The following is a 110,080-nucleotide window of genomic DNA, read 5'->3' as shown; positions in this document are numbered from 1 at the left end:
TATCGGGCGGCAAAATACGCCAAATCCCCGTAATTTCACCAATGCTGCTCCGTAATCGGCGCCCACCGTCTCGGCGAAACCACGCCAGCGCTGCGGCCTTATCCGCTTGCATTTGGCGCGCAAGTTGGGTCAGGTAACAGGCAACGCAAACACGCGCCCCGAACCACCTTCGGGGCGCGCCTTAGTATTACGGACACGACTACCATGGAAAAAATCCCGATGACCCGCGGGGGCCACACGGCCCTTGAGACAGAGCTAAAGCACCTGAAAACGGTCGAGCGTCCTGCCATCATCAAAGCGATTGCAGAAGCGCGCGAGCATGGGGATTTGTCCGAAAACGCCGAATACCACTCGGCGAAAGAAAAGCAGTCCTTCATCGAAGGGCGTGTAAAGGAGCTTGAAGGCGCGATTTCGCTGGCGGATGTTATCGATCCTGCAAAGCTTTCCGGTGCGATCAAGTTCGGCGCAACCGTGACGCTGGTGGACGAAGACACCGACGAAGAAAAAACCTACCAGATCGTTGGCGAATACGAAGCCAACATCGAAAAAGGGCTGCTTAACATCAAATCCCCCATTGCGCGCGCTCTGATCGGCAAGGAAGAAGGCGATAGCGTCGAGGTTCGCACCCCTGGGGGTCAGAAGTCTTATGAAATCCTCAAGATTGTATTCGCCTGAGAAGAGCGCGCACCATGTCTGACGCATCACCACCAGAACCACAGCGGCCCCGCCTACAGGCGGGTGCAGCGCGTTCGGGCAAATCAAAACCGGCAAACGCGCGCCCGACGCCGCTAGGCATCTATGACAAGGCACGCCCCGACGGTGTGACCGGAATCGAAGTTGTCGCCGTTGTGCTGTCGGCAGTCTGGCTGCTGGGGTGTCTGGTGTTTTTTGTGTTCATGCCTCAGGCACCCGCACCTGATGGTCAGGGCGGGCTGCGTTTTCTGATGACCATGCTTGCGGTATTTATGCCCGTTGCGATGATCTGGGTCGCGGCAACAGCCGCGCGCGCCAGCCGCGTTATGCGGGAGGAAAGCCAGCGCTTGCAGGCCGCCATTGATGCAATCCGCCACGCATATATCGCCCAACAACAAGGCGGCAGAATATCAACAGAACCTTCGGTCAGCCGCAAACTGGATGAAATTGCCGCCGCCACGCGCAAGACGGAAACCGCGCTTGCAACGTTTTCGACCCGCCGTGAGGAAAACAAGCGTGCCGCCGCGCCCGCCATTGCCCCCGCTGCGGAAGACCAGCCAACGCTGGCCCTCGGTACGCAGAGTGTGGATATGACACCGCCGCTGGAACATGACGATCTGATCCGCGCGTTGAACTTCCCCGAAACCGCTGAAGACGAAGCAGGCTTTGCCGCCCTGCGTCGCGCGATGAAAGACCGCAATGCGGCACAGCTTATTCAGGCCGCGCAGGACATTCTGACGCTCCTCAGTCAGGACGGAATTTACATGGACGATCTGCGACCGGACCGCGCCCGCCCTGAAATCTGGCGCATGTTTGGCCAAGGTGCGCGCGGACGGCCGATCGCGGCACTAGGTGGCATCCGCGATCGCTCCTCCCTTGCGCTGACAGCGGGCCGGATGAAGCAAGATCCGATTTTCCGCGATGCCGCGCACCATTTCCTGCGCCGTTTCGACAAACTGTTCGCAGAATTTGAAAAAATCGCCGATGACGCAGAGATTTCTGCCATGGCTGATACACGAACCGCGCGCGCATTCATGTTGCTTGGTCGCGTGGCAGGGACGTTTGACTAAATCCCGAAGCTGGCGAAGGGAATAAACCGCACCATATCGCCAGATTGGACAACGCGTGCGGGTTCTTCCAGTTCAACCAGGCCTTCAGCCCAACTCAGCCCGCTGATCCGTCCGGACCCTTCCGATGCAAACACTTCGGCCTGCCCGTTCCGCATGCGTGCGCGCAGGTATTCGCGCCGCCCTGCTTTCTTTCGTTTGCTAAATGCAGCGGGCACATCAAACCCTTGCGGCGCACTCCACCCTGCGCCAGCCAGTTGTGCCAAGGCAGGGCGTGCAAATACCAGCGTGCAGACCAGCGCCGCCACCGGATTGCCGGGCAATCCGAAAACAGGCACACCACTCCACATGCCAAGCGCCAGCGGACGCCCCGGCTTGATCGCGATACGCCACACTGACAACGCGCCAGCGTCTTCCAGCAAGGCGGAAACGTGGTCTTCGTCCCCCGCTGACGCACCGCCGCTGGTCAGTATCGCATCGACGCGCGGTGCCGCACTGTCCAGCATTTTCCCCAATGCTTCGCGATTGTCAGGCGCGCGGCCCAGATCAATGGCGTCGTGGCCTAACTGCCCTAACAGCGCCAATAGCATCGGGCGGTTCGCATCATAAATCTGCCCTTCCGCTGCCGGATTACCGGCCTCGACCAATTCATCCCCTGTTGACAAGACACCCACCCGCAAGGGAGCGCGCACAGCAACTTGTGCCCTGCCCGTTGCCGCCAGCAACGCCAGATCGGATGGCGTGATGCGTCTGCCCGCGTGCAGAATGGTAGCACCTGCTTTCACGTCCTCTCCGGCGCGGCGGGTATTTGCCCCCTGTTTTAGCGGGCCATGAAAGGTGATACTGTCATCCTTTACCAGCACGTCTTCTTGTAAGATTACGGTATCAACACCCTTGGGCAGCGCCGCGCCCGTCAAAACACGGATCGCGGCCCCCTCGGCAACCGTTTTCGGCGCATCGCCTGCCGCCGCGCGCCCTCGCGTCAGGGGCAATCGATGAATACCTTCACCCCGACCGCCTGCAAAACCATATCCGTCAACCGCCGAATTCGGGTGGGGCGGATTGGCACGTGTGGCGCGTATATCATCCGCAGCGATCCGCCCGCATGCCTGATCAAGTGGTAGATCAATTACCGAAGTCACCGGGGAAAGCCGGGCGCGCAGCATCGAAAGGGCTTCGTCCACCGGCGTCCAATGCACACCTTGCGGCAAGGCAAAGCAGTCATCGCGGATGGGCGGCACCACAGGCCCGGCGTCGTTCAACTCTTCCGACAGGCCAGCGCCCAAAATCCAAGCCTCCTGCGCCGCGATGTCAGGGATATCGGCCATATGCGTGGCCAGACGGGCCGCTGGCAATCGTGCCAGCGCATCTGCCAGCAGGCGCACCTGAACACGGTCGCGGATACTGTCCGCGCCATTTTTCGCCAGCTCTGCTTTCACAGCTTTCTCAATCACGCCGGGCCAGATTTCCGCCAGCACGACGGCGCTTTCCTCCCACCGCTCAAACGGCCAGACCCGCACGTCACCCAACCTGCGCAACCGATTGAGAACCGGAAGCCCCATCAGCACCTGCCCGCCGACAGTGGGTGGAAACGCGAGTTGGAAACAAGACGATGACGCCTTTGCAACCACGTCACATCTGCGTTTTTCCGACATGATGTCGAAACTGACCCCGATTTTGCGGTAGGGCAAGGCAGGCCATCGGTCTTTGTGTGATTTGCCCCAGAATGGACCCAAACCTGCGAATTTTTCGTTAAGGATCTCAGCGACATCGTAGCGGTTGTTGCTGCCATCAGGCGCATCCGTGATATGCGCCTCAAGCCAGTCCCACATCGCAAACGGATCGTCCGAGCCTGTGACACGGCGGCAAAACCCCTTCGGGTAGCCAAACGGAAAATCAAAGGTGCAAAGCAGGCGGCGACCGGCGGCCTGCTCATCCGATATCAACTTTGAAATTACCGATTCTGCATCGTGGCGCGAACGACAATAAACCGGCTCCTGACTTGCGCCTTTACGGTTTATTCCCAGCCAGATTGAATCCTTTCGCGGCGTCGGACCTGCCCGTTTTCCCGCTGACCAGTCCACAACAACAAAGGTATCGAACGGCATCACAACCCCACCTCGAACAGTATGAAATCGGCAATCGCAGCCGTGTCATCCAGATTGAAAACCTGGCGGTCACTATTTAGCACCGTATCACTGGCAATGGCGCGAATAGTCGGATCATCCGGCGCGATCAGGGGGTTTCCCGTCACTGCGCGGTGGGCTTCAACTTTGGGGTGGGCATCGCGTTTATACCCCTCAACCAGCACGAGATCGACAGGCGCAAGCTGCGTCAGCAGTGTATCCAGCGACGGCTCCGGTGTGCCGCGCAATTCATGCATCAGAGCGGTGCGGCTTTTGGAGGCCAACAACACCTGCGATGCGCCTGCTTCGCGGTGGCGGAAACTGTCCTTTCCAGGATGGTCCACATCGAAACTGTGATGGGCGTGTTTGACGGTCGAAACCGTGAATCCCCGGCCGGTGATTTCAGACACCAACCGCTCCATCAATCCTGTCTTGCCTGCATTTTTCCAACCGACAATACCATAGACCTTCATAACATCGCCTCTGCGCGGGCAAGATCATCGGGCGTGTTGACGTTAAAGAATGCGTCCTCTTGCGGAAATAGCGCCTCCCGCCCGCCGTGCATATCTGTCCAGAGAACAACCTTGCGCAATCCGTCGTGAAGCGCATCACGCAGATCATCACGCAGCGCGACAGGCCACAAACCGAATGTGGGATGGCGCGCGCGGCCCCGCTTTGCGTCAGGTGTTGCAGCCAGAACCAGCGGATGTTTCATCCCTTCGGACGCCAGTAAAAGCTGCGGCACCAGATCGCAGGGGAAAAACGGTGTATCGGCGGCGGCAGTCACAATCGTGTCCGCGCCCTGCGCAGCGGCCCAATCCATCCCTGCCAGCACACCCGCTAGCGGGCCGACAAAACCTGAAACACTGTCGGCAATAACCGGCATACCCAAATCTGCGAACCGCGCGGCATCGCCGTTCGCGTTCAGCGCAATACTTGCCACCTGTGGCGCCAGACGCGCCTCAACCCGCGACAGCAGGCTCTGCCCCCCCAGCAGGCGCATCCCCTTGTCACCACCGCCCATGCGCGTGGCCTGCCCCCCAGCTAGAATGATTCCGAAAGGTTGCTTCATCGTGAATCCTCCAGCCATTTTGTTGTGTCCAACTCAAACGCACCAATCTGTGCCGCGCTTTCAAACGCGTGAAGCGGAATTGACGGGCGATTGCCGCCGACCCAGATGACAAATCCCTTTTTCGTCTTGGTAATGCCTTCGACACCTGCCCAATCAATCTGTGATTGGAAATGCCTGCTGCGGGTTTGCACACCTGCTTGATCAACGGTCATCTCAATCTCCCCCTGATTGATCCGCGTGGCGAGTATTTGGCGAACCATCATGGGAAGCGTGACGAATATGCTGCCGAAAATTGCGATATACGAAAGCGCCAATCCCACAGCAGTCCCCCAATGTGCAAAGGTTGGCGTACCGGTCAGCAGATGCGAGGCAAGGTACCCGACACTGACACCCCCAAGCAGCAACAGCACACAATGCAGCCAACGCAGAATTTTCGCGGCAGTCAATCCGGGTACTTTAACCACCGGAGGAGCGACGCGCAGCGACGCTTCCAGCGCCTTGGCGTCCTGATGAAAACGGAACACATAAACCGGATTCATCCTGCCTCCTCGATCCAGTGCTTCAGATCGGCCCTGAATACATCGGGTGAAGTACCCGCAGGTAGCGCCATATCAGGCACCGGAAAGACGGACGCACCAGAGCGTAGAACACTAGCACCGCGCATCGCAAAGGCATCCTCGTAACAGCGCCAATCCGTTGTGCCCGTGCTGATATCAGTCACAGGGGCCACATTCTGCTTGGAAGATTCTGCGTGAACCACACCTTGACGGGCTAAGGCCTCGTTGGCGCCCCGCTTCAATCTGGCGGTGCTTATTTTGTGAGATACAGCCCAGAAAGCAATAGCCGCGCAAAAGCCGGACGTGGCGGAAAACAGCATCTTCCTGTTTGCAAAATCGGTTCGAAGCAACGTCAGGACGACGCCCACCAGCACCACATATCCCAACGCCCCCACGCCAAAGCGACCCAGCTTTTCCGCGCGGCTGCGCAGGGGGGTGGCCCATGACACCATCGCACGATTCTGCATTTCAGGTGTCAGGACATATGAGAGAGCGTAACTCATTGTGCGCTCTTGCGGCCTGCCCGCTTCGGCTCTTCTGCAACTGTGGCAGGATCGGCGTCTCGCAACAGGCGATCCTCGCCCGACAGGCAGATGAAGCGCCGCCCCTTCATACGCCCGATCAGGGTAAGGCCGAGTTGCTGCGCAATCTCCACGCCCCACGCCGTAAACCCCGAGCGGGACGCAAGTACCGGAATACCCATCATCGCCGTCTTGATCACCATTTCAGAGGTCAGCCGCCCTGTCGTGTATAGGATCTTATCCGCTGGTCCGACACCTTCGGACAGCATCCAGCCCGCGATCTTGTCAACGGCGTTGTGGCGCCCGACGTCCTCCATATAGACCAGCGGCCGATCCGCGCAGCACAGGACGGTGCCATGGATCGCACCCGCCTGCAAATATAGGCTCGGCGTGCGGTTGATTTTGGCAGATAGCGCATACAGCCAGGAGGTGCGCACAGAAGTTTGCGGCAGCACCACGCCCTCCAACCCCTCCATCATATCCCCAAAGACAGTGCCAACCGCACAGCCGCTGGTGCGGGTCTTTCGGCGCATCTTGTCTTCGTAATCGGTCTGGCGGGCGGTGCGCACCACAACTGTTTCAAGTTCTTCGTCGTAATCCACGCGTGTGATTTCATCATCCGCACGCAGCATCCCCTGATTGCGCAGAAACCCCAACGCCAGATAATCAGGGTAATCCCCAATCGTCATAGCGGTTACAATTTCCTGACTGTTGAGGTAGATCGTCAGCGGCCGCTCCTCCACGACATTGATGTCGCAGGGGGCGCCATTCTGGTCCAGCCCCGTCACACGGCGGGTCAGACGCGCCGCGGCAGGATCAGGCGCGATCAGATAGTCGGACAAATCATCGAGTTCAGCCAATTGCACCCCCTGTGGCAACACGCTACGCAGTGGGTTCAACCTAGGGGCATCGCATGACCACTTCCACCCGCAAATCTTTCTATCGCCAAGGGATTATCGACGCCAGCCCGTTCATTCTGGTGATTATCCCGTTTGCATCCCTGTTCGGTGTCCTCGCTGTTGAGGCAGGGCTGAATGTGGTCGAAACAATGGCTTTTTCCATTGTGGTGATTGCAGGTGCCGCGCAATTCACCGCATTGCAATTGATGCAGGAAAACGTGCCGACCGTGATTGTTCTGATTTCGGCCTTGGCCGTCAATCTGCGCATGGCGATGTATTCGGCTTCCCTGACGCCGTATATCGGCGCGGCCCCGCTGTGGCAGCGGGCGCTTTGTGCTTATTTGACTGTGGATCAATCTTACGTCGTCGGGGTGTCAAAGTTCGAAGCGGAACCGGAGATGACCGTGGCCGATCGGGTTGCCTACTTCCTTGGCGCTGTAACGCCGATTGTCCCGCTTTGGTACGGTTTCACTCTGATCGGCGCGCTTCTGGGTGCAGAAATTCCCGACAGTTGGGCGCTTGATTTCGCTATTCCGATTACGTTTCTGGCGATGATTGCACCGATGTTTCGCACTGCAGCACACGTTGTTGCCGCTCTCGTCGCCGTTGTGTTTGCTCTTCTCGCGGCGGGTGTCCCCTACTCACTCGGCCTGATTATTGCAGGCATTGCGGGCATGATGGCAGGGGCGCAGACAGAGCTTTGGCTTGAAAGAAAGGCGGCACGGCAATGATAGAAACAGGCACCCTCTGGACCGTGATCGTAGTGCTGGGGCTGGGCAGCTTCGGCTTGCGCTTTGTCTTTACCGGACTGGTGGGAGATCGGGCGATGCCTGCGTGGTTGCTGCGGCACCTGCGCTATACTGCGGTCGCCATCCTGCCTGCGCTGGTTGCACCTCAGGTGGTCTGGCCTGCTGCAACGGGCGGTGATTTTGACACACCGCGCGCCGCAGCGGCGGCTGTGACCCTTCTTGTGGGCCTGATCACCAAAAACGTTCTAATGGCAGTGCTGAGTGGCGGAAGCACCCTGTACGGGCTGCTCTATCTACTCGGGTGAAACCGCGGCCACGATACCATCGGTAACATTGCCCTCATCGTCTTCATAATACCGCGTCGTTTTCACACCCTGCAACTGTTCGGCCTGTTCCATCAGCTTGAGCGGGTAGTATCCCTGACGGATCGATTGAAATCCAGGGATCTGCTTCAGGATTGACGAAGTTGCATTGGCGCACATCGCGCTGGGAACCGAGCCGTAAGCCTGCACCAGTTGCATCGCACGCGCGGCCTGCGCTGGCGTTACGTCGAATTCCTGACTAACGACATGGTAATTGGTGCGCGCATGGGCGGATTTATAAACCTGTATCCATCTGGGTGACATTCCGTACAAAACATCACCGCGTTCGGGCACGTCATCATGCTCGAACGAGCCTGCGGGATCAAACATGACCGATTGTGTCCCTTGCACCAGCAGCGCGGAATGCCCGCCCGAACCTGTGCGATTGTTGATCATTGTAATCAGCGTGATCTTTGGCTGTCCGCGATGCGGATAAATTGCAGCCTCTATCGCCTGTTGAGGCGATTCTTTCCCTTTTTCAGCGCACCCTGCAAGCACGGCAGCAGACAAGGTCAGCACCAGTAAAGGTTTAAACATCAAATCGTCCGTAAGTTCAGCGCGCGAAAATCGCCATAAAAATGAGGATACCGATAATCACCATTGCCGCGCGGGTGACGAAGGTAACGAAACCGTCGAATGTCTTTTCCTGCGCATCTGCGTTCATGCTGCCATGTTCATGTTCTGCCATGGGGTGTCCCTTTCGTCATATGTGGCTAAGTCTCGGGCAGGGGTTACGCCATTTCGCCCGCCCTGTCACGCCGGATTTGTCTATTAACGCCAAGAGGGCGCGCTTATGTCTCGCCTTGCTCCAGATCCTGCAACAGCTTGAACCCTATTCTGTTCGGCTTTTCCGCCTCTACTTCCTTCGGAGCAGCACGAAACACCACATTCAGCTGACTAACATGCTGCACCAGCTGCATTTTACTGCCGGAAGGATCGGTGCCGTAGAATGTCACTACATCAGGATCAAAATAACCCATGCCGTCGATCTTCAACACGCCGGCATCGGTTCCGGCAAACCCCATCGCGATCTCGTGGCCGTCATCCAGCCCCTCTTCGAATTTTTTGAGGTATAACACCGTGCGTTCGTAAGCCCATTGAGCCGGAGATTTTTGCGCAACAGGCTTTTCCGCTATACATTTGGGGATCGGCTGATCCTTGGCGTTTTTGGCCTCCGGATCATTATGCACTTCGTGAACGCGGGGCAGCGCGCTATTTTCTGCGGCTTCGGCTGCGGTTTCAATCTGGTCGCCCATGGCTCATCCCTTCCGCTGGTACAGCCATGCCCCGTCTTCGCGTTGTGTCCGAACGGCACGGCCCTCTTGATGAAGGTGGCTTAAATGCGCGAAAGCTTCAACCAGTGCGAGGCCATATTCCCCCTCGCCTATCGCTCTTTTGAACAAGGGTGAGAACACTTCGCCAGCCGTTTTGGGGGTATCAATGTATTCCAGAAGGCGTTTCAGCGCGCCGTGGTGGTTATCAATTAGCTGACGCATACGCGTCGGCAGGCCGGTAAAGGGCAGCTTGTGCCCCCCCAGAACCAGATGGTCTTCGCGCCCCAGCGGAGCCAGACGCTCGCAGGCTTCCAGCCATTCTCCGATAGGGTCGGCCATAGGTTCGGTTGCGTAAACACCGACATTGGGGCTGATCGAGGGCAGGATTTGATCACCCGCGATCACCAGATTGTCGTCACGGCTCCAGAATGTTGCGTGTTCGGGCGCGTGGCCGTTGCCCATGTGGATGTCCCATGTACGCCCCCCCATCATGATGCTGTCCCCCTGTTTGATGCGGGTAAAACCCAGCGGCAAGGGCGCAACAATATCGGCAAAGTTGAACGGACGTTCGGCGGCGCGTTTGGTGTAGATCGCATCATCCATCCCAGCAGAGCGGTAGAACGCCAGCGATTGCGGGTTCGCTACATCCTGAATATCCAGCGTCAGCATCCGCGCGGTCAGCCATGCGGTGCGGGTTGTGACAAGTTCGGCGCCAAGCTCTGTCTGGAACCAGCCTGCCAGCCCGATGTGGTCCGGGTGGTGGTGTGTGACCACTACACGCGAAACGGGCTTGCCGCCCAGCGGTCCGTCGATGATCTCCTGCCAAAGCGCCTTGGTTTTCTTCGAGGCAAAGCCGGTGTCGATGACGGTCCAACTGTCGCCTTCATCCAGCGCATAGACATTCACATGATCAAGCTTCATCGGTAACGGCAGCCGCAGCCACAGAACGCCCGAAGCAACTTCGATTGCGGCCGCACCGACAGGCGGCGTGTCCCACGGGTAACGCAGGCCCTTCGGTGCAATATCAGCCATTACGATGCCAGCTCTTCGTCCGTCAAGGCAAACAGGCCCTCGGCACCCGCCTGCGCGTGGGCCAACAGCGCGGTATGTTCAGGCAGCATCCGCTGGATATAGAAACGCGCCAATTTTTCACGCGCGCCGCCACGATCCGCCATCGCCGCTTTCAGGTGCAGATGCGCCCCCAAGACCCGCGCGAATGCACGCAGATACGGAACAGCACCGGCAAAACGGTCTTGCATATCGGTTTGTGCCACCAGCCATTCTGTCGCTTCGCGCATGCTTTCGCAGGCTTCCCAAACTTCGTTTGCCAGACGCGGAAAGACCGCGCGCGCAGCTTCTACATCTTCGCCAACCTCGTCCAGCAGCGCCATAGCCGCTTCGCCGCCGTCCATCATCTTGCGTGCAACAAGGTCCATCGCCTGAATGCCATTGGTGCCCTCATAAATTGCGGTGATGCGGACATCGCGGCTGAACTGCGCTGCACCGGTTTCTTCGACAAACCCCATACCACCGTGTATCTGGATACCCATTTCGGAAACAGCGATGCCGGTATCACTGCCGAAGGCTTTGGTGATCGGGGTCAGTAGCGCGGCGCGGGCTTTCCATGCTTTGTCACCAGTGGCCTTTGCCATGTCGATCGCCACCGCATTGGACACCGCAATAGCGCGCGCAGCAAATATATCTGCCTTCATCGTTGCCAGCATACGGCGCACATCCGCATGGCCGATGATTGTATCTGCTTCGGCGGCGGGCGCGGTTTTGCCCTGCTTGCGTTCCTGCGCATAGGCCAGCGCATGTTGATAAGCGGCATCAGCCACACCGATGCCCTGCAAGCCGACGCTGAGGCGCGCGTTGTTCATCATTGTGAACATCGCAGCCATGCCGCCCTCTTTTTCGCCAACAAGCCATCCGGTGGCCTTATCGAACTGCATCACACAGGTGGGCGAGCCATGAATACCCAGTTTGTGCTCAAGGCTGACAACACTAACGCCATTGCGTGTGCCGGGATCACCGTTTTCATCGGGCAGAAGTTTCGGCACCATGAAAAGGCTGATGCCCCGCACACCGGCAGTCGCATCAGGCAACCGCGCAAGCACCAAATGGCAAACGTTGCCGCCAAAATCATGATCGCCCCACGTGATATAGATTTTCTGGCCGGTAACTGAGTATGTGCCATCGCCATTTTCCTCCGCTTTGGTGGTCAGCGCCCCCACATCCGATCCCGCCTGCGGCTCTGTCAGGTTCATTGTGCCTGTCCATTCGCCGCTGGTCAGCTTGGGCAGGTACAACTCTTTCAACGCATCGCTGGCGTGATGTTCCAGGGCTTCGATCTGGCCCTGCGTCAGCAAAGGCGCCAGCTGCAATGAAACACACGCCGCGCTCATCATATCGCTGACAGCTGCGTTCAGGGCCATTGGCAGACCCATACCGCCATATTCCGGATCGGCAGACATCCCCACCCATCCGCCTTCGGCAATCGCTTTGAACCCTTCGTGATATCCCGGCGAAGTACGCACAACACCGTTTTCCAGCCGCGCGGGGTTCAGATCACCTGGCCGTTGTAGCGGAGCAAGCACTTCCTGGCACAGCTTGCCTGCCTCGGTAAGAATCGCACGGGTCACATCATCGGTGGCATCGCCGTACAGTTCGGTGCCGCGTAACGCCTCCAGTTTCACAACATGATCAAACAGGAAATTGTAGTCTTCAACAGGCGCGCGATACGTCATAGTAATCTCTCTCAGAAACCAGCGCAGCAGTTGATAGCGATCAAGACACCACCACCAAAGCTGCAGACCTCCAGAGTGAGGCCAATTTTGATCTGGTGCAACCAGAACGCCGCGTCATAGCCAAAGGAGCGGGCCATGTCCATAAAAACCCAACGCCTGCAAGCAGATCGCAACGGGCTGGAACAAGCAGCCACGCTGCTGCAAGGCGGTGCATTGGTCGCCTTTCCCACCGAAACGGTTTACGGTCTGGGTGCGGATGCGCGCCAAGGCGAAGCCGTTGCCTCGATTTATGCGGCAAAAGGACGGCCATCCTTCAACCCGCTGATTGTGCATCTCGCCAGCATCGATGCTGCGCGAAACTACGTTGACTGGACGCCGCAGGCTGAAAAACTGGCGCAGGCATTCTGGCCCGGGCCGCTGACATTGGTGTTGCCCCTGCGCGACGGTCACGGGCTTTCCTCGCTGGTGACAGCTGGCCTGCCCACGGTTGCACTGCGTGTACCCGCCCACCCGGCCGCGCAAGCGTTGCTGTCGCAATTCGGCGGACCGGTCGCCGCGCCCTCCGCCAATCCCTCGGGCCGGATCAGCCCAACAACCGCGGATCATGTGCTAAGTGGTCTATCGGGACGCATCGCCGCTGTTGTCGATGATGGGCCGTGTAGTGTCGGGCTTGAAAGCACCATAATCGGGTTTGATGAAACCCGCGCGGTACTGCTGCGCGCGGGCGGGCTTGCCACGGAAGACATCGAAAACGTGCTGGGTCAGACCCTGAGTACGCCCGATCAGGCACATATCACCGCCCCCGGCCAGCTTTCATCACACTATGCGCCACGCGGTGTGGTGCGGCTGAACGCGACAGAACCGCTTGAGGACGAGCATATGTTGGGCTTCGGGCCGATAGCAGGCACGCTGACCCTCTCTGCCAGTGGCGACTTGTGCGAAGCTGCCGCCAATCTTTTTGACCACCTGCATCAACTGGATGCGCTGGGCGGCAAAATCGCTGTGGCTCCCGTTCCGATGGAGGGGCTGGGGCGTGCAATCAATGATCGGTTGCAGCGCGCCGCAGCCCCGCGCAGCTAGGCGCGGCCCGCTGCACCTGACAGGGAAACCGGATCAATCCCGATACTGCGCAATGCCGCATCCCACACCTGTGCATGGGCCGTGTCGAAAACCAATTCGGGTGACGCAGGCGCGGTCAGCCAGCCGTTTTGCGTGATTTCATGCTCCAGCTGTCCCGGTCCCCAGCCGGAATAGCCAAGCGTAAACAGGAACGGATCCGGCCCCTTGTCTGCCCCGATGTCTGCCAGAATGTCTTGCGTCGATGTCAGGACATATCCGTCCGGTATCACCAATGCATCGGGCGCCAGCCGCGATTTATCCCTGTGCAGAACGAATCCGCGCTCTGTTTCGACGGGACCGCCAATATGCACAGGCTTGGCCAGTGGTCCGCCCTTTGTCTCGATCTCAAGCCGCGAGAATATCTCGCGCAGGGTCATATCACCCGCGCGCTTGTTCACAATCAGGCCCATCGCCCCCTCACCCGAGTGGGCACAGATAAAAATAACCGACCGCGAAAACCGTGGATCACTCATCCCCGGCATCGCAATTAGAAGCTGTCCAGCTAAGTTCATATCGGCCTCATTCACGTGTGTTCCGGTACAGTGTGACAACCACGGTCACAGGCCGCAAGCATCATCAGCGAAACATGGCTGAACGACTTGTGACTTGGCAAATCACGGATGTGCGGCCACATAGGATGGATGATGAAATCTATTTTATGCGCAACCGCGCTGATCACAACCGTCACCACCGCACATGCCGGTGATCCTGTCGGGGTTCCTGCCATTGCGACGCTGATCGACGGCTGGCAACAGGCGGACGGAACCCGCGTTAGCGCTGTGCGCATCATCTTGGCGGACGGATGGAAAACCTACTGGCGCGCCCCCGGTGATGCAGGTATTCCGCCCGAATTTAACTGGAAAGGCTCGCAGAACCTGTCAGGTGTTTCTGTCAGCTGGCCCACGCCGGTGGTGTTTGAGCAAAACGGCATGCGCTCTGTCGGGTACACCAATCAGGTGATCCTTCCCCTGTCGGTTGCGGCAAAACGGACAGACAAGCCTGTGCAGATAAAGCTGAAGATGGAAATCGGCGTATGCAAGGATATCTGTGTTCCGCAAACCCTGACCCTGCAAGGGACGCTCGGTGCAACTGGCGCGACACCGGTTGCGTCGATCGCTGCCGCATTGGCAGAACAGCCCTATACCGCATCCGAAGCCGGCGCGCGCGGCGTGACTTGCGCGCTTAGCCCGTCTGACAAAGGTCTGAATATTACCGCACGGCTTTCATTACCCTCAACGGGTGGACAGGAACATGTTGTGATCGAAGCGGGCCGCCCCGATGTCTGGGTGTCCGAGGCCACAGCCAAGCGTAACGGAAACACCCTGACGGCGCAGGCAGAGATAGTACCAAACGGATCGGGGCCACTGGCGCTGGACCGTTCGGCAATCCGTTTTACCGTGCTTGGCACGTCTCATGCTGTTGATCTGCGCGGTTGTACATCCGGTTAAACGGTCTTGCGGCTGCGCATCAGCATCATCACCGCACCCGCCGCATAGCCGCCAAGCGCAAGAAAAGCCGCGCCAACCACAAACAGCAAAAACGCAGCCAGCATCGTTGAAACACTTGCCAACATGGGAAGCGTTTGGGGGAGAACGGGATGCAAAGCCCCTTCAAACGCAGCATATCCCAGCGTCACCGCCCCCCAGCCCAGCAGAACAAGCCAAAGCCCGACCAGCCCCAATTGCAAGCCGCGCACAGGCGCGCGCAGGCCACGGCGCATAGCGACAATCTGACGTCCGATATCGTGCTGGACAGCAATCAGCGCTGGCACCAGCAGCAACACCAGCACCATTCCAAAGCCAAGACCATAGACCAGCGTTATGACCGTCGGCTTTAGAAATTGCGCCTGCTGGCTGCGCTCGAACAGCAGGGGTGTCATGCCCAGAACGGTAGTGAGGGTCGTCAGCATCACCGGGCGCAAGCGGTCAGCGGCGCCGTCGATGATCGACGGGATCAACCCGCGATCACTGGCGTGTTCATCAATGGTGGTCACCAGTACGATGGAATCGTTAATGATAATCCCCGTCATCCCCAGCAATCCGACGACAGTAAACATGCTCAGCGGGACGTCCCATGCGTTGTGGCCGTAAATCGTGCCAACCAGACCAAAGGGGATAATCGCCATTACAACCAAGGGGCGTGTCCAGCTACCGAATACCCATGCCAACACCAAAAAGATGCCCGTCAGACACAGGATCAGCCCGGTCAGGGCGTCAGACAAAAACTGGTCCTCCTGCTCGCTCAGCCCCGCAAGGCGGTACTCAACCTGCTGTTCAGACGCAATGCGCGGCAGGATGTCGTCGGTCAGGGCTTTGCTGATCTCGGTTGCGCGGGCGGCATCGTCTTCCGATATGTCGCCACTGACCGAGATCAATCTGATGCCGTTTTCACGCCGCACTGTGCTGAACCCCGTGCGCTGTTGCACGCTGACAATATCGCCCAGCGCAACGTAGCTTCCCGTGGGCGTTCGCATCTGTGTGCGATCCAGAAAATCCGCGGTCAACTCTCCCTCGGGCAATTCAACCCGAATCGCGGCCGATCGGGGACCTTCGGGATATGTCGCGGCCTCGATCCCGCCCAAGCGGTTGCGCAGCACGCGTCCCAACTGGTCAATCGTGAAGCCCAGCGACAGGCCCTGCGGAGTCAGATCAAGGATCAGTTCTTCCTTGTCGTAGGCCAGATTGTCCTGCACCGCGCTGACCTCGGGGTATTGCAGCAAGGCCGATTGCAACGCCTCTGATGCATCCTTGAGCGTTTGCGTATCCGCGCCGTAAAACTGAACGTCCAGCGCATCGCCCCCCGGACCGGACCGCCAGCCGCGGAAACTGACGGTTTCGGCCAACGGGTGCTTTGCCACCTCGTCCTGTAAAAGCCCCACAAAAGCAAAGCTGGAATAAGGCCGCAGATCGGCGTCGATCAGTTCTATCGAAATCCCGCCCAGCAGATCACCATCTTTTCCATCCGCAGCAGACAGGCCAAAGCCCGCGTTGCCACCGATTTGCGCAATCACGTAATCCAGCGGATTGGCACCGTGTTCGGCCTCCATCTGCGCGGCGACGGCATTGGTCGCGCGCTGCATCTCGCGCATCATTTCCAGCGTGTCAGCGCGGGTTGCGCCCTCTGCCATAATGAAGTTGCCGGTCACCGATCCCCGTTCCGGTGCGTTGAAAAAGCGCCATTGCACGTCCCCGCGGATCAACAGGGCCGCCTGGCTGGCCAATACAGCCACCACACCGGCCAGCACGACATAGCGCGCCGCAATCACCCCTGCCATAAACGGGCGGAACAGACGTTCACGCACCCAGACAAAACCGTAATTGACCACAACTGACGGCGTATCAATTCCGTGGCGACCGATGACATCGACAACCCGCCGGGCAATCCCGCGCCGCGCGATAAACACCCCCACAAGCAGGGCAGCAATCACAACAGGCACAACACCGGCAAAGGCCAGATACCCCTCATAAGAAAGGGTTGCAGCCCCCCCGCTGAGGCGTAATACCGCATAGCTGCCCGCAAAAACGATCACCGCGATCAGCACGCTGAGAACAACTGCGCTGACCATGCTGCCAGCAATCAGTTTCGCCACGGAAAACCTTGATCGCTGTTCGATACCGGACAGAGCGTTTTTCATGTGGTGTGGCAGGATCAGGAAACACTCGATCAGGGAAGCGACCAGCACGGCAATCACGGTAAAGGGAATATCACGGATAAGATTACCAAAGCGCCCCCCCACAGCAACCAGACCGAAAAACGCGATCACGGTGGTCAGCGTAGCGGCAAAAACAGGCATCGCCATGCGCTGCGCGGCACCCTCGGCTGCTTGGGCCGCGCTCATCCCGCCCAGACGGTAGCGGTGATCGGCATGTTCACCCACGACAATCGCGTCATCCACCACAATGCCCAGCGTGATGATCAACCCGAACAGTGAGATCATATTGATCGTCACACCGCCCAGATACATCAGCGCTATAGCTGCCCCCATGGCAACCGGAATACCTGCCGCAACCCAGAATGCCGTGCGCGCATTCAAAAACAGGAACAGCAGCGCCAGAACCAACCCGAGGCCCACCAGACCATTGTTGATCAACAAATCAAGCCGCCCTGTTATAGCTTCGGCGCGGGTACGGATCAACTCGACCGAAACACCGGAAGGCAGGCTTGCCGCCAGCTCGGCGGCGACTTTTTCAACCCGTTCCTGAATTTCAATGGCATCCCCCCGATCAGAGCGATCCACCCGAACAGACATCGCAGGGCTGTCGCCCACGAAATAACTCCGCTCGCGGTCCACCCCTTCGGCCCGCACAACCGCCACATCACCAATCAGCAGCTTCGATCCGTCCGGATTGGAGCGCAGGGTGATCCCTGCAATTTCCTGCGGTGTGCGCTTGGCCGTACCGGTCCGCACCCGCGCATTTGCGCCATCAACATCCCCCGCCGGATCGGCATTCACTTCGGCAGCAATCGCAGCGGCGATTTCAGCCATACTCACATCGAATTCAACCAGTTTCGCCGATGCGACTTCCACCAGCGTTTGCGGGGCCGCTACACCCTGAATGGTTGTGCGCGTGACACCTTGTGCAAACAGGCGGGTCACAAATTCATCTGCGAACCTGCCCAACTGTGCAGGGGCGACAGGGCCGGTGATCACAACATCTGTCACACGGTCACGCCACGCGCCACGCCTTACCACCGGCTCTTCCGCCTCGGTTGGCAGGGTTGTGATTGCATCCACTGCGGTTTGCACATCAGCCGCCGCGCGCGCCATATCCCAACCGGCTTCAAACTCAAGCGATATGCTGCTGCGCCCCTCCCGTGACGTGCTGCTTGAACTTTCGACGCCCTCAAGGCCCAGTAATGCGGTTTCGATAACCTGACTGATCGCCTCGTCTACGTCCTCTGCTCCGGCGCCTTGCCAGACCGTGGAAACAGACAGACTATCGAGGATCACATCCGGGAAAAACTGTGCGCGCATGTTGGGGGCTGCCGCAATGCCGGCCACCAGCATCAATACCAGCAGCAGGTTTGCAGCCGTTTTGTGCCGCGTGAAATAAGACAGAATTCCGCCTGCGGTTTTGGGGATTGCGCGCGCCATGGCCTAGCCCCCCATCCGGCTTTCGATCCGCTCCACCATGCTTGCAGGCACTTGCGGCTCTGCCAGCTGCGCCAGCACCCGCGCCTTTGCCTCTTTCGGCATTCTCTGGTTTGCTTCGATAAAGGCCACCAGTTTTGCGCGCCGCTCCTGGGTCAGTTCCAGCATTTTCGGGGCCTGCGGGGCTGCTCCCCCCTTGCGCAGCGGCTTGACGGATATGCCGGCACCCAACAGCGGCGAGCGTGCCTCAACCACTTCGCGGCCAGCAACATCACCGCGCACAAGCACGTCATCACCCTGTCGGCGCAGGATCGTCACATTCGCGGCCTCCAGCCTGTCATCCGGCCCCAACAGCAGGACACCACCAGCAGCATCAACTGCCGAGGCAGGCAACCGTATCACGTTTTCCAATGCCGGCTCTTGCACCCGAACGGTAACAAAATCACCCGGTTTAAAACCGCGCGATTGCTCGAGTGCGGCAAATATCAAGCGGCCTGTCTGGCCCGCCTGAGACGCTGCGGCAGTGCGTGTCACCCGACCGCGCGCCGCAAGATCGACACCCGCGACATCCAGCGTCACGCGCACATCGGCTTTCAATATCTGGCCCTGTGCATCCAGCAGACGGGCATATTGCGCCGTGGACACGCGAAACGACATTTCCAGATCATCGGGATCAATCAGCTCTGCCAGACGCTCGTTGGCGTTGACCAAGCGGCCCTCGACCACGTTTGGCGCACTTAACGTGCCTGTAAAGGGCGCGCGCAGCACGGTATCATCCAGCCGCCGCTGTGCTTCACCCTGCGCGATGCGCGCGCGGGCGGTGCGGGTGGCTGCCAGATCAACACGCGCTTCGGCTTGGGCCAGTACCTGACGGCGCGCCAGTACAGCCTGCCGCGCGGCAGATGCGGCCAGTTCTGCGGTTTCCGATGCCGCTGCTGTACCAACACCGCGATCAGCCAGATCAGTCTGACGGGTGGCAGCGCGGTTGCGTAATTCCGCCTGCTCCTGCGCTGCTGCCAGTTCATCCCTGGCCAGTTCAAGGCCGCGCGCAGCGTCGCGTTCTTCGGCCAGCGCATCGGCAAGATCATTTTGCGCCCGCTGCAAAGCAGACTGTGCGTTTGCCGGATCAATACGCACCAGAACATCGCCAGCGTTTACAGTCCCCCCGTCCTCAAACCCCTCGGCAAGCTCAACCACACGCCCCCCGACAGCAGCGCGCAGTTCCAGCGTGCGTCGGCTTGCGATTTCGCCAAAGCTTTCAAGGACGGGCGTGTGCGTATCGGTTTCAGCAGTCACAACGTTGACGGTAAAGACACGTTCGCGCGCAGGCGGAGCGGTTGCCGTGTCTGCCATGCGGGTTTGCACGGCACCTGTGACCATCTGCACCGCCCAGACCAACAGCCCAAGCGTTACAGCCGCCAGAAACAGGCCGATCATACTTTGCCTCAGAAACCGCATTGTGCATCCGCTTTTGTCATTTCAACAACAGTTCAGGCGCAGCATATGCTGACGCCCTACATATCATATACGCGCGGTGGGCGATTTTCCGTCACAATTTCACCAGCTAATGTTACGGCTCGCCTATTTTCTGCGCTGGTGTTCATCCAGACGGGGCATAATCTCGACGAAGTTGCAGGGCCTGTGACGGTAATCGAGCTGTCTCATCAGGATTTCATCCCACGCATCTTTGCACGCACCCGGACTGCCCGGCAGTGCGAACAGATAGGTGCCGTTGGCGACCCCGCCTGTTGCCCGAGATTGCACAGCACTGGTCCCGATTTTCTGCAAGGAAACGATGGTAAAGACAGTACCAAACGCCTCGATCTCTTTTTCATAGACATCGCGATGTGCCTCGACCGTTACATCACGGCCGGTAAGGCCCGTGCCGCCTGTCGAAATAACAACGTCAATCTCCGGGTCGGCGCACCATTCGCGCAATTGCCGCGCGATTTCTGCGCGCTCATCCGGCACAATCGTGCGATCTGCCAGATGATGCCCGCCTTCGGTCAGCCGCGCCACCAGCACATCACCCGATCGGTCCTCAGCCAGGCTGCGGGTATCGGACACCGTCAGCACCGCAATGCGCACCGCGATAAAGTCCTTGGTTTCGTCAATCACGCTCATCGTTCACTCCATAACAGCCAGCCGCGCGGCCAGAGCCGCATAGATTGTGCCTGTGACATAGCCCAATACCTTGCTGGATTGTATCAGCTTTGCACCCAGCGTCCCCGCATAAGCACCAACCAACCCGTTCACCACAAAGCCGCCGCCGGCAATCATCGCGCCAAAGGCAAGAAATTGGGCAAATACCGGACCGGCATCGGGCACGACAAATTGCGGGATGAAGGCAAGCACAAACCATATAACCTTGAAATTGCTCAAGTTGGTGATCAACCCCGCGCGATAGGCCAGCAACGGGCGCATACCGCGTGCGTTCGCCCTTGCCTTACTGCTGCGAAACGCCTGCACGGCCAGATACAGCAGATACGCGACCCCGATCCAGCGGATCACGTCGAAAGCCCAAGGAAAGGCGGCAATAATCGCGCCCAGCCCGAGGCCGGCAATGGTGACATGCACCATCGATCCCGTGCTGACGCCGGCACTGGCCGCCCAAGCGGCGCGGCGGCCTGATCGCATCCCTTGTGCGAGACACAGCATCATATCCGGCCCCGGCGTGACATTCAGGGCCAAAGCCGCCGGAATAAATTCAAGCAGGATAACCGGATCAATCATTTCGCAAGTGCGGCCTTGAGGCTCAGCAAGTCGGCCCAAGCGTCTTTCTTTGCCTCGGGATTGCGCAGCAGGTAGGCAGGATGGCACATGGGAAGTGCGGGGATATCCATCACCTGTGTCCAGTTACCGCGAAGCCGCGTGATGCCGCGCTTTGCCAAAAGCGCCTGACAGGCCCAGTTCCCCATCACCACCAATGCCTTTGGCTTTGCAAGTTCAATATGGCGCAGCAAAAACGGCTTCATCATTGCAATTTCTTCGGGTTTGGGATCGCGGTTGTGGGGCGGGCGCCATGGCAGTGTGTTTGTGATGTACACCGGCGCGTCCGAATTTGTGCGCCCCATGTCGATGGCTGCAAACATCTTGTCCAGCAGCTGCCCTGCCGCACCGACAAAGGGTTTTCCGGCGCGGTCTTCTTCGCGGCCGGGCGCCTCGCCCACAATCATTACGGGCGCGCCCGCTATACCGTCGGAAAAGACCATATTTCGTGCGCCCCGTTTCAAATCACACAGCTCAAATGCCGCGATTGCCTCGTGCAATTCCTCCAGCGATGCAGCCCCGCTCGCAGCGGCCTGCGCTTCGGCAACGGGATCACGCTCGGTCTGCTTGACCGGACCTTTGGTCAGATGCGGCTTTGCATCGGGTTTTTTCGGTTTGGCCAGACGGTCCGGCAGCGCATAGCGGTCAACGGGCGTGTCGCTGATGCACTCGTCAGCGCCCAGTTCCATCTGCCACTCCAATAGCGCGCGCGCCGTGTGAAAATCTACTGATTCCATGTGGACACTCTACGCCCCGTCTCACCAGATCAAAATGCCCCTTGCGCCGCTTCTTGCCGCGCTGTGCCTGCATGCCTATAACGGGCCAAACAGCGTAAGGTTACCCCTCAATGAGCTATCCCCACCGCCACCTGCTTGGCATTGAACCGCTGCACCCGCGTGAAATCACCACCCTGCTGGACCTTGCCGACAGCTATGCAGAGCAGAATCGCAAGCCCGACAAACACGGTGCCGCGCTGAAGGGGCTGACCCAGATCAACATGTTCTTTGAAAACTCGACCCGCACACAGGCGAGTTTCGAGATCGCGGGCAAGCGCCTTGGCGCGGATGTAATGAACATGGCGATGCAGGCATCCTCCATCAAGAAGGGCGAGACGCTGATCGATACGGCCATGACCCTGAACGCCATGCACCCCGATCTGCTGGTGGTGCGCCATCCGCAATCGGGTGCGGTGGATTTGCTGGCCGAAAAGGTAAACTGCGCAGTGTTGAATGCCGGTGACGGGCGGCACGAACACCCCACGCAGGCGTTGCTGGATGCGCTGACCATCCGCCGCGCCAAAGGACGCCTGCACCGCCTGTCCATCGCCATTTGCGGCGATATTGCGCACAGCCGCGTTGCCCGCTCCAACATCATCCTGCTGGGCAAAATGGAAAACCGTATCCGCCTGATCGCACCGCCAACCCTGATGCCCTCGGGCATTGAGGAATTCGGTGTTGAGGTGTTCGATAACATGCAGGAGGGGCTGAAAGACGTCGACGTTGTAATGATGCTGAGATTGCAAAAAGAGCGCATGGATGGCGGATTTATCCCCAGCGAAAGGGAGTATTACCACCGATACGGGCTGGATGCAGAGAAGTTATCCCACGCCAAGCCGGATGCGATTGTCATGCATCCCGGCCCGATGAACAGAGGCGTGGAGATTGACGGAACGCTAGCCGATGACATCAATCGCAGTGTTATTCAGGATCAGGTCGAAATGGGTGTCGCCGTGCGCATGGCCGCGATGGACCTGCTGGCGCGCAATCTGGTGGTAAACCGCGCATGAGCACAACAGAGTTTTGGGGCAACGTGCTGGAACCGGACGAAAACCTGCTGTGGACGGGCCGTCCGAAGCCGCGCCTGCATTGGCGCAACTGGCGCCTGTATGCCCCTGCGCCATTTGCAGCAACAGGGCTGCTCGCGGCGGCGTGGTTTATCATCTTTACCACAGGATCCGACGGCGACATGTGGTTGCTAATCCTGCCTGCGCTGCTGATTATTATCCCCGCGCGCGCCACATGGCAGCAATTACAGACCTACGCTGCGACCCGCTATGCGCTCACAGACAAACGCGCGCTGTTTTTCTACGTCGGCGGTGATCATACGCGCGCAAAAGCGTATCCGCGGCACACTGCAATCACACCGCGCCAGCGTGCAACCGTTCCCCCAAGCGTGATCTTCTTGCGTATGGACACCAGAAAAAAAACGGACCTGGGGTTTGATTACATCGAAACCGCAGATGCATTACTGCCCCATCTGGAAGGCGTTGAAAAATGTCGGTGATTGAAATTCCAATAGCCGAGCGTGGCGTGATCCGCGTATTTGCCATTTCGCGGCCCATGTCCGAAATGGCGCGCCTGCTAAAACAGCACAGCAAACCGGCGCTGGCCTCAACGCTGCTGTCGCATCCGGTGTCACAAGACGACATAGAGCTTTTTGCCCTGTCCGATCTGGCAGGTGTCGGCCTGCCCGCCTATCTGACAGACGGCTATGACGTGGACAAAGCTGCCGTCCGTGCAGATCGCGCGCGTCTGGATGCGTTGGACGGCTATGTTTTATTGCTGTTTTCACGGGTCAGCAATGACGGCGATGTGACCCTGCATCCCTCATCCGATCTGACCCTGATCGGCACCTACGCCGAACCGAAATCGGAAAGGTCGGCAGTGCCGATTGCGACCGCTTCAGCGAAGCTTTATTCAGGTGTGACACCCACGCCCCGCGCCCCCGAACGCTCGCGCGTGGGCAGCGCGTTAACAGCAGTGGTGGCGCTACTGATCCTGACAGTCATATGGTGGATATTGCGATGAAAGAACCCAAACCCGATCCCAAGATGTCGGGCCGTGTTGCCACGGTTGCGCTGCTGGTGGCCTTTGCTGTCGCGGCGGGCATGGTCTGGATGGCGGGATGAGCAGTGCCCCCCTGGCCGCCTGGACACCCGCGCTGACCATGTTCATCCGCCGCAGCATCATTGTGGGCGCAATCACCTTGGGTGTTGTCGCTTTGGCGGGTTGGGCTATCGGCGCGACGACAGGATATTGGCAAGCGCTTTATGTCGGGCCAGTTCTGGCGCTTGCCTATAACATCGGCTTCGAGGACCCCGCCCGCTGGCGCGCGGCGCGGCAAAACCGTTGGTATCTGCGCACGGACGCGATTGTCCATCACGGCCCCGAGGGTGAGGCGCGGATACCCCTTGCCGATATCGTCGATGTGCGCAAACGGCTGGGCTGGACTGTCGTATTGTATCTGAAAGGCGGGCTGCGCGTGCGTATGGCTTATGTAAAAGACCCCGACGGGATTACCGCCCAGATCCTCGCTGCACGCGAACGCCTGACACCTTAACAAGTTCGCACTACCCGTATGTCTTGCCTGCACCGGCCTAAGGCAAAACTGTACCACTCCATGCTGTAACCTCGGAAAGAGACGTCATGACCCTCACTTTCACAAACGCCACTCTGATTGATCCAGACGCGGGAACGGAATTCACCGGCTCGGTCAGTGTGAGCGAAGGCAAAATCACCGCCGTGACTGAAGGCGGTATCGCCAATCCCAAAGGCAGGATCATCGACTGCGGCGGCAAATACATCGCTCCCGGAATTGTCGATCTGGGGGTAAAGGTCTGCGAACCCGGCGAGCGGCATAAAGAAAGCTATCGCTCGGCCGGACTGGCCGCCGCAAAAGGCGGTGTAACAACGATGGTCACCCGGCCCGATACCAGCCCCAGCATCGACAACCCCGAAACGCTGGAATTTGTCACCCGCCGCGCGAATGAGGCTGCGCCCGTCAACGTCCTGCCCATGGCCGCACTGACGAAAGGGCGGATCGGGCGCGAGATGACCGAAATCGGCTTTTTGATGGATGCGGGCGCGGTTGCGTTCACGGATTGCGATCATGTGATCACCGACACACGGGTATTTTCGCGCGCGCTGAGCTATGCGCGCAGTCTTGGCGCGCTGGTCATCGCCCACCCCCAAGAACCTATCCTGAGCCGCGGGGGCGTTGCGACCTCGGGCAAGTTTGCATCCTTGCGCGGATTGCCTGCCGTATCGCCCATGGCCGAGCGGATGGGGCTGGACCGTGATATTGCCCTGATTGAAATGACGGGAGCAAAATATCACGCCGACCAGATCACAACCGCGCGTGCCCTGCCCCCGCTGGCGCGGGCAAAGGCGAACGGGCTGGATGTGACCGCAGGGATCGGTATTCACCACCTCACGCTTAACGCGCTGGATGTCGCTAACTACCGGACATTTTTCAAACTGAAACCGCCGCTGCGCGATGAGGATGACAGGGTTGCGATGGTTGAAGCCGTGGCAAGTGGCCTGATTGATATTGTCTGTTCCATGCACACCCCGCAGGACGAAGAAAGCAAGCGTCTGCCGTTTGAAGAAGCTGCTTCCGGCGCTGTCGGGCTGGAAACGCTGCTGCCTGCTGCCTTGCGCCTTTGGCACGCGGAAATGATCACCCTGCCCCAACTTTGGCGGGCATTGTCGTTCAACCCCGCGCAGCGTCTGGGTCTGCCTTCGGGGCGGTTAACCCCGGGCGCCCCTGCCGATCTGGTGATGTTCGACCCCCACTCGCCATTTGTAATGGACCGTGCAACACTGCTGTCAAAATCGCGCAACACACCGTTTGACGGTGTGCGGATGCAGGGTAAGGTTCTGTCGACTTACGTTGCGGGCAACTGTGTCTATGACGCGAATGCAAAAGAAGGTGTGCCATGCCGTTGATTGAAAACACTCTAACTATTCTGCTGCTTTGGGCTGTGCTGGGATATCTGATCGGCTCTGTCCCGTTTGGCGTGGTGGTTGCGCGGGTGATGGGGCTGGGCAATCTGCGCGACATAGGTTCCGGCAATATCGGCGCCACAAATGTGCTGCGCACCGGATCAAAACCCGCCGCTGCCGCGACCCTGATACTGGACGCCGCCAAGGGGGCTGTGGCCCTGCTGCTTGCGCGTAGCATATCGGGCGAAGATGCCGCACAAGTGGCCGCATTGGCCGCGATGATCGGCCATTGCTTTCCCGTCTGGCTCAGGTTCAGGGGCGGCAAAGGTGTGGCAACCTTTCTTGGCATTTTGCTGGCCCTTGCATGGCCAGCGGGTATCGCCGCCTGTGTGGCGTGGCTGATCGGCGCGGCGATTACGCGTATCTCCTCCATGGGGGGGCTGTTTTCGGCGGCTGTGTCCAGCCTTTTGGTTACTGTGCTGGGCTACGGCGAAGGGTTTTTGCTGTGCCTTGCGCTAACGGCGATCATCTTCTGGCGTCACCGCGCCAACATCGCGCGGATTCGCGCGGGCACAGAACCAAAGATCGGCCAGAAAACGTGATATCGCCTGCCCCCGCGACATTTGCGGCGCAATTGCGCGCAATTCCAACTGGCACCACGACCGGCCGTGCAAATGGCACGCGCTATACGGCCACCCGATCCGACTTTAACGCAGGCCGTTCTGTCAAACTGGTGGCGGAAGCCCTGGATGGATCGGACTACATCAGCCTGAACTACTATGACCTCGCTAGCGGTGGCCAACTCGCCCCCTGCGAGATGCCCCATGAGAAGGTCATTGCGTTTGTCATGGCCTACCAGCCCGAAGCGGAGATACGTCCATGAGAATCGCCCCCCTGCTCTGCGCCCTGTTTCTGGCCGCACCCGTTGGCGCACAGACCTTTGATGTATCGCTTGGCGGCAAAACGCTGGGTCAGCTTGATTTCAGCGGAAACGGGCGCACCAGCACATTACGCTCGACGCTCGATAATACGCCGCTGGGGGTTTTTAACGGCACATTTTCCGGAACCAGTACAGGCAGCGACCAAAACAGCACGTTTACAGGCGACAGCAGATCATCGCGCAAACAGCGTATCGTGCAGGTTGAAATTGCGAAAGGACGCGCTGTCAGTACCGATATTACCCCGCCTGAAGAGCAGACCGATCTGTCGAATGTGGCTCGTGTACCCGCCGGAGTGCTGGACCCTGTACGCGCCATCGGCCGCCTGATATCCGCCAAAGGCTGCCCCAAATCCATGCGCCTTTACGACGGGCGCCGCGTTGTCACCCTTGGCGTTGGTGCGGGAAACCAGACAGAAAACCTGCTTGTCTGCCCAGTATCTTACAGAGTAACCGCCGGGCCCGGACATCTATCGCCCCTGCGTATTTCTTCGGCCAAGATGCAGCTGACTTACGTGGTATCGGGCAGCACTCAAAACTTGCACCAGATCAGGATTTCATCGGGGCCATTTAGCCTCAGTCTTGATCGACGATAGCTATCGAATTTCTGTTATTTCTGGCAGTAGAGAAATCCCCTGCCTGTCCAGCAAATTCTGATATTTCTGTCATTACAGAAATTTATTAGTGAGTTGCCCAATGCACCTGATCCGCTTAGCGCAGACGAAATTTTCGATCTGCTCAACCTCGCACGGTCCAACCTATCAAACGGGCTGAAAGAACTGAAAATCCTTGGCATGGTGAACTCCCAACGTAAGCTAGGAGACCGGCGCGATCATTTCACATCAATCCGCGATATGTTCGAACTGACCACAACCATCATCGAAAGCCGCCGCGAGCGGGAGTGTCTGCCCACATTGCGCGCCCTTGAAGAGGTCAGCGCGAAGCCGAACAAGATGCACCCCCGCCCCGCCGTAAAAGAGCGGATAAAGGAGACGTTGGAAACGATGCAGATGTTTGACGGCTGGTATACAGATGTGTCGCGCCTGCCGCGTTCTGTGCAAATTGCCGCTATTCGCTTGGGCGTCCGCATTGCCCGCTTTCTGTCCAAAGACAAAGACAGCTAAAATTTTTGCTCATGGATTTCTCAAATGACAGAAAGAACCGGAAAAACAGAAGCGAATACCATAGACTGGCGCAGTTTTTGCATCGCTCTTGTCGCTGCCCCCCTCTTGGCATGTGGCGTCTGTCTGGCGCTGCTGTTTGCACTGGATGTCGTCTATCAAAGTGATGAACTGCGCGGCTATATGGGCGTTATTGCGATCACCAGTGCAATCGGTGTGCCGTTTTATCTGGGCATCGGAACGCCGATGTTGATCTGGCATCTGCGCCGCAAAGCGCCCCGTATCGGTGCAATTGTCGGGCTTTCGTTGCTGTCGTTGCTATGGCTTCTGCCGATCACGGCGGTGGTCGCGCTGTTTACCGGCGAAACCAGCACTTTCTACCTGCTGCCATGGACGCTGGTTTTCGGGGCCTGCATCGCACCCGTCTGGGGCGGCATCTTTGCCCTGCTCTACAGACGTCTGGTTCGCGCGTGAAAGGGAATTATGCACACAGTCACCACGCCTCCCGAAGTGCCCCGCCCTGCTCACTATATCGTTGATCCCGTTGCCTTCTTTGCCGCGCTGATCGGCGGTCCGATCCTGTTTACGTTGCTGAGTTTCTGGGCCTTGCTCATTCCCGTTGCCGCCCTGATCCTTGGTGCGCCTTTCTATCTGCTCGTCGGGACGCCGGTGTTGCTGTGGTATCTGCGCCATCACGACGGCGATCCGCACGATCTGGGGTTTCTGGCATTCAAAGTTATGGGGATCGTATTGGTCTTTGGGACCCTGCTCGCCGCTGCAACGGGTGACCAAAACCTTCTTGGCATCGGCCTGAGCTATACCGGATTTGGCATGATCTTTGCGCTGGCATGGGCCTAATTTTTCGGCTGGCTTTACCAACGTTTACGCCGCGACTTCTTCGCCAAACCACGCGGCTTCCAGCTCCCGCCACATCCGAAAAGGAACGATATTATGACATTACTTGCGCTTCTTTACATCGCTTTGGGCTTTGGTGCGCTGAGTGCATTGGCCGCGATGATCCTGCGCATCGGCACCCTTCTGGGGGAGTGTCAGCAAAGCCGCGCGGTTGCCCGTGCGGGATCTGTTACAATTGCCACCCGATTTGCCGCTATCGGTGCGGGTGGCGTGATCTTGATCGGGGGCTGGTTGATGCGCCTCTGTTCGGATTTCTCGCCGCACCCGCCTTTGCCGCGCTGTGCCTCGGGCTGGGCTTTACCCAGGCTGTCGGCACCCTGCGCGCCTTGATGCAGGACGCTAACGCAAAAATTCCGCACACCTCAGCCGCTTGATCGCACAACACCGGTGCTTGCCTTCGCGCAAGCTCCGGCTTGCCCGCCAGCCCCCGTTTCGCCACAATCCGCCCCTTTTTGTGCCACGCCCTTCTTTCATAAAGAGGCCAAGCAAGAAGGATCATCCCATGACCGGACCACTCACCGCCCTGAACCTCGCGTTTGTGAATTTTTTCACCTTCAAAGGCCGCGCTACGCGGGCGGAGTTCTGGTGGGTGTCGCTGTTCTTCGGCGTGATCATGGTTGCTGCCATTTTTGGAGATTTCATCACCCTAACCCGCCTTGCCACAATGAATATCGACGTTGCGACCGCAAATATCGGCCCGTTCGATTTTTATCTGACCTATTATGTTCTGATCACCACCATTCCCTACACCACCCTGTCAGTGCGCCGTTTGCATGATGTCGGGATGTCGGGATTTTGGTGGTTGCTGAACTTCGTACCGTTCATCGGCTCGATCGCGCTGCTGGTAATCTACTGCCTGCCATCAAACAACAGCCCGTCCATTCACGGAACCTCGAAAATACCGACAGCGGATACACTGGGAAAACCCCTAACCGTTGATGCACACAAGCGCGCGATGCAGGGTTATGCAGTGCTGTTTGATAAGGACAAACCCGTCACAAAGGAAATGCAAGCGGCGCGCAAAGCCGAGATTGCGGATTACTACCGCAGTCGCGTTCTCAACTCTGCGCCTTCCGCCTGACCTAGTACGAGAACTCTTCGTAAATCCGGCTCAGGTCGCCTTTCCATTCGCCGTGGTAGCAATCAAGCAGTTCATCAGCAGGCGTCTTGCCTGTTTCGATGCTTTCTTTCAGCGCATTCAGGAAATGGGTTTCGTCGGGCACCAGACCGCCTGCACCGCTGCGCGCACGGGCCCTTAGCCCCGCCTCGGACAGCGTCACTGCTTCGCGCGCGATATCGTGCATTTTGATGTCGCCAACCTGTGCCTGCAATCCGTCAACCGAGGCGGCAACACGCAGTTGTTCGCGCGTTTCGGCATCCCAGCCCTTGACCAGATCCCATGCGCCGTCCAGCGCGGTCTGGTCATACATCAGCCCCACCCAGAACGCAGGCAGCGCGCACAGACGCCGCCACGGCCCGCCGTCGGCACCACGCATTTCGATAAATTTTTTCATCCGCGCTTCGGGGAATGCAGTTGTCAGATGGTCTGCCCAATCGCTCATCGTCGGGGTTTCACCGGGCAGAGCGGGTAGTTTTCCTGCCATGAAATCGCGGAAGGACATGCCCAGCGCATCAATATATTTACCATCGCGGTAGACAAAATACATTGGCACATCCAACGCATAGTTTACCCACGCCTCAAAGCCGAACCCGTCTTCAAAAACAAACGGGATCATGCCGGTTCGCGCCGGATCAAGATCGCGCCACACACGGCTGCGCCATGACTTATGACCGTTCAGCTTGCCTTCGAAAAACGGGGAGTTCGCAAAAAGAGCGGTTGCGACAGGCTGTAATGCCACCGCTACGCGCATTTTCTGCACCATGTCCGACTCTGATCCAAAATCAAGGTTCACCTGTACTGTACAGGTCCGCCGCATCATGACGCGGCCCATGGTGCCGACTTTGGTCATATAGTCGTTCATCAGCTTGTAACGGCCCTTGGGCATCAGGTCCATCTGGTCGTGGGTCCATTCGGGGGCAGCGCCCAGCCCGATAAATCCAACGCCGATTTCATCCGCCACATCGCGCACTTCGCGCAGGTGCACGTTCACTTCGTCACAGGTTTCGTGAATGGTTTCCACCGGGGCGCCGGACAGTTCCAACTGCCCCCCCGGTTCAAGCGATACGTTTGCGCCGTCTTTTTCCAGACCGATCAGCTTGCCGCCTTCTTCGACGGGCGCCCAACCGTGACGGTCGCGCAGGCCTTCAAGCATAACACGGATAGAGCGTTCACCCTCATAGGGAAGCGGCAAAAGGGTGTCTTTACAATAGCCGAACTTTTCGTGTTCTGTGCCGATGCGCCATGCGTCTTTCGGCTTGCAACCATCTGCAAGGTATTGAGCCAATTGATCAAAATGTTCGATCGGCCCGCCGCCGGATTGTGGAATAGACATATATGCGCTCCGCTTTGGGTATGTTCCGCAGCCTTGCGGAGATTCGTTAGCTCGTCAATGCAGTAGGGCGTGTGCAGGGCGCAAGGGGGTGCGCTCCCAAATCACAACAGCGTGGTCCCGTCTTGCATTCAGTTCAGACAACATCCTCTCGGTCCGCAACCCCGGAAGAGTGGCGAAAGCGTCAAACAATGCATCCGATCCGGCGGCGTTAACAGGGATAAGAACCGCCGCCTGCCCTTTTGCATCCAAACGCCAGTGCGCAGGACGCGCTGTGGCATCAAGGCTTAGCCGCTCCAGCGCGTTGAGAGCGACAACGCCGCCCGTCAGGGGCCCGAAATAGGCGATCTGCCCTTCGTCAACCTGCACAGCCCCCGGTCCGTTACCTTCGCGACGAAAGCGCGCGCGCTGCAACCCGACAAGGGCAAGCGCGATGCCGCCCAACAACAACGCCCATCCGGGCAACGCCAGCAGCCTGCCCGGACCGATGATCCACCACAGCCCCAGCAGCACAAGGCCAAGCGCAACCAGCATTTCGCGCCAGCGCCACAGTGCCGCCTTTGCTTCAGGTCTGAAAAACATCGGAAGACTCCTTTGTGGTTAACGCCATTTCAGGCTGCACAGCCTCTGTGCGAAACCAGATCAGCGCGGCGGTATTCGTCACGTCCAGTCCCCCAGCGAAAGCTGCCAGATTGTCATCGCGGCAACAGCGGCAGTATCCGCGCGCAGGATACGAGGGCCCAGCGACACAGAAACGGCATTTTCCATCTCACGGAGACGACTGCGTTCGCGGTCTGAAAAACCGCCCTCAGGCCCAATGAAGATTGCCCACGGCCCATGCAACCCTTGCAGCGGCGCACCCTGCGATGACGCCAGTGCTTCGTCGCAAAACATAATCCGGCGGGAAGGCTCCCAAGATTGTAGCAAACGGTCAAATTTTATCAGATCATCTACCTGCGGCACGTAAGTTCCGCCGCATTGCTCTGCTGCTTCTACAGCGTGCGCTTGCAGGCGGTCGCGCTGAATACGGCCCGAATTGGTAAATTCTGTCTGCACAGGGACAATCCGCGCAGCCCCCATCTCAGCGGCCTTTTCGACGATGAAATCCGTGCGCGCCTTTTTAATCGGTGCAAAGCACAGCCACAAATCGGGGGGCATCTGCAGGGGCTTGGTCCGCTCTTGGCAGCTCAACAGCCCCGCCCGTTTGCCCGCTTGCTCAACACGTGCGCGCCACTCGCCATCCTTACCGTTAAACAGCAAAATCTGCGCGCCTACATCCTGCCGCATCACACCGAACAAGTAATGTGCCTGCCCCCGATCCAAAGGAACCGATTGCCCCTCACCCAAAGGGTGATCTACATAAAGTCTGATTTTCGCATCCATGAAGGTGGATATATGCAAGACAACGTCCCGCCGCCAGACCCCAGCGATGATGGTATCGTGGCCGATGCCTATAATGACAACTGGGTTGACCGCTTTGCACCGGCTGCAACACGCCCTTTTTTAAGGCTTAGCCGTGCAGACAGACCTATCGGCACATGGCTTTTGCTGATTCCATGTTGGTGGGGCCTGTCATTGGCAATGCTGTATGACGGGCAGGCCAATTGGCACGACCTTTGGATATTTATCAGCTGCGCAATGGGCGCGTTTTTGATGCGCGGCGCTGGGTGTACGTGGAACGACATCACAGACCGCGACATAGACGCGCAGGTGGCGCGCACCCGTTCCCGCCCGATTCCGTCCGGTCAGGTGAGTGTAAAAGGTGCTACGGTCTGGATGATAGTGCAGGCGTTGATCTCCTTTGCGATCCTTCTGACATTTAACGTCGCAGCCATTCGCATGGGTGTGCTGGCCCTGATCCCTGTTGCGATTTATCCCTTTGCCAAGCGGTTCACATGGTGGCCTCAGGTCTTTCTGGGTTTGGCATTCAACTGGGGTGCCTTGCTGGCGTGGACAGCACACACAGGTCGGCTCGATGCGCCAGCGGTTGTGTTATATCTGGCCGGTATCGCGTGGACCCTGTTTTACGACACGATCTATGCCCATCAGGATACCGAAGACGACGCGCTGATCGGGGTGAAATCCACTGCGCTTCTGTTTGGGGAGAACACAGGGAAATGGCTGCGCCGGTTTCTAATCGTCACAGTCGGCTTGATGGGAATCGCCGTGGTTTATTCGACGATACCAACCGCTTCGGTACTTGCGCTGGTTGTCGCTATTGCGGGGCCATGGGCCATGGGCTGGCATATGGCATGGCAATTGCGCGGCCTCGACATCCATAATTCTGACAAAATGCTGCAATTGTTTCGTGTAAATCGGGACACTGGCATGATCCCGCTTCTCTTTTTCGCCGCAGCGTTACTCCTGTGATTGCACCACAGGCGGTGACATCGTACACCCTTGCGTAATTATTGAACTATTGTGAAAGTGCCTATGCGCCTCTCTTCGATGTTAACGATTTTCCTGACATTTGCCGCTGCGGCGGTAGTGTCGCTGGTGGCTGCCAATTTTTCCGTCAGCATGATCGAAGATTCGTCAGAGATCGGCGTGCGTGATGCACTGGATGCAAAAGGCATGACCTGGGCCGAAGTAGAGGCGAACGGCCTTCAGGTATCCCTGTCCGGCACTGCGCCGACAGAAGCTGTCCGGTTTTCCGCGCTGACGACCGCAGGTTCTGTCGTGGACGCCGCGCGGGTGATCGATGACATGGGCGTCACCGCCCAAGAAGCGCTGGCACCCCCTAAATTTTCTGCCGAAATCCTGCGCAACGACAGCGGCCTGTCTGTCATCGGCCTGATCCCTGCCAGCACAGACCGTCAATACCTGATCGCCCGCTTCATCAACATCGCCGGATCTAACGGTGTGACCGATCTTCTGGAAACCGCTGACTATCCCGCACCAGAGGGCTGGGAGCGTTCTATCGACTTCGCCCTCACCTCCATGAGCAGCTTGCCCCGCGCTAAAATATCGATCGAAGCAAAGCGGGTTGCAATCACCGCAATCACCGACAGTGCACAGGAAAAATCCCGCCTTGAGTTAAATCTGAAACGAATGAAGCCTGATGGCGTTGAGCTGGTGCTGGATATCTCTGCCCCGCGGCCCGTGATCACGCCGTTTACGACCCGTTTTCAGATTGCCGACGACGGTGCCAGCTTTGATGCCTGCTCTGCCGATACGGAGCTTGCCGCCGAACGTATCATCAGCACGGCAAAAGCCGCGGGTGCGACAGACCCGCGTTGCACAGTCGGATTAGGCGTCCCCACGCCCCGCTGGGCAGACGCCGTGACCGCTTCCATAAATGCGCTGGTAAAGCTTGGTGGAGGATCGGTTACAATCGTAGATGCGGATATCTCTTTGATGGCCGCCGCTGGCACCAGCCAGTCAGACTTTGATCGGGTTGTCGGAGAGCTTGAGAATGCTCTTCCCCCGGTCTTTGCGCTGCAATCCAAATTGCCACAGGCAGAAGATGCAAATGCAGGCCCGCCGGAATTCACCGCGACCCTCAGCCCCGAAGGGCAAGTGCAACTGCGTGGACGCGTAAATGACGAAGCTCTGCGGGAACTGACCAGCAGCTTTGCAAAAGCACGTTTCGGATCAGACAAAGTATACACGGCAACGCGGGTGGTTGATGATCTGCCAGCTGATTGGGCAACCCGCGTTCTCGCCGGCCTCGAAGCACTGGGCCAGCTGAGCAACGGCGCATTGTCGGTTACTCCGGATTCACTGGCCGTTACAGGCAACACTGGAAACCCTGATGCTTCTACAGAAATTGCATCTATGCTGGCGGGAAAACTGGGCGAGGGAAACCCGTTTGATGTGAACGTCACCTATCAAAAAAAGCTGGACCCCGTCCTTGGCCTGCCCACACCGGAAGAGTGTGAAGCGGAGATAAGTGCGATTGTCGCGGTTGGCAAAATTAATTTTGAACCCGGATCGGCGACGATTGATGCCTCGGCCCTTGGCACAATGGATGATATTGCTGCTGTAATCAAACGCTGCGGGGATATCTCGCTGGAAATTCAGGGCTACACCGACAGTCAGGGCCGCGAAGAAATGAATCAGGCGCTCAGCCAGAGCCGCGCCGAATCCGTATTAAACGAATTGCGCGCCCGCCGCGTTTCCACAGGATCTTTCACCGCGAAAGGCTACGGAGAGCAAAGCCCTGTTGCAGATAACAGCACCGAAGCAGGCCGCGAAGCGAACCGCCGCATCGAATTCCGCCTTATCCGCACCGAAGACGAAGCATCACCGGACGATTCAGCGCTGGAAACCGCTGACGAAAACGGTGATACAGCCCCTGATACGACGACTGAAGAAAGCGCAACCGAATGAGCCGATTTGAATTTGTCCTCGCGACCGCCATCATTCTATTTGTTGCTTTTTGCATGGGATGGTTTGCCAACTGGTTGCTACACCGCTTCACGCGCGTCGCCGCCGATGACGTCGCCCAACTGGACCGGATGAGTCAGGAATTGCACGAGGCGGAAGAAACCCGTGATCAGGCCATCACCTACTTGCAACAGCGCGAAGCGGAACTGACCAACCAGCTTTCACAGACAGAGGCAGAGCTGCGCGCAGCCATGGATGGTCTGCGCGATGCCCGCCACGAAGCAGAAGAGATGCGCGCCTACATCGAAAGCCAGCGCGCGGATTAAGACTTAGGGAACAGTCAGACAGGCACACTGCGCCTTCTTGCTGATCTGGTTTGACGTACTGCCAAGAACAAGCGCACTAAAGTCACCCAATCCACGACGACCGGTCACAATCAAATCGGCACCCGTTTTCTTCGCTAGATCCAGCAGGTTTCTGGCCGGATCGCCGTGTCCGATGTGCAATTCGACACCGGCGACGCCTTCCTCTGCGGCGATTGCAGTGGCTTTTTCACCCAGCTTTTCAGCGGCCTCACGCAGCAATTCCTGATGCGCTGCATTCGGCCCGACATAGAAACCCGATATCGCTTCAGCAGCGTAGGTAACAGTCTCGTCGCGCGGGGTATGGGATATCTGTAGCTTTGCATCAAACTGCTTGGCGATCCCGCAGGCCATCCGCAAGGCGCGTTCAGCCGCATCCGAGCCGTCAATGCCGACAATAATTGAAGAAATCATATCCTGTTCTCCTTTAAGACTATTACCCTACCCTAATATCACCAGACAGAAATACCTTGATTTGGATCAACGCTAATACTTTACCACCGCTTCAGGGCAGCTTCGTCCTCGTCTGTTGCTGCAACCCACGAAGCACCGGATGCGGATATTTCCCGCTTCCAGAACGGCGCACGAGACTTTAGATAATCCATCAGAAATGTCGCAGCTTCAAAGGCATCCTTGCGGTGACGCGCAGCTGTGGCAACCATCATAATCATTTCTCCCGGCACCAGCCGACCGTGGCGGTGAATGATCAATGCATCACCAAGAGAAAACCGCGCTATCGCATCCTGTGCCATTGCCTCAATCGCCTTTTGTGTCATGCTAGGATAGTGCTCGATCTCCATTGCCTCCATCGGGTCATCCGGCAGATCGCGCACGATGCCCGTGAAGGTCACAATCGCCCCGATATCACGGTGCCCGGCCGCAAAGATGGTGCTTTCCGCCCCCAGATCAAACGGCTTTTCCTGTACAGATACCCGCATCCTAACCGCCCGTCATCGGCGGAAAGAATGCAACCTCACGCACACCCGCCAGCGGCGCATCAAAATCCGAAAGCTCCTGGTCCAGCGCCACGCGCAGCGCGCTGATATCCTCGAATGCAGCGGCATAACGCTCCTCGCGGGTGCGCAGCTGGGCGACCAGGTCATTCACCGTTGCCGCGTCTGTCTCTATCACCTCGCGGGGCAGTCCGATACGCTCGCGCACCCATGCAAAATACAAGATATCCATCAACGTCCCTCCTTAAGGTGCGGCATCGCTTTCAGCAGATAATCAACACCGGTCAGCGCGGTTAGACCCGCGGCGAACCACAACAAGACAAGACCGGCTCGCCCCGACCACTCCATCGCGAATATCTTCCAGCCAAGGCCCAATACGTCCTCTTCATCACCGGTCAGAATGCTCTGTATCAGATCAGTATCCATGCCATAGATGCTCATCCCCAGATAGTGTTCGAACACACCCTGACTGAACAGCACCGCAATAGCGGTCATTTGCAGGGCTGTTTTCCATTTCGCCAGCTTGGTTACCTTCAACGTGCCGGCAGTGTCGCCCAGATACTCCCGCAAGCCGGAAACGAACACCTCACGGAACAGGATCACCGTCGCGGGTAAAACCAGCCACGGCGACCAGCTGGAAAAACCGATAATGACCATCAAGGCTATCACAACCATTGCCTTGTCCGCGATAGGGTCCAGCATCGTGCCCAATTTGGTTTCCTGCTTCCACGCGCGCGCCAGATAGCCGTCAAACCAATCCGTCACCGCAGCCGAAACGAACAGCAACAGCGCAAACCAGTCAGCATAAGGCCGCGTGAAATACAAAAACATGACGGCCACAGCAGGCGCCGCCAACAACCGCAAAACGGTCAGAATATTCGGAAGGTTCCATTTCATAACATTACCCTACACCGCACGCCTACAACGTAAAAGCACGAACCGGCGCGCCCCCAGAGAGTGCCACACAAGATCGTCATTTTTCCACTAAACTCAATCCCGCACCGTCTGCGCGCGCAACCTTTGGGTTGGATCACCCTTTTTCATGAAAATATGCGTAAATCGTATCCGCCAGCGCGCCAGACACCCCGTCAACAGCTTTGAGGTCATTGAGGTTTGCACGGGCTACCGCCTTGGCTGAGCCGAAATGCGCCAGTAACGCGCGCTTGCGCGCCGCACCCACACCAGGCACGTCGTCCAGCGGAGTGGCACCTACCGATTTTGCCCGCTTGGCGCGGTGGGTTCCAATTGCAAACCGGTGCGCCTCGTCGCGCATACGCTGGATGAAATACAGCACCGGATCATTATGGCGCAATGCCATGACTGGTTTGCCGGTGCGGTAAAATTCTTCCTTGCCTGCATCACGGTCCAGCCCCTTGGCAACACCGATCATCGGAATATCCTCAACACCGTACTCCCGCATGATTTCGCGCACAGCACTCACCTGCCCTGCACCGCCATCGATCAGCAACAGGTCCGGCCAATGGCCTTCCTTGCGCTCCGGGTCTTCCTTGATCAGACGTTTGAAACGCCGCGTAAGAACTTCTTTCATCATGCCAAAATCATCACCGGGTGTAAGGTCTTCACCGCGGATGTTGAATTTACGGTACTGGTTCTTGATCATGCCTTCCGGCCCTGCCACCACCATAGCGCCCACAGCAAAAGCACCCTGAATATGCGAGTTATCGTAAATTTCGATCCGTTCCGGTGGCTTGGGCAGATCGAACGCTTCCGCCAGCCCTTTCAGCAGCTTTGCCTGCGTTGCACTCTCTGCCATCTTGCGCGCAAGGCTTTCGCGGGCATTGCGCAATGCGCCGTCTACCAGTTCCGCTTTTTCACCACGCTGCGGGACAAGCAATTCGACCTTGCGGTCGATCTTGCTGGCCAACGCTTGCGCCATCAGATCGGGGTTTTCTATTTCATGGCTCAGAATCAACTGGCGCGGAGGCTCACGCGTGTCGTAAAACTGGCCGATAAATGCCTCCAGTACCTCTGCTGCCGGTACGTCATCGCCGACGCGGGGATAATAATCGTGATTGCCCCAGTTCTGGCCGGAGCGGATGAAGAATACCTGAACGCAGGCCTGCCCGTCCGCCATATGCAGCGCAATGACATCGGCCTCTGTCACGGTCTTGGGATTGATCCCTTGCGTTGTCTGAACCTGCGTCAAGGCCTTGATCCGGTCACGCAAGGCCGCCGCGCGCTCGAATTCCATTTCCTCTGACGCTTTCGCCATTTCACCGGCCAGCCGGGTCTGGATGCCGGTGCTTTTGCCCGACAGAAACTTCTGCGCGTCCTCTACCGTCTGGCGGTAATCCTGCGCGCTGATCTTTCCCACACACGGGGCCGAGCATCGCTTGATCTGGTATTGCAAACAGGGGCGTGTGCGCGTTTCGAATTGTGAATCCGCACAGTCGCGCAGCAGAAAAACCCGCTGAAGCTGGTTAAGCGTACGGTTCACCGCACCGGCACTGGCGAACGGGCCATAATACGCACCCTTTTCCTTTTTGGCACCACGGTGTTTCTTGATTTGCGGAAACTCGTGGCCGCTGGTGACCAGAATATTTGGAAAGCTTTTGTCATCGCGCAGCAGCACATTGTATTTCGGCTTCAGCTGCTTGATCAGGTTCTGCTCCAGCAGTAGCGCCTCGGTTTCTGTCTTTGTCGTCAAAAACATCATCGACGCAGTATTGCTGATCATTCGGGAAATTCGCGGGCTGTGCCCGCTTGGGCGCGCATAATTACTGACGCGCGCGCGTAGATTGCGCGCTTTACCCACATAAAGCACGCGACTTTCGCTATCGAGCATTCTGTAAACACCAGGAGAACCATCCAGCGTCTTCAGATATCCCTGAATAATCTCGTAGCCGTTGGGCGGGGTTTCTTTAGCGTCGGACATGCCTAGTTGATTCTTTCTTTCTCTTCACGAATTGCCGGCCAGAACAACCTTAAACATATCCACCTTTCCTGTGGATAACTCTGTCTATAACTTTGGAATGTCCGCAAATTTCCGTTGTATTCTAACTGCTTCGTTAATTTGTCTATTTTTTGGGCAATAATTCAACCGACTGTTTTTACTTATTAAATTTATTTACACCCAATAAATCAGGCCTTTACTGATTGAAATTTGTAACAGAAACCAACAATTCTACCCAAGGTGCAAAACTTTGACGACGTCCGCATTCATTCGACTCCCAGTACATCAGGCGTTTGCCAGCCAAGGTGCTGGCCGCCGTCCACACATATCAACTGCCCCGTCACGCCCGGGGCATCCAGAAAATAGCCCAGTGCGGCGGTTACGTCACTGGGATTGGCACCACGTTTCAGCAGGGTTGCTGCCCGTTGAGCGGCAAAGTGCTTCTCCGACTGCCTGCTGCCGCGCAGCGTTGGGCCAGGGCCGATGGCATTTACCCGCACGGCGGGGGCCAGCGCCTGCGCTGTGGTCTGGGTCATTGCCCACAGGCCCATTTTAGCAAGCGTATAGGTCATGAACTCAGGTGTCAGCTTGCGCACCCGCTGGTCCAGCATGTTCACAACCAGACCTGTCGCTACCGGCTCTCCCGCATCATCGGTATCGGGCATCAGGGACTGTGCCGCCATGGCCTGTGTCAACACAAAGGGCGCGCGCATGTTTGAGTTGATATGCCTGTCCCAACTGTCACGCGTGGCGGACCGAAGGCTATCGTATTCAAAAACGGACGCGTTGTTCACCAAACAGGTGATCGCCCCCCCCAGCGCGTCAACAGCCGCCGGAAAAAGCTGTTCCATCGCGTCGATTTCCAGCAGATCGGCCTGTAGCGCAACAGCGTGACGCCCCTTGCCGGTAATCTCGTCAACAACGTCGTTCGCACCCTCGGCCGATGTGGCGTAATGTACAGCCACATCAAAACCGCGATCTGCCAGATGCAATGCCATTGCGCGGCCAAGGCGCTTACCCGCGCCGGTAACCAATGCTCGCTTCATTATGTTTTCCTTAGCCCGCCAAAACGACAAAAAGATATGTGACATATAGTGCCACTAACACTATTCCCCAAATCCGCGTAATGTTCCGGCCAAGATATACAAACGGGATCAGCAACAGCGATGCGCCCAGCATAACCCACAGGTCAAACTGCAAGAACGCGGGGTCAACGTCGATCGGCCCTACCAGGCTGGCGATGCCGATGATTGCCAGAAGGTTGAACATGTTTGACCCGATAACGTTGCCCAGTGCAACGTCGGCCTGACGCCGCAACGCGGCCACGACGGTGGTTGCCAGTTCGGGCAGCGATGTGCCAACGGCCACCAACGTAAGACCAATGACCGTATCACTGACGCCGAATTCCTTGGCGATAATGGTCGCGTTGTCCACCAGCAGGCTTGCCCCCAGCGGCAGACCAACCAGACCCAGCACCAGGAAAAGCCCGATCCGCCATCCGGGCATATCAGGATCAACCCCCTCCAGATCTTCCTCGTCCTTCACAGTACAGACGGCGTCCGCCTTGCGATGCGCGCGCGCATCACGGGCCGCGTCAGACAGCATCGCCGCTAGCGCCACCAAAAGGATAATTGCCGCAATCCAGTCAAAAACACCGCGGTAGGCCAGAGCGATAAACAGCAATGACGCAGCAATCATGTGGTTAAACGATTTACGTGTATTGCACTCAGACGTGTGCATCGTGGCAAGCAGCGCCGGAATACCCAAAACCAGAAGGATATTCGCCGTGTTCGATCCGACGACATTACCCAGCGCAATGCCCGGAACATTATCCATCACAGCTTTGATCGAGATCAGCAATTCCGGTGCCGACGTCCCGAATGCAACAATTGTCAGGCTCACAATCAACGCCGGAATACCGATGCGCAGGCTAAGGTTCACCGCGCCCTTAACCAGCGCATCCCCTGCCAGCAACAAAATCAGCAGGCCAAGTCCCGACAGCCCCCATGCCATGATCATCCCCGTTTCCCTCCACAGGCACAGGGCCCTTTTCCGATGCGATAACGACCGCACGTCTTACACTTGCGTTGGGTCAGCGTTTTGCCACCGATCCAGTGCATTTTTCCAAACCAGCCAAGTACACCGATAAAAACAAGAAACAGCGCAACAATTTTCAGGATCATACTAAAGTCCGAACCGTGCGAATTGCGCACGTTCTTCGATACTGTGCAGTGCATCACCGAAAACTTGCGCGCTAAAGCGACTGAACAGGCCCTTCTTCACGCCGTACCGCCGCAGCTTTACCTTTTCGCCAAACCGTTTTTGCAGGTGTGGTTTCAGGTGCCCGATCCCGTCGACAAGTCCAACTTCGATCGCCTTGCGTCCCAACCAGATATCACCGGTGAACAAGTCACGTTCGGCGGTCAGTTTACCTACCCGACGCTCTGTCACATGCTCTTTGAAATTCACGTGGATATCTTCCAGCAGCTCCTTGAGCCGTGCAATGTCTTCGGGTTTTTCCGGCTGGAACGGGTCCAGCATGGATTTGGACTCTCCAGCGGTATAAACGCGCCGCTCGACCCCGTTCTTCGCCATCAGTTCATGCAGCCCGAAACCGGCAGAGATGACACCGATAGAACCGACAACCGATGACGTATCTGCATAAATCTCGTCCGCCGCAGCAGCCAGCCAATAGCCGCCCGATGCCGCAACATCTTCGACAAATGCCAGCACGGGGATATTCTTTTCATCCGCCAGCCGCCTGATACGCGCGCCGATCAACGACGATTGCACAGGACTGCCCCCCGGGGAATTGATTTCGAGGGCCACAGCGGCAGGTTTGCCCTTGGAAAACGCTTTTTCGATCACAGGCCCGAGGCTTGCATCGTTCAGCGCCCCACGTCCGGTTGTGCCAATCATTCCCGACAACCGTATCACGGCAACAGTCGGGTCACTTTTTAAAAAGGGGAGCCATTGTTTCATGCCACACATGTAGAGCCGCGCGCGTCCCGCAACAAGGAGGCACAAAAGATTATTGACGGATGCGCCAACCTGTCTTGAATATCCACCAGATCACCGACAGGCAAAGCGCGGTAAACGCCGCGATAGCAAACAAGCTGACCCCGATAGAGACATCAGCCGCACCGAAGAACGACCAGCGGAACCCCGAAATCAGATAAACCACGGGATTAAAATGCGAAATGATCTGCCAGACCGGTGGCAGCATCGAAATCGAATAAAACGATCCACCCAGAAAAACCAGCGGTGTGACGATCAACAAAGGTACAAGCTGCAACTGCTCGAAGTTGCCTGCCCAAATGCCAATGATGAACCCCATCAAAGAGAAACTGATGCAGGTCAGCACCAGAAACCCGACCATCGCAAACGGATGCTGGATCTGAAGATCCACAAACAAAAATGCTGTAGCAAGGATAATGACCCCGATAAACAGCGCCTTGGTCGCCGCAGCGCCGACATAGCCCATCACAATTTCAAGAAAATTCACCGGCGCCGACAACAGTTCGAAGATGGTGCCGATGAATTTCGGAAAGTAGATGCCAAAACTCGCGTTTGATATGGACTGTGTGATCACGCTGAGCATGATCAGCCCCGGCACGATAAACGCGGCATAGGTGACGCCCTCAACCTCTTGGATGCGGCTGCCAATGGCGGCCCCGAAAACCACAAAGTACAGCGATGTCGACAACACAGGCGAAATAAAACTTTGCGCAATAGTTCTGAAAAATCGTGCCATTTCGAAAACGTAAATTGATTTAACGGCGGTCCAGTTCATGGAGCCTCTCCTTCGCTCACGAGATCGACAAAAATATCTTCAAGGCTTGATTGCCGCGTAACCACATCACGCAGCACCAGTCCCGCTGCCGCCACATCCGACAACAGCTGGGTAATGCCCGTCCGCTCGCTTTTGGTATCATAGGTATAGATCAACGCAGTGCCATCCGCCTTCAGGCGCAGCGCGTCTGATACCAGACTGGCCGGAATATCGCTGATCGGTTCAGAAAGCTGCACTTCCAGCTCCTTTTTCCCCATCCGTGACATCAGTTTGTCTTTATCTTCAACCAACAGGATTTCTCCTGCCGCAATCACACCAATGCGGTCGGCAATCGCTTCGGCTTCCTCGATGTAGTGGGTGGTCAGAATGATCGTCACACCATCACGCTTGAGGTCCGCCACAATTTCCCACATGTCACGGCGCAGCTCTACATCCACACCGGCCGTCGGCTCATCCAGAAACAACACACGCGGCTCATGGCTTAGGGCTTTGGCAATCAACACGCGGCGTTTCATCCCGCCGGACAGTTCGCGGATCTGGCTGTCCCGCTTATCCCAGAGTGACAGCTGACGCAGGATTTTCTCGATCAAAGCGGGGTTTGGCGACTTGCCAAACAATCCGCGCGAAAATCTGACGGTATTCTTGACGCGTTCGAATGGCTCAAGGTTAATTTCCTGCGGCACCAGCCCAATCATCGAACGGGCCGCACGGAAATCCTCAACCGTGTCATGCCCAGCTACACGCACTGTACCCGAAGTTGCCGTGGTGATACCGCAAACCGTTGAGATCAAGGTGGTCTTGCCCGCACCGTTTGGCCCGAGCAAAGCAAGGATTTCCCCCTCCTCAATCGAGAGGTCAACTCCCTTCAGCGCCTCAAAACCGCTGGCATAGGCCTTTCGAAGGGCGGTGATCTCAACAATAGGGGGCATGGTACTCTCCGGCTTAAGATTGGTTTACCTAGACCGGTTTACCCCCTCACAACAAGTGGTCCGCCACGTCAGGACTTTGTGCGGCCAAACCAACCCTTCTTTGTGGTGGCTTCATCACCGTCGTTTTTGTCTGTATCTTCCGGCGGCCCTTCAAGCGTTTGTTGCAAGTTATTGAAAAACTGATCAGCCATCTTTTTAGCAAAGCCGTCAATTATCCGGCTGCCCAACTGGGCCAGTTTCCCGCCCACCTTCGCCTCAACGTCATAGCTAAGCTCGCAACCGCCCTCTACCGCAGCAAGGCGCACATCCGCGCCACCTTTGGCAAAACCGGCAGCGCCGCCCTTACCAGCGCCTTCAATCCTCAAAGAAGAATCAGGCACTACATCACTGATTGTAACCTCGCCCTTAAATGTAGCCTTCACCGGTCCCACCTTTTGCACAACAGTCGCAACAAACCCTTCCTCGGCAGAGCCCTCGACGTCGGTTGCACCGGGCACACATCGTTTCAGCGTTTCAGGATCAAGCAGTGCCGCATATACCTGCGCGGGCGTGGCGGCGATCTGGCGGGTGTCTGACATTTGCATCGGTCTGCTCTCCTAAAAGGTCCAACCTCCACGCTATGAATTTTTCTGGACACCTGCAACGGGATTGATGAAGGTGCCGCTTATGACATCCGCGACCAACCGTGCCGGCCCCGCAATTGCATTTGTTCTGTTCGGGGTTTTATGCATCTCACTCAACGACATGCTGATAAAGCAGCTTTCGAGCGGATATCCACTGCATCAAATTGTCTTTTTCCGCTCGTTTATAGCGCTCTTCTTCAGTTTAGTGTTCCTGCAATTCGAAGGTGGCTTTGCGGCACTACGAACAGATCACCCCCTACTTCATGTATTGCGCGGCATTCTGGTTGTTATTGCCAACATGTCGTACTTTCTTGCCCTCGCTGTACTCCCGCTTGCCGATGCAACAGCCCTTTTCTTTGTGGCACCCCTTTTTATCACATTGCTCTCAATCCCGATCTTGGGTGAAAAAGTAGGGCCGCTTCGTCTAGGCGCTGTTCTTGTCGGATTTATCGGCGTGATCATCATGCAGCGTCCCTGGCATCCCACTGACGCACTTGAGGTCTCGCGCATTGTCCTTCTTCTTCCCGTGCTTTCCGCCCTCGCCTACGCACTCAATCAGTTGATGACCCGCAAGCTTGGTGTCAAAGCACCCGCATCCGCCCTTGCCATCTATATTCAGGTCACTTTTATTATTGTCTCACTCGGCTTCTACGTCGTCGCCGGAGACGGACGCTACAGCGCATCAACGACAAATCCCTCGTTGGAATTCCTGCTGCGCGCATGGGTCTGGCCGGCCCCCAACGATCAATGGGTATTGCTCGGCATGGGCTTGAACGGCGCACTTATCGGATACAGCCTCAGCCAAGCCTATCGCCTTGCCGATGCGGCTACCATCGCTCCAATTGAATACGTCGGCCTGCCACTCGCAGTATTCTGGGGCTATATAGTATTTAATGAACTTCCCGTTTGGGAGGTCTGGACCGGGATCGCACTCATCCTTGCCTCTGGCCTTTTTGTATTCTTCCGCGAACGGATCAAGGCAAAACGGATTGCACCCCGTCCTTTGCCCCGCCCCCACTAATCGGCTCTCACTATTTCTTTTGGCTAAAAATATCCCGGGGGGATCGGCGCAAGGCGCCGATGGGGGCTGGCCCCCATTCACTGGCTGATTTCAATCACAACCTTGCCCGTGGCGGAGCGCGCACGCAGCAAATCAAGACCGGCATTTGCTTCTGCCAACGGCAGCACATGGCTTACGTGCGGCTTCAACTTGCCCGCAACATACCAGTCGATCAAGGTCGCAAAACTTTCGGTCATCGCGCGCGGGCTCAGCTTCGCAAACCCGCCCAGATAAAGGCCCAACACAGTCATGTTTTTAACCAACAAAATATTTGCCGGTATTTGCGGCACCTCACCACTGGCAAACCCCAGCGGCAACAGGCGCGCACCCTGATTGCTGGCCCTCATCGCCGCCTTGAATTGGGCACCACCAATCGGGTCATACACCACATCCGCCCCTCCTAACGCCTTCACGCTTTCGCGAATATCATCACTATCTGAATCAATCAGGTGGTCTGCACCTTTTTGGGCGCAGATCGCCAGCTTGTCGGCTCCGCGAGCGCAGGCGATCACCTCGGCTCCCATCAGCTTGCCCAATTCAACCGCCGTCAATCCGACGCCGCCAGAAGCTCCCAGCACCAACAAACGTTCCGCCGGTTGCAGCGCTGCCCTTGCGCCCAACGCAATGTGACTGGTTCCATAGGTGATCAAAAACGCTGCGGCGTCGGTGAATGACATTTCATCCGGCAAAGGCACACACACATCCGCACTTACTCCGGCATATTCGGCCAGTCCGCCAACACCGCAATACGCGGCAACACGTTGTCCCACGGCAAATGCTTCAACACCATCGCCAACAGCAGTGATTGTACCGGCCAGCTCCATTCCAGGCGTAAACGGAAGCGCCGGTTTCTCCTGATAGCTGCCTTTCACCAGCAGCGTATCCCCGAAATTCAAACCACAGGTTGCCACATGCACTACCACTTGGCCTGCCGCCGCAATGGGCATTTCAAGTTCTCGCAGGGTCAGGGGCGAATTGTGTTCGGTAACTTGCATGGCCTGCATGGGGATGTCCTCACTTGATAACTGTCAGGCCAACTTCTGGCGCAGCCCCGAATTAACATCAAGTGCCGGAGGGTTTTGCGGTAGCGCCAGTACCTCTGGAAAACCGCACCACCGCGCGAAGCCCCGGTTGCGCGTTTTCCAGCGATAGCCTTGCGCCATGCAGGCGCGCAACCCCGTCAACAAGGCTCAGCCCCAGCCCGTTTCCCGGCGTGTTTCTGCTGCGGTCCAGACGATAAAGACGTTGCGTAACCTTTGTCCACTCAGACTCGGGGATACCAAAACCGTTGTCGGAAACACTCAGAACAACTTCATTTTCGCTCTGAATAACCGTAACGGAGATCGCGGCGCCCTCACCACTGTGGCGCACGGCGTTTTCCAGCAGGTTTGCAATCATCTGGCCCAGCAGGTTTTTCTCGCCATGTACCTTAACCGTATCCGGCACATCTACTGTCAGCGTCTGCTGGCGCTCCGCTGTGCTCGCCTCATAAACTTCGGCCATCGTCCGGCACAAATCTGCCAGATCTACGGGCGCAAACTGCGCGCGCAATGCGCCGTTTTCCATCTGTGCCAGTTGCAACAAAGATCGGAACACTGCGGAAATACCGTCAACTTCGGCGCGCGTTTGCGCCACCAGCTCCGCGGCCTCTCCGGCGGGGACAACCTCGCCCAGCGCCTCCAGTTGCAATGAAACCCGTTGCACCGGGGTTTTCAAATCATGGGCAATATCGGATGAAACCTGCCGAAGTGCCGTTACAGAGCGTTCCTGCGCATCCGCCATGCCGTTGACCGTTTCACCAATATGCAACAAATCATCCGACCAACGCGGCCCCGTCACCACCCGCGCCGCAAGATCACCGCCCGTCATCCGCTCCAGCGCCTTGCTGATCACCTCGACATGACGCTGTGAGCGCCGTGCAAGGATCAAGCCACCAGACAGGGCAATCAGCACCGTTGGCAACAAACTGATCCATAGAATGTTGAAAAATACCGGTTGCAGCGCTTCGATTTCGGCACGGCTGCGCGCAATGGTCAGACGGCCCCCGTACAGCCGCGCACTCAGCGCGAGGTACTCGCCATCCAGTTGCGCGCGCCCCTCTTTAAGCGAGATGATGTGAAACCCCTCATCGTCACGTGCCACTGCGCCGTTGCCGTAAATCTGGCCGGTTCGTGTGACATAACTCAGCACCAGCCGCCCCGGATCGGTGTCCTCGGATTCTGCCTGCACCAACAGCGCAACCGCCCGCGCAGACGGCGCGGCGCGGAACCCCGCCAGATCCTGCGCCAGATTATCGCGAATGGATTGTTCGAATGCGGCGCGCGTGAAAGCATAACTCGCCGCAAGGCTCAGCAAGCTGACGGTGCCGAAAAGCACGACCAGCACCAGCGCCAGCCGCAACGGCATAGAGCGCCACAGACGCCTCACCCGTCGATCCTATAGCCCGCGCCGCGCACCGTTTTGATAAGCTCTGTATCAAAAGGTTTATCCACCTTTGCCCGCAACCGGCTGATATGGGTTTCGACCACGTTGGTCATCGGATCAAAGGACAAATCCCAAACGCCCTCCAGCAACATCGTGCGGGTCTGCACCCGCCCCTTGCGGCGCAACAAAAATTCCAACAGCGCGAATTCGCGCGGCAGCAGATCAATTTCCTGCCCGCCACGCACGACCTTGCGGGTCAACAAATCCAGCGTCAGATCGCCCGCGTGCAATGTCACGTCCTGTTCGACCGCTTGCGGGCGGCGGCCGAGGGCGGCAACCCGCGCCGACAACTCGCCAAAGGCAAACGGTTTGACCAGATAATCATCGCCACCTGCGTTCAACCCGCCGATCCGGTCCTCGACCGATCCCATTGCCGTCAGAAACAAAACAGGCGTTTTGTTTCCCGCCCCGCGCAAGGTTTTTACCAGCGTCAGTCCATCCACATGAGGTAGCATCCGGTCGACGACCAGCACATCATGACCACCACCAGTTGCGGCCAGCAGCCCTGCGCGGCCATCCGCCACCAAGTCCACAACATGGCCTTCCTCGCGCAAACCGCGCGCGATGTAGGTGCCAGTCGTGGCGTCATCCTCGATCACAAGTATCTTCATGTCATCTTATATAATACAGGGCGTCCCGCTCTGCACCCTGTCGCGTATTACACTTTTGTATAAGAACCACTGGCTTTCCCGTAATCTTGGTGCGCCATCTAGGGTGCAATCGCAAAACAGATGCACGAGGTAAACATGACATCATTGCTTTCAAAAACCGCCCCGCTGGCGCTTGCCGCTGCTCTTGCCATGACGCCTGTTCTGGCACCGACCGCCGCTTTTGCCGTACCCGCAGGCGGCTATGGCGATCTGGTAGAAGATGTTGCACCCGCTGTTGTTTTCATCGAGGTGACAAGCGCGGTGCAGACCGGCGCCACCCTCCCCGACAACATGCCCGAGGCCATGCGCAAACGGTTTCAGCACCAACTTCCCGAGGCGACGCCGCGCGCCGGATTGGGGTCGGGTTTCATCATATCCGAAGGCGGACAGATTGTGACCAACCACCACGTTGTCGCTGGTGCGCAGTCTGTACAGGTCACGCTTGCAGACGGGCGGATTTTCGATGCCGAAGTGCTGGGCAGCGATCCTGCAACAGATATCGCCCTTCTGTCGATCAAAGCGGATGTAAAATTGCCCCACGTTGATTTCGGCACGTCCGACACGATGCGCGTAGGCGACGAGGTCGTGGCTGTGGGCAACCCCTTCGGCCTTAGCTCGACGGTAACCAGCGGCATCATCTCGGCCAAATCCCGTGATATCAACTCCGGCCCGTATGATGACTTCCTCCAGACCGACGCCGCAATCAACCGCGGAAACTCCGGCGGGCCATTGTTCAACAACGAAGGCGAAGTGATCGGTGTGAATACTGCCATCCTCTCGCCCGGCGGTGGATCGGTTGGCATCGGCTTTGCCGTCCCGTCGGACGTGGTGCGCGAAGTGGTTGCCGAACTGGCGCAAGACGGAACCGTCACCCGTGGCTGGCTGGGCGTCAGCATTCGCCCTGTCAGCGAAGAAGTTGCACAGGTTCTGGGCTTTGATCACGCAAGGGGAGCGATGGTCGAAGCAGTTGCCAAAGAAAGCCCCGCCGAAAAGGCCGGTCTGGTCAAAGGCGACATCATTATCGATTTTGACGGCGCAAAAATCGAGGCTTTGCGTGATCTGACAAAAGCTGTGGCAGCAAAAGACCCTGACGACAGCGCGAAACTTACCGTTCTGCGGCGCGGCAAAGAGGTTTCGGTAGATGTCACCATCGGCACGTTGGAGCCGCAAGAAGCCTGATAAATCTACCCGCGCGCCTGTCAGTGGCAAGCGCGCGGAAACCGGTTCCAGTTGCCTGAAAACCGGCTCACCAGCAAATCGCAATTGACGCAATCTCTACTGGTAACCCCCATTGTGGCGAGGTAATCTTCGCGCATGAACAAGCTTGTACATATGCTGTTGCGTCAGGTCATTATGGCCATGATGGCACTTGTACTTGTCGGCTTGCCTTTCGCCCACCGTGTCGGTGCAGCCCCTGTTTCCCCGGAGATGGCCCAGTTTCTTGCCATGGGCGGTGATCCTTCCGACATCTGCGGTGGCACGTTTGGCCATCCTTCGGTGGGATGCGAAAACTGCACGGTCGGAACGTCCATTTTGCTGCCACCTGCAGTACTCGGTATTCGCCCGACACTGGTGCCCAGATTACTCGATGGCAATCTTGATGACGGGCAAACGGCCCACCTTCCACCGCTGCGCTACACGCCTCCTGTACGTGCGCCACCTCTGATCTGACTATTACAGCATCAGCACCACGTCACGTCAGCATGCAAAATTGCGTGCGCATCACAGGAAAAATGATATGAAACACCTTCTTCAAGCCGCAGTTGCGGTATTTCTTACCACGTCAGCAGCAATGGCACACGACTACAAGGTCGGCCCGATCACCGTTATGCATCCAAAGGCTTTTGAAACAGCCAAGACCGCAAAAGTGGGCGGCGGCTATATGACCCTCGAAAACACTTCGGATACGGCGGATACGCTGCTGGAAGTGCGTGTCGCCAAAATTCCGCGTGTCGAGCTGCACCTGACGGAAACTGACGAAAACGGCGTTGCCCGCATGACCAAACAGGACGGCATCCCGATCCCCGCTGGGGAAACCGTCACCCTGAAACCAGGTGGGTTACACGTCATGTTTATGGGACTGGACGGGAATCCGTTCAAAGTGGGCGACAAGGTCGATGCGACGTTGGTATTTGAAACCGCAGGCGAGCTGGACATCACATTCGACATCGAAGCACGTAGTGCAAAAGACCATGGCACCATGAACCATTCCGATCATAAAGACGCGGATTAAGTAGCTCAAAGTCAGGTCGGAACGATTTCCGACCTGACTACAACTTAGTAATTTTGTCCAGACAGCGGTTCAATACCTCCCGCTCTTGCGGGGTAAAGCGGGACGCCAGTTTTGCATCGTACTCTTTTGCCAACTGCTGCAAATCCGTATAAACGACCAGCCCGTGTCGCGTGAGCGACAAAGTCTCGTGCCTGCGGTCATGCTCTTGCCGCGTGCGCGATAAAAATCGCTTCTTTTCCAAAGCTCGCACCGCGCGGCTTACTTTGGTTTTGTGCAGACTGGCCCGTTCGCACACAGCTTTTGCGGTCATGTCACCGTAACGCCCCAAGTGAAACAGAACCCGCCATTCCGTGCGCAGCATACCGTAGCGCTGGCGGTAAAATTTCTGAAAGCCAAGGCTTGACGCTTCGGCTGCGCGGCTAAGCACATAAGGCAAAAACTGATCTAAATTGAACTCTGGATTGCTCATAGCATCAACTTACTGGTTGTTAGTTACATATCAAACCAATAACCGTGTGGCATTATGTGGTGGAGGTTCGCATGCACAATGAGACTTCTCCGTCTGGGCTCCAAACTGCCCCGACGCCTGTGGCCAGCACTGGGTGTTACATACACGGTTTCGGCAACGACTTTGAAACAGCGGGGCTTTCAGGCGCATTGACCCGCGACATGAATTCACCCCAAAAAGCAAACTACGGTCTGTACGGCGAGCAACTTAGCGGCTTTCGCAGTTATGGTATCCAGCCTTCAGGATCAACGGGCATGCGCACCATGACGACGGCAAGCGATGTTGAAACGCAGGTCGGAGTGACAAGCAATTTCGATCTTGTCACTGCATCCATGAAGGATCTAAATTTCTACCCTGCGGATTCCGAATTGCTGGTTGTTCCGCAAGAAGGGTGCGTGCATTTTGGTACGGAACCGGGCGTGAAACAAATCGAGCCTCAGGAAACCATCACTATCCCGCTCGGCATTGTGTACCGTGTCGAAGAGCTAGGCAACACCATGTCAGTTACGTTCGAAACAGGGTTCTCTCCCGGTATCTGGCTGCCTTTGCCGCGAAAGAAGCACCAGTGCAGGACGACTACATCAATTACTGTGCCAATTTAGAAAACAAGCCCGCCGGCGCACGGGACAACAAATAAAGGAATTTTTTTCGCCGTCATCGCGTTTACTATAATCTCCGCCATCATCATGTTTCATGACATACGGCGCGGCGCGCGTCCTCCTCGTAAACCGGGGGATAAGTCCGACGTTTGGCATGTGGGCGGCGGGGATGGCCGCCTTGAAGGAGACAGCGGCAGCGCAGATGGCGGCGGCTAAAGATACGTGCAGCACACCTGCACCGGAAACAAAGGAAATAAAATGCCACTACAGAAATCATGGGTAGAGAGCGCAAACAGCGTCGACAGCCAGTTCCCGCTCAACAATTTGCCCTATGGCGTGTTTGCGACCAACAGTCTGGAACCCCGTTGTGGCGTTGCCATCGGTGACATGATCCTTGACATGTTCGCCGCCGAAGAGGCTGGCCTGATCGAACTGGCCGAAGATGCGGTGTTTGACGTGCCTTATTGGAACGACGTGATGGAATTGGGACCCGAGGCATGGGACGCCCTGCGCAGCCGCCTGATCCAATTGCTGGCCGAAGGCGCCGCCGAGCAGGCCGCAGTTGCGCCCTTGCTGGTGCCCATGTCGGATGCACGCATGGAACTGCCGATGGTAGTGGCCGAGTTCACCGATTTCTACGCTGGCAAGAACCACGCTGTAAACGTCGGCACCATGTTTCGCGGCGCGGAAAATGCGTTACCTCCGAACTGGCTGCATATTCCGATCGGGTATAACGGCCGTGCCTCGACCGTAGTAGTTTCGGGCACGGATGTCGTGCGCCCCAACGGGCAAACCAAAGCACCGGACGCTGACACACCAAGCTTCGGCCCCTGCAAGCGTCTGGACATCGAGCTTGAAATGGGCGCGATTGTGGGAACGGGTTCCGAAATGGGGCATCCGGTAAGCGTGACGCAAGCGGACGAAATGATCTTTGGCTATGTTCTCCTGAACGACTGGTCCGCACGCGACATTCAGGCTTGGGAATATCAGCCACTTGGCCCGTTTCAGGCCAAAGCATTCGCCACCTCTATTTCCCCGTGGATTGTTACCCGCGCCGCACTCGAGCCGTTCCGCACCTCTACGCCAGAGCGTGAAAAGGAGCTTCTGCCTCACCTGCAAGAGCCCAAGCCGATGCTCTATGACATTGATCTCAGCGTCACGCTTCAGCCCCGAGATGGCAAGGAAGTGACGATCTGCGAGACGAACTACAACGAGATGTATTACTCAGCCGCACAGCAACTGGCGCATCACGCAAGCTCCGGCTGCGCCATGACCCCCGGTGATCTGCTAGGTTCCGGCACCATCTCCGGCGTTGAGAAGAACCAGCGCGGTAGCCTGCTTGAGATGTCATGGGGCGGGAAAGAGCCGATTGACATCGGGGGAGGCCAGACCCGCAGCTTTATCGAGGATGGCGATACGCTGACCCTGCACGGCGCGGCAAAGGGTGACGGCTATCAGATCGGTTTCGGCACGTGTACCGCCACGATCCTGCCTGCCGTCAAATTCACGTAAATTCACGTTAGGATAGCTACAATGGCCAAAGCATTTGCCTCTCAAGGCGACATGAGCGAAAAAACAATAACCTTCGACGAGATCGGCCGCGATCTGTGGGCCTTCACTGCAGAAGGCGATCCTAACTCGGGCGTGATTATCGGCGAAGACAGCGTGATGATCGTTGAGGCGCAGGCAACCCCGCGCCTTGCCAACAAGGTTATCGAAAAGGTGCGCGAAGTCACCGACAAGCCGATCAGCCATGTCGTGCTGACCCATTATCACGCTGTTCGCGTGCTGGGGGCATCGGCGTATGGTGCCGATCAGATCATCATGGGCGAAGCCGCCCGCGGCATGGTGATGGAACGCGGTCAGGATGACTGGGACTCCGAATTCCAACGCTTTCCCCGCCTGTTCGAGGGACATGAGAGCATCCCCGGACTGACCTTTCCCACCACCACGTTCAACGACCGTATGACGGTCTATCTGGGCAACCGGCGCGTTGATTTGATGCACCTTGGGCGCGCGCACACAGCTGGCGATATTGTGATTCATGTGCCGGATGAAAACGTGATGTTCACCGGCGACATCGTCGAGGACCACTCCGCCTGCTACTGCGGTGACGGACATTTTGCCGATTGGGGCAACACGCTGGACGCGATCAAGGCGTTTGAAGTGAATTCCATCGCCCCCGGTCGGGGGGGCGCGCTGATTGGCAAGGAGGCCGTGAACCGCGCGATTGAAAGCACGCGCGATTTCGTAAACTCCACCTACGCACCCGCTGCGCGCGTTGCCGCCCAGGGTGGCACGTTGAAACAGGCCTGGGACGCCGTGCGCGCAGAATGTGACCCGAAATTTTCGGATTACGCAATTTATGAGCACTGCCTGCCGTTCAACGTGGCCCGCGCGTATGACGAGGCCCGCGGCATTACCCACCCGCGCATCTGGACCGCCGAGCGTGATTTGGAAATGTGGGCCGCCTTGCAGGGCTAGGCCTATACGTCGGGCGCATCCGGAAAGCCCCATGCGCCCGACACCCAACAGGGAGAAACACATGCTTGCAGAACGCTATAAGACCGCCTTTCAGCTTTACCCCTACACCAGAATTGCAGCGCAGGAAGGTACAGCAACCCGTCACCCTGTTGTGATCGTGGGGGGAGGTCCTGTGGGGCTGACACTTGCACTTGATCTGGGGAAAAAAGGTACGCCCGTGCTGGTGTTGGATGATCACGATGGCGCGGGTCTAGGATCAAAAGCGATCTGTTTTGCCAAACGCACCCTCGACATCGCCAACCGCCTTGGCGCGTGCCAGCAAATGGTGGACAAAGGCGTCGTCTGGAATGTTGGCAAAGTGTTTCACGCCGACCAGAAAATTTACGACTTTGATCTGCAACCGGAAGCCGGGCATCGCAACCCGGCCTTTATCAATCTGCAACAGCCGTATTTCGAAAAGTTTCTCTGCGATGCAATAAATGCGGCCCAATCCGCTGGCGCCCCGATCGAGATTCGTGGCCGCAACTGCGTCACTGCATTGGAAAATCACGGCACCTACAGCACCCTGACGGTGAACACACCGGACGGCAGCTATCAACTTGAGGCCGACTATCTGATCGCATGTGATGGCGCGCGCTCGCCACTGCGCGACATGATGGGGTTAAGCTTTGACGGACGTGTCTTTGAGGACAACTTCCTGATCGCCGATGTACATATGAAAGCAGATTTTCCGACCGAGCGGTGGTTCTGGTTTGAACCGCCTTTTGAGAACGCCGGTCAATCTGCGCTGCTGCACAAACAGCCCGACGATATCTGGCGCATCGATTTTCAACTGGGCTGGGATATTGACCGCGAAGTAGAGCTGGACCCCGCGCGCATCCGCGCCCGTGTGGATGCGATGTTATCGTCGCAGGCCGGTCATGTGCCGGAGTACGAACTTGAGTGGACTTCGATTTACACGTTCCAGTGCCGCCGGATGAAGAAGTTCCGCCATGGTAATGTGATCTTTGCTGGCGACAGCGCACATCAGGTATCCCCCTTCGGCGCACGCGGTGCGAATTCGGGCGTGCAGGATGCTGATAATCTGGCATGGAAACTTGATCTGGTGCTGAAAGGCCTCGCCGAGCCAAACTTGCTGGATACCTACGCCACGGAGCGTCAACACGCGGCAGACGAAAATATCCTCAACTCCTCCCGTGCGACAGATTTTATGACGCCGAAATCCGATGTCTCCAAAACCTTCCGGAATGCGGTTCTGGATCTGGCGAATAGACATGCCTTCGCGCGGCCTTTGGTCAATTCGGGCCGTCTGTCTGTGCCTTGTAACTATATCGGATTTGACCTGTTTGGCGAAGATGCCCTGCAAGGCCCGGAAGGTACGCAGCCTGGCATGGCTTGCCCCGACGCGCCCCATCTTGACGGCTATATTCTGGAGCGGCTGGGCGGCGAATTTACCTTGCTGGCAATCGGATGCATGGCCGACGATCTGAAAGCGCACGGCGTTTTGGCAAATGCAGTGAACATCAAAGCGCCGTCCGACGCCATGAGGGCGCGGTATCTGGGTGCGCACCCCTGTGCAGTTTATCTTATCCGTCCCGATCAACACATCGTAGCACGCTGGCCCGACTATAACGCTGACGCGGTTGCTACAGCCCTGAAAACTGCTATCGGAAAGGCCTAAAAATGTTGAACCTTGCACCGAATATTTCCGACCCTGACGGATTTTATGAAGAGCTGATCCGCGCGCACGAAGGTTTGGACAAAGCGCAAAGCGATGCACTTGACGCGCGGTTGATCCTGACGCTGGCAAACCATATCGGGGATCGTGCTCTGCTTTCGCAAGCGATCGCAGCCGCGAAGTGAGAGCTGGAGCGCGCAGCAGTCTACCAGATTGCCTGCCCCCGCCGTAAAAACCGCACCCGTTAAAGCAGAATTGTATACCTGCTCAAAATACCGGATATCCACGAATGATAAATGGCGACCTGAAGAACAGGTCGCCATCCGAATCTTTACGCTGTTGCGCAAATTCAGCCGTCGGATTTTTCTTCCATTTCCACTTCTGGGCCGACCGATACGAGGTAGGCCCACAGATTTGTGGCATCTTCTTCGTTCTTCAGTTTGAAGCTCATCTTCGACTTCGCACGTTTATCATCATTGTATTCGGCCAAGAACTTCTTCGGATCAGCGACGTATTTCACGAATGCTTCTTCGTTCCATTCCAGACCGGCTTCACCAGCCTCAACCAAAGAATCGCCGTATCTGAAATCTTCGGATCCTGCGACGCGCATGTAGATTCCGTACAGGTTGGGACCTGTGCGGCCACCTTTGACGATGTCGTTACCGTCCGCGTCCTGAATCATGTGACAAGCTTTGCACTTGTTATACACCTTTTCACCGGCTTCTGCGTCACCTGTTGCGTGGCTATCTGCAAATGCAGGCGCACCGATCAGTGCAAAGCCCAGTGCTGTAGCTGCGAATATCTTCATGGTATTCCTCCTATTTTTCTAATCATAACCTAGGCTTTTCGGGATCAACGTAAAGGATTATCTGAAACTCATGGTGCACACTCCAAAAATTTCAGCGGCTATCCAAAACGTGCCTTCTTTCTATTACCGGGTCTCCCAGACACAATTTTGCTGGCTCTTGGCGATGCCAGTTAATCGCGTTAAAACCCTGCGCATTATACGAAATATTAAGCCGGAAATAACTGCGCAATGGATATGCCATGACAAAAACTATGATACCTGCATGGATTGACGGTCAGCTGCAGCCCGTTGAAAAGTTGGCGGCGCACCAGCGCGGCCTGCGACATAAAGCCGTATCTGTATTTGTCATGGCGGGCAGCGCCCTGTTGATCCAGCAACGCGCACGCACCAAATATCACACGCCGTCCCTCTGGGCGAATACCTGCTGCACCCATCCCGATTGGGCGGAAACGGACGCGGCATGTGCCCATCGCCGTCTGGATGAAGAACTGGGCATTAAGGGGCTGGAATTGCAGCACCGTGGGCGGGTCGAGTACCACGCGGATGTGGGCGGCGGATTAACTGAACACGAACAGGTTGAAGTTTTTGTGGCGGAATCGCCCCCCGATTTATCCCTGTCACCGAATGCCGACGAAGTCATGGATACACGCTGGATCAACCTGGAAGAACTGCGCGCGGAAATTGCGGTCACACCGCAAAAATTCACCCCCTGGCTGCGCATTTACATGGATCAGCACAGCGCGCTGATCTTCGGCGATGCCATTTGAAAAAATTAAGTCACACGCGCCGCCCGACCGGTGCAGTCAGGGCCGGGAGGGGATCACGCCCCGTTTGCGGTTCAGCCGCCAGACCTCAAAGTTGAGCGCCACAGCGATGCTGACCCAGACCATGTAGGGGATAAACGCAAGCCCCGCCCAGAAATCCAACCAAAAGGCTGTGATGAGGCACCCCAACACACACAACCAAAGCGGCACGATGGCCAAAAGTCCGGCCTTCATCTTATGAAGACCGAAAAACAGCGGTGTCCACAACGTTGAAAGCGCTGCTTGTGCAGCCCAGAAAGCCATGGCGTAGGCGTTGCCCTCCACCACCGCAAGGCGCGCACCGGCAAAGGAGATCAGTACATAAATACTGGTCCACGCAATGGGAAACACCCAGTTAGGTGGCGTAAAAGCGGGCTTTTCAAGGTTTTCATACCAAACACCCGGTTTGAAAACCACGCCGGTCACAGCAGCCGCGCCACAGGCCAGCAGAAAAATGAAGAAAAGTATAATATCCATATCCGACCATATGGCTCGTAAACGGCTTGATGCCAGTTCTTTCTTTTCCAGCTTTACCTGTGCGACGGCGAGGATGCCCCCGCCGGATTACGGCCGGGGGCGACAAATCAGCCGTTACGTACGGTATCGATCATCAACTGCACGTTTTCCGGATCGGCATCTGGCGTTATACCGTGGCCGAGGTTGAAGATATGCGGCCCCTTGGAAAAGGCCTGAACGATACGGCGCGTTTCAGACACCAGCGCATCCCCGCCTGTAACCATATGGGTCGATTTAAGATTACCCTGAATACATCCGGCGGTCTGTACGTGCTCCGCCGCCCACGCAGCTGTGACACCATCATCAACAGCAATACAATCGGCACCAATGGCGGTATGCGCGCCCTCATACCGCTCGCCCGCGCCGCGCGGGAAAGCAATGATCGGCACGTCGGGGTGCTTTTCCTTTAACGCAGCAACGATGCGGGCCATAGGCTTAATGGAATAATCCATAAAGTCATCGCCTTGCAACGAACCGGCCCAGCTGTCGAACAGTTTGACAACCTCGGCCCCCGCATCGATCTGCCTGGATAGATAGTGGATGGTGGCTTCGGTGATCCGCTCTATCAAGCTGTCGAACACCGCACGGTTTTCGGACTTCAGCTTGTGTGCAGGGCCTTGGTCCGGCGTGCCCTGCCCCGCGATCATGTAGGTGGCCACAGTCCACGGCGCACCGGCAAACCCGATCAGTGTTGTCTCGGAAGGAAGTTCTTTTGACAGCAGCTTCACAGTTTCATAAATCGGGTTGAGGTGGTCGTGAATGGCATCTGCCGGAACCAGTTTGTCCAGTTCCGCCTGGGTGGTGATTGTCGACAAACGCGGCCCTTCGCCGGTGACGAACCACAAATCGGCACCCAGCGCCTGTGGCACCAGCAAGATATCGGCAAACAGGATTGCCGCATCAAAACCGTAGCGGCGGATCGGTTGCAGCGTGACCTCTGCGGCCAGTTCGGAATTGTAGCACAGTTTCAGGAAATCACCCGCTTGTGCACGGGTGGCGCGGTACTCTGGCAAATAGCGGCCTGCCTGTCGCATCATCCATATCGGTGGGGTCGGCAGGGTTTCACCTGCCAAGGCGCGCAGGATTGTCTTCTGGGGGGGCATATGCTGTCTCTATCATTGAATTCGGCTTGCGCCACCATGCGCCAAAGGGCAGGTAAGGTTCAAGAGTTGTAAGGTCGCACGTCGCGCACTAGAGAGGACTTATGTCATTGAAATTGCCCTCCCCCGCCCAACCGATGAACATTGGCACCCGCGGATCGCTGCTGGCCTTGGCCCAAGCACATGAAACACGTGATCGGCTGGCCAAGGCGTTCGATCTGCCGTTCGAAGCCTTCACCATTGTTGTGATCAAAACCACCGGCGACATGATCATCGACCGCCCGTTAAAAGAGATCGGCGGCAAGGGCCTGTTCACCCGCGAAATCGAAGAGGCACTCCTGTCAGGCAAGATCGACATCGCGGTTCATTCGATGAAAGACATGCCGACACTACAGCCCGATGGCTTGACGCTTGACACCTATCTGCCGCGCGAGGACGTGCGCGATGCGTTTATTTCCCCGACAGCCAAAAACCTTGATGCGCTGGAAGCGGGCACAGTTATCGGCACCTCCAGCTTGCGCCGCCGTGCGCAACTGCTTCTTAAGCGGCCCGATCTGAAAGTGGTAGAATTTCGCGGCAACTTGCAAACCCGGCTGATGAAGCTGGAGCAAGGCGTGGCGGCGGCGACCTTTCTTGCCATGGCTGGGCTGAACCGTTTGAAAATTGACGAAGTCCCCCGCAGCCCGATTGAAACAGATGTGGTCCTGCCCGCAATTGCCCAAGGTGCAATCGGCATCGAACGGCGCACGGACGATGCAACCGTGGCCGAAATGCTACGCGCGATCCACGATCTGCAAACCGGTCAGCGTCTTGCCGCAGAACGCTCTTTCCTGCTGGAACTGGACGGGTCATGCGAAACCCCAATTGCGGGATTGGCCGTGCTGGAAGGCGGGACGCTGCATCTGCGCGGCGAGGTGTACCGTCCTGACGGCTCGGAGATGCTGGGCGATGCGGCAAGCTGCCCGATCGAGGATGGTGCGCTGGCAGGCAAAGAGATGGCGCGAAAGCTACTGTCACAGGCCGGATCGGACTTTTTCACCTGGCGGCAGTAGCGCGCTGATCAACTGCCGCGCTCCGGCGGTTCAGGCGAACAGAACCCTGGCCTGACAGGCATCCATTGAAGGTCGCGCTGTCGGATATGTTCTTGCATTGCTCACTTCGGCAAGCTGCGGAAAGAGGGCCAGCAATTCCGCGCGCGCCACTGTAGAGAGCGGACGGTATCTTGGCGCCGGGTTGAAAGCTTTCGCTGCTGCACCCCTCGGGCGTGACAACTTCGTACATGTCGAACATGAAGTGGGTGAAAGAACATCTTTTACGTCAACCTGATCAATCCCGTCTGGTACACGCCGGATATTTGGCCAACGACGTTGCGCCAACCTTACGTCTGCCATACCAGAGAACGGGCATGAACTTGAGATCAAGCGTCGAATCCCATGTTGCAACGCGCATATCCTTTATAGGCTTTCACCCTGATCCGTTTTGATCAACGTCCCCGGAGCGAAGCACGACAAGTAATTCAGATTTTCTATCTTCGGAAACGCCACCACTTCACCGATGTAAAGATAGGTGATTGTGACCCTCCCTAATGAAGAGTTTTTATACACATCTGCGCCGGTCCGGTAATGTTTAGCGCGTCATCGCCAGTTTTGCCTGCCTTACCGCCGATAACGGTTGCTTTGCCGCCGTTCAGATCGGCCGGTGACAGCCGGAGTAGACAATCGTTGCTTCATTACTCAGCACTTTACCCTCCAATAAATCCCGGTCTTTACCGATTGTGACGCCTTCGCCTCCAACAAGTATGATCTGCCCGATACAAAATTCGGAAAAACAAAGGCGCCATCATCATCGCTGGTGACAGTATCAATGCCTATAGCGGTAAAAATTGAATCTGCACCCGTTCAGGAATAGATTGAATTGCTGCCGCCATCCCCCTGAACAAAATCGTCTTACAATCCGTCAGGTGCATCGGTGTTATCGATCCCGTCACCTTCGGGATCGCCCGAACAGCTCCTGTCAACCGCGTCTTCACCGCTGCTTCCTTCAACGAATCATCCGCCGTCAGATCTGTCGTGGGCAGAACAATAGATTTCATTTCTGGAAACCTTGCGGTTATCCCGTTCCTGCATGCATCCCACAGTTCAACCTTGCCCGAATTTTGTTAGTGTCAGTATCTACCCACTGTGAATGATACCGATAGGCTGCCTAGGGGCTAGGTATTAAGCGTGTCCCTGCCTGCGCCGCCAATAATGGGATCGTTAACTTAACCGCCCCAAAACGTTATCATGGCTGGCACCACCGACCCGACAGCTTCGCCGGGTGTGCCCAGCGCATCACTGCCATCCACCAGCGTCGGTGCAACCTGAGTCGACCGTATCCGCCCCAGCCTGCGCACGATATTATATCGTCGTTCGGATCAAGTATCGTGAAGCTAAAGTTACTGATGCTACTGCCGCCTGATGGCGCCCTTTCAGGGGCGTCCTGCATCAACAGTGTCAGATGTGTAACCGGACCGGTCAGAGCAACGGAAATATCAGTGGCGGTGCCGTCAGTTGCGCTGATGTCGACATCTCCGTCCGGATTAGTTGTTATAAGTTCGCCCTGAACGTTGCCAGCCATGCAACAACGCTGCTGGCGGGAATGAGCGCGCCATTTTCATCATGGATATAACACGTCTAGAGGTCATCAAATACGGCTCCGCTGCGGTTTTCGGGGATCTAACGCCAAAGGCACCGAAATCGGATATTGTGCCCACTCTGGCTCGTGTCCCAAGTATTTTTATAAAACGAGCCTGTAATGATGGTGCTGCGCCCTCTCCGCTAAGCGTGCGTGTGCCTCAAACAGTGGACCCACCAGCATCCGCTAACCACGTGGCAATATCAAGAACTGCCATAGCGAATGCCCCTCGGGCTGATCAGATCCGCACATGTAGCCCCTTGGCGGGTTCAGATCATCAATAGTGAAGAACAAACAGAGTTCCCTCTTCAAACCTGCTGACGTCCTTCAGATTAAAACGGAGGCAAAAATCAGCCTGTCGTTTCAAATGGGTCAGAAACAGGGTTAACCCAAAAGATGACTTAACAAAGCGCAAAAACCGTTTCTCATAGGCCGGAGGTCACGCGCGTCGGATGCCCCGGATTTCGGCGCAGTAGGCCGTCGGAACCTTCAATCCTGCGCCGCTTGACTGACAGGCGCGAACTGCACCTGACATATCTGCCTATGAAGGCAGCCGGATAATGTATTTTGAAAATGGTGCACCCGAGAGGATTCGAACCTCTGACCCCCTGATTCGTAGTCAGGTACTCTATCCAGCTGAGCTACGGGTGCATTGGGGGCGGTTTAGTAGTAGCAAACGGGCAATGCAAGCCCTCTTGACGGGTAAAATCGGCTTGATCGCAAAATTCTTCATTTTGCGCTGTCTCCTTTGGGCAATTGGATCAGAAATTCGGTGCCATCTGCATCTGTTTTGAGCAAGCGGAGCTCGCCGCCATGCCCCCGCACCAGTTCGGCAGAAATCACGAGCCCAAGGCCCGTACCACCTTTGCGCACCGCCCCCTGGAATGGAGTAAACAGGTGATCCTGCGCCTTTTGAGGCAATCCGGGTCCGTTATCGCGCACGCAAATGCGCCAAGAATCGGGCTCTTCGGATGCAATGATGCGAATCTCGCCGTTCTTTGTCGAATTAAGGATCGCCTGCCGCGCGTTGCGGACCAGATTGCCAAGAATACGGTACATCTGTTCAGGATCGGCGCGAATCTCGAAGGGTTCGGGAATATCCGCGCTTATGGTCAAATCACGCGCGCCGATGGCAAGCCGCTCACTGTCCAGCACATCCTCTACCACTTCCGATAGGTCCAGCCGCGTCAGCGTCGGCCCCGGCTCTTCTGCCCGTCCGAAACTCAGGGTAGATTCGCACAGATGGACAGCGCGGGTGATCGAGCCCACCAGCTTGGGCGCCATGCGCGCCACAACAGGATCTTCGGACATTTCGATGCGGTCTGTAAATAGCTGCGCCGAAGTCAGAATATTGCGCAAATCGTGGCTGATTTTGCTAACCGCCATGCCAAGCTGCGCCAGCCGCTCCTTTTGCCGCAAGGCACTCGTCAGTTCGGTTTCCAGAAATTGCAGGGCTTCCTCAGCCTCCCGAAGCTCCGTCACGCGTGCCGAGAGTGTGATGATGCGCCGCGCGTCTTCCGGCGCAGCAGCATAGCGCTGCATTTGTTCAACCACACCTTTGATCGGCTTCACCAAAAGGATACGCATAGCGACAAAGAGCAATAACGCCGTAATCACGGAAATCGCTGCCGACAACATCAATATGCGCAGACCGTAGTCTATCATCGCAGCACGCATCGGGGCCGTTTCCATCGTGACCTCGATCAACAGGCCCGCATCACGCACAGGCGCACCGATCACACGGATCACATCGTTCTGCGTACTGATCATTCTGCGCATGGCATCACGGATCAACACAAGCGCGGAACTGTCCCGCAAATCGACAGTGCCGGAAATCACCCGCGGCATCGGAGAGCTAAGTACCAGCTGCCGCAGCTCGTCACGGCGCAGTACCACATTAAACACTTCGGCATTACGCAGCAGTTCAGCCTCCAGTTCCGCATCGATCATATCATCCGCAAGCAAGCTCAGGGATGCGATCTGCGCGCGCTCCAGCCGGTTGAGCATGTAATCTTCGCGAAATCGCGCAATAGAGGGCACAAATATCAGTATTTCAGCGACCATCACAAAGACAGTCGTCAACACCAGAAGGCGACCGGAAAGTGAATTGATCATAACGTCTACTCTAGCTGCGGGATGGTGGGCGGGGCGTCGTCGCAGACGCGCGCTGCACAGCTCACGGAATAAACCGCTGGACGAGCCCGACCACACGTTTCACCAAGGCACTATCAAACAAGCGGGGGCTGAAATATGCACCAGCCGCGCGTTTGTTTACTTCACCAATTGTCGGATAGGGGGCAACCATGGCGGCAATCTGGCTCATCTTCATCTTGTTGGCCAGTGCCAGCGCCCAGAGATTGATCAATTCACCCGCCTGATACCCCACAATAGAGACGCCAACGGGCCGCCCCTTCACCACCATAACCTTGATACAGCCCTTGGTTTTGCGTTCTGCAATTGCGCGGTCATTGTGGCTGTACTCAAATCGCACGACCTCCAGCGCATCGCCATGTTTTTCGTATGCCTGCGCTTGCGTCAGGCCCACCTGTGCCAGTTCGGGGTCGGTATAGGTGGCCCATGGTATATGCGAAGCTTTTGCTTTCGACGGCAGACCAAACAACATCGAGCGGATGATTACCCCCGCGTGATACCCCGCGACATGGGTAAACTGCATTCCGCCTGCCACATCACCAATGGCATAAACCCGTCTGTTGCTGGTCCGCAGACTTTCATCAACCTTGATACCATTTTTCGTCGGTTCAATGCCGCCTACTTCAAGATCAAGTCTTTCTGTATTTGCCCGCCGCCCAACCGCAACCAACAGGTGCGATCCCTTGAAAACGCGGCCGTCCTCGGCCTCTACTTCAATTGCGCCCTCCTGCCCGCGTATTTGCGCGGCCTGCGCGTCTTCGGCAATCTCTACACCTTCATCCTTGAGCGTTGCCAAAACCACCGCCGCCAATTCCGGATCATCCTTGCCCAGCGCTTTGGCACCCTCGATCACCGTCACTTTACAGCCCATCCGGACATGGGCCTGCGCCATTTCCATGCCGATGGGTCCCCCCCCGATGATCAACAGATGTTCCGGCTTTTCCCGCAAATCAAAAAGGCTTTCGTTTGTCTCGTATGGCACGTTCTCCAGACCGGGAATCGCCGGCACCAGAGGCGATGATCCTGAGGCGATCACAATGCGGCGCGCCTTGACCACAGTATCACCTGCCTGCACCTCTGATTTCGAGATGAACCTGCCAAATTCACGGATGACGTTGACGCCAAAACCTTCAAACCGTTCCTGACTGTCTACCGGCGCAATTGTCGCAATCACATCCGCAACGTGATCCTTTGCCGCCGCATAATCCACTATGCCAGCCGCGTCCGCTACGCCAAATTGCGCGCTGTTTTGCTGGCTGTACGCCGCCTTGCCCGTCGCGATCAGCGCCTTGGACGGAACACAGCCGTAATTCAGGCAATCGCCACCCATCTTGTGCCCTTCCAACAGTACCACATCCGCGCCCATCTGCGCGGCGCCTGCAGCCACCGAAAGCCCGCCGGACCCTGCCCCAATAACCAGAATATCGGTTTTGATACGTTTCATTCCATCAGTTCCTTCTTGCCCGTTACGGCCTTGATCGCCACCGGCAGCAGCGATAGCGCACACAACCCCAGTATCGGCAGTAAAATATGCGGCTCAAAAATTATTCCCAGATCAGGAGTTTCATCACGGGCAAATACTTCCCCCAGACCGGCTCCCACCGAGGTATAGACCAATGATCCCGGAATGATTCCGAAAAAGGTCGAAATAGCAAAACGACGAAGCGGAACACCCAAAAACGCAGGGATCAGATTGGCCACAAAAAACGGCACCGCGGGCACCAAGCGGATAAAAAACAGCATAGACCACTGATTTTCATCCAAACCCTTTTTGAACCGCGCGATTTTGCCATCCGATGCATCCATCCGCGCTTTCAACTTGTCACCCAGACCGGACTTGGCGGCCAGAAAAATCAGGATTGCTCCCGAGGTTGCCGCAATCACGTTTACAGCCGCGCCAAAGAATGCCCCGAACAAAAAACCGCCCGTCAGAGTTGCAACCAATGCCCCTGGCAGCGAGAATGTGACAATCAACACGTAGGCTGCAACAAACACCAGCAGCGTCAGCACAAAATTACTGTCTCGAAAGGCAATCAACGCCTCACGATTGTCGCGCAGAACCTCAAAACTGAAATAGTCACGCAGCGTAAACGCACCGATCACTGCAACCGTCAGAATAACGGCAAACGGAAGATAGCGCGCGATCGAGTTTTTGTTTCTCATTTTCTGGCCCGTATCTGTCATGTTGCGCTCCGGCTTGGCATGGGATTGCCTATAGATGCGCCTTTGCTATGGACAAAGACACACTGCTCACGCGTGCTTGATCGTCCGTGTTGGAAATAGGAGCCAGTTGGGGCATTCTGTTCCTGTTTTGAAACATATTGTCGGACCGTCAGACAGTTTTATTGCAGTTCTATGTCTTTTCCAGCCTTACAGGGTTTGACTTGACGCCGACAGCACCTTAGAGGACAGGTCTGAATTGACGTGTGGTTGCGAATCTGCTGCCGCGCAACTGACACAAGATGGAGACGGAGCGATGAAACGCACCTTTCAACCGAGCAACCTCGTCCGCAAGCGCCGCCACGGTTTCCGTGCGCGCATGGCAACAAAAGCCGGCCGTAAGATCATCAATGCGCGCCGCGCACAGGGCCGCAAAGAGCTGAGCGCGTAATTCGCGCCAAAAGGCTATTGGTATGACACCGCCGGAGACTGACCTGATTGGCACAAACGCCATCGGGGATGAGTCTCCGGCGGTTTTGGCATGCCGAAAACTTACAACACTGACCCAGCGGCGCGATTTTCAGCGCGCAGCGCGGGGAAAGCGGGTGGCGATGCCGGGCTTTGTCTTGCAGATGTTGCGCCGCCCAGATTCAAGTGATGACAGTATCCGCATTGGCTACACCTGTTCCAAGAAGGTTGGCAATGCAGTTGCGCGCAATCGCGCCAAGCGGCGGCTGCGGGAAGTGGCCCGTGCAAAACTGCCGACATTGGGCAAGAACGGTCACGATTACGTGCTGATCGGGCGTAACAAAACCACAGCCGGCTTGCCGTTTGATCAATTATTGGTGGATATGGAAAAGGCACTTTCTATTCTGCATGTATCGCGAAAATGACGCCCCTTGCCCACATTGTCGCCCTCCCCGTCCGTTTTTACCGCTTGGTGTTCAGTCCGTGGGTCGGGTTTAATTGCCGATACCAGCCGACCTGCTCGGCATATGCCCTTGAAGCGCTGGAAATTCACGGACCGCTAAAAGGAAGTCTGCTCGCCGCGCGGCGGATCGGGCGCTGTCATCCATTCGGATCGGACGGGTACGACCCTGTTCCAGATAAGGACTAAGTGATGGAAACCGGATTTTTCAAATGAGTATGGCAGTTTAATGCGTTGGTGATAGCGATTATAGCACTGGTATCCCTGTCGATGATCCTGTGGGAGCTTACAGGTGGCCTGCTTAGAAAGCCCTTCCCACACGCGTGACAAATTCTATTGCGATCACGCCTGAGGATTCAGCGTTATCCGATGATGAAAACAGACCATTCTCGGCAAAAAGCTTTTTTGCGCACCACCCTTCCGACAATCTGCAAAAGGTGCATACCTGCTGCCGCTGTACGTTGAGCAGCAATATATAGACCGCAGCATCAGCAAGAACGATTTGGTCGACTACCGGATTGTCGACACCAATGCACAATCAAGCCACTGGCTGTTCCCCGAAGGAGAACAGCTGTTTCTCGATACGATTCGTCTTCCGTATAAGCAGGACGAAAAACGGGATACTGCCATCGACACAGACGCCAATTGGAGCACACCTGTCAAAATCACCGAAGGCGTAACTTCTGTTCTGGAAAGCACCGCCGATGGCACGCACGTCGCGCGTATTTCCTTACCATCGGGAGAGCTTCCCCGGGATCAAGTGATCCGGACGCGTGAGTGATTTACGAGGTCGCGTTGTGTCCTTGCCGCAACATCTGTGCGAGTAAGCTTAGAGCGGTCCGTGATCCCAGCTACACCTGCGGGTCTTCACCCTGCTAAAAAACTGCTCGATCATGTCCCTTTAGTTCTCCGGAAACGTGAGATAGAAAAAGTTACCCGCCCCGAGGATTTTTATATGCTTGATCATTCTGACGAAATTCACCCGCTGTTTCATAGTGCGCCACAATCCACCAGCTTTAGAAAACTGCGCAAACGAATCGTCCGCCAGACGCGCGAAGCGATAGAGCAGTACGGGATGATCGAAGAAGGCGCAAAATGGCTGGTCTGCCTGTCGGGCGGCAAAGACAGCTATACCCTGCTTGCCGTTCTTCACGAATTGAAGTGGCGCGGTCTGCTGCCGGTCGAGCTTTTGGCATGCAATCTGGATCAGGGCCAACCGGGATTTCCGGCAACGGTCCTTCCCCAGTTTCTGGACGAAATGGGCGTCCCGAACCGGATTGAATATCAGGACACCTTTTCCATCGTGATGGATAAAACCCCGACAGGTCGCACCTTTTGTGCGCTGTGTTCCCGCTTGCGGCGCGGAAATCTTTACCGCATCGCCCGCGAAGAGGGTTGTTCTGCCGTGGTATTGGGGCATCACCGTGACGACATGCTAGAAACCTTTTTTATGAATCTGTTTCACGGCGGCCGGTTGGCCACGATGCCGCCAAAACTGCTCAATGACGAAGGTGACCTGTTTGTCTATCGCCCGCTTGCCCACGTCGCCGAAGAGGATTGCGAAAAATTTGCAAGTGCAATGGAATACCCGATTATTCCATGTGATCTGTGCGGCTCGCAAGATGGCCTTCAGCGCCAGCAGGTAAAGGCAATTCTGGACGGTTGGGAGCGCAACCAACCTGGCCGTCGTCAGGTTATGTTCCGCGCGCTGGCAAACGTACGCCCCTCCCATATGCTTGATCCCAAACTGTTCGATTTCGCCGCTCTATCGCGAGATCCGGAGAATTTTAGCTAAACACCTGTCACAAAGCCTACCTCCGTTAACTTCAGGTTGGGTCGATTCTCGCTACGGTTGATCCACCGGAGCACAATGTCTTCCGGATCAGGAGGGGCGCCTGTGCCAGACACCGAAGCGACGATCAGTATCTATGTAACCCAACTGCGCAAGCGCGTATTTAACATGCTTACCGGCCCGCCGGCGCTCGCGTTTATACCGGCATTCTCACTGGCCGCCTTTTGGTTCGGCGGTGAGGGCGCGCTGCTTGTCGTTGCGGCCCTTATCCCTGCTTTATATCTTCTGTCGGGCGGTCTTCATACTGCGCTGGGGCAGGTTCCGTTGGGGCGTCATGCTCACAACGGCTTTCTCAGCCGGTCCATGATGGAAGATGCCTGCGAAGATGTATTTGATGTATCAGTCACAAACGGGCTAAATTCGTGCATCCACGTGATCGAAATCGAAGATTTCATCGAACTGGTTGACCGGTTCGGTGCTGCCGCAGGTGACACGGTGATCCAACGTATGGGCGAACGGATTGCAGGCGTCATGCGCGATGGCGACATCATCGGCCATATCGGCGATGCCCGTTTCGCTGTCTGCGTCAGCCCTGTAATGCATCTGTCGCTTGAATCCTGCATTCAGCTGGCCGGTCGCATTCAAGCAGCCGCAGAAGAACCGAACTCGATCGACGGGACGGTAATTTACGCCGACGTTTGCATCGGATTTTGTCAACACACCCGCGCGCCGGACAATCGTGCCACCGGCTGGCTGGAGGCAGCCTGCATCGCGCTGCGCCGCGCGCAGGCCAACGGCCCGTCAAGTATTCGCGCCTATTCAGCCCAGATGCACCAAGAGCGAAAAACCCGCCGCGCCTTGCACGAAGATGTGGTCACTGCCCTTGATAGCGGGGAGATTGCCCCTTGGTTCCAGCCGCAAATCTGCACCGATACAGGTCGGATCAGCGGATTTGAAGCTTTGGCCCGCTGGACCCATCCCGTACGCGGCGTCATCGGCCCTGCCGAATTTTTGCCCGCAGTCGAGGCCGCAAACCTGCTGGAGCGTCTGGCCGAGATCATGATGTATCACAGCTTTCGCGCGCTGAAGCAGTGGGATAGTGCAGGCGTCGAAGTGCCGCAGGTGGGCGTAAATTTCGCCGGATCAGAGCTTAGCAATCCGCGATTGGTGGAAAAAATCAAATGGGATCTGGACCGGTTTGAACTTACCCCCGACCGATTGGCAGTGGAGGTGCTGGAAACCGTTGTAGCAAGTGCTCCAGACGATATGATCACCCGAAACATCAATGCCTTGGGCGCTCTGGGATGCCGTATTGATCTGGACGATTTTGGCACAGGCAATGCATCCATCGCATCTATTCGCCGCTTTTCGGTCAGCAGGATCAAGATCGACCGCAGCTTTGTGATGAAGGCAGATCGCGACCCCGAACAGCAGCGCATGATCAGCGCAATCCTAACCATGGCAGAACGTTTGCAGGTGGAAACCCTTGCAGAGGGCGTGGAAACGGTGGGCGAACATGTGCTGCTGGCCCAATTGGGGTGCGATCACGTTCAGGGTTTTGGCATCGCACGACCAATGCCTTTCGACCAGACCCTCGCGTGGATTGCCGCACACAACGCAAAGCTGCAAGATGTGCCCCAGATCATGCAGGGCCGCCGAAAATAAGTGGAAACGTCTCAAAACCGCCCCTCAATGGCAGTTCACTGGCCCGAATCCGCTTGACCTTTGCTTGCCTGCGTTGTGTACCCAGCGGATAGTTTTCAGACATCAGGTGGCGGTGCCAATGGACGATCAAAACAAGAACCTAATCATTGCAACAGCGCTCAGCTTTGTTGTGATCCTTGTATGGTTTGTACTCTTCCCTCCTCCTGAGGCAGATTCGCCGATTGACGGCACAACAACCTCGCTGACTGCACCGCAAGAGGGCACGCTGGCGACCCCCAGCGCCGAGCTTCCAGCCGCGACTCCTTCGACCTCGGCCGGTAGCGAAACCGCGCCAAGCGCAATCGAAAGCGCGCCGCGCGTCGCAATCGAAACGCCGCGCGTAAGCGGATCGTTGTCTTTGCTCGGTGGGCGGATCGACCGGTTGTCGCTGAACGACTACAAAACCTCCCTTGATGAAGATGCCACGATCGTGGAAATCCTCTATCCGGCAAATGAAGAAAATGCGCAGTACGCGCTACACGGCTGGGCAGCCGCCAGCGGCGTGGAGCCCACCGCCGTTCCTGGTCCGAATACCGAATGGCAGCTAAGCTCGGGCGAGACTCTGGGCATTGATGCGCCTATCACGCTCAGCTGGGACAATGGCGCCGGATTGCTGTTTACAAAACAGATCGCAATTGACGACCAGTATATGTTTACCATTACCCAGTCCGTCGAGAATACCGGCACAGCCAGCGCCGCAATGGCCCCCTATGCCGTTCTGGCCCGTCACGGTGAACCGACCGATCTAAAGAACTTCTTCATCCTGCACGAAGGTGTGGTCGCCATGACCGATGGCGAGTATTCCGAAATTGACTGGGACGAAATGCCCGAGTTTGAATACAACCAGCGCGCAGGCGCGCGTACTCAGGAAAAGAGCATAACCGAAAACGGCTGGATCGGATTTACCGACCACTACTGGATGAGTGTTCTTGTCCCGGTTCAGGGCACTGCATTCAAATCAGTCGCCAAATACGACGAGCGCCGCGATATCTACCAAACAGAGGCAGTAAGCCCCGTTCAGTCCGTAGCGCCCGGCGAAAAAATCAGCAATACAACGCAGTTTTTCACAGGTCCGAAAGAATGGGATGTTCTGAAATCCTATGAAGATGCCGGCGTTTACAACTTCATCGATGCGATTGACTGGGGCTGGTTTGCTTTCCTGACCAAACCGATATTCTGGTTGCTGCACCAGCTTAACATCCTGATCGGCAACATGGGTATCTCGATCATCGCCCTGACGCTGTTCATCAAGGCACTGCTTTTCCCGCTGGCTTATAAATCCTACGTTTCAATGGCCAAGATGAAAGAGCTTCAGCCGAAAATGGAAAAGCTCAAAGAAGAAGCCGGCGACGATAAACAGAAGATTCAGCAGGGCATGATGGCCCTCTACAAGAAAGAAAAGGTAAACCCAGCCGCTGGCTGTTTGCCGATCCTTTTGCAGATTCCGATCTTCTTCTCGCTGTACAAGGTGATCTTTGTCACAATCGAACTGCGCCATGCGCCGTTCTTCGGCCCGTTCCAGGACCTCAGTGCGCCTGATCCGACCTCGATTTTTAACTTTTACGGTCTTTTGCCATGGGGCGCTCCCGAAGCGGGCAGCATCATGGCGCTGGTCTTTATCGGTATCCTGCCGCTGCTGCTTGGCGTGTCCATGTGGTTGCAGCAAAAGCTAAATCCAGCGCCCACCGATCCGACGCAGCAGATGATCTTTGCGTGGATGCCCTGGGTGTTTATGTTTATGCTCGGCAGCTTTGCCTCGGGTCTTGTAGTGTACTGGATTGCAAACAACACAATCACATTTACGCAGCAGTACCTGATTATGCGCAGTCAGGGCTACAAACCTGATTTGCTGGGCAATATCAAAGGCAGCTTTACACGCAAAGCCAATGCCGGATCGAAAAAGTGATCAGCGTATCGGCGCTCTGGCGGCATCCAATAAAGGCCCACGGGCGTGAGGCGCTTGAGCGTGTTACGCTGACAGAAGGCCAAAGTTTGCCGTATGATCGCCTTTGGGCAATCGCCCACGACGCGGCCAAAACAGACGGCACCGAATGGGCTGTCTGCCAAAATTTCAGCCGCGGGGCGAAATCCCCTGCGTTGATGGCCATAAGTGCGAAATTGGATGAGGCGACAGAAACGATAACACTTCGCCACCCCAATCAGCCGGAGATTAAGGTCCAGCCGGATACAGACCCCGAAGCGCTACTAAACTGGGTTCGCCCTCTGGTCGATGACAGCCGCGCACAACCGGCGCAGGTTTTCCGCCTCGACGGGCGCGGCTTCACCGACACGCCCTACCCGTCTGTATCTCTCTGCAATAGCGCGTCACATGCTGCGGTCGAAGCGCTTGCAGGCGCCGCACTACAAACCGAACGCTGGCGCGGCAATATTTGGTTTGATGGTTCTCCAGCATGGGCAGAGTTCGACTGGATCGGTCGCCAGATAAAGCTTGGCGGTGCCCGACTGGAAGTAATCGACCCGATTGTGCGGTGTCGCGCCACAACTGCGAGCCCCGACACAGGCCTGCGGGACGTAGATACGCTGGGGGCGCTGAAAACTTTGGGGCACCAGAACTTCGGGATTTACGCCCGTGTGATTGAAACCGGCCGGATATCTCTTGGCAACCAATTGGAACTTGTCTGATGCAATTGCCCTTCCCTCTCGCTGAAGAACCCGATGCGCAAACACTGGAGCGGGGACGCCTGTTATTTGCGGGGGAAACAGAATTTGTAAAAGGTGTGGTCGCCATGTCCGGCCTGCCCGAAGCAGACCGAATGGAGGTTTGTTTTGCGGGGCGGTCCAATGTGGGAAAATCCACGTTGATCAACGCACTAACGGGAATGAAAGCGCTTGCGCGTGCCTCAAACACCCCCGGCCGCACCCAGGAAATAAACTATTTCACGGCCGGCGATGATCTCTATCTTGTCGATCTTCCCGGCTATGGTTACGCAAATGCACCCCTGCCTGTGGTCGAAAAATGGCAACGATTGCTCAAACAATTTCTGCAAGGTCGCCAAACCCTGCGCCGCGCCTTCGTGCTGATTGATGCGCGTCACGGGGTCAAGAAAGTAGATGACGAGATCATGAGCCTGCTGGACAGTTCCGCAGTTACGTTTCAGGCGGTGCTGACAAAAGCCGACAAGGTTAAGGAGAAAGAGCGCGCTGCCGTTCTTGATCAGGTGCGCGGCGCGTTGGCGAAGCACCCTGCCGCTTATCCCGAAATTATCGTGACCTCATCCGAAAAGGGCTGGGGTATTCCAACGCTGCGCTCTGTGATTGCCACGCTGGAATAAGCATCTATGATCCCTGCAAACTTCGGGATCATAAAGATGAGAAAACAGAACATGAACCTTGATTGGGCTACAACCGCCGCCACCCTGTCCAAGGCGTTGCCCTATATGCAGCGCTATAATGACGCTACCGTTGTGATCAAACTGGGCGGTCACGCCATGGGCAGCGACGAGGCGATGACGGAATTTGCGCGCGACGTTGTCCTGATGCGGCAAGTCGGGGTGAACCCCGTGATCGTGCACGGCGGCGGCCCCATGATCAATGATATGCTGGGGCGGCTTAACATTAAATCCGAGTTTTCAAACGGCAAGCGGGTGACAGATCCGGCGACCATGGAAGTGGTCGAGATGGTGTTGTCTGGCCTTGTAAACGCCAAGATTGTGCAAGCGATCTCTTCCCAAGGGGGGCGGGCCGTTGGTGTGTCTGGAAAGGATAGCGGGTTCATTATCTGTGAACAGGAAGATCCCGCGCTTGGACTTGTAGGGAAACCGACCAAGGTAAACCCGCGCCTGCTGCTCGATATGGCGGAAAAAGAACTGATCCCCGTTATCGCTCCGCTAGGGATGGGGATGAAGGGCGAAACGTTCAACATCAATGGCGACACCGCTGCCGGTGCGATCGCAGCGGCGCTCAAGGCAGATCGCTTGCTGTTACTAACCGATGTTTCGGGCGTAAAGAATGCCGCTGGCGAAGTCCTCACAGACCTGACCGCGACACAGATTGAAGAACTGACAGCGGATGGCACGATTGCTGGCGGTATGATTCCCAAAACCCAAACTGCCCTTGATGCGCTACAAGCCGGAGTGCGTGCCTGCGTCATACTTGATGGTCGCGCGCCGAATGCCTGCCTGCTGGAGTTGTTCACAGATCATGGTGCCGGCACAATTATTCGGGCAGGATGAAACGAACCACCCAATCACCTGAAAAGCTATCGCATGGGCTATTAGATAAGGTCGATGCGTTGGCTGCGCCGCATGGTTTAATGGCGATGGGTGGTTTGCATACTGACCCTGATCTGCCCCCGGAAACTCTGGTGCTGATCGGAACCGCAGCGCATTTCTGGCCCGAGTTCAAAAAAAGCCCTGAGCATGAGGACGGAGCACCCGATCCTGTAGATCGCTGGTCACAGCGCCTTTTGCCAATGATCGCGCAAGCGTCGGGAGCCGCTGGTGTGGTCTATCCATTTGATGGCCCACCCTATGCACCGTTTATCAGCTGGGCCAAAGCAACACGTGAAGCCTTTGACAGCCCAACGGGAATGCTGGTGCATGTAAAGGCGGGATTGATGATTTCCTATCGTGGTGCGCTTGTCTTTAGCGGCCGTATTCATCTGCCTGCCGATGCACCCACCAATCCCTGTGACACCTGTCAGGACCGCTCCTGTGAAACCGCCTGCCCTGTCGGGGCGCTATCACCCAATCACTTCTATGATGTGCCTGTATGCAAATCCTTCCTCGCGACAACTGCGGGGCGGGATTGTATGAGTAACGGGTGTGCCACGCGCCTTGCCTGCCCCGTCAGTCAGCGCTTTAATCGACCCAACGCGCAAACCGCCCACCACATGCGGGCTTTCAAAGGATTTTAGATGAAACGCCTGATACTTATGCGACACGCCAAATCCGATTGGTCTGATCTCAACGCCTCTGACCATGCGCGTACGTTGAACCAGCGCGGCCAGCGCAGTGCCGATGCAATGGGAAACTGGCTTCGCGAGCATGATTTCCTGCCGGATCAAGTGCTCTGTTCCGATGCAGCACGCACACGGGAGACCCTTTCACGGCTTTCACTGGGCGAAATTCCTACCGCCTTTATGCGAGAGCTGTATCTGGCAGAGCCTGACGTAATGGCCGCAACCCTGCACGCCCACAGCGCCGATTGCGTATTAATGATTGGCCACAATCCGGGCATTGCAATGCTTGCCGATCAGCTGCTGGCAAACGCGCCCGCACATCCCCAATTCTACAGCTATCCAACCTGCGCAACACTTGTAGCCGATTTCGACATCTCGCGGTGGGACGCGCTGCGTCATGGCTGCGGACAGGTTGTGGAATTTTCGGTGCCCCGCGATCTGATGGATTGAGGGGCAGAGATTTCTCCCCGCCCCCCCAATCACTAAAACAGCTAGTGCCCCAAAATCTGACTCAGGAACAGTTGCGTACGCGGGCTCTGTGGGTTGTTAAAGAACTCTTCCGGCTCGTTCTGTTCAACAATCTGGCCCTCGTCCATAAAGATCACGCGGTTTGCCACCTGACGGGCAAAGCCCATTTCATGGGTCACGCACAGCATCGTCATGCCTTCTTCGGCAAGCTCGATCATTGTATCAAGCACTTCCTTGATCATCTCGGGGTCAAGCGCTGATGTCGGCTCGTCAAACAGCATGATCCGTGGCTTCATGCACAGCGATCGCGCGATTGCCACACGCTGCTGCTGCCCACCCGACAACTGCCCAGGAAACTTATCCGCCTGATCAGGGATTTTCACCTTTTCGAGGTAATGCATCGCGATCTCTTCGGCTTCCTTCTTGGGCGTTTTACGCACCCAGATCGGCGCCAGCGTCAGATTGTCCAGAATACTCAGATGCGGGAACAGGTTGAAGTGCTGGAAGCACATGCCAACCTCCGATCGGATTTTATCGATGTTCTTGAGGTCGGACGAAAGCAACGTACCATCCACCTCAATCGAACCTTTCTGGTGCTCCTCCAGCGCATTGATACACCGGATCAGCGTGGATTTACCCGAACCCGACGGGCCGCAGATTACAATCCGTTCACCCTGATACACCGTCAGGTCGATGTCGCGCAGCACATGGAACGTGCCATACCACTTGTTCATCTTTTGAATGGAAATCGCGACTTCGTCGGATACTTTCAGTTCTGCTGTATCAGCCATGGTGCGGCCTCCCTTAACGGTGATCTGTTGCAAGACGGCGTTCAAGCCACTGCGAATATTGTGAGATGGAGTAACAAACGACAAAGAAGACCAGACAGGCAAAGCCCAGCAGCTCCCAATAGACGCCGTTCCAGTCTGTTGAAGCGAGGATCGGACCACGGATCATACCGATGATGTCGAACATCGAAATCACGGACACCAGCGTTGTATCCTTGAACAGGCCAACTGCCACGTTCACAATGCCGGGAATGGAAATCTTCAACGCCTGCGGCAGAATGATGAGGCGCATGGCCTGCGCATAATCAAGGCCCAGACTATCTGCCGCTTCGTACTGCCCCTTGGGCAGGGCAGCCAGACCGCCGCGAATTACTTCCGCGATATATGCCGCCGAGAACATGGTGATCATAATCACCACACGCAAGAACAGATCGACAGTTTGCTCGGGCGGAAAGAAATACGCTAACATCACACTGGCTACAAAAAGCAGGGTGATCAGCGGCACTCCGCGTACAAATTCGATGAAGACCACACATATCCACTTGATCAGCGGCATCGAGCTTTGACGCCCGAGCGCCAGCGCGATCCCCAGCGGGATCGACAGGGACACACAGGTGATCCCCAGCATCATATTCAGCATATAGCCGCCCAGATCACGCGAAGGCACCGCTTCCAGCAGGGGTTGTTCCGGCGCAATGGCCGGCACAACATAACTGGCGATGATCCAGACAATCACAGCCGCTGCTACCCCCCCAAAAAAACCCAGCGCAAAATTCTGCCCGACCAAACGGGAATACACGACATAAGCTGCAGCAAATCCTGCCATAGCAAAAATCGAAATCCAGATCGTGCCGCCCCAGATCAGCCAATAGGCGACGAAAGGAAATAAGATGGTGAAAACCAGCAGCTTTCTGGGCAGGTCGAAGAAAAGAACAGGCGCTATTGCCAGCAACATAAACGCAAACGCCAGCGCCGGGCGCCAATATTCGGTAGACGGATATTTGAAGCCGAATATCAACTGCGGCCACCGTTCTGTCAGGACCGCGAAACATGCGCCTGACGTGCCTTGCAATATCTCGCGGCATTCAGCGAGGCTGTTTGCGTCCCAGACGCCGTTCAATATCCACGGAAGCGTGCTGCTTAAGACGAAATACAATACGTAGAGGGAAAATATGGTGAGAACCGCGTTTGGAACGGTCGCAAACAGATTTTCACGTAGCCATTTGACGGGGCCAACCGCGCTTGCGGGTGCCGGCTGTTGCGGGATTGCGGATTCGCGCACGAAGGCGACCGATTGTGCATGTGTGTCCGACATATCAGCGCTCCTTCAGTTTCATGGTTGAGTTATAAACGTTCATGCCCGCCGAGATGAGCAGCGAAATGATGAGGTAAAACGCCATCAACAGCAGCACACATTCAATTGCCCGCCCTGTCTGGTTCAACGTGATGCCGCCCAAGGTCGCGGTGATATCCGCGTACCCGACCGCAATCGCCAGAGACGAGTTTTTGGTGATGTTAAGGTAGTGGGAGATCAGCGGCGGGATAATTACGCGCAATGCTTGTGGCAGAACCACCAGGCTCATCACGCGACGCGGACGCAGACCGAGAGCGGCAGCTGCTTCGGTCTGGCCTTTGGAAACGGCCAGAATACCGGCGCGGACGTTTTCGGCGATAAAGGCACCTGTGTAGATTGAAAGCGCAAACCAAAGGGCGATCAGCGGACCGCCCACTTTCAATCCGCCGGAAAAGTTGAAACCTTTCAACGCAGGTATATCCCAGCTTAGGCCAAGGATCAGGCACAGAACCGAAACCGGAACAATCCATATGGCCAGATTGCTCCACAATGTTTTCGGACGCACACCTGTAGCTTCCTGAATACGGTTTGCCCGCGCGCTGGCATAGCGGGCGGCAAAGAAGGATCCGACAAGGGTCGCAATCACAAGAAGCCAGTTAAGCGTGCTCCCGTCCTCACCCCCGAGGCCACGTGTGAAATAGGGTCCGGGCACGTAAACGCCGCGATTTGTAAAGGCAAACAGATCAAGCAACATGGTCGACGCGGGATCATCACCCCGAAAGTCACGTGGGCTGGGCATAACCGCCGTCATGATCGTGAAGATAATGATAATCCAGATAAGCACAGGAATGTTGCGGAAAATCTCGACGTAAAACGCCATCAACTTGCGTACTAACCAGTTGTTGGACAGGCGAAGAACACCCGCAATGACCCCGAAAAACGTGGCCGTTACGCACGCCAACACCGCCACTAGAAGGGTATTGAGGATACCCACAATTGCCGCGCGAAGGTTCGAAGACTGGCTAGTGTATTCGATCAGGGTCTGGTTGATATCATAGCCTGCCGCACTTCCCAGAAAGGAAAACGAAATATTCAAACCCGCTGCACGCAAATTGGCTGCAAGATTCGAATAAAGATAGGCAAGGGCGAGAGCCAGAATAACCGCAGCAATGACCTGTAACGTCATTGAGCGGTACCGAGTGTCGTTCAGCAGCATAGATAGCCGGAACGAGCCCTTTGGTGGGTCCGAGAGTGTCGACATGAAATGTATCCCCGTTGGTCCGGCTTGTTTTACGCGTCTTTTGACGTCTTTACCGGATCATCTGTTTGGTCGTCTGGTCGTGATACGCAAAGGGCGCGAATATTTTCGCGCCCTTTGACATTAGTGTTTAACGGAATGGAGGAGAGTACAGCAGGCCGCCGTCTGTCCACTGTGCGTTCAGGCCACGTGCCAAACCGATAGGGGTTTCTTCGCCAATGTTCTTGGCAAAGATTTCACCGTAGTTACCCTGTGTCTGGATTGCGCGCTTGGCCCAATCGGCATCAAGACCCAGCATCTCGCCGAGGTTACCTTCTGTGCCGAGCAAACGTGCGACTTCGGGGTTTGTGGTCGATGTCGCCATTTCTTCCACGTTGGCAGATGAAACGCCCAGCTCTTCCGCTGTGATCAACGCGTTCAAAGTCCAGCGTGCAATATCTGCCCATTCGTTGTCACCATGACGTACCAGTGGGCCGAGAGGCTCTTTGGAAATGATTTCGGGCAGCAGGGCGTGGTCGCCGGGTGCCTCGAATGTCGCACGGGTAGACGCCAGACCGGATGCGTCGGTGGTGTACACGTCACAAGCGCCTGCCAGATACTGCTGGATCGCTTCTGCGTTTGTTTCGATTGGAACAGGCTCATACGAAATGTTGTTCGCACGGAAGAAATCGGCAAGGTTCAGTTCGGTTGTTGTGCCTGTCTGGATGCAGACAGTTGCGCCATCAAGATCTTTGGCCGAGGAAACGCCCAGTTCTTTTGGTGCAATGAAGCCTTGGCCATCATAATAGTTTACGCCGACAAAATCGAACTTCAGGTCAACATCACGCTGAAGAGTCCATGTCGTGTTACGCGCAAGCAGATCAATCTCACCTGACGCAAGCGCCGTGAAGCGTGTTTTGCCCGTTGTCGGGACAAATTCAACCGCAGTCGAATCACCTAGAACAGCCGCAGCTACCGCGCGGCAAATGGCGACGTCAAAACCGTTCCATTCGCCATCGGCGTTAGGTGCGGAGAAGCCGGCCAGACCTGTTGTGACACCACAGTTCAGTTTGCCACGCGCTTTGACATCGTCAAGCGTACCAGCGGCCGCTGCACCAGCAGCCAGACCAGCGATCGTCAACGCGCCAAGAATAATTGATTTTTTCATTGTTACCTCTTCCTGATTTTCCACCACTTTTTGGATGGACAATACCGGCACTTTGCACGCCGGCGGTGATACTGCACGGGTGTGGCCCGCATAGTGGCCTCAAGTGTGGGCGGATTTTCGCGTAAAGGTCAAGGGTTGTGCTTGCAGAAACAGACCAGAACCGCTGCTTTACGAAAGGGAAACAGCTAATTTTGGAACGATTTATTGTGCCAGATCGAACATCCGTTTCGCATGCAAAAATGCGGCGCCCTTTATTTCGGCTAGCGCGGTCGCATCATCATCTTTTCCCCATTGCTCCTCTTGCCAGATTTCGTCCAGTCGTGAGAGGGTCCATAACTCCTCGGCAGGTCTGGCATCCAGTGTCGCGGCAAATCCCAGCACAAGCGATCCCGACAGGCTGACCAGATCATGGAATGCAGCCAGCTCAAAGGCATCAAGCGCATGGGTTCGGCGGCTCAGCGCGGCAAGAACATCAGGATCTTGCGGCGCATGTATCACACCGATACGAGTCTGCAGCTGCACATCAAGCGCGTCAGCCGCCCAATCCAGCATCGGATCCCAAAGCATAGCCTGCCGTGCGACCAGTTCTTCGGGGGTATCCGCGCGATAACACAACAGATCACTATCCCCGTAAGCTGCCAGCATGTCGGCAACTTCCCCATGTTGGATAGTGACTTTATCAAGTGCCGCATTAGCGGTTTTGGTGACGGGCATTGTGTGTGGATTGATAATCTCCTCTTGCGCATCCCACTCTGCGGCGATGGCAGCGGCCATCGCGTGGGTGGGCACCTGCAGCGCCTGCTTGGCCGGCGTTTTAACCGCACGGCCATCCAGTTCAACGGCAAAGCCGCTATCTTTTTCCACAACACTTGCGGCTTTCCAGAACCGCTTTGCCTTCCATTCGCTCATGTCTCAGACCTTCCAGATAGTATCTAACAGCGGCGGCAGCGCCTCGAACCGCTCAACGATATGACGCGCCGCAGTCAGACGCCCGGCCGGATGATAGCCCCAACTGACGCCAATCCCTGTTATCCCCGCAGCCTGCGCCATTTCCATATCAAATGTGGTATCACCAACCATTACCGCGTCATCCGGCTCTACGCCGGTTTCGCTCAGTGCCTGCAACAACATTGCAGGATTCGGTTTGGAGGGGTGAAAATCGGCAACCTGACGAGTGACAAAGATCCCTTGTAATCCGTGCGCCTCGATCAGCTTATCAAGTCCGCGCCGCGATTTGCCTGTTGCAACGCCCAACAGCACGTCAGGCCGGGCATTCAACGTCTCCAGAACCTGTCGCGCATTGGGGTAAAACGGCGATGACAGCGCCCCGCCCTGCTCGGCACGTAGGGTCATGTAGGCTTCCTTGTAGCCCTGTATCAACCGCATCTGCGTAGCGCTATCCGTTTCAGCTGCCAGTCGGGGCATCAATACATCGAGAGACAAACCAACAACGCCCAGCACTTGCGCGCGTGGCGGTGTGACCAGCCCTTCCGCCGCGAAAGCAAGATGCATCGCCGCCAGAATATCAGCTTTACTGTCTACCAGCGTGCCGTCGACATCAAAAATCACCAGCCGCAATCGCGTCTGTGTCATCCCCAGTCGTCTCCGAACGGGTCATCCGGCGCAAACTTTGTTTGCCACGCGAACGTGTCCCAAGTGCGCTGCATGTGATCGGGTAATGGCGCGACCAAATTCAACACCGATTTGGTCACAGGATGCTCGATCTTCAGGCTGCGCGCATGCAAATGCAGCTTTTTGGAAATATCGCCACCCAACTGCGCACCCCAGCCATCGCCCATATTTTCCTGCCCCGAGCCGCCATACTTGCCATCCCCTACAATCGGGTGGCCGATCTCGGCCATATGCACACGCAGCTGGTGCGTACGGCCCGTTACCGGGCTGAGAGCCATCCACGACGCACGTGTACCAACCTGTTCCAATACTGAATAATCAGTGGTAGCGCGCTTGGCGCCTTCGGTTTCGTCGATGTCACGGGGATGGACCGCATACATCTTTTCGCCCTCGCCCCGCGCGCCATGTCCGCCCGCCTTGACAAGGCCGAACTTGATCGTACCGTTGCGCGGATGCGGCGCGCCTGCGACAACGGCCCAATAAATCTTGCGTGTTTCGCGATGCCGGAAATTGGCGGTCAACGCTTTGGCCGCTTCGCGGGTACGCGCCAGAACCAAAACGCCGGATGTGTCCTTGTCCAGCCGATGCACAAGGCGCGGCTTTTCTTCCAGATCAAACATCAACGCCTCTGACAACGCATCTACGTGCCGCTCTCCCTGTCCCGACCCGCCTTGCACAGGCAGCCCGGGGGGTTTGTTGAGCGCGATTACGTGATCATCACGGTAGATCACGCAAGCACGGATCATCTTCGCCTCTGCGTCTGTTACGCTGGTCCGCTTGGGCGGCGGCGGTGCTTCTCCGCTGGGCAGCGGTGGAATGCGGATTTGCTGCCCCACCTCGATGCGGGTCGAGCCCTTTACCCGGCCCCCGTCCACCCGAATTTCCCCCTTGCGGCACATCTTTTCAATGCGCCCCTGCGGGATTTGCGGAAAGATGCGCTTGAACCAGCGGTCCAGTCGCTGATCTCCGTCACCTTCTTCAACAGTTAGTGTCTGTACGCGGCTCATGCGAATATTCCTCTCGCGATCCATAGGCCCAACATCAATCCACCCAGACTAAGCGCAACCGACAGCGCCACATATGTGCCTGCCGCCACGATCTGCCCGCGTTCAATCAGCGTCACCGCCTCCAGCGAAAACGACGAAAACGTCGTAAATCCGCCAAGAATTCCGGTCATCACCAACGGATTCAGATGCGCCAGCCCCTTGCTCGAAGCGGCAACAACCACAATACCCATCAAGAATGATCCGATGATATTTACGGTGACAATCGCCAGCGGAAACTCTGCCGGACCTGTCAGGCGCAAGACCCCCAGACCGACAAGAAAACGAGATGCAGCACCAATCGCGCCACCCAAGGCGACAAGGGAAATAGTTGAAATCATGCTGCTCCAATCGCGCGCGACGCCGTCAGAGTCAACTCTGACGTCACTGCTTGCGTTGCGCCCGCAGCTTTGTGAAGTAATCCAGCCGCTTTTTCAGATCACGTTCGAATCCGCGCTCGACCGGCTGATAAAGGGTGGGCCGCTCCATCGCGTCGGGGAAATAGTTTTGCCCTGAAAATCCATCCTCCGCATCATGATCATAGGCGTATCCCGCACCAAATCCCTGATCCTTCATCATCGACGTCGGAGCATTCAAAATATGCTTGGGTGGCGGTTCTGATCCCGTCGCTTTCGCCGCCTTGCGCGCGCCTTTATAAGCGACATAGTTCGCGTTACTCTTTGGGGCTAGCGCCAGATAGATCACCGCTTGGGACAGAGCCAGTTCCCCCTCGGGCGAGCCGAGCCGTTCATACGTATCCCAGCACTGAAGGCACACGGCCTGCGCTTGCGGATCGGCCAAACCGATATCTTCCACCGCCATCCGCACAATCCGACGCGCCAGATAGCGCGGGTCTTCGCCGCCCTCCAGCATCCGCGCAAACCAGTATAGTGCCGCATCAGGGTCACTGCCCCGCACCGATTTATGCAGGGCCGAGATCAGATTATAATGCTCGTCCCCGCCTTTGTCATACTGCGCGGCCCGTTTGCTGAGACGTTTGCTCAGTGCAACGGTGTCCAGCGGCGCATCAACTTTCCAAGCCGCGATCTGCTCGATCAAATTAAGCAGCGCACGCCCGTCGCCGTCTGCCATATCCAGCAATGCCTGCCGCGCGGCGGGATCAAGCGGCAGTTGAACCTTCAATTCGGCCTCGGCCCGCACGACAAGTCTTTCGAGGTCTGGATTATCCAGACGTTCCAGCACCAAAACCTGCGCACGGCTCAGAACCGCCCGGTTCAACTCGAAACTGGGGTTTTCTGTTGTGGCACCCACCAACAGAATAGTGCCGTCCTCCATATGCGGCAAAAACCCGTCCTGCTGGGCTTTGTTGAACCGGTGAATTTCATCGACAAACAGCAATGTGCCCTGCCCGTTCTGCCGCCTGATTTTGGCCGCATCGAAAACCTTGCGCAGTTCAGGCACGCCACTGAAAATCGCGCTGATCTGGATAAAGTGCAGATCAGTCTCATCCGCCAACAACCGCGCAATTGTGGTTTTCCCAACACCCGGCGGCCCCCAGAATATCAAAGAACCAAGCGCGCCGGACTCCAGCATTACACTTAGCGGGGCATCAGGGCCCAACACCTGCTGCTGGCCGATTACCTCGCCGAGAGATTTGGGGCGCAAACGGTCCGCAAGGGGGCGGTGGCTGCTGTCTCTGGCTGCGGGAGCTGCGCCAAACAAGTCGGCCATAGCTATCCTCTGAATCGCATGGTGATGCGCCGCACCCCGCGCTGCACAATCATTTCAATACGGCGCACCGAACCGGACAGCAGTTTTGCCGCATCGTCTGGGTGCGCTAGTGTTTCACCGTTGATTTCCATCAGCACATCACCGGTGCGCAGCCCTGCACGCACTGCAAACGGTCCCACATCCATCACCGCAACCCCTTCCACTTCTAATGAGAGATTGAGTTCCGACAGAACAGCAGGGTTGATCCGCGCCAGCGTCAGCCCCGGAAACAGGCTGCGCTCAGGCAAGGTTATCTTATCACGCGAAGGCTCTTCCGGCGCGGCAATCAGCGCTACTTTCGCAGTACGCTCTTCTCCCTGCCTGCTAAATGTTACTTCCGCTTGCGCCTCAAGCCCTGCAACACTCATCCGGTACACCATTTCTGACGGGGTGTTTACCGATTGTCCGCCGACAGCCAAAATCACGTCCCCCACAGCAAGCCCTGCCTGCAAAAACGGGCTGGCCGGATGTAATCCCGATATGATGATCCCCCCGGATCGGTCAAACCCCAATGTGGCAGCCATATCGGCGTCCAGTGGCTGACCGCTTATGCCCGCCCACGGGCGTTCAAAACTGTTTCGCCCCTCTTGGGATTGGGCAACAAAGGCCGCAACCAGATCAGCGGGGATTGCAAAGCCGATCCCGTTGGACCCGCCAGAGCGCGTGAGGATCGAGGTATTTACGCCAATCAGCCGCCCCGCCATATCCACCAACGCGCCGCCTGAATTGCCCGGATTGATCGGCGCATCAGTCTGGATGAAATACCCGTGGCCCCGACCAGCAGTACCGCCCGAACGGGCGAGCCCTGATACGATACCACTGCTCACGGTCTGCCCCACACCAAACGGATTGCCAATCGCCAAAGCCAGCTCACCAACCTCAACACTGTCGCTGGCGCGCAGTTCAAGAAAGGGCAGATCGTCCGGCGCGTCAATTTTCAGGATGGCCAGATCGCTCTCCTCATCCCCCAGCAATACCCGCGCTGTGAATTCGCGCCTGTCGTTCAACACAACGCGAATATCTGTCGCCATGCCGACAACATGATAATTGCTCACCACGATACCGTCTTCGGAAAGGATCACCCCCGACCCGAGCGAGTTTTGCACCCGTGGTTTTCTGTCCGCCAGCGGATCACGGAAAAAACGTTCGAAAAACGGGTCAGATTGCAACGGCGTCCTACGGACTTCCCGCACGATTTTTGCGTAAATGTTTACCACCGCGGGTGCAGCCTGCTTCACGACAGGCACAAAACTCAGCTGTATGTCGGCAGCCGATTGCGGAATCTGCTGCGCGCTGGCAGGCGTCACAAACAAGGCAAGGATCAGGATTAAATATCTCATAACCCATGATATGCGCAGCCGGTGTGAATGATGCAACCGCTCTATTTCTTTTGGCTTCAAATATCCAATACACAGCACGAAATGCAAAAAGCCCCGCCAGATGGCAGGGCTCTTCTTCTCACCGGAGAACAAATTCTTATTCGGCTGCGTCTTCTGCTGCAACGCGTGCCTTGTCTGCTGCGCCTTTGGCGTCGCGGTCACGGTCCACGAATTCGATAATCGCCATGGGCGCCATGTCACCATAGCGGAAGCCCGCTTTCAGCACGCGCACATAACCGCCCTGGCGGTCCTTGTAGCGGGGACCGAGCACGTCGAACAGTTTGCTGACATACTGGTCTTCTTTCAGGCGGGCGCGGGCCTGACGGCGGGCGTGCAGATCGCCGCGCTTGGCGAGCGTGATCATCTTTTCGATGATCGGGCGCAATTCTTTTGCTTTTGGCAGGGTTGTCTTGATCTGCTCATGTTCAATCAGCGAACCGGCCATGTTGGCCCAGAGCGCCTTGCGGTGCTCATGTGTGCGGTTCAGACGGCGGTATCCACGTGCGTGACGCATATTAAGTCTCCAATAGATATGCCCTCTACGGGCGGTTTTGCTTTGTCCGGCTGGCGTGCGTAGCGCCAACTCTCCTTGGGGTCAGCGTCACCCGAAGGGAGGCGCGTAACCCGGTAATTTCCCGCCCATGGGCGGGCACTGGAAGGGCAGATGCCCGGTCGTGTATCAGGGCGGGCTTTCACCCGCCCCTATGGTTCAGAAGTTATCTTCGAACTTCTTGGCCAGATCTTCGATGTTTTCCGGCGGCCAGTCCTCAACGTCCATACCAAGGTGCAGCCCCATGCCTGACAACACTTCCTTGATCTCGTTCAAGGATTTGCGGCCAAAGTTCGGCGTGCGCAGCATTTCGGCTTCGGTTTTCTGGATCAGATCGCCAATATACACGATATTGTCGTTCTTGAGGCAGTTGGCCGAACGTACAGACAGTTCCAACTCGTCCACTTTCTTCAGCAGAAGCGGGTTGAACTCAAGACCGTCATCATCGTCCTGACGGGAAGCTGACTCAGGCTCGTCAAAGTTGACAAAGATGCCCAACTGGTCCTGAAGAATACGCGCGGCAAATGCCACGGCATCGTCCGGTGTCAGGGAGCCATCGGTTTCAACCTTCATCGTCAGTTTGTCATAATCCAGTACCTGCCCTTCACGGGTGGGCTGCACATCGTAGCTGACTTTCTTCACAGGCGAGTAGATCGCGTCGATCGGGATAAGACCGATTGGCGCATCTTCAGGCTTGTTTTTATCGGCAGAAACATAGCCCTTGCCGGTGTTAACCATCAGCTCCATGTAGATATCCGCACCATCATCAAGGTGGCAGATTACATGGTCACGGTTCAGGATTTCGATGCCAGCGGATTCACTAATATCGCCAGCTGTCACAACGCCGGGGCCTTTCGCGGAGATCGACAGACGCTTTGGTCCCTCGACTTCCATGCGGATGGAAACACCTTTGAGGTTCAAAATGATGTCGGTTACATCTTCACGCACACCGGCAACTGACGAAAACTCGTGCAATACGTTGTCGATCTGTACAGATGTGATCGCCGCACCTTGCAGTGAGGACATCAAAACGCGACGCAGCGCGTTGCCCATCGTAAGGCCAAAACCACGCTCCAGCGGCTCTGCAATCACGGTGGCCTGACGCGCAGGATCATTGCCAGGTTTCACATCAAGCTGTGTCGGCTTGATCAATTCGGCCCAATTTTTGTGGATCATATGTCCCTCCATTCTTGTTCGCGCCCGTATGTCCAACCGGGGCAAACTCCCGAGGTTTCAGAAAGTCTTGTTGGGTCCGCGCCGGAACGCGAACCCCGAAAAGAATGATCGTCGCTTAGACGCGGCGGCGCTTTGGCGGGCGGCAGCCGTTGTGCGCCATCGGGGTCACATCACGGATAGAGGTGATGTTGAAACCGGCAGCAGCCAACGCGCGCAGCGCGCTTTCACGGCCTGAACCAGCGCCTTGCACTTCGACTTCCAGCGTTTTCACGCCATGATCCTGTGCTTTCTTACCTGCATCCTCGGCAGCCATCTGGGCGGCATAAGGTGTCGACTTACGCGACCCTTTGAAGCCCATCGTACCGGCAGAGGACCAGCTGATCGCATTGCCCTGTACATCCGAGATAAGGATTTTTGTATTGTTGAAAGAAGAGTTCACATGCGCCACACCTGCGGCGATGTTCTTGGAGACCTTCTTTTTGGTGCGTTTTGCATCGCGTGCCATGATCCGAGCCCTCCCTTATTTCTTCTTACCGGCAATGGCCTTTGCAGGGCCCTTGCGTGTGCGTGCGTTGGTGTGCGTCCGCTGACCACGCACAGGCAGGTTGCGGCGGTGGCGCAGGCCACGGTAGCAACCCAAGTCCATCAAACGTTTGATGTTCATTGTGGTGTCGCGGCGCAGATCACCTTCGACGGTGTAGTTTTCGTCGATGTGCTCGCGGATTTTTACGATTTCAACATCGGACAGCTCGTTGACGCGGCGCGTCATGTCGATGCCAACAGCTTCGCAGATTTTCTCTGCGGAAGCGTTTCCGATACCTGTGATATATGTGAGGGCGATTGGAACCCGCTTTGCAGTCGGGATATTTACGCCGGCAATACGTGCCACGTGTGCAATTCCTTTTCGTTGCGGGTCCGTGATCCCAGACCCTTTTTTCACAACGTAAGCCCGAGGCTATGAGGCCAGCGGGCTACAGCTGATTAGGTACAATTGTAAACCGGGTGCGACCCATGTTCACAAAATGATTCTCTTTCGAGATAGCGCTAAGTATGAGTCTTGGAAGGTGCAGTCAAGGTGCCAGAGGCCCCTAGTGAAATACTATTCCCAATAAGCCCCTTCATGGCCAGCAACTATCACAGCGCGCGCGCTGGCTCATGGCTCTTCGATCTTTTCCAAGACTACCGAAAATCGGTTATTTCCGGATCAAGCGTCGAGAAGTGCCGCAATTTCAGCTGCAACATCATCTACCGCACTAAGGCCATTCACACCGCGCAAATCCCCTTTGGCGTAGTAATAACCGATCAACGGGGAGGTTTGCTTGTAGTAGGCCATCAGGCGGGTTTTGAGGCTTTCTTCGTTGTCATCCGCGCGGGCGGTTCCACCTGAGGCAACTGCTTCGGCAGCGCGCCCGATAATACGTTCGACGAGAATGTCATCGTTGACTTCCAGTTCAATCGCATAATCTAGTGTATGGCCCATCTCTTTGAGCAGTTCACCCAACGCATCAGCCTGTGGAAGTGTGCGCGGAAACCCATCGAAAATAAATCCGCCATGGTCGCCGCCAGCTTCAAGCTGCTCACGGATCAAGCCGATAACTATCTCGTCTGTAACCAGATTGCCGGCATCCATAACGGCAGCGACTTTCTTACCCATCTCGGTACCGGAGGTACGCGCAGCGCGCAGCATATCGCCTGTTGAAAGCTGAACCATGTTGCGGTCTTCAACCAGCTTTTGCGCTTGGGTGCCTTTGCCCGCACCGGGGGGGCCGAGAAGAATAATGTTCATTTGCGTGCTGGGCTCCGTTTCTTGCGGCCTTTTCCGGATTTACCGCGCAACTGCGACTTCTCCAAAAGACCTTCATACTGATGCGCTAGAAGATGGCTTTGTACCTGCTGGATGGTGTCCATCGTGACAGATACCACAATCAATACCGAAGTACCGCCAAAGTAAAACGGAATTGCGAACTGGCCGCGCAGAATTTCGGGCAGGATACAGACCGCAGCAAGGTAGCCCGAACCAAGGACAAGCACGCGGTTCACAACGTATTCCAGATATTCGGCAGTGCGCTTGCCCGGACGGATACCCGGAACGAAACCGTTCTGGTTTTTCAGGTTGTCAGCCACGTCATCCGGTTTGAACGATACGTTGAACGTGTAAAAATAGGCAAAGAACACGATCATCGCGATAAAGAACAGCAGGTACAGCGGCTGTCCGGGTCCGAAGTTCGCCAGCAGCCACGACATCACAGGGCTCGTCGAATTGCCGGAAAATGTACTGATTGTCACGGGCAACAGCAGCAGCGAACTGGCGAAGATCGCCGGAATAACACCTGCGGGGTTCACCTTGATCGGCAAGTGGCTGGAGCCGCCGTCATAGACCTTCATCCCGACCTGGCGGCGCGGATACTGAATATGGATTTTGCGCAGGGCGCGTTCCATAAACACAACAAACATAATTGTCGCGATCACCATAATCAGAACAGCCACAATCACCGCAGGGCTGATCGCACCGGAGCGGCCCGAAGCAAAGAACTGCGCGATGGCGGCGGGAACTTCGGCGATGATACCGACGAAAATGATCAGGGAAATACCGTTACCGATGCCGCGTGCGGTGATCTGCTCACCCAGCCACATCAGGAACATCGTGCCCCCCACCAGTGTAATCATACACGCGATGCGGAAATACATGCCCGGATCGGCAGCGATATCGCCTGCTTCCAGCGATACGGCAAGGCCATATGACTGCACCGTGGCGAGAGCGACAGTACCCCATCGGGTGTACTGGTTGATTTTCTTCCGCCCCTGCTCGCCTTCTTTCTTGAGCTGCTCAAGTGACGGCACCATGGACGTCAGAAGCTGCACGATAATCGACGCAGAGATGTAGGGCATAATACCCAAAGCAAAAATACCCATGCGCCCCAAGGCACCACCGGTGAACATCGAAACCATGCCGCCGATGCCCTGCCCTGCGCTTTCCATAAATTCCCGCAGGGCTGCGCCATCAATGCCCGGCACTGGGATAAACGTCCCCAGGCGGTACACGATCAGCAGTCCCAAAGTGAAAAGGATGCGGTGGCGCAGGTCGGTTGCCTTGCCAAAGGCGGACCAGCTTGAATTGGCGGCCATATTCTCGACGGCAGATACCATGTGAGGGCTCTCTTTTTGAACAAGAACGCCGCCCTTACCGTTTTCCGGCGGGCGGCGTTTGGGAAAACTTGAAGACTATGTAAGCGGCTTGAGCGCCGCTCACAAGACCGAAGCGTTATTCGGAAGCTTCTACAACCGCCGCGGCTTTGACAGTCAGGCTGCCGCCCGCTTTTTCAACAGCTTCTACAGCAGATTTGGACGCGCCTGTAACTTCGATGTTCAGCTTGGATGTCACGTCACCTTTTGCAAGGATGCGGATACCATCGCGCTTGCGACGCACGACCCCGGACGCAACCAGCGCATCTTCGGTGATGACGGATTTGATATCCAGCTTGCCTGCATCAACAAACTTCTGGATCAAACCGAGGTTGATCGCGGAATATGCTTTGCGGTTGGGTTTGCTAAAGCCACGCTTTGGCAGGCGCTGGTAGATCGGCATCTGGCCGCCCTCAAAACCCTTGATCGCTACACCCGAACGGGATTTCTGGCCTTTGATACCACGGCCACCCATTTTACCCATACCTGAGCCTGGGCCACGGCCTACGCGCTTGCGTGGTTTTGTTGCACCTGGATTGTCTGAAAGTTCATGCAGTTTCATGTCGCTTCTCCTTTTGCCGGAATTGCCCCCCAGCGACGGGAGTGGACAAACGCGGCGTTACGATTCTGTCGGGCAGCCTTCTGCCCACCGGGGGCGTATAGGCGATGGCACACTGTGAGGCAAGTCCCTGCGCACCTAGAATCCCAGCAGTTTCACCACCCGAAGCTTGCGCGCAGCAAAAAGCAAAACCAGCGGTCCAACCAGACCTACCGCCGTGGTGACAAGCAGAACGGGAACCGCGCCGTCAAACCCGCTCCGCAACATAATGATCCGCAAGACAGCAGAAAAAATCGTGTGCGTCAGGTAGATCACCATCGACGCATTCCCCAGATAACGCAGCATTCTTAGCGTAGAAACATGGCCACCACGATCAACCTGCGGCCAAACCATCCATGCAAAAATCAGAAGCAGGGCTGACGTGAGTGCTGAAGCACCGGGCGGAACGGCAGTGATAACAAGCCACAAATTGGCAAGAAACACGAAAGCAGCAAGAGACGCGACAGCTTTACCGCCCCGCAGCTGCCGGTGCCCCCCTGCTGCAATCCCGATCAGGAAATAGGGCATATGCGCAACCATAGGCCCCCAGATTAACGATGGAACAGCCAGTGAAGGAAGCACGGCAGCGAGGGCAATTCCTATGCCACCTGCCCCTAGCCGCAGCGCAGAATCAGAAAGCGGACGCAGCAGCGCCGCGTAAACCCCGATCAGGATCACCTGACAGAGAAACAATGCCCATAAAAACCACAGATGCTCATACGGGGGCAGCGGCACTAGCGGCATATCATTCATCGTAACCGGCGTATTTACTGCCGAGCCACCGATCAGCTTGAACCCGAAAAAAAACCACGTCCAGAGCGCCATTGGCCAAAGCAGCCTTGTTACCCGTCCTCTCAGCAGATCGCCTGCGTTGTATTCTCTCAAGACGTCGAGAAACAGCAGCCCAGACAGGAAGAAGAACAGCGGCATATGAAATGCGTAAATTCCGGCATCCACCGCTGCAAAAATCGGATAATCAGAAATGACACCAGCATTATAGGCCCCGCGCCATGCGTGACCGAAAACAACAAGGATAATGCCAATACCTTTAGCGCTGTCGATTGCATCAAATCGGTTTCGCGTGGAGATCATTCGTCAGGCTCTTGGTAAATTTTCGGCGCAAATCGTCGTTAAAAGAATACCCAAAGTTGCTGTATTTATTAGAGAGATTTGTTGCCATTAAGATGCAAAACCGCATTTACAAAAGGCTCTGGTCCAATTTTGCAACAAACGCAAAACGCCCCGCTGTCTCCTGCGGGGCGCTTGTTGCTTGAGATCTTAGAATAAGGGTATCTGCGGCGGGATCAGCCCTTTTCTTCGACAATTTCAACCATGTGGCTGACCGCGTTGATCATACCGCGAACGGAAGGTGTATCTTCCAACTCACGGACACGGTGCATTTTGTTCAAGCCCAAACCAACCAGCGTTGCGCGCTGCTTTGCGGGGCGGCGGATAGGCGAGCCTACCTGCTTGATGACGATTGTCTTAGCCATTGTATGCTCTCCTTACGCGTCTGTCGTTGCTTGTGCGGAGGGGCTGTTGTGGGCCACATCGCTTTGCTCGTCGATCTTTACGTCGTTGCGCAGAATGTCGGCCACTTTCTTGCCGCGACGCTGCGCGACGGAACGTGGAGACTGTTCTTTCTTCAATCCGTCCATGGTGGCGCGGATCATGTTGTAAGGGTTCTGTGAACCGATCGACTTGGACACAACGTCTTTCACGCCCAGCATTTCGAAAACGGCACGCATCGGACCACCGGCAATAATACCGGTACCTTCTGGCGCTGTACGCATGATCACGCGGCCCGCGCCATGACGGCCGGCCATATCGTGGTGCAACGTGCGGCCTTCGCGCAGTTGTACGCGGATCATCTGGCGCTTCGCCTGCTCGGTTGCCTTACGGATCGCTTCAGGCACTTCTTTGGCTTTACCTTTGCCAAACCCTACGCGGCCTTTTTGGTCACCAACCACAACAAGTGCAGCAAACCCGAAGCGCTTACCGCCCTTTACAGTTTTGGATACACGGTTGATCGCGACCAGACGGTCAGCGAATTCTGGCGCTTCATCGCGCTGGTTGCGACGGTTACCGCCACGGTTGTCATCTCTGGCCATGCTGGCCTCCTTGTCTTGTGGGCAAGCGCCCTGTTTTCACAATCGCGGTGAGCGAGTGCTCCCGGATCATCGAGAGGGTTTAAGCCTCTTCAAAAAGTATCGGCGGAGCGTCAGGCCCCGCCAATTTGACTTAGATCTTCAAACCACCTTCACGGGCTGCGTCGGCCAAAGCCTTCACCTTACCGTGAAAGAGGAAACCGCCACGGTCGAAGTACGCAGATTCAACACCGGCTTTTTTCGCGCGCTCGGCAATTGCCTCGCCCACTTTTGTAGCGGCCTCCATGTTGTTTTTGCCCACAACGCCAAGATCTTTTTCAAGCGACGAAGCGGAAGCGACTGTTACGCCGTTCACATCGTCGATCAGCTGGACGCTGATGTTCTTGTTTGAGCGGTGCACGGACAGGCGCATACGGCCCCGGTTCGTGCGACGAAGTTTGTTCCGAACGCGCAGGCGGCGTTTGATGAACAGTTGTCTTTTGCTGTTTGCCATCTTTGCGTTCCTTACTTCTTCTTGCCTTCTTTGCGGAAGACGAACTCACCTTTATAGCGGATGCCTTTGCCCTTGTAGGGCTCGGGCTTGCGCCATGCACGAATGTTCGCAGCGACCTGACCAACAAGCTGTTCGTCAATGCCTTCCACAATGATTTCGGTCTGCTTCGGCGCGGTTACAGTGACACCTTCCGGTGGCGTGTAATCGACATCGTGGGACAGGCCGAGATTCAGTTTCAATACGTTGCCAGTCATGGCAGCACGGTAACCAACACCCTGAATTTCAAGTTCTTTCTTGAAACCCTCGGTTACGCCGGTCACAAGGTTGCGGATCATTGTGCGGGACATGCCCCACTGCTGACGCGCGCGCTTGGACTTGCCGCGTGGTGTGACCGTAACCGTGTTATCTTCCACAGTCAGGTTTACATCATCGGTTGCTTTGAAGCTGCGGGTCCCTTTGGGACCTTTCACTTCGATGGTCTGGCCGCTGACCGAAGCGGAAACACCGCTGGGCAGGTCGACCGGTTTCTTACCAATACGAGACATCTGCTTCTCCTTAGAATACGGTGCAGAGCACTTCGCCGCCAACGTTGGCTGCGCGTGCGCGTGCGTCCGACATCACACCCTGCGGGGTGGAGACAATCGACACACCCAAGCCCTGACGGACAGAAGGGAGGTCTTGTGCGCCCATATAGACGCGACGACCGGGCTTTGATACCCGCTTCAGTTCACGAATTACTGGTTCGCCCTCGTAGTATTTCAGGCTGATTTCGATAGCAGGATGCCCATCGGCGCCTGTTACCTTTTCATAGCCACGAATGTAGCCTTCGTCCGCCAGCACGTCCAACACCCATGCACGCAGCTTTGAGGCTGGTGTCATAACTGTGGATTTGCCGCGCAACTGGCTGTTGCGGATGCGTGTCAGCATATCTGCGATAGGATCGGTCATCTGATGCGCTCCTTACCAGCTCGACTTGACCATGCCGGGGATCTGGCCTGCTGAGCCAAGATCCCGCAACGCGATCCGCGAGATTTTCAATTTACGATAATAGGCGTGTGGACGACCGGTCAGCTGGCAACGGTTGTGCAGACGCACAGCCGAAGAGTTGCGCGGCAGCTTCGCCAGCTTCAGGGTCGCGCGAAAACGCTCGTCCATCGGCTTTGACTCATCGTTGATGATTTCTTTCAACTCCGCACGCTTTGAGGCGTACTTCTTGACCAGTGCTTCACGCTTCTTCTCGCGTGCGATCATGGATTTCTTAGCCATATCTAATTCCTTCTCCCGCTTACGAGTTGAACGGCATGTTGAAGAGCTTCAACATGGCTTTCGCTTCGGCATCGGTTTTCGCCGTGGTGGCGATGATGATGTCCATTCCCCATGTTTCGTCGACTTTATCAAAGTCGATTTCGGGGAACACGATGTGCTCTTTCATACCCATGGCATAGTTGCCGCGGCCATCGAAAGAAGTGCCTTTGATACCGCGGAAGTCGCGGATGCGGGGCATTGCAATCGTGATCAGACGATCAAGGAATTCATACATGCGATCACCACGAAGTGTAACCTTCGCACCCAGTGGCATTTCTTCACGTACACGGAAACCCGCAATGGATTTCTTGGCGATGGTGGTCAATGCTTTCTGGCCCGCGATTGCGGTCAGGTCTTCCTGTGCGGATTTGGCTTTCTTGCTGTCACGAACAGCTTCGGCGCCACACCCGATGTTCAGGACGATCTTGTCCAGACGAGGAATCATCATGTCGTTCTTATAGCCGAACTCTTCTTTCAGGGCCGCACGGATGCGGTCCTTGTAATCGGCTTTAAGGCGGGGGGTATATGTTGCGGTATCAAGCATCAGATTACATCCCCTGTTGTTTTGGCATAGCGCACTTTCTTGTCGCCATCCATTTTGAACCCTACGCGTGTCGGCTTGCCGTTGGCATCCTTCAGCGACAGGTTGCTCAGGTCGATCGGCATCGCTTTGGGGATGCGGCCGCCCTGTGAATCCTGTGTCTGGCGTGTCGCACGGATTGCGATGTTCACGCCGTCTACGATGGCCTTGTTGGACTTGGGATCAACTGAGGCGATCTTGCCTTCCTTACCCTTGTCCTTACCGGCCATAACGATGACAGTGTCACCTTTTTTCAGCTTAGCAGCCATGGTTACAGCACCTCCGGAGCGAGTGAGATGATTTTCATGAAGTTTTTGGCGCGCAGCTCACGAACAACTGGCCCGAAGATACGGGTACCGATCGGCTCGTTGTTGTTGTTCAGGATAACAGCAGCATTGCGGTCAAAACGGATGGCTGTGCCATCGTCACGACGAACTTCTTTTGCGGTACGAACGACAACGGCCTTACGGACGTCACCTTTCTTTACACGGCCGCGTGGAATGGCTTCCTTTACCGATACGACAATAATGTCGCCAACGGATGCGTATTTACGCTTGGAACCACCCAGGACCTTGATGCACTGAACACGGCGCGCGCCGCTGTTGTCAGCAACATCCAGGTTGGTCTGCATCTGGATCATTTGATTTCTCCCGACCTTCCGGGGGGCGATGCGTGCCCTGTCCCCGGGGTTTCGATTAAGTTGTTATCCGAAATGGATAACGCACCGGACCGGATGGGCCGATGCGTAAAGGATCATGCTTCCGCAGTAATCACTTCCCAACGCTTGGTTTTGGAACGTGGTGCACATTCGATAATGCGAACAGAGTCGCCTACTTTGAATGTGTTATTCTCATCGTGAGCCCGATACTTTTTGGACTTACGAATAGTCTTTTTCAGAACCGGATGGCGAAAGCGACGCTCTACGGATACGGAAATTGTCTGGTCATTGGCGTCCGAGGTTACGGTGCCTGTCAGGATACGCTTTGGCATGGGTCAGGCTCCTCTTACGCGTCTGTTGCTGCGGCTGCAGCTTTTTGGTTCAAAACTGTTTTCACACGGGCCGCGTCACGTTTGACGCTGCGCAGACGTGCCGGATTTTCCAACTGGCCGGTGGCTTGCTGGAAACGCAGGTTGAATGCTTCTTTCTTCAGATTGACAAGCTCGTCGCGGAGCTGGTCCGGCGTCTTGTCGTGTAGTTCGCTGGCTTTCATGCCGTCTTCCTTTTCAACATCACCAGCAGGCCCCGACAGGGTGACCATGATTCTGATGGAGTTCATGATGAACTGGCCGTTTAGGCCCAAAGCCAGCGCAACGCAACCCCCTGTCCTCTGCTCGCGAAAAGAAAGGTCGGACGGAAACGCATCCTTAGAGATCATTGCGTCATGTCAGCTTAGAATGGATCCTTTGCAGGCCCGAAGGGATCGGCGCCTTGTGCTTTTATGCCATCCCAACACTCGGTCAATTTTATGAGTGCGGCTCTGGAGCCTGAAAGTGTGAAAACTGCCAGCCGGCGCAAATCGTTATTGTAAAGTGCCGCTGCGCGTCCCGCAGCCAGTTCACCTATAAACTTGCCAGTATCCTCACCTGGCTTGACGCTTACACTGATCGCAATGTCCGACGCTTTTCCCCGCATATTCCAACGGGAATAATCTACATCAATGATGAAATCGACGTAACGTTCGCTCAGTGCCCATCTACGGTCAAAAACGAATAACGTTAGTGTTCCATCCGGATAGACCGTAATTGAAAGCTTCTGATTTGCACGGTTTCCAGTTTCAGCTGAACACCACAGCGCGCCGTCCATGGTATCATGCGTCAACTCAACGCCCCATGCCTTATGTGAGAAAAGTGCGCGGGATTGATATCGGTCCGCGTATACTTGCTGAACCGATAAGAGAAAAACAAACACCGCAACTCGAAACATACCCCAGCTCCCAAGAGGGTTTTAAGAACGCCAGAGTCCTGCTACCCACATTTTGCCAACATCAAAGAAACTGATTTGAGGCTATCGTTCACTCCAAGAAACGGCAAGTATCTGATATGAAAATTCTAAAATCCCTCTTTGTGACCCGCCTCTACCATTCATCGCTTGGCGATGAAATCTCTGCATCCGAGCTGGAAGCGTCCTGCTGGTCCATCGCCCAAGATGATGAGGCAGGCCAGGCTTGGTGTGAGGAAAACGGCTATCCCGGTTATACGTCCTATGCCTCGCTTACCGACCTCGGCTGGCGTTTCCCGATATTTGCCGATGTGATCAATGCGCTGGATAACCATGTCGCCGCATTCGCCAAGGATCTAGAGCTTGATCTGGACGGGCGTGAGCTAAAACTGGAAGACATCTGGATCAACATCCTGCCCGAGGGCGGGATACACACAGGGCACATCCACCCTCACTCGGTCATTTCAGGCACCACCTATGTGGCGATGCCCGAAGGCGCGAGCGCGATCAAATTCGAAGACCCTCGCCTGCCGATGATGATGGCCAGCCCCGCAAGACGCAAAGACACGCGTGAGGAATTGCGGACGTTCCACTATGTGGCCCCTGCGGTGGGCGATGTGCTGCTCTGGGAGAGTTTCATCCGCCACGAAGTGCCGATGAACATGTCGGAAGAAGACCGGATTTCGGTGAGCTTTAACTATAGCTGGTCATAGCGGTTGAACAGGTGAGCCGGGGTTCCACCCACCCTACGGTTTCGGTCCCGTCTTGCGCGCCTCTTCCTGCTCCTTGACCAAGGCCTTCTCTTCCTTGGTCATCTTGTTGCCCCACTGGTTGTTGGACAGTCCAAGATCGGCAGGCATCGGCTTGGTTTTACCCTTCTTGATCGCGCCGCCCTTGTTGAGAAACTCGGCGATGAGATCTTCGTCGGTGGTGGGTTTGGGGACTTGTTTCATGGGGGGTGGTTCCTTGAGCTATATTTCCTCTAAGTTAACCTGATTGCTTAACAAACGAAATAGCTCACCACTTCCACTCAGGGCCTTAGAAAAGGCTATCGCAAAACCCAAGTCAAAAATATGAAAAACTCCAATTATCATTACATCTTATACATTGACGAAGCGGGTGACGATAAAACTCATGACCTCAAGCCAAAAAATCCAAACGGAAATTCAGAATGGTTGTGTCTTGGCGGCTACCTCATTCGATATGAAGCTATGGCAACACTGGATGACCGCAGAGATTGTATATACAAATCGTTTGGAGGGCAGACCGGTAGCCCACTTCATTTTAGAAAACATAAACCATGGAACCGCCTAAAGATTGCCAAGGCGCTCGGCAATCACTCCGCCCGAGCCTTTGTTGTCTGCTCATTCAAAAAAACTATGGTCGGCCATAAAAATCATCGGGCCGCGGCAGCTGGAACGGCGTCTTCAAACCGTCAATATCTCTACAACTTTGTAGCCAGACTTCTCCTTGAGCGTGTTAGTGAGTTTGTTACCAACGACGCTGAAAAGCAGGGAATACCCGATCCCAAGATTAAGATTGTTATGGCCAGCCGGAGAGGGCACCATTTCGGTCATTTCAAGGCTTATGTTCTTCAACTTATCCGGCAAGCAATGGCCAAGACAACCTTTCTTAACGCCAAAGAAATCAATCCACAGCTGTTTGCGTACAGTCTCATTGCGCGCTTTCCAGCATCATCTTTGGCCGGACTACAATTGGCTGATGCTGTTGTAAGCGCAACTTTTCAATCAATTGAGCGATCTTCCCCAAACTACCACGACAAACCCGCTAGGTTATTGCGAAAGATAATTGCGGGCAAAAGGCGTTGGCCAAACGGGCCCATTTTACGAAACAATGTAGGGCTTACCGTTTTCCCAGTAAAGAATTCTCACCGCTACTTGGATGAAGACCAGAAAGCCTTCTTTTCCGAGTTTGGCTATGATTTCAATTGGCTCAAAGAAAATGAAAGATAAAAAAGCCCCCGCCGGTTTCACAGCGGGGGCTCTCTATTTCAAGCGGGGCCGGAACGGGCATTCTTTGCAGAATACCCTGCCTCCGGCTCGACGGCACCCGCTTACGCGGGTGCGTCCGTCACCAATCTTCGCGTACAATAACGCGGGTTTTGATCGGCAGCTTCATCGCGGCGAGGCGCAGGGCTTCGCGGGCGATGTCGTCGTTGACGCCGTCGATTTCAAACATTACGCGGCCTGGTTTGACCTTGCATGCCCAGAAATCCACGGAACCTTTACCTTTACCCATACGCACTTCGACGGGCTTGGAGGTGACAGGTACGTCTGGAAAAATACGGATCCAGACACGGCCCTGACGCTTCATGTGACGCGTCATGGCACGACGTGCAGCTTCGATCTGGCGCGCTGTTACACGCTCCGGCTCAGTTGCTTTCAGACCGTAAGTACCGAAGTTCAGGTCTGACCCGCCCTTCGCAAGACCCTTGATAGAGCCTTTGAACTGCTTACGGAATTTCGTACGTTTTGGCTGTAGCATCTATCTACTCCTTAACGCCGACCGCCGGCACCGCGGGGTGCTGGACCGTCTTGCATTTCTTGTGCCTTGCGGTCACGGGCAGCAGGATCATGTTCCATGATCTCGCCTTTGAAGATCCACGTTTTGATGCCGATGATGCCATAGGCAGTCATTGCTTCAACATGTGCATAGTCGATGTCCGCACGCAGTGTGTGCAGTGGCACGCGACCTTCACGATACCATTCCGTACGCGCGATCTCGGCACCGCCAAGACGACCCGCAAGGTTCACGCGGATACCAAGGGCACCCATACGCATGGCATTCTGTACCGCACGTTTCATGGCGCGACGGAACGAAACCCGACGCTCAAGCTGCTGTGCAATGCTTTCACCAACAAGAGCCGCGTCCAGTTCCGGCTTGCGCACTTCAACGATGTTGAGGTGCAGTTCGCTTTCGGTGAACCGTGACAGCTTCTTGCGCAGACCTTCGATGTCTGCACCTTTCTTGCCGATGATCACACCAGGGCGTGCTGTGTGGATCGTAACGCGGCACTTCTTGTGCGGGCGCTCGATGATCACACGGGAAATACCCGCCTGATGGCACTCTTTCTTGATGAAATCGCGGATTGCGAGGTCTTCCAGAAGAAGGTTCCCGAAATCTTTCGTGTCGGCATACCAGCGGCTATCCCACGTACGGTTAACCTGAAGGCGCATGCCGATTGGATTGACTTTATTACCCATTATGCTTGCTCCTCAACCTGACGCACGACGATGGTGATTTCCGCAAACGGCTTCATGATCTTGCCGAAACGGCCACGCGCACGTGGACGACCACGCTTGAGTGTCATGTTCTTGCCGACATAGGCTTCCGCGACAATCAGTTCGTCCACATCGAGGTTGTGGTTGTTCTCGCCGTTGGCAATCGCGGACTGAAGGCATTTCTTCACATCAATTGCGATACGCTTCTTGGAGAAAGTGAGGTCCGTAAGGGCCTTGTCCACTTTCTTGCCACGGATCATCGCAGCAACGAGGTTGAGTTTCTGCGGCGACGTTTTCAGCATGCGCAGTTTTGCGCGGGCTTCATTGTCTGCCACGCGGCGGGGATTTTTATCCTTGCTCATGGCTTATTTCCGCTTCGCTTTTTTATCAGCTGCGTGACCATAATAGGTGCGCGTTGGTGAATACTCACCAAACTTCTGACCGATCATGTCTTCAGTGATGTTTACAGGAATATGCTTGTGACCGTTATAGACGCCGAACGTCAGGCCAACAAACTGCGGCAGGATCGTAGAACGACGCGACCAGATCTTGATCACTTCGTTACGACCGCCCTCGCGGGAGGCTTCGGCCTTTTTGAGGACATAAGAGTCAACAAAAGGACCTTTCCATACTGAACGAGACATTCTTAGCGTCCCTTCTTCTTGGCGTGGCGCGATCTGATGATCAGAGCACTTGACGCTTTTTTCTTGTTACGAGTCTTGGCACCTTTTGTCGGTTTGCCCCATGGGGTAACCGGGTGACGACCACCGGATGTACGACCTTCACCACCACCGTGCGGGTGGTCGATCGGGTTCATGACAACACCACGAACACTCGGGCGGACGCCCTTGTGACGCATACGACCAGCCTTACCGTAGTTCTGGTTGCTGTTGTCGGGGTTGGACACGGCACCAACGGTGGCCATGCATTCCTGACGTACGAGGCGAAGCTCGCCACTGCTCAGACGGATCTGGGCGTAGCCACCATCACGGCCCACGAACTGGGCGTAGGTGCCTGCAGCGCGGGCGATCTGACCGCCTTTACCTGGCTTCATTTCGATGTTGTGGATGATCGTACCGATGGGCATGCCGGAAAATGGCATCGCGTTACCGGGCTTGATGTCTGCCTTGGCAGACGCAATCACCTGATCGCCAATGGCGATACGCTGAGGAGCAAGGATATATGCCTGCTCACCGTCTTCGTATTTTACCAGTGCGATAAACGCAGTCCGGTTCGGGTCATATTCAATACGCATGATCGTCGCGACGACGTCCAGTTTGTTACGCTTGAAATCGACGATGCGGTAGAGGCGTTTTGCACCACCACCCTTGCGACGCATTGTGATCCGTCCGGTGTTGTTCCGTCCGCCGTGCTTGCTAAGTCCCTCAGTGAGGGCCTTGACAGGGCGACCTTTCCAAAGCTCCGAACGGTCGATCAGTACCAGCCCACGCTGGCCTGGCGTCGTCGGTTTGTACGACTTGAGTGCCATGTTCTCTGTCTTCCGTTTGCTTGTATGCGGCCCCGTAGGTCCGCTGTGGTTAGAGGGCCCCGAAGGTCCCAGTAGAGATGTCCAAGAGCAACCGAAGTTTGTCGCTCGCGAACAACAACGAAGCCCCAGACGAATCTGGGGCTGTGTCGTTGATGTCTGTTAGGGGGGATGGGCAGTGGGGTCAAGCGGACAAACCGCGAATGCTACCCGCGCAGTGCATCTTTGCCCTTTTTCCTGAGCCGTGCTGTCAAGTTCTGTACCGAACCGTCTGTCGCCTTTGGCACGATTCTGTAGGCTGCGTTTACAAAGCAAAGCAGGGAGAAACAAAGCAGACCCAGACACAGCGCAATTACTAGAAACCAGCCATAGCTTTGTTCGCGCAGCCAATCGAATGCAGACCCCAGCCCCCCCGCCTGTGCTGGGTCCAGCGTCAGTGCAGCGTAGAGGATCAGTCCGCCGATAATTGCCACACTGACGCCTTGAGCAACCAAGCCTGCCCGCAATAGCGGGTTCCAATGGAGCGTAAAGTGATTAGCCTGAATATCGTCGCGGTAGCTTTGGGATGCAGCTTTGTAAATATAATACACTCCCGCTGCTATGGTTACCGCACCAGCCATTGCGACCGCCAATTGGCCTGCTGTAGTTTGCATTATCTGTGAAAGCATACTCTGTTTGCTGCTGCCACTGTTTGAAGAAAATCCCAGTGAGGTAATCGCGAGAACACCGATCGCCCCATGCAGCAAACCGGTCACGGCAATGGCAATTCGAGCAACGACACCTTTGGCAGAAGCGCCATGTGCCTCAAGATCCCAAATGGCATCGATACAGCGCCAGATCGCATATGCAAACATACCTGCCGCAATCAATGTTACAATAAGAGCCCCTACGCTACCACTCATTGAGCGCATAGCGGCACCAGTGCCCTCAGCCTCTCCGCCCTGCCAAAGTGACCATAGGGACAAGCCTGCCACCACAAGATAAACCAGACCACGCCCCGCGTACCCCGCGCGCATGATTGGTAGTGTCCACGCAAAGGAATCCGGATCAACTTTGGAAAGGATCTTGGCACGAGTAGAATTTGGATCAATCGATAGAGCATCGGAAATTGACATGATAAACCTTCCGGAGCCACGAGATGCGCGACGAACTGCCACGTGCAAATTAAACCCGCGCCTGGGGTATTGGTTCCCCAAGTCATTTTTCTCTGGCAATCTTACCAAGAACGAAGAAGGGCGCGGCCACTATGACCACGCCCTTCAAATTCTTTAAAGCCTCGGCCCCTTACGGAGCCGCCAGCTTATGCCAATGCGATGTTTGTCGCAGATTCGCGGCCGTCGCGGCCGGCTTCGATGTCGAAAGTAACTTTCTGATCATCGGACAGACCTGTGAGGCCTGCTTGCTCAACGGCTGAGATGTGTACAAATACATCTTTGCTGCCGCCATCGGGAGCGATAAAGCCGAAGCCTTTAGTTGTGTTGAACCATTTTACTGTACCAGTGGCCATTAGTGTATTCCTTGTAAAGCTGCCCGCAGGATGCGGCAGGTCGGCTAAGTCAGTTCAAAGATCGTATGACTGAGCCGTAAGGAGCAGTAATTCCGATAGATATAGTAACGTCGCAGGCCCCATGTGCGCCTTTGCCAGCCTAAAGGCAAGCAGATTAAATGGTTTTGGATATATAGGCAGGATTACGCCTCCCCTGCTCTGAAACACCCAGCCCAAAACGCAAAAGGCCCCCGCAAAACGCGAGGGCCTTCCGGCATTCAAATCACAGATCGGCTTACAGACCTGTTGACACGTCGATGGTGTTGCCTTCTTCGAGCGTCACATAGGCTTTTTTCACGTCACGACGTGTACCCAGCTGCCCGCGGAAGCGCTTTACCTTGCCTTTGGTGATGGACGTGTTCACGGCCTTCACCTTGACACCAAAGAGAGCTTCGACAGCTTCTTTGATCATTGGCTTGTTTGCAGCGATAGCCACTTCGAAAACAACGGCGTTGGCTTCAGAAGCCATTGTTGCTTTTTCCGTGATCAGCGGCTTGCGGATGATGTCGTAGTGTTCTGGCTTCGCGCTCATTTCAAACGGGCCTCCAGTGCTTCGATGCCTGATTTCGTAATAACAAGTGTATCACGCTTCAGGATATCATATACGTTTGCGCCCATTGTCGGCAGGATATCCAGACCTTCAATGTTGCGCGCGGCTTGCAGGAAGTTCTCATTCACGGTTGCACCGTCAATGATCAACGCGCGCTTCCAACCAAGGGATTTCACCTGCTTGGCCAATGCGGCTGTCTTACCGTCTGATGCTGCATCGTCGATAATCACCAACGCGCCGGCTTTCGCCTTTGCAGAGAGTGCGTGACGCAGACCCAGCTTGCGGAACTTCTTGGTCAGTTCGTGGCCGTGGCTACGGGGTGTTGGACCCTTGTAGATACCGCCCCCGCGAAAGATCGGTGCCGAACGTGCGCCGTGGCGTGCGCCGCCGGTGCCCTTCTGGCGATAGATCTTTTTGGTGGAGTAGCTTACTTCGCGGCGTGTCTTGACCTTGTGCGTGCCCTGCTGTGCGTTGTTACGCTGCCAGCGGACAACACGGTGCAGGATATCGGCACGTGGCTCAAGACCGAACAGGGCCTCGTCCAGATCGATCGATCCGGCTTTGCCGCCGTCAAGTTTGATGACATCTAGTTTCATGCGTCACCTTCTTTCTTATCGGCGTCAAGCGTTTCGCTTTGATCGCCAGCTTCTGCTTTATCCGATTCGATATCAGCTTCTGCGGATTTCAAAGCTTCGGCTTCTGCGGCGGCCTGCTCTTCTGCAAGGCGTGCTGCTTCTGCTTCGGCTTCTGCGGCTGCTGCTGCGGCTGCTTCTTCGGCTGCTTTTGCAGCTTCACGGGCAGCGGATGCCAAGGCACCGGGAACAATCGCGTTCTCGGGGAACGGCTTTTTCACCGCGTCCTTGACAGTGACCCAACCACCTTTGGAGCCGGGAACTGCGCCTTTGACCATGATCAAACCGCGCTCGCTGTCGGTTTTGACAACTTCTAGGTTCTGGGTCGTCACGCGGGCAGCGCCCATGTGACCGGCCATTTTCTTACCTTTGAAAACTTTGCCGGGATCCTGACACTGACCGGTGGAACCGTGCGAACGGTGCGAAATCGAAACACCGTGTGTCGCACGCAGACCGCCAAAGTTGTGACGCTTCATCGCACCGGCAAAACCTTTACCGATTGATGTACCTGCTACGTCAACGTACTGGCCTGCGAAATAGTGATCGGCAATGATCTCTTCGCCAATATCCAGCATTGCATCCGCATCAACGCGGAATTCTGCAACCTTGCGCTTTGGTTCAACCTTTGCTGCTGCGAAGTGGCCGCGCATCGCCTGCGAAGTCCGCTTGGCTTTGGCTGTACCTGCACCGAGCTGGACAGCAACGTAGCCGTCTTTTTCGATTGTGCGCTGTGCAACAACCTGAAGGTTATCGAGCTGAAGAACAGTAACAGGAATCTGACGACCGTCTTCCATGAACAGACGGGTCATGCCCATCTTTTTTGCAATAACGCCTGAGCGCAACATAATATTACCCTCCTACGCTTATGACTGCAGCTTGATCTCGACGTCCACACCAGCGGCGAGGTCGAGCTTCATCAGCGCGTCAACGGTCTGGGGGGTCGGATCAACGATATCCAGCAGACGCTTGTGCGTGCGGATTTCGAACTGGTCACGTGATTTTTTGTCTACGTGGGGACCACGAAGAACGGTGAATTTTTCAATTTTGTTCGGCAGCGGGATGGGGCCGCGAACAGAAGCGCCTGTGCGCTTTGCGGTATTAACGATTTCCTGTGTGGAAGCATCGAGAACACGGTAGTCAAACGCCTTGAGGCGAATACGGATGTTCTGGCTCTGAGCCATGTGCATATCCCTTACATTGGGATTGAGATCGGATTGGAGAGGGAACGCTCATCGCTCCGCCTCTTCGCGTCTTTGAAAATACACGCGACATGCATCTGAATGCGCGTCGGTGATTTGTGGGGCTATAGGGGGAATCACCCAACGTGGCAAGGGGGTTTCAGGGAGGAATGTGGGAGCCCCCCCAAATAGTCGACCTCAAGCCATTTCAACCAGATTTTCCAATGCAAATTCGCATGGGCTCGGCATGATGCCCCTCATAACGTGGGCACCCCCATGAGTTGTGAAACATAAATGTCCGACTTTGAATATGTTTACACCTTCTTAACGGTATTGCCCACATTACAAGTTGTTTAGCGGCCGGTTTGGTCTATCAAGACTGCCAACAGAGAATAAGAAGCAGGCATATGAATAAGCATACCGGACCCATCAGCCAACCAACCGACCAGACCCGCGCGCGCGATTGGGTTAAGGTTCTCGCAAGTTACCGGGAACCAAGCACTTGGCGCAGCTTTTACGAGCTCGCCGTGACCCTAGGACCGTTTATTGCCCTGTGGGCGTTGGCGTGGTGGTCGCTGTCTGTCAGCGCCTGGCTAACGTTGGCAATTTCAATATGTAATGCAGCATTTTTGCTGCGACTGTTCGCAATCCAACATGATTGCGGTCATGCATCATTCTTCAAAGACCGGACGCTAAGCGATTGGGTCGGGCGCGCGATCGGGGTTCTTACGCTTACCCCTTACGATGTCTGGCGGCGAACCCACTCCATTCACCACAGTGCTTCAGGCAATCTCGGCCGACGCGGTATGGGCGACATCAGCACACTGACGGTGGCCGAATACAAAGCCCTAAGCCCACTTAAACGCTTCGGATACAGACTTTACCGCCATCCCGTTGTGCTGTTCGGCCTTGGGCCAGGATATCTGTTCTTTCTTCAGAACCGATTGCCTTTGGGGTTGATGGAAAAAGCGCGGTATTGGGTCAGCGCGATGTGTACCAACGCCGCAATCATCGTCGTACTTCTGGTGATCTGGTATTTTGGGGGTATCATGCCGATCCTGCTTATTTTCGTTCCCTCAACATTGCTCGCCGCGACCGCTGGCGTTTGGCTTTTCTATGTCCAGCACCAGTTTGAAACGACCCATTGGGAAACGAACGAAAACTGGGATCTGCATGATGCGGCGTTGCAAGGCAGTTCTTACTACGTCCTTCCAGCGGTGCTTCAGTGGCTTAGCGCAAATATCGGCATTCATCACATACACCATCTCTACAGTCGCATACCCTTCTATCGCCTGCCCGAAGTGTTACGCGACCATGGCGGATTGGCTGATATCAACCGCATGACAATTCGTGAGAGCTTTGCAAATGCGCGCCTGCACTTGTGGGACGAAGACAGTAAACGGTTGCTGTCATTCTCGGATGCCAAACGGGTTCCCGCAGCCTGAACGGGTATAGACACCTGAAGACTTAACGCTGTAGAGCCGCACCCTTTTACGGGCGCGGCTCTTTTCATTTGATTGCATGAGCGATTGTTTGGATCTGTCGCTTAGAAGCCGTCCCTACCCGAGAAAGAAAAAGGCCGCCTCCCTGGGGAAGCGGCCTTTGTTGATTCGGATCAGGCAGGGCTTGCGCCCTGCCGGACCTGATTACTCGGTGATCTTGGACACAACGCCCGCGCCAACCGTGCGGCCGCCTTCGCGGATCGCAAAGCGCAGACCCTGCTCCATCGCAATCGGTGCGATCAGTTCAACGTCGAACTTCAGGTTGTCACCTGGCATAACCATCTCCGTGCCCTCGGGCAGGTTAACGGTGCCGGTCACGTCCGTGGTACGGAAGTAGAACTGTGGACGGTAGTTCGCGAAGAATGGCGTGTGACGGCCACCTTCCTCTTTCGTGAGGATATACGCTTCGGCTTCGAACTTGGTGTGCGGCATCACGGACTTGGGCGCGCAAAGAACCTGACCGCGCTCAACGCCGTCACGGTCGATACCACGCAGCAGTGCGCCGATGTTGTCGCCTGCCTCACCACGGTCCAGCAGCTTGCGGAACATTTCAACGCCTGTGCAGGTCGTTGTTTTGGTGTCGCGGATACCAACGATTTCGATGCTGTCACCAACGTTGATCACGCCACGCTCGACACGGCCGGTCACAACTGTACCACGACCGGAAATCGAGAACACGTCCTCGACCGGCATCAGGAAAGGCTGGTCAACAGCACGTGCAGGTGTCGGGATGTACTCGTCAACAGCCGCCATCAATTTCTTGATCGCTTCTTCGCCGATTTCAGGATCGGTGCCGTTCATCGCTGCCAGCGCGGAGCCCTGAATGATCGGAATATCGTCGCCAGGGTATTCGTAGCTGGACAGCAGCTCGCGGATTTCCATTTCAACCAGTTCGAGCAGTTCTGCATCGTCAACCTGGTCTA

At 56.3% G+C, this 110,080-nt stretch carries 132 protein-coding genes, 1 tRNA gene and 2 pseudogenes; 48 read left to right on the top strand and 87 right to left on the bottom strand.

Annotation, left to right across the window (positions count from 1 at the left end):
- The first annotated feature begins 204 nt into the window (after positions 1 to 204).
- Together greA and OS189_RS11315 are read left to right on the top strand one after the other, a co-directional pair.
- Positions 205 to 675 carry a transcription elongation factor GreA gene (greA, locus tag OS189_RS11320; RefSeq protein ID WP_267167416.1) on the top strand — a complete coding sequence of 157 codons (471 nt, stop codon included), beginning with the start codon at positions 205 to 207 and terminating at the stop codon, positions 673 to 675.
- A 14-nt stretch (positions 676 to 689) separates the two neighbouring features.
- Complete coding sequence (locus tag OS189_RS11315) at positions 690 to 1,763, top strand: hypothetical protein (protein ID WP_267167415.1); 1,074 nt, start codon at positions 690 to 692, stop codon at positions 1,761 to 1,763.
- Here OS189_RS11315 and OS189_RS11310 read toward each other — a convergent pair.
- From OS189_RS11310 to OS189_RS11285, 6 genes are read right to left on the bottom strand one after another with little or no spacing between them, the layout of a single operon-like run.
- Entirely contained in the window at positions 1,760 to 3,868 is a 2,109-nt protein-coding gene (locus OS189_RS11310; protein ID WP_267167414.1) for a molybdopterin-binding protein, read from the bottom strand. The genes OS189_RS11315 and OS189_RS11310 overlap by 4 nt on opposite strands.
- On the bottom strand, positions 3,868 to 4,359 hold the full coding sequence (mobB, locus tag OS189_RS11305; protein ID WP_267167413.1) for a molybdopterin-guanine dinucleotide biosynthesis protein B: 492 nt from the start codon (positions 4,357 to 4,359) through the stop codon (positions 3,868 to 3,870). The genes OS189_RS11310 and mobB overlap by 1 nt, the downstream gene beginning before the upstream one ends.
- Positions 4,356 to 4,958 carry a molybdenum cofactor guanylyltransferase MobA gene (gene mobA, locus OS189_RS11300; RefSeq protein ID WP_267167412.1) on the bottom strand — a complete coding sequence of 201 codons (603 nt, stop codon included), beginning with the start codon at positions 4,956 to 4,958 and terminating at the stop codon, positions 4,356 to 4,358. Before mobA ends, mobB begins: the two co-directional genes overlap by 4 nt.
- On the bottom strand, positions 4,955 to 5,497 hold the full coding sequence (locus OS189_RS11295) for a YcxB family protein (protein ID WP_267167411.1): 543 nt from the start codon (positions 5,495 to 5,497) through the stop codon (positions 4,955 to 4,957). The genes mobA and OS189_RS11295 overlap by 4 nt, the downstream gene beginning before the upstream one ends.
- Positions 5,494 to 6,018: a hypothetical protein gene (locus OS189_RS11290; RefSeq protein WP_267167410.1), complete on the bottom strand. Its 525-nt coding sequence runs from the start codon at positions 6,016 to 6,018 to the stop codon at positions 5,494 to 5,496. The genes OS189_RS11295 and OS189_RS11290 overlap by 4 nt, the downstream gene beginning before the upstream one ends.
- Complete coding sequence (locus OS189_RS11285; RefSeq protein WP_267167409.1) at positions 6,015 to 6,896, bottom strand: formate dehydrogenase accessory sulfurtransferase FdhD; 882 nt, start codon at positions 6,894 to 6,896, stop codon at positions 6,015 to 6,017. The genes OS189_RS11290 and OS189_RS11285 overlap by 4 nt, the downstream gene beginning before the upstream one ends.
- A gap of 53 nt (positions 6,897 to 6,949) precedes the next feature.
- Between OS189_RS11285 and OS189_RS11280 the strand changes: the two genes are divergently transcribed.
- Together OS189_RS11280 and OS189_RS11275 are read left to right on the top strand one after the other, a co-directional pair.
- A complete protein-coding gene (locus OS189_RS11280; protein ID WP_267167408.1) occupies positions 6,950 to 7,666 on the top strand; it encodes an AzlC family ABC transporter permease in 717 nt (238 codons plus the stop codon).
- Positions 7,663 to 7,989 (top strand): AzlD domain-containing protein, encoded by a 327-nt coding sequence (locus OS189_RS11275; protein WP_267167407.1) that lies wholly within the window; start codon positions 7,663 to 7,665, stop codon positions 7,987 to 7,989. The genes OS189_RS11280 and OS189_RS11275 overlap by 4 nt, the downstream gene beginning before the upstream one ends.
- On the opposite strand, the gene OS189_RS11270 is transcribed toward OS189_RS11275, so the two are convergent.
- From OS189_RS11270 to OS189_RS11245, 6 genes are all read right to left on the bottom strand, one after another.
- Positions 7,978 to 8,583, bottom strand: a complete 606-nt coding sequence (locus tag OS189_RS11270; RefSeq protein ID WP_267167406.1) for a hypothetical protein — start codon at positions 8,581 to 8,583, stop codon at positions 7,978 to 7,980. The two genes, OS189_RS11275 and OS189_RS11270, sit on opposite strands and share 12 nt — an antisense overlap.
- 16 nt (positions 8,584 to 8,599) lie before the next feature.
- Positions 8,600 to 8,734, bottom strand: coding sequence for an aa3-type cytochrome c oxidase subunit IV (locus OS189_RS11265; RefSeq protein ID WP_267167405.1), 135 nt, complete (start codon positions 8,732 to 8,734; stop codon positions 8,600 to 8,602).
- A 103-nt stretch (positions 8,735 to 8,837) separates the two neighbouring features.
- Entirely contained in the window at positions 8,838 to 9,302 is a 465-nt protein-coding gene (locus OS189_RS11260) for a DUF6173 family protein (protein WP_267167404.1), read from the bottom strand.
- Between the two features lie 3 nt (positions 9,303 to 9,305).
- Positions 9,306 to 10,352 (bottom strand): MBL fold metallo-hydrolase, encoded by a 1,047-nt coding sequence (locus tag OS189_RS11255; protein WP_267167403.1) that lies wholly within the window; start codon positions 10,350 to 10,352, stop codon positions 9,306 to 9,308.
- Positions 10,352 to 12,067, bottom strand: a complete 1,716-nt coding sequence (locus OS189_RS11250) for an acyl-CoA dehydrogenase family protein (protein WP_267167402.1) — start codon at positions 12,065 to 12,067, stop codon at positions 10,352 to 10,354. The genes OS189_RS11255 and OS189_RS11250 overlap by 1 nt, the downstream gene beginning before the upstream one ends.
- Positions 12,068 to 12,078: 11 nt before the next feature.
- Positions 12,079 to 12,204, bottom strand: coding sequence for a hypothetical protein (locus OS189_RS11245; protein ID WP_267167401.1), 126 nt, complete (start codon positions 12,202 to 12,204; stop codon positions 12,079 to 12,081).
- Between OS189_RS11245 and OS189_RS11240 the strand changes: the two genes are divergently transcribed.
- Complete coding sequence (locus OS189_RS11240; protein WP_267167400.1) at positions 12,203 to 13,147, top strand: L-threonylcarbamoyladenylate synthase; 945 nt, start codon at positions 12,203 to 12,205, stop codon at positions 13,145 to 13,147. The two genes, OS189_RS11245 and OS189_RS11240, sit on opposite strands and share 2 nt — an antisense overlap.
- Here OS189_RS11240 and OS189_RS11235 read toward each other — a convergent pair.
- Complete coding sequence (locus tag OS189_RS11235; protein ID WP_267167399.1) at positions 13,144 to 13,698, bottom strand: YqgE/AlgH family protein; 555 nt, start codon at positions 13,696 to 13,698, stop codon at positions 13,144 to 13,146. The two genes, OS189_RS11240 and OS189_RS11235, sit on opposite strands and share 4 nt — an antisense overlap.
- Positions 13,699 to 13,830: 132 nt before the next feature.
- Here OS189_RS11235 and OS189_RS11230 point away from each other — a divergent pair, with 132 nt between their 5' ends.
- Complete coding sequence (locus tag OS189_RS11230; RefSeq protein ID WP_267167398.1) at positions 13,831 to 14,634, top strand: protein-disulfide reductase DsbD domain-containing protein; 804 nt, start codon at positions 13,831 to 13,833, stop codon at positions 14,632 to 14,634.
- Here the strand turns inward: OS189_RS11230 and OS189_RS11225 are convergent.
- From OS189_RS11225 to OS189_RS11205, 5 genes are all read right to left on the bottom strand, one after another.
- Positions 14,631 to 18,281, bottom strand: coding sequence for an efflux RND transporter permease subunit (locus OS189_RS11225; protein ID WP_267167397.1), 3,651 nt, complete (start codon positions 18,279 to 18,281; stop codon positions 14,631 to 14,633). The genes OS189_RS11230 and OS189_RS11225 overlap by 4 nt on opposite strands.
- A 3-nt stretch (positions 18,282 to 18,284) precedes the next feature.
- Entirely contained in the window at positions 18,285 to 19,736 is a 1,452-nt protein-coding gene (locus OS189_RS11220; protein ID WP_267167396.1) for an efflux RND transporter periplasmic adaptor subunit, read from the bottom strand.
- Between the two features lie 123 nt (positions 19,737 to 19,859).
- On the bottom strand, positions 19,860 to 20,402 hold the full coding sequence (moaB, locus tag OS189_RS11215) for a molybdenum cofactor biosynthesis protein B (RefSeq protein ID WP_267167395.1): 543 nt from the start codon (positions 20,400 to 20,402) through the stop codon (positions 19,860 to 19,862).
- A 3-nt stretch (positions 20,403 to 20,405) separates the two neighbouring features.
- Positions 20,406 to 21,011, bottom strand: a complete 606-nt coding sequence (locus OS189_RS11210; protein WP_267167394.1) for a LysE family translocator — start codon at positions 21,009 to 21,011, stop codon at positions 20,406 to 20,408.
- Complete coding sequence (locus tag OS189_RS11205; protein ID WP_267167393.1) at positions 21,008 to 21,784, bottom strand: uracil-DNA glycosylase; 777 nt, start codon at positions 21,782 to 21,784, stop codon at positions 21,008 to 21,010. Before OS189_RS11205 ends, OS189_RS11210 begins: the two co-directional genes overlap by 4 nt.
- Positions 21,785 to 21,894: 110 nt before the next feature.
- Here OS189_RS11205 and OS189_RS11200 point away from each other — a divergent pair, with 110 nt between their 5' ends.
- From OS189_RS11200 to OS189_RS11140, 13 genes are all read left to right on the top strand, one after another.
- Complete coding sequence (locus OS189_RS11200) at positions 21,895 to 22,833, top strand: aspartate carbamoyltransferase catalytic subunit (RefSeq protein WP_267167392.1); 939 nt, start codon at positions 21,895 to 21,897, stop codon at positions 22,831 to 22,833.
- On the top strand, positions 22,830 to 23,330 hold the full coding sequence (locus tag OS189_RS11195; RefSeq protein WP_267167391.1) for a hypothetical protein: 501 nt from the start codon (positions 22,830 to 22,832) through the stop codon (positions 23,328 to 23,330). The genes OS189_RS11200 and OS189_RS11195 overlap by 4 nt, the downstream gene beginning before the upstream one ends.
- The gene (locus OS189_RS11190) at positions 23,321 to 23,854 is read left to right on the top strand and encodes a hypothetical protein (RefSeq protein WP_267167390.1); all 534 of its coding nucleotides are present in this window, start codon (positions 23,321 to 23,323) and stop codon (positions 23,852 to 23,854) included. The genes OS189_RS11195 and OS189_RS11190 overlap by 10 nt, the downstream gene beginning before the upstream one ends.
- A 97-nt stretch (positions 23,855 to 23,951) precedes the next feature.
- Positions 23,952 to 24,386, top strand: a complete 435-nt coding sequence (locus OS189_RS11185; protein WP_267167389.1) for a hypothetical protein — start codon at positions 23,952 to 23,954, stop codon at positions 24,384 to 24,386.
- Positions 24,387 to 24,472: 86 nt separating this feature from the next.
- Positions 24,473 to 25,774: a dihydroorotase gene (gene pyrC, locus OS189_RS11180; protein WP_267167388.1), complete on the top strand. Its 1,302-nt coding sequence runs from the start codon at positions 24,473 to 24,475 to the stop codon at positions 25,772 to 25,774.
- Entirely contained in the window at positions 25,765 to 26,373 is a 609-nt protein-coding gene (gene plsY / locus OS189_RS11175) for a glycerol-3-phosphate 1-O-acyltransferase PlsY (RefSeq protein WP_267167387.1), read from the top strand. The genes pyrC and plsY overlap by 10 nt, the downstream gene beginning before the upstream one ends.
- On the top strand, positions 26,370 to 26,654 hold the full coding sequence (locus OS189_RS11170) for a hypothetical protein (protein ID WP_267167386.1): 285 nt from the start codon (positions 26,370 to 26,372) through the stop codon (positions 26,652 to 26,654). Before plsY ends, OS189_RS11170 begins: the two co-directional genes overlap by 4 nt.
- Complete coding sequence (locus OS189_RS11165; protein WP_267167385.1) at positions 26,651 to 27,304, top strand: hypothetical protein; 654 nt, start codon at positions 26,651 to 26,653, stop codon at positions 27,302 to 27,304. The genes OS189_RS11170 and OS189_RS11165 overlap by 4 nt, the downstream gene beginning before the upstream one ends.
- 93 nt (positions 27,305 to 27,397) lie before the next feature.
- Positions 27,398 to 27,832: a GbsR/MarR family transcriptional regulator gene (locus tag OS189_RS11160; RefSeq protein WP_267167384.1), complete on the top strand. Its 435-nt coding sequence runs from the start codon at positions 27,398 to 27,400 to the stop codon at positions 27,830 to 27,832.
- 24 nt (positions 27,833 to 27,856) lie between these two features.
- Positions 27,857 to 28,303, top strand: a complete 447-nt coding sequence (locus OS189_RS11155) for a hypothetical protein (protein WP_267167383.1) — start codon at positions 27,857 to 27,859, stop codon at positions 28,301 to 28,303.
- A gap of 9 nt (positions 28,304 to 28,312) precedes the next feature.
- Entirely contained in the window at positions 28,313 to 28,687 is a 375-nt protein-coding gene (locus OS189_RS11150) for a hypothetical protein (RefSeq protein WP_267167382.1), read from the top strand.
- Positions 28,688 to 28,780: 93 nt separating this feature from the next.
- Positions 28,781 to 29,074, top strand: coding sequence for a hypothetical protein (locus tag OS189_RS11145; protein ID WP_267167381.1), 294 nt, complete (start codon positions 28,781 to 28,783; stop codon positions 29,072 to 29,074).
- 172 nt (positions 29,075 to 29,246) lie between these two features.
- On the top strand, positions 29,247 to 29,825 hold the full coding sequence (locus OS189_RS11140) for a DUF805 domain-containing protein (protein ID WP_267167380.1): 579 nt from the start codon (positions 29,247 to 29,249) through the stop codon (positions 29,823 to 29,825).
- A 1-nt stretch (position 29,826) separates the two neighbouring features.
- On the opposite strand, the gene OS189_RS11135 is transcribed toward OS189_RS11140, so the two are convergent.
- The 3 genes from OS189_RS11135 to OS189_RS11125 form a co-directional block, all read right to left on the bottom strand.
- Positions 29,827 to 31,197: a glutamate--cysteine ligase gene (locus tag OS189_RS11135; protein ID WP_267167379.1), complete on the bottom strand. Its 1,371-nt coding sequence runs from the start codon at positions 31,195 to 31,197 to the stop codon at positions 29,827 to 29,829.
- 54 nt (positions 31,198 to 31,251) lie between these two features.
- Complete coding sequence (locus OS189_RS11130; protein WP_267167378.1) at positions 31,252 to 31,776, bottom strand: hypothetical protein; 525 nt, start codon at positions 31,774 to 31,776, stop codon at positions 31,252 to 31,254.
- Between the two features lie 78 nt (positions 31,777 to 31,854).
- Entirely contained in the window at positions 31,855 to 32,577 is a 723-nt protein-coding gene (locus OS189_RS11125) for a 16S rRNA (uracil(1498)-N(3))-methyltransferase (RefSeq protein WP_267167377.1), read from the bottom strand.
- 12 nt (positions 32,578 to 32,589) lie between these two features.
- Here OS189_RS11125 and ubiA point away from each other — a divergent pair, with 12 nt between their 5' ends.
- From ubiA to OS189_RS11110, 3 genes are all read left to right on the top strand, one after another.
- Positions 32,590 to 33,564: a 4-hydroxybenzoate octaprenyltransferase gene (ubiA, locus tag OS189_RS11120; protein ID WP_267167376.1), complete on the top strand. Its 975-nt coding sequence runs from the start codon at positions 32,590 to 32,592 to the stop codon at positions 33,562 to 33,564.
- Positions 33,565 to 33,627: 63 nt separating this feature from the next.
- On the top strand, positions 33,628 to 35,526 hold the full coding sequence (locus OS189_RS11115) for an OmpA family protein (protein WP_267167590.1): 1,899 nt from the start codon (positions 33,628 to 33,630) through the stop codon (positions 35,524 to 35,526).
- Entirely contained in the window at positions 35,523 to 35,849 is a 327-nt protein-coding gene (locus OS189_RS11110; protein WP_267167375.1) for a hypothetical protein, read from the top strand. Before OS189_RS11115 ends, OS189_RS11110 begins: the two co-directional genes overlap by 4 nt.
- A 3-nt stretch (positions 35,850 to 35,852) precedes the next feature.
- On the opposite strand, the gene OS189_RS11105 is transcribed toward OS189_RS11110, so the two are convergent.
- The 11 genes from OS189_RS11105 to OS189_RS11055 all read right to left on the bottom strand — a co-directional run bounded on the left by OS189_RS11105 (position 35,853) and on the right by OS189_RS11055 (position 45,058).
- Positions 35,853 to 36,299 (bottom strand): universal stress protein, encoded by a 447-nt coding sequence (locus OS189_RS11105; protein WP_267167374.1) that lies wholly within the window; start codon positions 36,297 to 36,299, stop codon positions 35,853 to 35,855.
- Between the two features lie 80 nt (positions 36,300 to 36,379).
- Positions 36,380 to 36,823, bottom strand: a complete 444-nt coding sequence (locus tag OS189_RS11100) for a molybdenum cofactor biosynthesis protein MoaE (protein ID WP_267167373.1) — start codon at positions 36,821 to 36,823, stop codon at positions 36,380 to 36,382.
- Position 36,824: 1 nt separating this feature from the next.
- Positions 36,825 to 37,070, bottom strand: a complete 246-nt coding sequence (moaD, locus tag OS189_RS11095; RefSeq protein ID WP_267167372.1) for a molybdopterin converting factor subunit 1 — start codon at positions 37,068 to 37,070, stop codon at positions 36,825 to 36,827.
- A complete protein-coding gene (gene pgsA, locus OS189_RS11090; protein WP_267167371.1) occupies positions 37,070 to 37,735 on the bottom strand; it encodes a CDP-diacylglycerol--glycerol-3-phosphate 3-phosphatidyltransferase in 666 nt (221 codons plus the stop codon). Before pgsA ends, moaD begins: the two co-directional genes overlap by 1 nt.
- Positions 37,736 to 37,868: 133 nt before the next feature.
- Entirely contained in the window at positions 37,869 to 39,734 is a 1,866-nt protein-coding gene (gene uvrC / locus OS189_RS11085) for an excinuclease ABC subunit UvrC (protein WP_267167370.1), read from the bottom strand.
- A gap of 284 nt (positions 39,735 to 40,018) precedes the next feature.
- Positions 40,019 to 40,798, bottom strand: coding sequence for an SDR family oxidoreductase (locus OS189_RS11080; RefSeq protein ID WP_267167369.1), 780 nt, complete (start codon positions 40,796 to 40,798; stop codon positions 40,019 to 40,021).
- Between the two features lie 10 nt (positions 40,799 to 40,808).
- On the bottom strand, positions 40,809 to 41,771 hold the full coding sequence (locus OS189_RS11075) for a calcium/sodium antiporter (RefSeq protein WP_267167368.1): 963 nt from the start codon (positions 41,769 to 41,771) through the stop codon (positions 40,809 to 40,811).
- Between the two features lie 165 nt (positions 41,772 to 41,936).
- Complete coding sequence (locus tag OS189_RS11070) at positions 41,937 to 42,734, bottom strand: S49 family peptidase (RefSeq protein WP_267167367.1); 798 nt, start codon at positions 42,732 to 42,734, stop codon at positions 41,937 to 41,939.
- A 49-nt stretch (positions 42,735 to 42,783) separates the two neighbouring features.
- A complete protein-coding gene (locus OS189_RS11065) occupies positions 42,784 to 43,545 on the bottom strand; it encodes an ABC transporter permease (RefSeq protein ID WP_267167366.1) in 762 nt (253 codons plus the stop codon).
- Positions 43,542 to 44,474 (bottom strand): ABC transporter ATP-binding protein, encoded by a 933-nt coding sequence (locus OS189_RS11060; RefSeq protein WP_267167365.1) that lies wholly within the window; start codon positions 44,472 to 44,474, stop codon positions 43,542 to 43,544. The genes OS189_RS11065 and OS189_RS11060 overlap by 4 nt, the downstream gene beginning before the upstream one ends.
- Positions 44,475 to 44,542: 68 nt before the next feature.
- Positions 44,543 to 45,058 carry an SRPBCC family protein gene (locus tag OS189_RS11055; RefSeq protein ID WP_267167364.1) on the bottom strand — a complete coding sequence of 172 codons (516 nt, stop codon included), beginning with the start codon at positions 45,056 to 45,058 and terminating at the stop codon, positions 44,543 to 44,545.
- 67 nt (positions 45,059 to 45,125) lie between these two features.
- Here OS189_RS11055 and OS189_RS11050 point away from each other — a divergent pair, with 67 nt between their 5' ends.
- A complete protein-coding gene (locus OS189_RS11050) occupies positions 45,126 to 46,118 on the top strand; it encodes a DMT family transporter (RefSeq protein ID WP_267167363.1) in 993 nt (330 codons plus the stop codon).
- Between the two features lie 77 nt (positions 46,119 to 46,195).
- Here OS189_RS11050 and OS189_RS11045 read toward each other — a convergent pair whose 3' ends face one another.
- The 3 genes from OS189_RS11045 to OS189_RS11035 are packed head-to-tail and all read right to left on the bottom strand — an operon-like array spanning position 46,196 to position 49,252.
- Positions 46,196 to 47,161 (bottom strand): NADPH:quinone oxidoreductase family protein, encoded by a 966-nt coding sequence (locus OS189_RS11045; RefSeq protein WP_267167362.1) that lies wholly within the window; start codon positions 47,159 to 47,161, stop codon positions 46,196 to 46,198.
- 58 nt (positions 47,162 to 47,219) lie between these two features.
- Positions 47,220 to 48,584, bottom strand: a complete 1,365-nt coding sequence (locus OS189_RS11040) for a sensor histidine kinase (RefSeq protein WP_267167361.1) — start codon at positions 48,582 to 48,584, stop codon at positions 47,220 to 47,222.
- Positions 48,581 to 49,252, bottom strand: coding sequence for a winged helix-turn-helix domain-containing protein (locus OS189_RS11035; protein WP_267167360.1), 672 nt, complete (start codon positions 49,250 to 49,252; stop codon positions 48,581 to 48,583). The genes OS189_RS11040 and OS189_RS11035 overlap by 4 nt, the downstream gene beginning before the upstream one ends.
- A gap of 135 nt (positions 49,253 to 49,387) precedes the next feature.
- Between OS189_RS11035 and OS189_RS11030 the strand changes: the two genes are divergently transcribed.
- The 3 genes from OS189_RS11030 to OS189_RS11020 all read left to right on the top strand — a co-directional run bounded on the left by OS189_RS11030 (position 49,388) and on the right by OS189_RS11020 (position 51,524).
- Positions 49,388 to 50,470 carry a Do family serine endopeptidase gene (locus OS189_RS11030; RefSeq protein ID WP_267167359.1) on the top strand — a complete coding sequence of 361 codons (1,083 nt, stop codon included), beginning with the start codon at positions 49,388 to 49,390 and terminating at the stop codon, positions 50,468 to 50,470.
- Between the two features lie 135 nt (positions 50,471 to 50,605).
- Positions 50,606 to 50,962 carry a hypothetical protein gene (locus OS189_RS11025; RefSeq protein ID WP_267167358.1) on the top strand — a complete coding sequence of 119 codons (357 nt, stop codon included), beginning with the start codon at positions 50,606 to 50,608 and terminating at the stop codon, positions 50,960 to 50,962.
- A gap of 67 nt (positions 50,963 to 51,029) precedes the next feature.
- Positions 51,030 to 51,524 (top strand): copper chaperone PCu(A)C, encoded by a 495-nt coding sequence (locus OS189_RS11020; protein WP_267167357.1) that lies wholly within the window; start codon positions 51,030 to 51,032, stop codon positions 51,522 to 51,524.
- 37 nt (positions 51,525 to 51,561) lie between these two features.
- Here OS189_RS11020 and OS189_RS11015 read toward each other — a convergent pair whose 3' ends face one another.
- On the bottom strand, positions 51,562 to 51,993 hold the full coding sequence (locus OS189_RS11015) for a MarR family winged helix-turn-helix transcriptional regulator (protein WP_267167356.1): 432 nt from the start codon (positions 51,991 to 51,993) through the stop codon (positions 51,562 to 51,564).
- 71 nt (positions 51,994 to 52,064) lie between these two features.
- Between OS189_RS11015 and OS189_RS11010 the strand changes: the two are divergent.
- The 5 genes and pseudogenes from OS189_RS11010 to OS189_RS10990 form a co-directional block, all read left to right on the top strand.
- A pseudogene (locus tag OS189_RS11010) lies at positions 52,065 to 52,520 on the top strand (homogentisate 1,2-dioxygenase); the annotation flags it as partial.
- A gap of 369 nt (positions 52,521 to 52,889) precedes the next feature.
- Complete coding sequence (gene fahA / locus OS189_RS11005) at positions 52,890 to 54,143, top strand: fumarylacetoacetase (RefSeq protein ID WP_267167355.1); 1,254 nt, start codon at positions 52,890 to 52,892, stop codon at positions 54,141 to 54,143.
- 21 nt (positions 54,144 to 54,164) lie between these two features.
- Positions 54,165 to 55,115 carry an MBL fold metallo-hydrolase gene (locus OS189_RS11000; RefSeq protein WP_267167354.1) on the top strand — a complete coding sequence of 317 codons (951 nt, stop codon included), beginning with the start codon at positions 54,165 to 54,167 and terminating at the stop codon, positions 55,113 to 55,115.
- 61 nt (positions 55,116 to 55,176) lie between these two features.
- The gene (locus OS189_RS10995) at positions 55,177 to 56,796 is read left to right on the top strand and encodes an FAD-dependent oxidoreductase (protein ID WP_267167353.1); all 1,620 of its coding nucleotides are present in this window, start codon (positions 55,177 to 55,179) and stop codon (positions 56,794 to 56,796) included.
- A gap of 2 nt (positions 56,797 to 56,798) precedes the next feature.
- The gene (locus OS189_RS10990; RefSeq protein WP_267167352.1) at positions 56,799 to 56,978 is read left to right on the top strand and encodes a DUF2783 domain-containing protein; all 180 of its coding nucleotides are present in this window, start codon (positions 56,799 to 56,801) and stop codon (positions 56,976 to 56,978) included.
- Positions 56,979 to 57,142: 164 nt separating this feature from the next.
- Here OS189_RS10990 and OS189_RS10985 read toward each other — a convergent pair whose 3' ends face one another.
- A complete protein-coding gene (locus OS189_RS10985; protein ID WP_267167351.1) occupies positions 57,143 to 57,601 on the bottom strand; it encodes a c-type cytochrome in 459 nt (152 codons plus the stop codon).
- Between the two features lie 239 nt (positions 57,602 to 57,840).
- Here OS189_RS10985 and idi point away from each other — a divergent pair, with 239 nt between their 5' ends.
- The gene (gene idi, locus OS189_RS10980) at positions 57,841 to 58,368 is read left to right on the top strand and encodes an isopentenyl-diphosphate delta-isomerase (RefSeq protein WP_267167350.1); all 528 of its coding nucleotides are present in this window, start codon (positions 57,841 to 57,843) and stop codon (positions 58,366 to 58,368) included.
- A gap of 36 nt (positions 58,369 to 58,404) precedes the next feature.
- On the opposite strand, the gene tspO is transcribed toward idi, so the two are convergent.
- Entirely contained in the window at positions 58,405 to 58,881 is a 477-nt protein-coding gene (tspO, locus tag OS189_RS10975; RefSeq protein ID WP_267167349.1) for a tryptophan-rich sensory protein TspO, read from the bottom strand.
- Positions 58,882 to 58,988: 107 nt separating this feature from the next.
- Positions 58,989 to 60,023 (bottom strand): uroporphyrinogen decarboxylase, encoded by a 1,035-nt coding sequence (hemE, locus tag OS189_RS10970; protein ID WP_267167348.1) that lies wholly within the window; start codon positions 60,021 to 60,023, stop codon positions 58,989 to 58,991.
- A gap of 101 nt (positions 60,024 to 60,124) precedes the next feature.
- Between hemE and hemC the strand changes: the two genes are divergently transcribed.
- Positions 60,125 to 61,072, top strand: a complete 948-nt coding sequence (gene hemC, locus OS189_RS10965; protein ID WP_267167347.1) for a hydroxymethylbilane synthase — start codon at positions 60,125 to 60,127, stop codon at positions 61,070 to 61,072.
- A gap of 815 nt (positions 61,073 to 61,887) precedes the next feature.
- Here hemC and OS189_RS10960 read toward each other — a convergent pair.
- The 5 genes from OS189_RS10960 to OS189_RS10940 form a co-directional block, all read right to left on the bottom strand.
- Positions 61,888 to 62,112: a hypothetical protein gene (locus tag OS189_RS10960; protein WP_267167346.1), complete on the bottom strand. Its 225-nt coding sequence runs from the start codon at positions 62,110 to 62,112 to the stop codon at positions 61,888 to 61,890.
- Between the two features lie 1,155 nt (positions 62,113 to 63,267).
- Positions 63,268 to 63,344: transfer RNA gene (locus OS189_RS10955), tRNA-Arg, on the bottom strand.
- Between the two features lie 78 nt (positions 63,345 to 63,422).
- On the bottom strand, positions 63,423 to 64,808 hold the full coding sequence (locus OS189_RS10950; protein ID WP_267167345.1) for a sensor histidine kinase: 1,386 nt from the start codon (positions 64,806 to 64,808) through the stop codon (positions 63,423 to 63,425).
- A gap of 61 nt (positions 64,809 to 64,869) precedes the next feature.
- A complete protein-coding gene (locus OS189_RS10945; protein ID WP_267167344.1) occupies positions 64,870 to 66,288 on the bottom strand; it encodes a dihydrolipoyl dehydrogenase family protein in 1,419 nt (472 codons plus the stop codon).
- On the bottom strand, positions 66,285 to 67,007 hold the full coding sequence (locus tag OS189_RS10940; protein WP_267167343.1) for a TVP38/TMEM64 family protein: 723 nt from the start codon (positions 67,005 to 67,007) through the stop codon (positions 66,285 to 66,287). Before OS189_RS10940 ends, OS189_RS10945 begins: the two co-directional genes overlap by 4 nt.
- A gap of 313 nt (positions 67,008 to 67,320) precedes the next feature.
- Between OS189_RS10940 and rpmH the strand changes: the two genes are divergently transcribed.
- The 12 genes from rpmH to OS189_RS10880 all read left to right on the top strand — a co-directional run bounded on the left by rpmH (position 67,321) and on the right by OS189_RS10880 (position 76,799).
- Positions 67,321 to 67,455, top strand: coding sequence for a 50S ribosomal protein L34 (gene rpmH, locus OS189_RS10935; protein ID WP_025063397.1), 135 nt, complete (start codon positions 67,321 to 67,323; stop codon positions 67,453 to 67,455).
- Positions 67,456 to 67,477: 22 nt separating this feature from the next.
- On the top strand, positions 67,478 to 67,897 hold the full coding sequence (rnpA, locus tag OS189_RS10930) for a ribonuclease P protein component (protein ID WP_267167342.1): 420 nt from the start codon (positions 67,478 to 67,480) through the stop codon (positions 67,895 to 67,897).
- Complete coding sequence (gene yidD, locus OS189_RS10925; protein WP_267167341.1) at positions 67,894 to 68,121, top strand: membrane protein insertion efficiency factor YidD; 228 nt, start codon at positions 67,894 to 67,896, stop codon at positions 68,119 to 68,121. The genes rnpA and yidD overlap by 4 nt, the downstream gene beginning before the upstream one ends.
- A 313-nt stretch (positions 68,122 to 68,434) precedes the next feature.
- Positions 68,435 to 68,713, top strand: a complete 279-nt coding sequence (locus OS189_RS10920) for a hypothetical protein (protein ID WP_267167340.1) — start codon at positions 68,435 to 68,437, stop codon at positions 68,711 to 68,713.
- A gap of 174 nt (positions 68,714 to 68,887) precedes the next feature.
- Positions 68,888 to 69,727 carry a tRNA 2-thiocytidine(32) synthetase TtcA gene (ttcA, locus tag OS189_RS10915; protein ID WP_267167339.1) on the top strand — a complete coding sequence of 280 codons (840 nt, stop codon included), beginning with the start codon at positions 68,888 to 68,890 and terminating at the stop codon, positions 69,725 to 69,727.
- Positions 69,728 to 69,892: 165 nt separating this feature from the next.
- Positions 69,893 to 71,389, top strand: a complete 1,497-nt coding sequence (locus OS189_RS10910) for a putative bifunctional diguanylate cyclase/phosphodiesterase (RefSeq protein WP_267167589.1) — start codon at positions 69,893 to 69,895, stop codon at positions 71,387 to 71,389.
- Between the two features lie 118 nt (positions 71,390 to 71,507).
- Positions 71,508 to 73,334, top strand: a complete 1,827-nt coding sequence (yidC, locus tag OS189_RS10905; protein ID WP_267167338.1) for a membrane protein insertase YidC — start codon at positions 71,508 to 71,510, stop codon at positions 73,332 to 73,334.
- The gene (locus OS189_RS10900; protein ID WP_267167337.1) at positions 73,331 to 74,071 is read left to right on the top strand and encodes an MOSC domain-containing protein; all 741 of its coding nucleotides are present in this window, start codon (positions 73,331 to 73,333) and stop codon (positions 74,069 to 74,071) included. Before yidC ends, OS189_RS10900 begins: the two co-directional genes overlap by 4 nt.
- On the top strand, positions 74,071 to 74,721 hold the full coding sequence (gene yihA / locus OS189_RS10895) for a ribosome biogenesis GTP-binding protein YihA/YsxC (RefSeq protein WP_267167336.1): 651 nt from the start codon (positions 74,071 to 74,073) through the stop codon (positions 74,719 to 74,721). Before OS189_RS10900 ends, yihA begins: the two co-directional genes overlap by 1 nt.
- Before the next feature lie 36 nt (positions 74,722 to 74,757).
- Complete coding sequence (gene argB, locus OS189_RS10890; RefSeq protein ID WP_267167335.1) at positions 74,758 to 75,621, top strand: acetylglutamate kinase; 864 nt, start codon at positions 74,758 to 74,760, stop codon at positions 75,619 to 75,621.
- Positions 75,618 to 76,304 (top strand): ferredoxin, encoded by a 687-nt coding sequence (locus OS189_RS10885; protein WP_267167334.1) that lies wholly within the window; start codon positions 75,618 to 75,620, stop codon positions 76,302 to 76,304. Before argB ends, OS189_RS10885 begins: the two co-directional genes overlap by 4 nt.
- Entirely contained in the window at positions 76,305 to 76,799 is a 495-nt protein-coding gene (locus OS189_RS10880) for a SixA phosphatase family protein (protein ID WP_267167333.1), read from the top strand. It begins immediately after the preceding gene.
- Positions 76,800 to 76,840: 41 nt separating this feature from the next.
- On the opposite strand, the gene OS189_RS10875 is transcribed toward OS189_RS10880, so the two are convergent.
- The 30 genes from OS189_RS10875 to OS189_RS10730 all read right to left on the bottom strand — a co-directional run bounded on the left by OS189_RS10875 (position 76,841) and on the right by OS189_RS10730 (position 99,006).
- Complete coding sequence (locus OS189_RS10875) at positions 76,841 to 77,608, bottom strand: amino acid ABC transporter ATP-binding protein (protein ID WP_267167332.1); 768 nt, start codon at positions 77,606 to 77,608, stop codon at positions 76,841 to 76,843.
- Positions 77,609 to 77,621: 13 nt separating this feature from the next.
- The gene (locus tag OS189_RS10870; protein WP_267167331.1) at positions 77,622 to 78,920 is read right to left on the bottom strand and encodes an amino acid ABC transporter permease; all 1,299 of its coding nucleotides are present in this window, start codon (positions 78,918 to 78,920) and stop codon (positions 77,622 to 77,624) included.
- 1 nt (position 78,921) lies between these two features.
- Positions 78,922 to 80,160 carry an amino acid ABC transporter permease gene (locus tag OS189_RS10865; protein ID WP_267167330.1) on the bottom strand — a complete coding sequence of 413 codons (1,239 nt, stop codon included), beginning with the start codon at positions 80,158 to 80,160 and terminating at the stop codon, positions 78,922 to 78,924.
- Positions 80,161 to 80,287: 127 nt separating this feature from the next.
- Entirely contained in the window at positions 80,288 to 81,304 is a 1,017-nt protein-coding gene (locus OS189_RS10860; protein ID WP_267167329.1) for an amino acid ABC transporter substrate-binding protein, read from the bottom strand.
- 201 nt (positions 81,305 to 81,505) lie between these two features.
- Positions 81,506 to 82,213, bottom strand: a complete 708-nt coding sequence (locus OS189_RS10855; protein ID WP_267167328.1) for an ATP12 family chaperone protein — start codon at positions 82,211 to 82,213, stop codon at positions 81,506 to 81,508.
- Between the two features lie 3 nt (positions 82,214 to 82,216).
- A complete protein-coding gene (locus OS189_RS10850) occupies positions 82,217 to 82,897 on the bottom strand; it encodes an HAD-IA family hydrolase (RefSeq protein ID WP_267167327.1) in 681 nt (226 codons plus the stop codon).
- Positions 82,894 to 83,943, bottom strand: a complete 1,050-nt coding sequence (locus OS189_RS10845; protein ID WP_267167326.1) for an RluA family pseudouridine synthase — start codon at positions 83,941 to 83,943, stop codon at positions 82,894 to 82,896. The genes OS189_RS10850 and OS189_RS10845 overlap by 4 nt, the downstream gene beginning before the upstream one ends.
- On the bottom strand, positions 83,940 to 84,320 hold the full coding sequence (gene crcB / locus OS189_RS10840; protein WP_267167325.1) for a fluoride efflux transporter CrcB: 381 nt from the start codon (positions 84,318 to 84,320) through the stop codon (positions 83,940 to 83,942). The genes OS189_RS10845 and crcB overlap by 4 nt, the downstream gene beginning before the upstream one ends.
- Before the next feature lie 43 nt (positions 84,321 to 84,363).
- The gene (locus OS189_RS10835) at positions 84,364 to 85,671 is read right to left on the bottom strand and encodes a replication-associated recombination protein A (protein WP_267167324.1); all 1,308 of its coding nucleotides are present in this window, start codon (positions 85,669 to 85,671) and stop codon (positions 84,364 to 84,366) included.
- A gap of 2 nt (positions 85,672 to 85,673) precedes the next feature.
- Positions 85,674 to 87,050, bottom strand: a complete 1,377-nt coding sequence (locus OS189_RS10830; protein WP_267167323.1) for a trypsin-like peptidase domain-containing protein — start codon at positions 87,048 to 87,050, stop codon at positions 85,674 to 85,676.
- A 136-nt stretch (positions 87,051 to 87,186) separates the two neighbouring features.
- Complete coding sequence (gene rplQ / locus OS189_RS10825; RefSeq protein ID WP_267167322.1) at positions 87,187 to 87,603, bottom strand: 50S ribosomal protein L17; 417 nt, start codon at positions 87,601 to 87,603, stop codon at positions 87,187 to 87,189.
- Positions 87,604 to 87,798: 195 nt separating this feature from the next.
- Positions 87,799 to 88,815 carry a DNA-directed RNA polymerase subunit alpha gene (locus OS189_RS10820; RefSeq protein WP_267167321.1) on the bottom strand — a complete coding sequence of 339 codons (1,017 nt, stop codon included), beginning with the start codon at positions 88,813 to 88,815 and terminating at the stop codon, positions 87,799 to 87,801.
- Between the two features lie 115 nt (positions 88,816 to 88,930).
- Entirely contained in the window at positions 88,931 to 89,320 is a 390-nt protein-coding gene (rpsK, locus tag OS189_RS10815) for a 30S ribosomal protein S11 (protein ID WP_267167320.1), read from the bottom strand.
- A 15-nt stretch (positions 89,321 to 89,335) separates the two neighbouring features.
- Entirely contained in the window at positions 89,336 to 89,704 is a 369-nt protein-coding gene (gene rpsM / locus OS189_RS10810; protein WP_267167319.1) for a 30S ribosomal protein S13, read from the bottom strand.
- A gap of 315 nt (positions 89,705 to 90,019) precedes the next feature.
- Positions 90,020 to 90,601 (bottom strand): adenylate kinase, encoded by a 582-nt coding sequence (locus OS189_RS10805; protein WP_267167318.1) that lies wholly within the window; start codon positions 90,599 to 90,601, stop codon positions 90,020 to 90,022.
- A complete protein-coding gene (gene secY, locus OS189_RS10800; RefSeq protein ID WP_267167317.1) occupies positions 90,598 to 91,962 on the bottom strand; it encodes a preprotein translocase subunit SecY in 1,365 nt (454 codons plus the stop codon). Before secY ends, OS189_RS10805 begins: the two co-directional genes overlap by 4 nt.
- 115 nt (positions 91,963 to 92,077) lie before the next feature.
- Positions 92,078 to 92,560 carry a 50S ribosomal protein L15 gene (rplO, locus tag OS189_RS10795; RefSeq protein WP_267167316.1) on the bottom strand — a complete coding sequence of 161 codons (483 nt, stop codon included), beginning with the start codon at positions 92,558 to 92,560 and terminating at the stop codon, positions 92,078 to 92,080.
- A 135-nt stretch (positions 92,561 to 92,695) separates the two neighbouring features.
- A complete protein-coding gene (locus OS189_RS10790; RefSeq protein WP_267167315.1) occupies positions 92,696 to 93,688 on the bottom strand; it encodes an acyltransferase family protein in 993 nt (330 codons plus the stop codon).
- Positions 93,689 to 93,900: 212 nt separating this feature from the next.
- A complete protein-coding gene (rpmD, locus tag OS189_RS10785; RefSeq protein ID WP_267167314.1) occupies positions 93,901 to 94,089 on the bottom strand; it encodes a 50S ribosomal protein L30 in 189 nt (62 codons plus the stop codon).
- 12 nt (positions 94,090 to 94,101) lie between these two features.
- Entirely contained in the window at positions 94,102 to 94,707 is a 606-nt protein-coding gene (rpsE, locus tag OS189_RS10780) for a 30S ribosomal protein S5 (protein ID WP_267167313.1), read from the bottom strand.
- A 130-nt stretch (positions 94,708 to 94,837) separates the two neighbouring features.
- Positions 94,838 to 95,197 (bottom strand): 50S ribosomal protein L18, encoded by a 360-nt coding sequence (gene rplR / locus OS189_RS10775; protein WP_267167312.1) that lies wholly within the window; start codon positions 95,195 to 95,197, stop codon positions 94,838 to 94,840.
- A gap of 11 nt (positions 95,198 to 95,208) precedes the next feature.
- Positions 95,209 to 95,742, bottom strand: a complete 534-nt coding sequence (gene rplF, locus OS189_RS10770; RefSeq protein ID WP_267167311.1) for a 50S ribosomal protein L6 — start codon at positions 95,740 to 95,742, stop codon at positions 95,209 to 95,211.
- A 10-nt stretch (positions 95,743 to 95,752) separates the two neighbouring features.
- On the bottom strand, positions 95,753 to 96,145 hold the full coding sequence (gene rpsH, locus OS189_RS10765; RefSeq protein ID WP_267167310.1) for a 30S ribosomal protein S8: 393 nt from the start codon (positions 96,143 to 96,145) through the stop codon (positions 95,753 to 95,755).
- A 12-nt stretch (positions 96,146 to 96,157) separates the two neighbouring features.
- Positions 96,158 to 96,463, bottom strand: a complete 306-nt coding sequence (rpsN, locus tag OS189_RS10760) for a 30S ribosomal protein S14 (RefSeq protein WP_267167309.1) — start codon at positions 96,461 to 96,463, stop codon at positions 96,158 to 96,160.
- A 19-nt stretch (positions 96,464 to 96,482) separates the two neighbouring features.
- Positions 96,483 to 97,046, bottom strand: coding sequence for a 50S ribosomal protein L5 (rplE, locus tag OS189_RS10755; protein ID WP_267167308.1), 564 nt, complete (start codon positions 97,044 to 97,046; stop codon positions 96,483 to 96,485).
- Positions 97,046 to 97,351: a 50S ribosomal protein L24 gene (rplX, locus tag OS189_RS10750; RefSeq protein WP_267167307.1), complete on the bottom strand. Its 306-nt coding sequence runs from the start codon at positions 97,349 to 97,351 to the stop codon at positions 97,046 to 97,048. Before rplX ends, rplE begins: the two co-directional genes overlap by 1 nt.
- Positions 97,352 to 97,353: 2 nt before the next feature.
- Complete coding sequence (gene rplN / locus OS189_RS10745; RefSeq protein WP_013963207.1) at positions 97,354 to 97,722, bottom strand: 50S ribosomal protein L14; 369 nt, start codon at positions 97,720 to 97,722, stop codon at positions 97,354 to 97,356.
- A gap of 113 nt (positions 97,723 to 97,835) precedes the next feature.
- Positions 97,836 to 98,072, bottom strand: a complete 237-nt coding sequence (gene rpsQ / locus OS189_RS10740) for a 30S ribosomal protein S17 (protein ID WP_267167306.1) — start codon at positions 98,070 to 98,072, stop codon at positions 97,836 to 97,838.
- Positions 98,073 to 98,086: 14 nt separating this feature from the next.
- A complete protein-coding gene (gene rpmC / locus OS189_RS10735; protein ID WP_267167588.1) occupies positions 98,087 to 98,293 on the bottom strand; it encodes a 50S ribosomal protein L29 in 207 nt (68 codons plus the stop codon).
- A gap of 179 nt (positions 98,294 to 98,472) precedes the next feature.
- Complete coding sequence (locus OS189_RS10730; RefSeq protein ID WP_267167305.1) at positions 98,473 to 99,006, bottom strand: hypothetical protein; 534 nt, start codon at positions 99,004 to 99,006, stop codon at positions 98,473 to 98,475.
- 116 nt (positions 99,007 to 99,122) lie between these two features.
- Between OS189_RS10730 and OS189_RS10725 the strand changes: the two genes are divergently transcribed.
- A complete protein-coding gene (locus tag OS189_RS10725; protein ID WP_267167304.1) occupies positions 99,123 to 99,734 on the top strand; it encodes a TIGR02466 family protein in 612 nt (203 codons plus the stop codon).
- A gap of 33 nt (positions 99,735 to 99,767) precedes the next feature.
- Here the strand turns inward: OS189_RS10725 and OS189_RS10720 are convergent, their stop codons facing one another.
- Complete coding sequence (locus OS189_RS10720) at positions 99,768 to 99,974, bottom strand: hypothetical protein (protein WP_267167303.1); 207 nt, start codon at positions 99,972 to 99,974, stop codon at positions 99,768 to 99,770.
- A 120-nt stretch (positions 99,975 to 100,094) separates the two neighbouring features.
- Between OS189_RS10720 and OS189_RS10715 the strand changes: the two genes are divergently transcribed.
- Entirely contained in the window at positions 100,095 to 100,994 is a 900-nt protein-coding gene (locus tag OS189_RS10715; protein ID WP_267167302.1) for a DUF3800 domain-containing protein, read from the top strand.
- A gap of 118 nt (positions 100,995 to 101,112) precedes the next feature.
- On the opposite strand, the gene rplP is transcribed toward OS189_RS10715, so the two are convergent.
- The 11 genes from rplP to rpsJ all read right to left on the bottom strand — a co-directional run bounded on the left by rplP (position 101,113) and on the right by rpsJ (position 107,658).
- A complete protein-coding gene (gene rplP, locus OS189_RS10710) occupies positions 101,113 to 101,526 on the bottom strand; it encodes a 50S ribosomal protein L16 (protein ID WP_267167301.1) in 414 nt (137 codons plus the stop codon).
- Between the two features lie 11 nt (positions 101,527 to 101,537).
- On the bottom strand, positions 101,538 to 102,245 hold the full coding sequence (gene rpsC, locus OS189_RS10705) for a 30S ribosomal protein S3 (protein ID WP_267167300.1): 708 nt from the start codon (positions 102,243 to 102,245) through the stop codon (positions 101,538 to 101,540).
- A complete protein-coding gene (gene rplV / locus OS189_RS10700) occupies positions 102,245 to 102,625 on the bottom strand; it encodes a 50S ribosomal protein L22 (RefSeq protein ID WP_259999271.1) in 381 nt (126 codons plus the stop codon). The genes rpsC and rplV overlap by 1 nt, the downstream gene beginning before the upstream one ends.
- A gap of 3 nt (positions 102,626 to 102,628) precedes the next feature.
- Positions 102,629 to 102,907 carry a 30S ribosomal protein S19 gene (gene rpsS, locus OS189_RS10695; protein ID WP_267167299.1) on the bottom strand — a complete coding sequence of 93 codons (279 nt, stop codon included), beginning with the start codon at positions 102,905 to 102,907 and terminating at the stop codon, positions 102,629 to 102,631.
- A gap of 2 nt (positions 102,908 to 102,909) precedes the next feature.
- Positions 102,910 to 103,752: a 50S ribosomal protein L2 gene (gene rplB, locus OS189_RS10690; protein WP_267167298.1), complete on the bottom strand. Its 843-nt coding sequence runs from the start codon at positions 103,750 to 103,752 to the stop codon at positions 102,910 to 102,912.
- 203 nt (positions 103,753 to 103,955) lie between these two features.
- Positions 103,956 to 104,864 carry a DUF1206 domain-containing protein gene (locus tag OS189_RS10685; protein ID WP_267167297.1) on the bottom strand — a complete coding sequence of 303 codons (909 nt, stop codon included), beginning with the start codon at positions 104,862 to 104,864 and terminating at the stop codon, positions 103,956 to 103,958.
- Between the two features lie 185 nt (positions 104,865 to 105,049).
- Positions 105,050 to 105,256, bottom strand: a complete 207-nt coding sequence (locus tag OS189_RS10680; RefSeq protein WP_267167296.1) for a cold-shock protein — start codon at positions 105,254 to 105,256, stop codon at positions 105,050 to 105,052.
- 274 nt (positions 105,257 to 105,530) lie between these two features.
- Positions 105,531 to 105,827 carry a 50S ribosomal protein L23 gene (locus OS189_RS10675; RefSeq protein ID WP_025063447.1) on the bottom strand — a complete coding sequence of 99 codons (297 nt, stop codon included), beginning with the start codon at positions 105,825 to 105,827 and terminating at the stop codon, positions 105,531 to 105,533.
- Positions 105,824 to 106,441, bottom strand: a complete 618-nt coding sequence (gene rplD / locus OS189_RS10670; RefSeq protein ID WP_267167295.1) for a 50S ribosomal protein L4 — start codon at positions 106,439 to 106,441, stop codon at positions 105,824 to 105,826. The genes OS189_RS10675 and rplD overlap by 4 nt, the downstream gene beginning before the upstream one ends.
- Positions 106,438 to 107,322: a 50S ribosomal protein L3 gene (rplC, locus tag OS189_RS10665; protein ID WP_267167294.1), complete on the bottom strand. Its 885-nt coding sequence runs from the start codon at positions 107,320 to 107,322 to the stop codon at positions 106,438 to 106,440. The genes rplD and rplC overlap by 4 nt, the downstream gene beginning before the upstream one ends.
- 18 nt (positions 107,323 to 107,340) lie before the next feature.
- Positions 107,341 to 107,658: a 30S ribosomal protein S10 gene (rpsJ, locus tag OS189_RS10660; RefSeq protein ID WP_005849850.1), complete on the bottom strand. Its 318-nt coding sequence runs from the start codon at positions 107,656 to 107,658 to the stop codon at positions 107,341 to 107,343.
- Positions 107,659 to 108,062: 404 nt separating this feature from the next.
- On the opposite strand from rpsJ, the gene OS189_RS10655 reads away from it, so the two are divergent.
- Positions 108,063 to 109,100 (top strand): fatty acid desaturase, encoded by a 1,038-nt coding sequence (locus OS189_RS10655; RefSeq protein ID WP_267167293.1) that lies wholly within the window; start codon positions 108,063 to 108,065, stop codon positions 109,098 to 109,100.
- 201 nt (positions 109,101 to 109,301) lie between these two features.
- Here OS189_RS10655 and OS189_RS18715 read toward each other — a convergent pair.
- Positions 109,302 to 110,078 (bottom strand): annotated as a pseudogene (locus OS189_RS18715) (elongation factor Tu); the annotation flags it as partial.
- Between the last annotated feature and the right edge of the window lie 2 nt (positions 110,079 to 110,080).

It is taken from the genome of Sulfitobacter sp. F26169L (assembly GCF_026410285.1).
Lineage (GTDB): Bacteria > Pseudomonadota > Alphaproteobacteria > Rhodobacterales > Rhodobacteraceae > Sulfitobacter.
This window is presented reverse-complemented; position numbering and strand designations above follow the sequence as displayed.

Coding starts and splice junctions, on each gene's coding strand:
- rplQ (WP_267167322.1), bottom strand. CDS start 87,603: ATGCGTCACGCACGTGGATACCGCCGTCTGAACCGCACACATGAGCAC.
- OS189_RS11210 (WP_267167394.1), bottom strand. CDS start 21,011: ATGATTGATCCGGTTATCCTGCTTGAATTTATTCCGGCGGCTTTGGCC.
- OS189_RS10865 (WP_267167330.1), bottom strand. CDS start 80,160: ATGTCGACACTCTCGGACCCACCAAAGGGCTCGTTCCGGCTATCTATG.
- OS189_RS11195 (WP_267167391.1), top strand. CDS start 22,830: ATGAGCACAACAGAGTTTTGGGGCAACGTGCTGGAACCGGACGAAAAC.
- yihA (WP_267167336.1), top strand. CDS start 74,071: ATGCAATTGCCCTTCCCTCTCGCTGAAGAACCCGATGCGCAAACACTG.
- OS189_RS10875 (WP_267167332.1), bottom strand. CDS start 77,608: ATGGCTGATACAGCAGAACTGAAAGTATCCGACGAAGTCGCGATTTCC.
- OS189_RS11020 (WP_267167357.1), top strand. CDS start 51,030: ATGAAACACCTTCTTCAAGCCGCAGTTGCGGTATTTCTTACCACGTCA.
- OS189_RS11130 (WP_267167378.1), bottom strand. CDS start 31,776: ATGTTTTTCAGACCTGAAGCAAAGGCGGCACTGTGGCGCTGGCGCGAA.
- OS189_RS10950 (WP_267167345.1), bottom strand. CDS start 64,808: ATGATCAATTCACTTTCCGGTCGCCTTCTGGTGTTGACGACTGTCTTT.
- rplB (WP_267167298.1), bottom strand. CDS start 103,752: ATGGCACTCAAGTCGTACAAACCGACGACGCCAGGCCAGCGTGGGCTG.
- OS189_RS11310 (WP_267167414.1), bottom strand. CDS start 3,868: ATGCCGTTCGATACCTTTGTTGTTGTGGACTGGTCAGCGGGAAAACGG.
- OS189_RS10805 (WP_267167318.1), bottom strand. CDS start 90,601: ATGAACATTATTCTTCTCGGCCCCCCCGGTGCGGGCAAAGGCACCCAA.
- yidD (WP_267167341.1), top strand. CDS start 67,894: ATGACGCCCCTTGCCCACATTGTCGCCCTCCCCGTCCGTTTTTACCGC.
- OS189_RS11060 (WP_267167365.1), bottom strand. CDS start 44,474: ATGCCCCCTATTGTTGAGATCACCGCCCTTCGAAAGGCCTATGCCAGC.
- OS189_RS11075 (WP_267167368.1), bottom strand. CDS start 41,771: ATGATCATGGCATGGGGGCTGTCGGGACTTGGCCTGCTGATTTTGTTG.
- pyrC (WP_267167388.1), top strand. CDS start 24,473: ATGACCCTCACTTTCACAAACGCCACTCTGATTGATCCAGACGCGGGA.
- OS189_RS11140 (WP_267167380.1), top strand. CDS start 29,247: ATGACCGGACCACTCACCGCCCTGAACCTCGCGTTTGTGAATTTTTTC.
- OS189_RS11065 (WP_267167366.1), bottom strand. CDS start 43,545: ATGAACTGGACCGCCGTTAAATCAATTTACGTTTTCGAAATGGCACGA.
- OS189_RS10845 (WP_267167326.1), bottom strand. CDS start 83,943: ATGAGCCGCGTACAGACACTAACTGTTGAAGAAGGTGACGGAGATCAG.
- rplC (WP_267167294.1), bottom strand. CDS start 107,322: ATGTTGCGCTCAGGCGTTATTGCAAAAAAGATGGGCATGACCCGTCTG.
- OS189_RS10990 (WP_267167352.1), top strand. CDS start 56,799: ATGTTGAACCTTGCACCGAATATTTCCGACCCTGACGGATTTTATGAA.
- OS189_RS11050 (WP_267167363.1), top strand. CDS start 45,126: ATGAAGGTGCCGCTTATGACATCCGCGACCAACCGTGCCGGCCCCGCA.
- OS189_RS11290 (WP_267167410.1), bottom strand. CDS start 6,018: ATGAGTTACGCTCTCTCATATGTCCTGACACCTGAAATGCAGAATCGT.
- OS189_RS11185 (WP_267167389.1), top strand. CDS start 23,952: ATGAGCAGTGCCCCCCTGGCCGCCTGGACACCCGCGCTGACCATGTTC.
- rplV (WP_259999271.1), bottom strand. CDS start 102,625: ATGAGCAAGGATAAAAATCCCCGCCGCGTGGCAGACAATGAAGCCCGC.
- OS189_RS10830 (WP_267167323.1), bottom strand. CDS start 87,050: ATGAGATATTTAATCCTGATCCTTGCCTTGTTTGTGACGCCTGCCAGC.
- OS189_RS11225 (WP_267167397.1), bottom strand. CDS start 18,281: ATGGCGCGCGCAATCCCCAAAACCGCAGGCGGAATTCTGTCTTATTTC.
- rplD (WP_267167295.1), bottom strand. CDS start 106,441: ATGAAACTAGATGTCATCAAACTTGACGGCGGCAAAGCCGGATCGATC.
- OS189_RS11015 (WP_267167356.1), bottom strand. CDS start 51,993: ATGAGCAATCCAGAGTTCAATTTAGATCAGTTTTTGCCTTATGTGCTT.
- rpsS (WP_267167299.1), bottom strand. CDS start 102,907: ATGTCTCGTTCAGTATGGAAAGGTCCTTTTGTTGACTCTTATGTCCTC.
- OS189_RS11190 (WP_267167390.1), top strand. CDS start 23,321: ATGTCGGTGATTGAAATTCCAATAGCCGAGCGTGGCGTGATCCGCGTA.
- OS189_RS10855 (WP_267167328.1), bottom strand. CDS start 82,213: ATGAGCGAATGGAAGGCAAAGCGGTTCTGGAAAGCCGCAAGTGTTGTG.
- OS189_RS11080 (WP_267167369.1), bottom strand. CDS start 40,798: ATGAAGCGAGCATTGGTTACCGGCGCGGGTAAGCGCCTTGGCCGCGCA.
- OS189_RS10850 (WP_267167327.1), bottom strand. CDS start 82,897: ATGACACAGACGCGATTGCGGCTGGTGATTTTTGATGTCGACGGCACG.
- OS189_RS11035 (WP_267167360.1), bottom strand. CDS start 49,252: ATGAAGATACTTGTGATCGAGGATGACGCCACGACTGGCACCTACATC.
- OS189_RS11240 (WP_267167400.1), top strand. CDS start 12,203: ATGTCCATAAAAACCCAACGCCTGCAAGCAGATCGCAACGGGCTGGAA.
- OS189_RS11200 (WP_267167392.1), top strand. CDS start 21,895: ATGAGCTATCCCCACCGCCACCTGCTTGGCATTGAACCGCTGCACCCG.
- OS189_RS11145 (WP_267167381.1), top strand. CDS start 28,781: ATGACATTACTTGCGCTTCTTTACATCGCTTTGGGCTTTGGTGCGCTG.
- OS189_RS10680 (WP_267167296.1), bottom strand. CDS start 105,256: ATGGCCACTGGTACAGTAAAATGGTTCAACACAACTAAAGGCTTCGGC.
- idi (WP_267167350.1), top strand. CDS start 57,841: ATGACAAAAACTATGATACCTGCATGGATTGACGGTCAGCTGCAGCCC.
- hemE (WP_267167348.1), bottom strand. CDS start 60,023: ATGCCCCCCCAGAAGACAATCCTGCGCGCCTTGGCAGGTGAAACCCTG.
- mobB (WP_267167413.1), bottom strand. CDS start 4,359: ATGAAGGTCTATGGTATTGTCGGTTGGAAAAATGCAGGCAAGACAGGA.
- argB (WP_267167335.1), top strand. CDS start 74,758: ATGAGAAAACAGAACATGAACCTTGATTGGGCTACAACCGCCGCCACC.
- OS189_RS10945 (WP_267167344.1), bottom strand. CDS start 66,288: ATGAAACGTATCAAAACCGATATTCTGGTTATTGGGGCAGGGTCCGGC.
- rplF (WP_267167311.1), bottom strand. CDS start 95,742: ATGTCTCGTATTGGTAAGAAACCGGTCGACCTGCCCAGCGGTGTTTCC.
- OS189_RS11055 (WP_267167364.1), bottom strand. CDS start 45,058: ATGCAAATGTCAGACACCCGCCAGATCGCCGCCACGCCCGCGCAGGTA.
- rpsJ (WP_005849850.1), bottom strand. CDS start 107,658: ATGGCTCAGAGCCAGAACATCCGTATTCGCCTCAAGGCGTTTGACTAC.
- OS189_RS10790 (WP_267167315.1), bottom strand. CDS start 93,688: ATGATCTCCACGCGAAACCGATTTGATGCAATCGACAGCGCTAAAGGT.
- OS189_RS11255 (WP_267167403.1), bottom strand. CDS start 10,352: ATGGCTGATATTGCACCGAAGGGCCTGCGTTACCCGTGGGACACGCCG.
- OS189_RS11135 (WP_267167379.1), bottom strand. CDS start 31,197: ATGTCTATTCCACAATCCGGCGGCGGGCCGATCGAACATTTTGATCAA.
- ttcA (WP_267167339.1), top strand. CDS start 68,888: ATGCTTGATCATTCTGACGAAATTCACCCGCTGTTTCATAGTGCGCCA.
- OS189_RS11205 (WP_267167393.1), bottom strand. CDS start 21,784: ATGGAATCAGTAGATTTTCACACGGCGCGCGCGCTATTGGAGTGGCAG.
- rpsN (WP_267167309.1), bottom strand. CDS start 96,463: ATGGCTAAGAAATCCATGATCGCACGCGAGAAGAAGCGTGAAGCACTG.
- OS189_RS11030 (WP_267167359.1), top strand. CDS start 49,388: ATGACATCATTGCTTTCAAAAACCGCCCCGCTGGCGCTTGCCGCTGCT.
- OS189_RS11100 (WP_267167373.1), bottom strand. CDS start 36,823: ATGCGGGTATCTGTACAGGAAAAGCCGTTTGATCTGGGGGCGGAAAGC.
- rpsH (WP_267167310.1), bottom strand. CDS start 96,145: ATGACCGATCCTATCGCAGATATGCTGACACGCATCCGCAACAGCCAG.
- OS189_RS11150 (WP_267167382.1), top strand. CDS start 28,313: ATGCACACAGTCACCACGCCTCCCGAAGTGCCCCGCCCTGCTCACTAT.
- moaB (WP_267167395.1), bottom strand. CDS start 20,402: ATGAGCGTGATTGACGAAACCAAGGACTTTATCGCGGTGCGCATTGCG.
- OS189_RS10870 (WP_267167331.1), bottom strand. CDS start 78,920: ATGTCGGACACACATGCACAATCGGTCGCCTTCGTGCGCGAATCCGCA.
- OS189_RS11315 (WP_267167415.1), top strand. CDS start 690: ATGTCTGACGCATCACCACCAGAACCACAGCGGCCCCGCCTACAGGCG.
- greA (WP_267167416.1), top strand. CDS start 205: ATGGAAAAAATCCCGATGACCCGCGGGGGCCACACGGCCCTTGAGACA.
- OS189_RS11105 (WP_267167374.1), bottom strand. CDS start 36,299: ATGATTTCTTCAATTATTGTCGGCATTGACGGCTCGGATGCGGCTGAA.
- OS189_RS10655 (WP_267167293.1), top strand. CDS start 108,063: ATGAATAAGCATACCGGACCCATCAGCCAACCAACCGACCAGACCCGC.
- yidC (WP_267167338.1), top strand. CDS start 71,508: ATGGACGATCAAAACAAGAACCTAATCATTGCAACAGCGCTCAGCTTT.
- OS189_RS11230 (WP_267167398.1), top strand. CDS start 13,831: ATGAAATCTATTTTATGCGCAACCGCGCTGATCACAACCGTCACCACC.
- OS189_RS11235 (WP_267167399.1), bottom strand. CDS start 13,698: ATGAACTTAGCTGGACAGCTTCTAATTGCGATGCCGGGGATGAGTGAT.
- OS189_RS10720 (WP_267167303.1), bottom strand. CDS start 99,974: ATGAAACAAGTCCCCAAACCCACCACCGACGAAGATCTCATCGCCGAG.
- secY (WP_267167317.1), bottom strand. CDS start 91,962: ATGGTATCTGCCGTCGAGAATATGGCCGCCAATTCAAGCTGGTCCGCC.
- OS189_RS11265 (WP_267167405.1), bottom strand. CDS start 8,734: ATGGCAGAACATGAACATGGCAGCATGAACGCAGATGCGCAGGAAAAG.
- OS189_RS11165 (WP_267167385.1), top strand. CDS start 26,651: ATGAGAATCGCCCCCCTGCTCTGCGCCCTGTTTCTGGCCGCACCCGTT.
- OS189_RS10880 (WP_267167333.1), top strand. CDS start 76,305: ATGAAACGCCTGATACTTATGCGACACGCCAAATCCGATTGGTCTGAT.
- OS189_RS10960 (WP_267167346.1), bottom strand. CDS start 62,112: ATGAAATCTATTGTTCTGCCCACGACAGATCTGACGGCGGATGATTCG.
- OS189_RS11025 (WP_267167358.1), top strand. CDS start 50,606: ATGAACAAGCTTGTACATATGCTGTTGCGTCAGGTCATTATGGCCATG.
- rnpA (WP_267167342.1), top strand. CDS start 67,478: ATGACACCGCCGGAGACTGACCTGATTGGCACAAACGCCATCGGGGAT.
- rplX (WP_267167307.1), bottom strand. CDS start 97,351: ATGGCTGCTAAGCTGAAAAAAGGTGACACTGTCATCGTTATGGCCGGT.
- OS189_RS11280 (WP_267167408.1), top strand. CDS start 6,950: ATGACCACTTCCACCCGCAAATCTTTCTATCGCCAAGGGATTATCGAC.
- OS189_RS11270 (WP_267167406.1), bottom strand. CDS start 8,583: ATGTTTAAACCTTTACTGGTGCTGACCTTGTCTGCTGCCGTGCTTGCA.
- OS189_RS11045 (WP_267167362.1), bottom strand. CDS start 47,161: ATGCAGGCCATGCAAGTTACCGAACACAATTCGCCCCTGACCCTGCGA.
- OS189_RS10985 (WP_267167351.1), bottom strand. CDS start 57,601: ATGAAGATATTCGCAGCTACAGCACTGGGCTTTGCACTGATCGGTGCG.
- rpsQ (WP_267167306.1), bottom strand. CDS start 98,072: ATGCCAAAGCGTATCCTGACAGGCACCGTAACCTCGGACGCCAATGAC.
- OS189_RS10730 (WP_267167305.1), bottom strand. CDS start 99,006: ATGTTTCGAGTTGCGGTGTTTGTTTTTCTCTTATCGGTTCAGCAAGTA.
- pgsA (WP_267167371.1), bottom strand. CDS start 37,735: ATGAAATGGAACCTTCCGAATATTCTGACCGTTTTGCGGTTGTTGGCG.
- hemC (WP_267167347.1), top strand. CDS start 60,125: ATGTCATTGAAATTGCCCTCCCCCGCCCAACCGATGAACATTGGCACC.
- OS189_RS10725 (WP_267167304.1), top strand. CDS start 99,123: ATGAAAATTCTAAAATCCCTCTTTGTGACCCGCCTCTACCATTCATCG.
- OS189_RS11275 (WP_267167407.1), top strand. CDS start 7,663: ATGATAGAAACAGGCACCCTCTGGACCGTGATCGTAGTGCTGGGGCTG.
- OS189_RS10835 (WP_267167324.1), bottom strand. CDS start 85,671: ATGGCCGACTTGTTTGGCGCAGCTCCCGCAGCCAGAGACAGCAGCCAC.
- OS189_RS10860 (WP_267167329.1), bottom strand. CDS start 81,304: ATGAAAAAATCAATTATTCTTGGCGCGTTGACGATCGCTGGTCTGGCT.
- rpsK (WP_267167320.1), bottom strand. CDS start 89,320: ATGGCACGCGATGCAAAACGCACCAAAAAGAAGGTCTCCAAGAACATC.
- tspO (WP_267167349.1), bottom strand. CDS start 58,881: ATGGATATTATACTTTTCTTCATTTTTCTGCTGGCCTGTGGCGCGGCT.
- OS189_RS10885 (WP_267167334.1), top strand. CDS start 75,618: ATGAAACGAACCACCCAATCACCTGAAAAGCTATCGCATGGGCTATTA.
- ubiA (WP_267167376.1), top strand. CDS start 32,590: ATGCAAGACAACGTCCCGCCGCCAGACCCCAGCGATGATGGTATCGTG.
- OS189_RS11295 (WP_267167411.1), bottom strand. CDS start 5,497: ATGAATCCGGTTTATGTGTTCCGTTTTCATCAGGACGCCAAGGCGCTG.
- OS189_RS11220 (WP_267167396.1), bottom strand. CDS start 19,736: ATGCGGTTTCTGAGGCAAAGTATGATCGGCCTGTTTCTGGCGGCTGTA.
- rpsC (WP_267167300.1), bottom strand. CDS start 102,245: ATGGGTAATAAAGTCAATCCAATCGGCATGCGCCTTCAGGTTAACCGT.
- moaD (WP_267167372.1), bottom strand. CDS start 37,070: ATGGATATCTTGTATTTTGCATGGGTGCGCGAGCGTATCGGACTGCCC.
- rplN (WP_013963207.1), bottom strand. CDS start 97,722: ATGATCCAGATGCAGACCAACCTGGATGTTGCTGACAACAGCGGCGCG.
- mobA (WP_267167412.1), bottom strand. CDS start 4,958: ATGAAGCAACCTTTCGGAATCATTCTAGCTGGGGGGCAGGCCACGCGC.
- OS189_RS11110 (WP_267167375.1), top strand. CDS start 35,523: ATGAGCCGATTTGAATTTGTCCTCGCGACCGCCATCATTCTATTTGTT.
- OS189_RS11115 (WP_267167590.1), top strand. CDS start 33,628: ATGCGCCTCTCTTCGATGTTAACGATTTTCCTGACATTTGCCGCTGCG.
- rplO (WP_267167316.1), bottom strand. CDS start 92,560: ATGAAACTGCATGAACTTTCAGACAATCCAGGTGCAACAAAACCACGC.
- OS189_RS11125 (WP_267167377.1), bottom strand. CDS start 32,577: ATGGATGCGAAAATCAGACTTTATGTAGATCACCCTTTGGGTGAGGGG.
- OS189_RS10675 (WP_025063447.1), bottom strand. CDS start 105,827: ATGAGCGCGAAGCCAGAACACTACGACATCATCCGCAAGCCGCTGATC.
- rpmC (WP_267167588.1), bottom strand. CDS start 98,293: ATGAAAGCCAGCGAACTACACGACAAGACGCCGGACCAGCTCCGCGAC.
- rpmD (WP_267167314.1), bottom strand. CDS start 94,089: ATGGCTAAGACAATCGTCATCAAGCAGGTAGGCTCGCCTATCCGCCGC.
- plsY (WP_267167387.1), top strand. CDS start 25,765: ATGCCGTTGATTGAAAACACTCTAACTATTCTGCTGCTTTGGGCTGTG.
- OS189_RS10715 (WP_267167302.1), top strand. CDS start 100,095: ATGAAAAACTCCAATTATCATTACATCTTATACATTGACGAAGCGGGT.
- rpsE (WP_267167313.1), bottom strand. CDS start 94,707: ATGGCCAGAGATGACAACCGTGGCGGTAACCGTCGCAACCAGCGCGAT.
- OS189_RS11070 (WP_267167367.1), bottom strand. CDS start 42,734: ATGAAACAATGGCTCCCCTTTTTAAAAAGTGACCCGACTGTTGCCGTG.
- rplP (WP_267167301.1), bottom strand. CDS start 101,526: ATGCTACAGCCAAAACGTACGAAATTCCGTAAGCAGTTCAAAGGCTCT.
- OS189_RS10940 (WP_267167343.1), bottom strand. CDS start 67,007: ATGAGAAACAAAAACTCGATCGCGCGCTATCTTCCGTTTGCCGTTATT.
- OS189_RS10685 (WP_267167297.1), bottom strand. CDS start 104,864: ATGTCAATTTCCGATGCTCTATCGATTGATCCAAATTCTACTCGTGCC.
- rplE (WP_267167308.1), bottom strand. CDS start 97,046: ATGCTTGATACCGCAACATATACCCCCCGCCTTAAAGCCGATTACAAG.
- crcB (WP_267167325.1), bottom strand. CDS start 84,320: ATGATTTCAACTATTTCCCTTGTCGCCTTGGGTGGCGCGATTGGTGCT.
- fahA (WP_267167355.1), top strand. CDS start 52,890: ATGCCACTACAGAAATCATGGGTAGAGAGCGCAAACAGCGTCGACAGC.
- rpmH (WP_025063397.1), top strand. CDS start 67,321: ATGAAACGCACCTTTCAACCGAGCAACCTCGTCCGCAAGCGCCGCCAC.
- rplR (WP_267167312.1), bottom strand. CDS start 95,197: ATGGCAAACAGCAAAAGACAACTGTTCATCAAACGCCGCCTGCGCGTT.
- OS189_RS10820 (WP_267167321.1), bottom strand. CDS start 88,815: ATGATCCACAAAAATTGGGCCGAATTGATCAAGCCGACACAGCTTGAT.
- uvrC (WP_267167370.1), bottom strand. CDS start 39,734: ATGTCCGACGCTAAAGAAACCCCGCCCAACGGCTACGAGATTATTCAG.
- OS189_RS11000 (WP_267167354.1), top strand. CDS start 54,165: ATGGCCAAAGCATTTGCCTCTCAAGGCGACATGAGCGAAAAAACAATA.
- OS189_RS11260 (WP_267167404.1), bottom strand. CDS start 9,302: ATGGGCGACCAGATTGAAACCGCAGCCGAAGCCGCAGAAAATAGCGCG.
- OS189_RS10910 (WP_267167589.1), top strand. CDS start 69,893: ATGCTTACCGGCCCGCCGGCGCTCGCGTTTATACCGGCATTCTCACTG.
- OS189_RS10995 (WP_267167353.1), top strand. CDS start 55,177: ATGCTTGCAGAACGCTATAAGACCGCCTTTCAGCTTTACCCCTACACC.
- OS189_RS11155 (WP_267167383.1), top strand. CDS start 27,857: ATGACAGAAAGAACCGGAAAAACAGAAGCGAATACCATAGACTGGCGC.
- OS189_RS11250 (WP_267167402.1), bottom strand. CDS start 12,067: ATGACGTATCGCGCGCCTGTTGAAGACTACAATTTCCTGTTTGATCAT.
- OS189_RS11245 (WP_267167401.1), bottom strand. CDS start 12,204: ATGGCCCGCTCCTTTGGCTATGACGCGGCGTTCTGGTTGCACCAGATC.